Here is a 115,343-nt window from a genome sequence, read left to right as displayed (position 1 = left end):
GGTAGAAGGTGTGCAGTATCGCCTTGTCCAGCCAGGTCGGTAAGGTGGCGACCGGGCACCCTTCCGCATCGAGGTAACGAAGGAAAGGGATGTCGACATGGGTCATAACTGGCTCCTTGCCGTTGTGAGCGTCACCGATACTGGTGACACCTAGATGTAAATACCTTGTTAAATAAAAAGCAAAGGAATTCATTCAGGTAAGACCAGTAGAAACTTCTTTAAAGTAGCGAAGGAGCTGAATTTTCGGCGATGAGTGGCAAGGTATGCCGTAAATGGTGCAACTTTGCAGCGCTGAAGACAGGATGCCAACTGTGGAAAAGGGGAGCCTGGCTCCCCCTTGAGTTACTCAAGTCAGCGGTTACTCCAACCAGCAGTTACGCCAGCCAGCAGTTACGCCAGCCAGTGTTGCAGCTGGCGGGCCATGCCGGCTGGCAGCAGGTGAGCGCGACTCAGCAAGTGGCGGCGCCAGGGTTCGGCCAGCAAGGTAGGGCAAATTCGCATCTCCCGCCCCCTGTCAGCCACGCGCACCAGCCTGTCGATGAGGGTCTCCAGCGGTGGATGTTCCGGCCAGTGGGGATAGAGGTCGGCCGTCGCGATCCCGGCCAGTTCGCTCACCCTCTCCTCCTCATCTCCCATCTCATCAACCATTGGCCAGGGGTGAAGCACCTGCAGCCAACCCGGCCGTGCCGCTTCCAGCAACTGGCCCAGGGTCGGCTGCGTAAAGTGCGGATCCCCTGCAGCTTTGAGCAGATGGCGCGCCCCCGCCAGCACCACCACCCCGCGCGAGGGAAGAGTAAACAGATGGTCGGCCAGCGCCTGATCCCGCCCCCTGTTGTGCTGCTGCCACCGTTCCGGGCTCATCTTCTGCCACTCGAATGAGGGCTCGCAGAGATGCACCCGCAGCCGCACATGTGCAGGGCGCACCAGATTGCTCTGGCGCAGGGCGGTGAAGAGAGCCGGAAACTCGAGGGCCATCCAGGCGGGAAAGGCGCTGGAGTCGAGCCAGACCGGATAGAGCCGTGCCAGCGTCAGCGGCTCCCCCTGCCAGTACTCCTCCCCCGCCAGCCAGGCATCGAGCAGCCCCTGATGGCGGCGGTTGCCGCACTCCAGCACCAGATCGGTCATGATTCCCCAGAGCGCCGGATCGCACAGCCAGGCGTGCTGGCGCCGGATAAAATCCGGATGCCAATGCGGCTCCCCCAGCCCCACCAGCTTGCCCGCCAGCAAGGCTTCCCGGATGGCGGCAACCGGGGTCATGCGTCGCCCTCCTGCCGGATGTGCGGTTGTTGCCCGACCCCATCGACCCGCTCACAAATAAGGGCGCCTATCTTTGCCAGCCAGTCGGGATGCACCATCTCCTGATGCAGGCAGGGGAAGCGCTCATAGCGGATTTCACCTTTTGTCAGCGACGCCCAGCCGCGCCCATCCAGCCAGGGCTGGCGGGAGGCTAACGCCTCGATAAAGATCACCTCCCCGTGATAGCAGTAGTCGACCGGCTCACGGATCAGCCGGTTGTTGTGGCCAACCAGCTCAATCATGGCGCTCACCACCTGCTCGTCGAGCATGGCCAGCGCACTCCCCTCCGCCCCCAGCCGGGCCACCACCTCGTCACGAGTGAGGGAATCCAGCGCCTCGTCCGCAACCGCAATGCCCCCCATCCGCAGCAGCGCATCAAGCATCCGCTGTTCGTCGGGCAACGGCTGGGTCTGCCACTGTTGACAGGGGTAGGCATCGAGCAGCAGTACCATGGCCACCTCTTGTCCCTGCTCTTGCAGCATGGCGGCCATCCGGTGCACCAGCATACCCCCGAGCGACCAGCCGAGCAGCCAGTAGGGCCCCTCGCTCTGCTGACGACGCAGTTCGGTCACATAGTCGAGGGCCAGCTCGTCGAAGCTGTCGGGCAGCGGGGCATCCGGCTGGCAGAGTGCCCGCGCCTGCAGGGCATAGACCGCCATGTCGGCCGGCAGATGGGGCACCAGCGGCGCATAACACCAACCGAGCCCACCGGCGGGATGGACGCAAAAGAGGGTGGGGCCTGATGCGCCCGACTGCGCACTGGGCGCCCGCAGGGGCAACAGCATGGGCATGGCCTCCCGCTCGCCGCCAAGACGGCGCGCCAGCAGGGCGGGGCTCGGCGCTTCGAACAGGCTGGCCAGAGTGAGATCCTGTCCGATTGATTCCTCAATACGCACCACCAGCTGCGCCGCCAGCAGGGAGTGGCCGCCGAGGGCAAAGAAGTTATCGTCGGCGCCGACCCGTGCCAGCCCCAGCAGCTCGGCGAAGAGGCGACAGAGCCGCTCCTCCAGCAGGGTTTTCGGCAATGACTGACCGACCACTGACGCCATATCGGGCAACGGCAGCCCCTTGCGATCCAGCTTGCCATTGGGGGTGAGCGGCAGCTCGGCCAGGGTCACCAACAGCCCCGGCACCATGTAGTCGGGCAAGGCAGCGCCAAGGGCGGGCGTCAGCTCGGCCAGCGTCAGCTCTCTGCTATCTGCGGCCACCACATAGGCCACCAGACGGCGATCGCCGGGGGCAAATTCGGGGGCCAGCACCACAGCTTGCGCCACTAGGGGATGGCGCAGCAGCACATGCTCGATCTCCTCCAGTTCGATGCGTTGACCGCGGATCTTCACCTGAAAATCGAGGCGCCCCAGATACTCGATGGCGCCATCCTCGCGCCAGGCGGCCAGATCGCCGCTGCGATAGAGCCGCCCCGCCCCGAAGGGGTTGGCAATAAAGCGCTCGGCGGTGAGCTCGGGCTGGCCAAAGTAGCCATCCGCCACCTGCACGCCACCGATCCAGAGCTCCCCCGCCACACCGGGGGGCACCGGCTGTAACCAGGGGTCGAGAATGTGGATGCAGGTATTCCAGACCGGATAGCCAATGGGCACGCTGGTCACCGCCTCATCTGCCCGGCAGGGATACCAGGTGACATCCACCGCCGCCTCGGTCGGGCCATAGAGATTGTGCAGGGGGGCTGAAAATGCCCCATACCAGCGCGGCACCAGATCCGCGGGCAGCGCCTCACCGGAGCAGAATACTTGCCGCAGGGCGCGGCAACGGGCAGGCTCGGCCTGCGCGACGAAGATCTGCAGCATGGAGGGGACAAAGTGCAAGGTGGTGATCCCAGCCTGCTCAATCAGCTCGGCAAGGTAGGCGGGATCCTTGTGCCCCCCCGGTTTGGCGAGCACCAGCCGCGCACCGGTCATAAAGGGCCAGAAGAACTCCCAGATGGAGACATCGAAACCGGCCGGGGTCTTTTGCAGCACCCGATCCGCCGGGCCGATAGGATACATGTGCTGCATCCAGATCAGCCGGTTGACGATGGCGCCGTGGCTCACCACCACCCCTTTGGGCCGACCGGTCGAGCCGGAGGTGTAGATGATGTAGGCCGCATCTTCCGGCCTGGGGGCTGGCAGATTGCAAGGTGCTATCGCCGCCACTTCTATCGTCGCCAGCTGCTCTGCCACACCGGGGGCATCGAGGCAGACAAGTGGTACGGCCACATCGAGCGGCATCTGAAGCGTATGGCTGGTCAACACCAGCGCGGGATCGCTACTGGCCAGAATGTAGCCGATCCGCTCCGCCGGATAGTCCGGATCAACGGGCACATAGACGGCCCCCACCGCCATGATTACCTGCTGGGCGAGGATCAGCTCGGGAGAGCGCGGGATCACCACCGCAACCCGGCAACCGGGGCCCACGCCCCTCCCCGCCAGATAGCTGGCCAGCTGGCGGGTGCGCTGGCGCAGCTGGGCCACACTCCAACGCTCGGCGCCACACTCCAGCGCGATGGAGCTCTGATCTGCCGCCGCCAGCCCCTCGGCCAGCAGTGCGCTCAGGGTGGTGGTCGGCAACGGATGGTCGGTTTGGTTCCAGCGCGCCAGCTCAGCCTGCTCGCAAGGCAGCAGCAGCGGCAAACGCACCGCCAGGGCCTCGTCATCCGCCTCACTCCAGGCCGCCAGATAGGCCAGCAGTCGGGCCAGATGACGTTCACTCTCCTGTTGGCTGAAGCGCCCCTGATGTGCTTCGAGGGTCAGGGTCATAGCGCCTGCCTCCTCGGCAAAGTAGAAGGCACACTCCTCCACCGGCCCCGCCGCCAGCACCTGTACCTCGCCACGAACTTGGTTGTGTCCTTCACCAAAGGTCAGAGTGCGGGCAAAGGGCATCAGGTTGACCTGAGGGCCAAACAGCGGCTGGCCCGCCTGACGCTGTTGCAACCACTCCTGACGGCAGCCCTGATAGCGGCGCAGGGCGGCAAATTGCCGCTCAACCTGCGCCAGCCACTCCCCTACCCGGCTGGTGCCACTCAGCTCGATACGCAGGGGCAGCACATTGACCTTCATGCAGGGGGTATCGGCCGCCGCTGAGCCCAGCCGCCCCATCAGCGGAATACCCAGCACCACCTCGCCAGCACCGCTCATCCGCTGCACATAGCTGGCCACCGCCGCCAGTAGCAAGCTGTAGGGGTGACAGGCCGAGCGACTGGCCCGCGCCACCAATGCCTGCCACTGGCGGCCAACCAGCCGCTGTTCGAAACGATAAGTGGGGCCCGGCCCTTGCGCCGGACGGCGGGAGAGCGACGCCGGGTTCTCAACCCTGGCCAGCTGCTGCACGAAGAAATCGCGATCCCGTGCGGCGCGCGGCGAATCCTGATAAGCCCCCTCCTCGGCCAGCAGCTCTTGCTGGGATGCATAATGGCAGGGTGCCGGTTGCTCGCCCGCACAGAGCGCCTCATACCAATTTGCCACCCGCTGGCAGAGCAGGCTCAGGCCAAAGCCGTCGATGGCGATATGGTGCACGGCGATAAACCAGGCCCACTGCCCCTCGGCAAGGCGATAGAGGGTGGTGGCAAACAGCGGCCCCACGGCCAGATTGAAGGGAACGGCCAGCTGCGCACGCATCTCGGCCTGTGCAACTGCGAGCGGGTCGGCTTCGCTGCGCAGATCCCGCTCGGCCAGCTGCCAGCAGGCGGGATTAGCTACCATTTGCGGGCCATCGGCAGTGGTCACAAAGGCGCAGTGCAGACCGGGGATCTCGTCGATGGTCTGGCGCACCGCACGGGTGAAATAATGGGCGGCCAGCGCCCCCTCCAGCAGCCAGTACTCACCGGTATTGCAGGCCGGGCTCTGCGGGTTTTTTTGCTGGGCGAACCAGATGCCCGCCTGAGCGGTGGTAAGCGGCCAGCGCGGGTGATCACCAGGCTGGTGGGTGGCGCGCATCGCCATTGTCTGTTCCATGGGAATGTCCTTGCGCAAAGATCGAGCGAGCAGTGACTTGCCCCTGCTCGCATGGCTGAAAAGCGAGGAGGCCAGGCCTCCTCCATAAAGAGAGTGTCACGCCTGCCAGATCGGCAGCGCGCGGGCTAGACCCCCAGGGTGGCACCGCCATCGACCACCAGATCCTGCAGGGTGATATGGCTGGCGGCATCGGAGGCAAGAAACAGCACGCAGGCGGCCACCTCGGCCGGCGTCCCAAGTTTGCCAAGGGGGATCCCCAACTTGAACTGCTCGGGCAGACCCGCGATGGTGCGCTGCTCTCCCTCTCGTTGCTCCGCCTCCCCCTCCTGCCACATGCCGTACAGCATGGGGGTACGGGTCGAGCCCGGCGACACCAGATTGCAGCGCACCCCATAGGGAGCGAGTTCCAAGCCTGCCGTTTGGGTCAGGCTGGTCAGCGCCGCCTTGGAGGCGCCATAGATGCCCATCCCCACTCGCGGCACCCGACCGGCATTGGAGGAGACATTGACGATGGCGCCCCTTCGCCGCCCCTGAAACCAGGGGGTCAGGGCCCGCATCAGGTAGAAGGGGGCGAAGGTATTGACGGCGAAGGTGCGCAACAAGAGGGCGTCATCCACCTCATCGAGCCTGCCGGTCGCCAGTACACCGGCGACATTGACCAGCACATCGGGCCCCAGCCCCTCGCCCAGCAGCTGTTCGCAGCAGCGGGTCACGGCCTGGCTGTCGCTCACATCGATCACCACCCCCTTCACGTTGCCGGGTAGCGCCTCGGCCAGTTGCAGATCGAGTGCCACCACGCTGGCTCCCGCCTCGGCGAAGGTGCGCGCCACCGAGTGGCCAATTCCCTGCGCCGCGCCGGTCACCCAGACTGTTCTGCCTTGCCACTCGCTCATGGGGTGCACTCCGGCTCGGTGACGTGACCCTCATTGACCTGATGAGCATTGGCCTGACTGACATTGAGCTGGCTGACATTGTGCTGACTGACGTGAAGCTGACGGGAGAGAAGCCACCACCAGTGAGCCAGGGTCGGCGTGCGGGCCAGCTCGGCCAGCTCCACCACCAGCCCCTGCTGACGCCACTCTTCCACCAGCCCCATCACCGCCAGCGAGTCGAGACCGTAGTCGAGCAGGTTGTCATCCTCGGTGGGCTGCTCCTGCTGCATCTCGGCGGGCAACCGCGCCAACAGCAGATCACGCAGTGACTCGCGAGTCAGGGGGCGTTTACTGGCTGCCGCCATCACTTCGGCGACCGTGATCACCCGACCGGCATTGCGACTGACGTAGGAGAGCGCCAGCAGATGATCTTCGCGGGAGAAGTCGGCGATGGCATCTGCCACCAGGAAGGGGCGGATGTCGCGCATAAAGGCGTCGACCGCCGTCTGCATCACCCCGATATGGCCATAGATGCCGCAGATCACCAGCTGATCCCGCCCCCATTCGGCCATCAGCTCGGCCAGCGGTGAGCGGTAAAAAGCGCTGTAGCGCCACTTGGTCAGCACCGTATCCTGCGGCTCGGGGGCCAGCGCCGGAACTATCGGTTGACGCTCCGGCGCTCGGGTCAACCCCGGCCCCCACATGTCATTGAGCAGGGCGCGATCGGCCTGACTCTGTTCGGCGGGCTGGGCGGTATAGACCACCGGCATGCCGAGAGCACGCGCCTGACGGATCAGGGTGGCGATATGGTCGATGACCTGATTGATCAGCGGATTGTCTGGCCCGTAGAAATCGACGAAATAGTGCTGCATATCGTGGACCAGCAAGGCAGCGCGGCCCGGTTCGAAGGGCCAGTTCACCCGCCCGGTGGGCAGCTCCTCGGCGGTGGGCAACTGATAGGCAGCGAGGGATTGAATGGTCATGCACACTCCTTGGCGAGCTGCTCGCGCAGCGTCTGTTTGTCTATCTTGCCGACCGGGGTGTGGGGCAGTTGCGCCACCAGCACCAAGCGATCGGGCAGTTTGTAATCGGCCACCCCCTGCTCGCGCAGGAAACGGCGCAAGCGGGGCAGATTAAGGGGCTCGCGGCACATCAGAAAGGCGCAGCTGCGCTCCCCGAGCATGAGGTCGGGCATGGCGACCAGCGCCGCCTGCCGCACATCGGGATGGGTAATCAGCAGCTCTTCAATTTCGAGGGCATCGATCTTCTCCCCGCCCCGGTTGATCTGATCCTTGTTGCGCCCCACCACCATCAGATGGCCGCTGGGCAAGCGGCAGACCAGATCGCCGGTGCAGTAGAAACCGTCCCGGTCGAAGGCGCGGTGATTGTGGGCATCGGCCTTGAAGTAGCCGCGAAAGGTGTAGGGGCCGCGCGTCCAGAGCTCGCCACACTCACCATCGGGCAAGGGGCGCCCGTCGCTGCCTCGCACCTCCACCTCGTCGCCCGGGCTCATCGGGCGGCCCTGGGTATTGACGATGTGCCAGTGGTCATCCTCGGTGCGGGTGTAGTTGACCAGCCCCTCGGCCATGCCGAACACCTGCTGCAAGCGGCAGCCAAGGCGGCTCGCCACCGCCTCGGCGTGAGCCGGGCTGAGGCGCGCCCCGCCCACCTGCACACACTCCAGAGAGGTCTGCGGATAGTGGCTGGCCGCCTCCAGCCAGAGCGCCAGAGCCGGTGGCACCAGTGCCGCCCAGTTGACCTGATGACGCTGCACCAGCGGCAGACAGGTTGCCGCAGAGGGATCTTTTGCCAGCACCACGTTGCCACCGGCATAAAACACTCCGAGTGCGCCGGGGGAGCTCAGGGGAAAGTTGTGGGGTGCCGGCAGGGCACAGAGATAGACCACCCGCTCATCCCAGCCGCATACCGCCACGCTCTGGCGCACGCTGTAGCCATAGTCATCGTGGGTGCGAGGGATCAGTTTGGGGGTGCCGGTGCTGCCGCCGGAGAGCTGGAAAAAGGCGACCTGATCGGCCGGGGTAGGAGTTGGCGCGATGGCCGCCAGCGGCGAACCATCAGCACGGGCCATGGTTTCAGGCTTGCGCCATGCAAATCCTGACTGAAGACCACCCCCTTCAGCCTGCTCGAAAAGCAGTGTCTGGCAGGAGGGCGGCACCAGCTCATCAAGGGCCGCCAGGCTCCCCGCTTCACCGGCAAAGCCGGAATGGGAGGGGGTTAGTACCAGCAAGGCGGGCTCAATCTGGCGGGCAAAGGCCACCAGCTCGCGCCGCTGATGGCTGTAGAGGGCATGCACTGCCACCACACCACAGCGGATCAGGGCAAACCAGCAGATATATAACTCGGCGCAATTGGGCAACTGCACCAGCGCGGTATCGCCATGACCCAGCCCGCGTGCCGCCAGCCGCGCCGCCAGCGTATCGACCTCACGCTTTAACTGGCCATAGCTGAGGGTACGTTCACCGCAGATCAGGGCCGTGCGCTCGGAATAGCGCTCGGCAGCGTCATCGAGCAGGGCGGTGAGCGGTTGCCCGCGCCACCAACCTTGTGCCCGGTAGTGGGCAGCCAGCTCGGCGGGCCAAGGGGTAAAAGGCACCAGCGGCTTCATGTTGTCACCTCCGGCTCCCGGCTCTCGAGGCCGAAGGCGCGCAGCATGGTGCCGAGCTTGGCGGCGGTCTCTTGCCACTCAGCTTCCGGCGAAGAGCCCACCACTACCCCGGCGCCGGCATAGAGCCGCAGTTGCCGGCCAGCCAGCACGCCACAGCGAATGGTGACTACCCACTCGCCATTGCCATCAGCATCCATCCAGCCGACGGCGCCACAGTAGAAGCGGCGATCGTATCCCTCAAGCCGGGCGATGGCCTGACGCGCAGCCGAGAGCGGCGTGCCGCACACCGCCGGTGTCGGGTGCAACGCCAGCGCCAGTGCCAGTACGGGAGAAGGCTCATGGAGCCGCCCGGCGATGCGGGTCGAGAGGTGCCACATGGTAGGAGTGGCGATCACCTGCGGCTCCAGAGGGACATCCAGCTCGCGGCAGAAGGGAGTGAGGGCGGCGGCGACCGCATCGGCCACCAGCGCATGTTCATAGCGATCCTTCTGGGCCCCCAGCAGCTCGGCACTGGCCGCCTGTTGATCAGGAAAAGCATGGCGCGGACGGGAGCCCGCCAATGGATTGCTCACCACCGCCATCTCGCTGCGCGATACCAGCAGCTCGGGGCTCGCACCAAGCAGGGTCTCCCCCTCCGGCAGCGGGATCTGGAACACATAGGCGCCCGGATTCTGGGCCAGCAGAGAGCCATAGGCGTGTGCGGGTGAGGTCTGCTCTGCGCTCTGCACGTCGATGGCGCGCGACAGCACCACCTTCTCGAGCTGACCCTCGCTGAACTGCTGCAACGCTGCCCGCACCGCCCCCTGATAGTGGGCAGCGCCCGTTACTTCGCTCACCTCGCCATGGAGCTGGCAACAGCGGGTGGGTAACAGTGCATCCCGTTTGACCCACTGCGATTGCGCCGGGATCACCAGATGCCAGGGGGATTGGGTATCAAACGGAATGGCGCCGATGGCGATGGGATTGACCATCCCCTGCTGGCGCAACTGACGCAGATGGGCGAGCAGCTTCTCCGGCGGGATGCCGATAAAACTGTCGTGGATACCGGAGGCGACCAGCACCCTGTCACCGCTGGCAAAACAGCACGCTTTATCCAGCCCGGCAGTTGCTGCGGGCCACTCTCCTTCCAGTGCATGGTCACACATGACGGTGCTACTCCTTGGAATGAATCACTGCCTGACACGACTTGAGGTGAGTCATTTGACTCATCAGATATCAGGGTGAACGGCATCCTAACAAGGAGCGAAAAAACGATCAATGCAAATGAGAATCAATTTCATTAACTTCTTTTTAGTCAAAAGAAGGTGACGAACGAAACTTAACTTCGCCGATAAAAAAGAGTTGCGATCGGAGCAAATTCAATTTGATAATGATAACGCTTATCATTTGTATATTATGGAAGATGTAAATAATGAAATCCTCAACCTCCCGTTTTATTGCTCCCAGCCTGCTGGCCACCACCATCGTCACTCTGCTGACCCAGCAAGCGATCGCCGCCAGCAACGCCCCTCAAGCCGATGAGGTGATCACCGTCACCACCACGGCGCACAATACCCGCTCGGCCCCCGCCTCTATCTCTGTCATCACGGCCGAACAGATCGCCGCCGCGCCAGTCAATGACCTTGCCGATCTGCTGCGCCACGAAGTGGGCATTCAGGCTGAAGCTGACACCAATGGCCGCAGCGATATCGGCATTCGCGGCATGTCGGGCAAGTACACGCTAGTGCTGGTGGATGGCAAACGCCTCTCCTCCTCCAATGCCCTGTGGCGCGGCGGCAACTTCGACAACACCCCGATGCCCCTTGGCATGATCCAGCGGGTCGAGGTGATCCGTGGCCCCATGTCGGCCCTTTACGGCTCCGATGCCATCGGGGGTGTCATCAATATCATCACCAAGCAGCCGGGCAAAACCTGGCAAGGGGCGGCCGATGCCGACTTCAAGGCCATCGAGGGCAAGGATGGCGGCGATCAGCACAGAACCAACCTGGGCTTTACCGGCCCGCTGACCGACAACCTGCTGATCCGGATGAATGGCGAAGTGTATGACCGTCAGGCATGGACCCCCACCGAAGCAGCCGATGGCATCCCCCTGATCGAAGCCAAGCAGACCCGCAACTTCGCCTCTACCCTGAGCTGGCTGGTGGATGAGCAGCAACGCTTCGAGCTGGATTACCTCTACAACCAGGATGATCGGCCTCTCGATATCTTCCGCAAGACCGGCAACAAGGTGCACAGTCGCCAGCAGCAAAACGATCGCAACCTGTTTGGTCTGACCCACAAGGGGAACTGGAGCTGGGGTGACACCACCGTCATGGCCAACTACGAGACCTCCCAGATCGACGACTTCAACACCAGCTACTCTGCCCCGCAGCAGCGGGAGCTGGAAGAGAACACCTTGACCCTCAAGGGCTATACCAACCTGGCGCTGGCCAACCACTACCTGACCTTGGGTGGTGAATATCTGGATCGGGAGCTGGTGGATGCGGTGAGCTACAAGGATATCGGCGGCAAGGAGAGTCACTCCCAGGAGGCGCTGTTCGCCCAGGACGAGATCGGCCTGACCGACAGCCTGACCTTCACGCTCGGTGGTCGTTACGATCATCACGAGATCTACGGCAGCCACTTCACCCCGCGCGGCTATCTGGTCTATGAGCTGAACGAGGTGGTGACCGTCAAGGGCGGCGTCAGCCAGGCCTTCAAGGCCCCGGCACCACACCAGTATTCCAATGGCTACAGCATCGAGAGCTGCGGCGGCAGCTGCCGCATCTACGGTAGCGACAAGGTCAAGCCCGAGACCAGCACCAACTACGAGCTGGGTGTCATCGCAGGACAAGGGATCTGGGAGACCAGCGCCACCCTGTTCTACTCAGATATCGACGACATGCTCACCTTTAAGCAGTTACCGAACTCCACTGACCGCACCTGGTACAACCTGGAGAAGGCCACCACCAAGGGGCTGGAGCTGACCGGCAAACTCGATCTGACGGACGATATCAACCTCGGCGCCAACTACACCTACCTCAAGGCTGAGGGCGATCAGGGTCAGGCTCTGCCCGAGCGACCGGAGCACAAGGCCAACGCCAAGATCACCTGGCAGGCCACCGAGCGGCTCAATGCCTTTGTCGGCACTACCTACACCGGCACCCAGTTTGCCGAGCAGACCGTCAACAAGGCTGTCGTGCTGTACAAGCTGCCCAGCTATCAGACCTTCGATCTCGGCACCGGCTTCAAGGTCACCGAGAACTTTGACCTGCGACTGGGGATCAACAACCTGACCGACGTGCGCCTGCAAGAGAAAGATACCCTCTTCCAGAATGTCGAACCGGGTCGCAGCTACTACGTCAGCGGCTCGGCCCGCTTCTAAGGCAGCCAAGGCCGATAACAGCAGCGCGGGCCCATGCCCGCGCTCTGTTAACCAAGAGAATAAGGGGAAGATCCCCACTGGACAGCAAAGAGCATGCAGATTTCCATTTTTCACCAGGATCGCTCATGTTCACCTCACTTCTGAATGCTTCACCCCTTGCCACCCTGCCCACCCCTGACGAGATGTTGCAGGCCAGACCCTGTCCGGCGCGGCTCACTCGCCAGATCGCCCGCAGCCGCCAACAAGCCCGCCATATTCTGCAGGGAGAGGATGATCGCCTGCTGCTGGTGATCGGCCCCTGCTCCATTCATGATCCAGCTGCCGCCCGCGACTATGGTGGCCGACTGGCCGAACTGCAGGGCCAATACGGGGATCAGCTACAACTGGTGATGCGCACCTATTTCGAAAAACCGCGCACGACGCTGGGCTGGAAAGGATTTATCTTCGATCCCGACCTCGACGGGAGCGATCGACTGGAAAAGGGACTGTGCCAAGCCCGGGAGTTACTGCTGGCGCTTGGGCAAGAGGGGCTCGCCTGTGCCACCGAATTTCTCGATCTCACCAGCATGCTCTATCTGGGGGATCTCATCAGTTGGGGCGCCATTGGCGCACGCACCACCGAATCCCAGCTCCACCGCCAACTGGCCTCAGCCCTCCCCTGCCCCATCGGCTTCAAGAACGGCACCGATGGCAACGTCAGGATCGCGGTCGAGGCGATCCTCGCCAGCCGGGCTGCTCACCTCTATCCGCAGCCTTCCGGTGACGGGCGGCTGGCGCTGGTGCGTAGCCATGGCAACCCCGATTGCCACCTGATCCTGCGCGGTGGCCGCCAGCCCAACTACCAGAGCAGTGCGGTTGCCGCGGCGGGCGAGTTGCTGCGCCAGCATCACCTGTCACCCCGGCTGATGATCGATTGCAGCCACGGTAACAGCCAGAAACAGCATGCACGCCAGCTGCTGGTTGCCCGGGATATTGCCGACCAACTGGGAGACGGTAGCCACGCCATCGCCGCCATCATGGTAGAAAGTTTTATCTGCGAAGGGCGTCAGGAGATTGGCAGCAAACCGCTGCACTACGGTCAGTCGATCACCGATAGCTGCATCGGCTGGGAACAGACGAAGGTATTGCTCGATCTGGTGGCTGAAGGGGTGGAGGTTCGCCGCCAGCAGCGGATCGCCTTGGCAGGATGAGTGGTCTATTCCTCAGAAAACCTGGATAAGAATGTGGCCCCGATGGGGCCACGTTGCTGTTCGCAGTATGACGCTCGTCAGGCGACTGACTCACGCTCGACCAGCTGGGCTTCAAACTTGAGCGTCAAGCCATCGACCGGCTTGTGGGCGAGCAGGCGCAGCGCCAATTCTGCGGCGCAACTGCCCATCTCCTCGATGGGATAGCGCACCGTGGTGAGCTTGGGATAGATGTAACGGGCATAGGGAATATCGTCAAACCCGACCACAGAAATCTGCTGCGGGATCTTGTAACCGCGCTCCAGCAGGCAAGAGATAGCGCCAGCCACCATGCCATCGTTAAACCCGAGCACAGCGGTGAACTCCACCCCACGGGCAAGTACCTCACACATTGCCACATAACCGCCATTTTCGTCGGCAAAGGCACGGCTGATGAGAGCAGGATCAAACGCGATCCCGGCCCTGGCCAGGGTCTGGGTGTAACCGGCCATCCGCTGCTGGCCATCGACAAACGCCTCGTCATCAGAGGTAATAAAGGCGATCTTGCTATGCCCGGCATCCAGTAGATGCTGGCACGCGGTGGTGATACCGGCCTGGTTATCGAGCCAGACACAGCGATCTTCAAAACCGGGGACCTGGCGGTTGATAAAGACGATGGGGGTTGAACCTGCGGCCAACTCGCACAGCTCCTCGTCCGGAAGAGCCTTGCTGTGCAGGATCAGGGCATCACACTGACGTTGTAACAGTGCCTGAATGGCATGACGCTCACGGGCAATATCGTGGTTACCGGACATCACTATGGTGAACTTGTTGGCCTTGTCGACCATAGTTTCGATACCACGCATCATCTGGGCAAAGAAAGGGCCGCCACAGAGATCGCCAACCAGCACGCCAATACAGTTAGAGCGCTTGCTCACCAGCGCCTGAGCAAAACTGTTGGGCCGAAAATTCAGTTCCTTCATGGCCGCCAATACGGCCTCACGCTTGTCTGGTGCTACCTGCGCCGTGCTGTTAATCACACGCGACACGGTGGAGATAGACACATTTGCCAGCTGAGAAACGTCTTTAATCGTTGCCACTATCCATTCCTTTATTGTGGGGGAACCTGTCGGTACCGACGCCCGAGTATACCCTGAGGCCAGGCACAATTACCTGCGCCAGGTCACTAGAGATGTTTCACTTGGTAACGCAATATTACCCCGCGCGCCCAGACATCAGCCTGATGAAAACAGCGGGGCCATTGATGACTACCCGGCTCAATAGGCGTGATTGAGCTCCCGCTCTGACATAAAGCGCAGCGGTTGCTGCAACTTGTGCTGATAGATGAGATCGAACGACAACACGTTCTGCACGTAGTTACGGGTCTCCTTGTAGGGGATACTCTCGACCCACACATCCATCGGCTTGTTGTCACTCTGGTCACGCCAGCGTTTTACTCTGCCCGGCCCGGCATTGTAGGCGGCGGCAGCGAGGATACGGTTGCCGTCGTAGACATCCAGCAACCGCTTGAGATAGGCGCTGCCAAGACGCACATTGAGCTCGGGATCAAACAGTTGCTGCTCATTGCGGTAAGGCACCCCCAGCTTGCCTGCGGTCTCCTTTGCCGTTGCGGGCATCAGCTGCATCAGACCACGGGCCCCCACCGGCGATTGTGCCAGGGGATAAAGCGCACTCTCCTGACGGGAAATGGCGTATAACAAGCTCATATTAACCGAACGCTCCCGCGCTATCTGGCTGAAGGTCTGTCGGTAGGGTTTGGGGAAGCGCAGCTCGAGGGCATCCCACGCCTCGGCACGGATGCTGGAGAGAATCGCCAGTTCATGCCAGCCCTGATTGAGGGCGATATGGCCAAATTCGATGCGCTGGGCCACCGGATTGCGATCCATATTGTGGATCCACTCCGAGCGTGCCGCCGTAATCTCGTTCATCGACAACAGCTCGCGTACCCGCAGTAAAAAAGGCCAACGCTGACTGGCGCTGCGCCAATCAGGCACTTGCTTGGCGCTCTGATTTTTCATGCGATAGGGTATACCGGTGCGCTGCGCCGCCATAAAACCATAGAAACCACGCAGATTGGCGGTTTCGAGATAAAGATCATGGGCCGGTTTTTTCTGCCCTTGCTCCTCCAGCGAGCGAGCAGCCCAATAACGCCAGCGATCCTCTTTCTGGCGGGCCATCGGCATCAATTTCACCCAACCGGACAGGCTACGCCAGTCTTGCTCCCAGATAGCCAACCGGGCACGCAGCTCGGTGATATCGGGATCCGCCAGCTTTTTCACCGTGCTGTCGACCCAACTGCGCTGGACAATGGCGCGATCCAGCAGCAGACGACGAGCAATGGCCCGCTCGATGGGCTTGAGCTCACTCTGGCTCAAGCCAAACCGGCTACGATACAAGGCCAATTGCCGCAGCACCGATTCCGGCTGCTGATTGGCATAACGGGCCAAGCCCAGTGACAGCAACTTTTTAGAGTAAGGGTTGGTGCTGAAGTAAGCAGGGTTCATCACCTTGGCGGGCTGTGCAAAGAGGGTCACCATCTGATCGCCATAGGGCTGCAATCCGCTCCCCAAGGTCGCGCCAAGGTGACTGATCAAATTAGGATTTTCTGCCTCGAACGCCAGCGTCATCCGTTGCCAGATCTTCTCCTGAGTACGCAGCCCTGCCCCTTGCCATAGCTGGAACAACGGGGAACAGGCATCGGGGCGTGACTGACCACTCATCCACAACTCACCCGCCCCCCTTAATGCCTCGTTTTTCTTGCCGGTGTAATAACCGGCTTGATAGTGCATGCAGAGCAGGTCAGTGGAGCTCGGTTTGGCCGGATAGAAGCGCAAGAACTGCGACCACTGCTGGCTTTGGGCCAGATAGGTCAAATAGCTGCGCTCCAGCCGGTTCGATTGCGGTGTGTCGCCGTGCTGACGAATAAAGCGGGTCACGTCGCTGTACTCGGCAGCCCCCGGGCGAAAGGCAAGCTGATAGTAATCGAGATAGGGTAACAGGGGATAATGGGTCAAACGGGCACGAATTTGCTGAAAGCGGACCTGATCATTGGCCCGTACAGCCTCATGGGCCTGACGGTATAAGGTCTGGTCTGCCGTTTGTGCCATAAGATTCGGCACAAACAGTGCCGCTAACATAATTCCCCATACAGCTTTCACTGAGCATCTCCATTGAGGGCAATACACCGCCTATCGGCGGTGGTTCTACTGCCTCTCATTCTACCCGTTGCCGGGCGGCGCTACAGCGGGGAGAAGGGACTATTTTTCTGCATCGCTCAGCTGTATTTCGCGCAATTGCTCCGGTCTGGTCAGCCGCTGTACATATTTCTCCAGATAGGGCACCGGCAACGGCTTGGAGGCGAGATAGCCCTGATAGAAATGACACCCTTGTGCCTTGAGAAACTCCAGCTGCTGGCGGGACTCGACCCCTTCCGCCGTGACGTTGAAGCCCATATGGCGGGCCATGGCGATCACCGCCTCGACAATCGCCATGTTGTCACCGTCTTTCGGAATGTCCTGAATAAAGGAGCGATCAATCTTGAGCTCGTCGGCGGGCAACCGCTTGAGGTAGCTCAGGGAGGAGTAACCGGCGCCGAAATCATCGATGGCAAAGCTGATGCCTAACCCCTTGAGGTCAGTCATTTTGCTAATCGTATCTTCGGCATGGCCGAGCACCACGGATTCGGTGATCTCCAGATTGAGGCAAGCGGGATCCATGCCGGTTTGCGCCAGCACATCGTGGATCCGCTCGACAAAATCGGTGGCGTGGAACTGCTTGGCACTGACATTGACCGAGATCTGCGGAATGTGGATGCCGTTCTCTTCCCACAGCACGTATTGGGCACACGCCTCGTGCAGCACCCAGTTACCGATGTCGACGATCAGATCCGTCTCCTCGGCAATGGGGATAAATTCGGCTGGCGAGACCAGCGCGCGTCCGGCTGGCTGCCAGCGGATCAGCGCCTCGACACCAATGATGTCGCCCCCCTCCACCATGTGCTGCGGTTGATAGTACAGCGTCAGCTCCTGCTGACTGAGGGCATTGCGCAGCTCGTTGTGAATAAGCAAGCGACGATCCGCCTGCTGCTGCATCGAGGCATCGAAGAAACGGCGGGTCTTGCGGCCAGCAGATTTGGCCTGATACATGGCGGTATCAGCCTGCTTGAGCAGATCATCAACCCCCTGCTCCCGATCAGGGAACAGGGTAATACCGACACTCGCGCCGATGTGCAATACCTGCCCCACATAGGTATAGGGGGCCGCAATTTCACTGATCAGCCGCTCGGCAATTATATCGGCCTGCATCTCGGCTTGCGGTGGGCTGGCCGACAGGGACGGTAGCAGCAGCACAAACTCGTCTCCGCCGAGGCGCGCCAGACAATCCCCTTGCCGCACCAGTCGTTTGAGGCGAGTGGCCACCTCTTTGAGCAGCCAGTCGCCGGTGGCGTGACCGAGGGAGTCGTTGATGGTCTTGAAGTGATCCAGATCGATAAAAAGCAGCGCCCCGACCAGGCCATTGCGAGTCGCCTCATTGAAGGTCTGCAACAGGGTTTCGTGCAGCTGGCGGCGATTGGGCAGGCCGGTCAGCTCATCGTAATAGGCCAGATCCTGGATCCGTTTCTCGGCCGCCTTGCGCTCGGAAATATCCTCAAAACAGATGACGAAGTGGCTGATCACCCCTTTTTCATCCTGCACCGGCGTCACTATCTCCCACTGGGGATAAGTGTGACCATCGACGTGGCGACGCTGGGTCTCCCCCTGCCAGCGACTGAGGGTGTTGAGCTCATAACCCAGCCCCCCGAGATTGGGCCAGAGATCCTCTTCCAGCTGCAGCCCCAGCACCGCCTGGCTGTCAAAGCCGGTGATCTGGCTAAAGGCATTGTTGACCCGCAGGATCTTGAACCCCGGATCGGTGATGATGATCCCTTCGTGAGTTTCAAAAGCCACGGCAGAAAGACGCATCTGGGCATCGGATTGCAGCCGCTCCAGCTCCGCCACCATCCGCACCGAAAAGGTATCAAGGACCGATTTGAGATTGGCTATCTCCGCTGGCGCCGAGTAAAGCAGTGCTAAATGGCCCAGTAGCTGGCCTCGATCATCGAACAGCGGTTGGCCATAGTAGGTCTTCCCGACCGTCAGCCAGGGCTGGTAGCACTGCGACTCATCGATGACATCGCAGCAGAGGGCACCCTGCTGATAAAGTTGCTGACAAGGGGTGCCCGCCAAGGGGTACTCCTTGAGAGCCAGGCCATCGGCGGCCAATACCCGGAGCCGATCTGCCCCGCTCAACTCCCCCACCCACACCGCATCCACCTTGAGGATATGGGCCAGTTGACTCACCAAGGTGCTGAAAAAATCGAGTCCGGTACAAGCAGAGAGTGCCTGGGCAAGCTGGGTCAGCAGGGTGGTCTGTAACAGCGGCAGGGAGATATTGAACGAGCTCGCCACGTTGTTGACTGAATCGAGGGGGGCCAACCAACCACAACACACCTGCTGATGGGGCACAAACTGGGCGCTCCAGAGCACATGATTGATAACACCCTTGCCATCGTTCAGATGACCGATAAATTGTTCCGGCAGATGTGACTCATGGAGCCGGGCGAGAAAGTCGGCAAAGCCAGCTTCATCTTCCGGTTGCAGGCGTTCGGACCAGGGATGCTTCCCTTCCCCTTGCCACTGTTGGTAGGAACCCTGATCAGAAAGACTCCACTGATCCTGTTCCCGATTGAAAAACCACATGACCTGCGTGGCTTGCTGCTTCATTTACCACTCCAACCAGACAACCGACCACGTTTGATGTCCAATCGGGCATAGCAACGCCCTCTGCATCCGCTCATGAGATCAGAGGTTGCGAGGGAAGAGTACAAACATGCGATATCAAGCAGTGGAAACCGGACATGAGGTCGACACGAAGTGCTGCCAAGAAGGGACAGAAACGATCCTATTCCCGTCATACTGCCTGCCAGTTTCATGCAGCTCAAGCTGTTTTTGGCACGAAACCGAGAAAGATCACAATTTATAGGTTACTGAATAGCAAAGGCAAAACTTCGTGACGCAGATCACATTTTCATCTTTACCAATGAGTAATCTGAAGGTGAAGACACAAGCAAGACGACCCGAAGGGGGCCAATATGAAAATCGAAATCACCAGCAAAATCATCGACATTACCCCGGCTATCCGCGAGCGCATTGAATCACGTTTTGAAAAGCTCGAACGTCTTCAGGTACCTCTCATCACTCCCCATGTGATTGTTTCCAAAGAGCGCCTGATGTTCACTGTCGAAGCCAGTGCTGGCATCCCCAACGGCAAACTGTTTGCCCAGGCAGAGCATGAGGATCTCTACGCCGCCATCAATGAACTGGGACAAAAACTGGAGCGCCAACTCAACCGTCATACCGCCAAACCGATTGCCCGTCGTGCCAACGCCGGACTGAAGGATCAGCCGCAAACGGATGAAGCTGACGCGTAACAAGGTGGCACTCAAGAACAAAGGACAGCGTGCAAAAAGGCGGGATATCCCGCCTTTTTTGTTGCCTGTGATTGACCGAATAGGTGGCAGCCACGTCAGTGCGCCCACCATCAACCGAGCCAGTGCAGACGGGTATCTACCCCCTGTTGCAAGCACTCAAGGATCGGTAGCATGACCAGCGGATCCTCTTGGCGCGGCACCACCGCCAGAGCGCCTTGCAGCCGCTCCCGCGCCAGCGGTGACAGGTTGTCATAGACAGCCTCATCAAATAACGGCGGCTTCGTAATCAGGGCTGGTCTTTGCAGTGCTAGCCAGAGCCGCACATCCATCATGCTCCCCCCCTGCTGTAGCCGCTCATTGATGGCGCAGCAATCGCTCTCCTGATCATCAGCAACCAGCACAGCACTCGGCCTCAGCTCAAAGTGTGCGCGCCAGTCACGGTCATCGGTACTGGCTGTCGGCTTGGTATCGAACCAGGGCTGCTCCTCTACCGCGTCGGTAAGCAGGGCCAGATGCAGCCGAAAATCCGCCCGGTCGCCATGTTGCAGGTCACGGTTAAGCCGTTGCCCCAACTGCCCCTCATCGACGAGTAAGTGATCACGAATTGAACTGGGCAGCATGAGATAACTCTCAAAAATGGCGATTTCATTGGTTATCGGCCACAAATCCAATTCTTTTAATAGAAAAATTTTGCTTGGGGGTTCCCAAAAGCGGAAGATCTGTTAGTATGCGCCTCGCACTTGTGGAGGGGTTCCCGAGTGGCCAAAGGGATCAGACTGTAAATCTGACGGCTCTGCCTTCGAAGGTTCGAATCCTTCTCCCTCCACCATTTCAAGTGCGACAATATGAACGTAATACCCCGTGGAGGGGTTCCCGAGCGGCCAAAGGGATCAGACTGTAAATCTGACGGCTCTGCCTTCGAAGGTTCGAATCCTTCTCCCTCCACCATCATTTAGAAAACCCGGCCTCGCGCCGGGTTTTCGCATTTCTGGCGCCCTCAATCCGCTATCCCTCTGCATTGCCAACCTCTATCGCCGTTTACCAGTTGCCGAGCGCGCAATAAATAACGGGAGGCCTGCGCCTCCCGTGTACTCTCATGTCTGCCTTGTTACTGGATTCAGCGTTACAGGGTAAACCGATAGAAGATATCGACCGCCTGAGCCACCCCGCTCATCGCCTGCAGATAGAGCCGTGGCAATACCTCATAGCGCAGCTTGAATTCGGCGATAGGGCTGAAGACCCCGACCCCGTACTGGAACTGCAAGCCCGGCAGCAGATAGGCCGACAAGGTCACCTGGGTGTCGTCGCCACTGCCCGCGGTATCGAGGGAGACATCGCTCATCCCCAGCGACTCGCCAATGCTCGACACCACGCCGTTGGCCTGACTCACAGCACCGGCCACCAGCAAGCCGTTGAAACCGCCATCCTCACCGCCGGTCTGCAACCCTTTGCCGCGCAGCAAATAGGAGAGCTGCTCCGACTGCGCCATCTGCGGCTCTGAGTAGACAGTGATCTCCGGCTTGCTGGCAGGGCCGGTCACCCGCACCCCGACAGTTACCTGACCCTCGATGGTGGCCGGGTCACGGTTGGCTTCGATGTTGAGGAACGGCCGATCCAGCGGACCGGAGAAGAGTATCCGCCCCTCCTTGATGATCAGGTTCTGGCCATAAGCCTTGAAGCGACCGTTGGTCAGCACCAGCTGGCCATTGCCTGCCAGTGGCTTTTCAGGATCCTGCCGAAGATTGATCCCGCCGGAGACATCGGTCTTCAGACCCATGGCATCGATCTTCACATCACTGCCCAACCGGATCGCCACCTTCATCGCCAACGGCAGGCTGGCCTGCTGGGGCGCGGGAGGCAGATCGTCATAGACCACGGTCACATCGTCAGAGACCGCCACCGCCGAATCCGGCAGGCTCTTGACCAGAATGCGCGCCCAGGGAATATCCACCTGACCGGTAATGCGGGTCTCCTCCCCCAGCGACACGGCAATATCGGGAGAGACTCTGACCCGACCCATGCCCGGATATTGCGCCTCCAGATCCTTGCCCTGAATGGTAAGGCTGCCACTGACCGGCATCTTGGCCCAGCTGAGCCAGCCGCCCAACGCCAGCGGCCCCTTGCCCACCAGCATGGAGCCATCGAGCTCGGCGCGGTTGCCCTCGATCTTGAGGCGGGTCACCAGCTTGGTCAGGGTCACCATGTCGGAGTGGGTCTGCACTTCACCGTCACGCAGGTTGAGCTGGCCAAACAGCAGGGGCGCCGTCAGTGTGCCGTCGAAACGGGCATCGGCGGAGATGATCCCTTGCAAGGAGCGCACCTCAGGAATGAGCGGCGCAAAGGTATTGAGCTTGAGATCGTCAAACTTGAGCTGACCGCCGAGCAGACCGCGCCCAGCAGGCTCCTTGATCAGCAGATCGGTATCGATATTGCCGATCTGTTTAGAAGCAAAATCGAGGCGGATTGCCGCCTGCTGCCGCTCGAAATCCAGGGCCAGAGCCAGCTGCTGATAGTCGGTCTTGAGGCCATCGGCGACAAAGGTGCCCGGCGTGGTGCGCACTACCGCATGCAGGGTGGGCTGATTGCCACGCCAGCTGGCACGGCCATCGGCCGAGAGCATCGCCTGCCAGCGGAAGTTGTCCGGCAACCAGGGGCGCAGCCGCTTGAGATCAAACTCGCTCAGGGCAAACTCCAGAGTACCTTGCGCGGCGGAGACCTGACTCCCCTTGACGCAGAGGCTGGCCCTCTGGGAGCCGAGGCAGAGATCCCCCATCGCCAGCCGCTGACGCGGCAGATCGAGATCCAGCGCCCAGGGGGAGCTCAAGTCCCAACGCCGCAGCGGGGTTTTCAGCTGCAACTCGGAGAGCGCCCCGCGCCAGTGATCCCCGCGCACGCCGCCACCCAGCTTGAGGTTGGCTGCAACAGGGTCACCCTTCATGGTCAGGGTCAACAGATGCTGACTGATATCGCCGCTGAGGTTCAGGGCCAGCTGGCTGAGCTTGGTCTCCCCCTGTTTCAGCTGCGCCACCAACAGTGAGAGTTCACCGGCCGGTTTGGCACCGATCGCCGCATTGCCCTTGAGGCTGATCCCCTTCAGGTCGGTGCCGGCATAGTAGAGCCGCTCGGAGGTCAGATCCGCATCAACTTTAGGGGTCTGCTGATTGCCGCTCACCTTCACCTGCCCCTTGATATCCCCCTTCAGGCCGGGATAGATGCCCCCCAGCTGGGGAGCCTGCAGGTTGGCATCAAGCTGCCACCGGGCACTGCTGATGCTGCCCTTGGCCTGCAGCTGGTTGGGGCCGCTTTGCAGCGAGAGCGCCGGGATCTGCCACTCCATCTTGTCGTTGCCGCTGAGCTCCCCCTTGAGGGCCAGCGGGTACTGATTGAGTTTGCCATCCACCTTGAGCTTGGGCAGTTTCAGCTCCCAGTGGCCCGCCTCGTTCATCACGAAACGGCTCTCCAGCTCACCGGCCAGCGTCCCTTTCAACTCGGGCACCAGCTCGGCCGGATTGATCCCCTTGAACAGGGTGGTCCCCTGCCACTCGATCCCCTTGTTCCAGGCCAGCTTGCCATCGAGCTTCAGCTCCCCCTTGAGGGCGTTGAGCTGCAAGGCGATCTTGCTGAGCCGCTCCAGATCACCCTTCCCGTCCAGCGCAAGCTTGAAGGGGGGCACATCGGTCCCCTTGCCGGAGGTATTGAGAGCAAACTGGTAGCCGGAGAGCTTGCCCTTGGCAGTCAGGCTCCCCTTGTCCAACCGATAGCTCGGCTCTTCCTTGGCAGGCTGATGAAATGGCCAGCCTAGGCTCTTCCAGTCGAGGGCCAGATCAAAAGGGAGATCCGGATCGAGGGCGGCCAGCGAGCCCTTAAGATTGGCGGCAACCGGCCCCTTGGCCGACAGTGCCAACCCCAGCTTGCCGACCGAACCGCTCAGCGCCAGCGTGGCCTGCTGCCCTTGCAGCTCGCCATCCAGCAGCCCCTTGCGGGCCTTGGCATCCAACGTCACCGCCAGCGGGTAGTCATCACTGAGCTGGATGTGGCCCTTGAGCGCCAGATCGGCCATGGCGTGGCGCAGCGAGAGCTCGCGCACCTCGATGCGATCGTCGGCGGCGGTGGCCGAGAGCAGCAGCTTGTCGAGCCCTTCAATCAGCTCGCCCTGCTGGTATTGCACCCGGGTCGCGCTGACCCCTTCCAGCTGGATAGGGAAAGGAAGGTGAATGGCGGGCAGGACAATGGGGGCGGCCTTTGCAGTTTTTGCAGCTGGCGCCCCTTTGCCCTGCTTGGCGGTCTCGGCGCTGGCCTTGTCGGTACGGGCTGCTTGCTTCTCGTTAGCGGCTGGCTGCTTGGCGGATTTGGCTGCATTGGCGGGGGCCGCGTCGTCCAGCGTCACCTTGAGGTTATCGAGCACCGGACCGCGCACAATCAGCCCCTTGCGGTTGAGGGTGGCGCCGATATCGAGCGACCCCAGGGTCACGGCCACACCGGGCACGGCCAGATCGAGATCCGCTACCTTGAGGCTGTCGACCTGAATTTTGAGCGGCAACGGACGCCAGACAAAGGGTTCAGAGGGCGCTTCCGGTGCCGGTTCAGAGTCCGCCACCTTTACCACCGGATGGGTCACTGCCAGGGATTTTATCCAGAGCTTGCCTTGCAGCAACTTGCCCAGATCCCAGTCGAGCACGGCGCGATCCACCGTCACATCCACCAGCTCATCCTGCCAACCGACCCCTTCCAGGGTCCAGCCGTAACCAAGCTGACCGGCCACCAGCTCCCCCTTGAGGGAGGGCAGCGCCCCCTTGGCCTGTTGCCACAACCACTTGTTGCCCTGATGGGTAAAGCCCAGCAGACTGACGCCGATCAGCAGCAGGAACACCAACCCCATCAGCCAGAGAAAAATGCGTTTTAGCCAGATCACAATGCAGACCCCCGCGCAAGATACAGCCGCAGCGGCCAAAGAAAAAAGCGTTTAGACAACATCATAATTCAGGCCCCAATGCGAAATGCAGCCGCAAGGGCTTGTCATCCTCCGATACCCCGACCGCCAGATCCAGCCTGACCTGACCGATGGGGGTCACCCAGCGCACACCGACCCCGGTACCAATTTTCCAAGGCTCGCTGTAGTCGATGGTCGAGGTCCCTCCATCCACAAACATGGCTCCCAACCACTTCTCGCTGAAACGATAGTTATATTCCAGACTGGCCACGCTGGTGTAGCGGCCACCGGTCAGCTTGCCATCCGGCCCGGTGGGGGAGATGGTCTCGTAATCAAAGCCGCGCACCGTCTGATCGCCACCGGTAAAGAAGCGCAACGACGGCGGCACCAGCGAGAAGCTGTCACCTATGATGGCCCCCTGCTCGGCCCGCATCAGGAATCTGTGATTATCGCCGAGGGTACGCAGCCACTTGCTGCGCCCCCACACCCGCATAAAGCTGATGTCGGAGCCCCAACGTGGGTCGGAGAACTCCAGCGTCACCTGCTGGCGATCCCCCCACTCGGGCACCAACCCACCGCGCACCCGCAGCCGGGACCAGGAGATCCCCGGGATCAACAGCAAGCTGTTTCCCTCGTCGGCGCCCTGGGTATAGATCTCGTTCTCCAGTCGGATGAACACATCCCGATCCCAGCTCTCCGGTCGCCGCGTCCAGCGGTGCACACCGACGGTGGTGAGATCGGAGCGGGTATCGTTGTTGTCTTTGTACTGATAACCGGCCTGTACCGAGTAATAGTCCCGCAGCGGATTACCCACCGGGATCTGGTAATCGAAACTGAGCTCAGACTCCGGGGCCGATACCTTGGCAGTGGCAAACAGACGGTGGCCATAACGGTTGACCCAGGGCTTTTCCCAGGTAGCGCTCATCCGCGGCCCCACGTCGGTGGCGTAGCCCACACCCGCTTCAATCTCGTGATCAACCCGGTTGTCCAGCGTCACTGCGATGGGCACCCGGTAGTTGCTCGCGTCACTGAGCACAGGTTTGATATCGACCTGACGGAATAGCTTGGTGGAAGAGACATCCTGCGACATCTCGGCCAAGCGGATGGCGAGATAGGGATCACTGCTCTGAATATTGATGAGTGGCCGGATCAGGTGCAGCGCTTCCGGGGTGGCGTCATAGCGGATCTCACCGAAACGGTAGCGATGGCCCGACTCGAACAGAATGAAGATCTCCGCCGTGCCCTTGTCCGGAAACACCTTGACCTGACTCTTGCTTAACTTGGCATCGAAGTAACCGCGGGCCAGCCCGAGGCTACCCAGATCAGCCTTGATCGATTCATATTTGGCGTGATTGAGAGGGTCGCCCTCTTTCAGGGGCAGCTTGTCCAGCAGTTCGCTATAACGCTCATCACTACCGGCATCCCCTTCGAGCAACACATCCAGTCGGGAGACGATAACCGGCTCCCCTTTATCCACCTCGATCACCACTTTGGACGGGGTCTGCTTGTCGCGACTCAGGGTAATTTTTGGCTGGTAGTAACCATAAACCTGCAGCGCTTTTTGCACGCTCTCGGTGATTTTGGCGCGGGCGGGACGGTACTGACGCTCCTGATAAACCGGCAGCGCATTGAGGTAGGCTTCGACGTTATCCTTGTTGTCCCCTCGTAATCCCTTGATCTGATAGGTGAGCTTGGCGGCCAACACCGGCGCAGCCACCAGCGACAACAATAAACCAAACCCCAGCACCCGCAGACCACGGCGTAATGCAGGGCCGAACAGTGAACGCCCTGCCAGCAGGGATGAGAAGCATCCTGTCAAAGGTCAATATTCCTGAATCTGTGGTGAAGGAAACAGCCCTTTCGAGCTCCACCCGAAAGCGGCACAACAGGCTATGCAACATAGCCGTGGCCCAACAATCTGTGCCAATAATCCGCGCCAACAATGCACGCCAACAATGCACGCCAACAACATGGCGGACCTTATCCTAACATAGGCATCGGCCAGCAACAGCGCGCCACCATTGGCAAATTCACCATATCTTTTAGGCGGTTGGCTACAAATCACACATTTTGGTAACCATGGTGCTGCCCAGCCCTCTGCCACAGGCCACCCTGACTGCCTTAAGGGGAGTCGTCCGCAGTGCCTGCCCTCCACGCGCCTTGCGGCCCAAGAGTTCGCCGCAACCGCTCGCTCCACGACAAGGCTTGACGGCATCGATGCCGTGGTGATCTCGAACGTATCCCACTGGCCGGCCCACTGCCGCTTGACGATTCAAAATATGGATTAAGAATTGCTCGTTCAGCGCAATCGAATTATCCCGCTGCCTTTGCAAGCGCCCCTCCCTCACACTTGAACCATCAACTGAAGGAGACACATCATGCATGCACGTAGCGAACAGATGGCTGACTATATTGCCGATCGTCTCGAGTTCATCACCTTTATCGCCTGTTGCAGCGCCCTGCTGGCCCTGCTGACCGGCATGAGTGGCCAACAGGCGCTGGCCTTTACCGCCCTGAACCTGCCATTTGGCCTCGGCATTCTGCTGGCGATGGCGATGCTGGCCCCCCTGCCCGTCCACTGGCGGCTGCCGGGGATCACCTTGCTGCTGGCAGGTTGCGCCCTGATGACCCTGCAACTGGGAGGTGAGTGGCTCAATCCGCTGGCCATCTGGAGCCTCTACGCCCTGCTCGGACTGGAGATCATCTGGCAAGCTCGCCCCCGCGCTGTGCTGGCCACCCGCGCTCGCCAATAATCCCGCGGACAAACACAGGTAAACAGCGGGCTGTGATGGCTGACGCCGGTGGCAAATTGGGGTACTCTTGCGCCCCGATTTGCCACCACGATTTGCCGCCATCTTGGCGTGAACAATCGCCGCCATCACTCCGAGGAGCGCCCCGATGAAAAAAGCCTGTGCCCAGCACATTCTGGTCAAGACCGAAAAACAGTGTCTGGAGATCAAGGAGAAGATCGAGAAGGGAGCCGACTTCGGCCAGATGGCCAAGCGCTTCTCCACCTGCGCCTCTTCAAAACGCAGCGGCGATCTGGGGGAGTTCAACAAAGGGGATATGGTCAAACCCTTTGACGATGCCGTCTTCAAGGGTGAGCTGCTCAAGGTACTGGGGCCGGTGCGTACCAAGTTCGGCTTTCACCTGATCAAAGTTCTCTATCGCAATTAAAGCGAGCCACAATTCTCTCGGTGAAGCTCCCAGCTGGCGGGCTTCACCGCCCTCTGCACCCCCTCGCAAAGCTGGCTGAAATCACACCAAGCTCGCATCAATTTACTAACGTTATCAGGCCATTAAGTTTATCCTTCTCGGCATTGCCCACTCTCGACGATGGATCCCGTGCTATGCCCCGCTCTTGCTTGTGGCCCCTGCTGGCCTGGTTACTCCCGCTCGCTGGCGCCCTCGGCAGCCGCTTTCATCTCTGGCCCTGGTGGATCGGTTTTGCCATCTGCCTGACGGGGGCCATTCTCTCCCTCATCTTGCTGGTGCGCCTGCCCTGGAGCCGCAACCGCTACGCCAGCAGCATTGGCGCCTTGCCACTGCTGCTGCCGCTGACCTTTGTGGTGCAGGCGCTGCGCATGCCGCTGCTCAACGATGTGAGCACCGATCCCTACAATCCCCCCCAGCTGCGTTGGGCCGCAGAGCTTAGAACAACGCAGGATCTGCCAATAAATAGCGCCCCGCTGAAAGCATTTGAGGCAAAACCCGGTCCTCTCTTTACCAAGGCCTCCCCTGTCGAAGTGGTGATTGAAGCCAACGAACTGATGCAAGAGCTGGGCTGGCAGGTGAAACCAAGCCCCGATGGCCTGGATGCGGTGGTCACCACCGGCTGGTTCGGCTTTCAGGATGATGTGGCGCTGCGAGTCTTTGCTGGCCCCAAAGAGACCCGCATCGATATGCGATCAGCCTCCCGTCAGGGGCAGAGCGATCTGGGCACCAACCGGGCGCGGATCGAGGATTTCCTGACCCGCCTGAACGAGCGCCTCGGCCAAGCCTACAAACCCAATTTGAAACCGTAAGTGTGAAACAACAAGAAGGTAACTGATGCGCGTTGAGGTCAAACCCGACCGGGAATATGCCTGGTTTATCCGCCCCTTTTTCTGGCTGCAAAAGCGCAACTATGGTCAGGTGCTTATTCCGGGCAAGTGCTGGGGCCGCTCGCCGCGCCTGTTTGCCGCCGTCGCTACCCTCTACGGGGTGATCAACCGCAAACGATCTCCCATCGACCCCGTGCTGCGATCTCTGGTGACGGTGCGGGTCTCACAGCTCAACTGGTGCCGCTTCTGTGTCGACATCAACGCCATGACCCTGATCAAGCGGGCGGGTTCCAACGAGAAGGTGGAGGCGCTGGCCAACTGGCGCGAAAGCCCCTTGTTCGACGAGCGGGAGAAAGCTGTGCTCGACTACACCGAAGCGATGACCGGGCTGGATGGGGTGAGCGATGAACAGGCGGCCCGCCTCAAGCCCTGGTTCGACGACGACGCCATGGTGGAGCTGACCGGCCTTATCGCCTTCCAGAATATGTCGGCCAAGTTCAACGCCGCCCTCGATATCGCGCCGCAGGGCTTCTGCCAGCTGCCGGTGCAACCGGAGCGCACCGCCCAGCCAGACAGCAAGGACGCCTGATGAACCGGACCCGCCTGCTGCTTGCGCTGGTGATGGGGGGCCTCATCGGCACCTTTTTTGCCCTCGATCTTGGCCGTTACCTCAGTCTGGGCGCCTTGCAGGCCCAGCAGGCGGCAGTGGCGCAATGGGTCGACAGCCACTTTGTCACGGCCAGCCTGCTGTTCGTGCTTATCTATGTGCTGAGCACCGCCCTCTCCCTGCCCGGCGCCAGCCTGCTCACCCTGGGTGGCAGCGCGGTGTTCGGCGTCGCCTGGGGATTGCTGCTGGTCTCCTTTGCCAGCACCATTGGCGCGACGTTGGCCTTTCTCAGCGCCCGTTTTCTGCTGCGCGACTGGGTCACGGCCCGCTTTGGCGACAAGCTGGCCACCTTTCAATCCGGCATGGCGAAGGAGGGGGCCTTCTATCTGCTGAGCCTGCGCCTCATCCCCGTTTTTCCCTTCTTTCTGGTCAACCTGCTGATGGGGCTCACCCCCATCAGAGTCAGCACCTACTACTGGGTGAGCCAGCTTGGCATGCTGCCCGGCACCTTCGTCTATGTGCTGGCGGGCAGCGAGCTTGGCCAATTAACCAGCACCGGCAATATCCTCTCCCCCGGCCTGATGGTGGCGCTGACCCTGCTGGGGTTGATGCCTTGGCTCATCAAGAAATTGACCACCCACCTCGCGCTGCGCCGCCAGCTCGCCCCTTACCGCAAACCCGCTCGTTATGACTACAACCTGCTGGTGATCGGTGCCGGTGCTGGTGGGCTGGTCACCAGCTATATCGCCGCGGCGGTGAAGGCCAAGGTGGCGCTCATCGAGAAACACAAGATGGGGGGCGATTGCCTCAACAGCGGCTGCGTCCCCTCCAAGGCACTGATCCGCAGTGCCCGCTTTGCCGCCGAGCAGCGCAAGGCCGACGAGCTGGGCTTTAGCCCAAGCCACTCCTGCGCCGATTTTGCTGCCGTGATGGCGCGGGTGGCTGAGGTTATCAAGGAGGTCGAGCCCCACGATTCTGTGGAACGCTACGAAGGGCTTGGGGTGGAGTGCATCGAAGGGGAAGCGCGGCTAGTCTCCCCCTGGGAGGTGGAGGTAAACGGCCAGCGCCTTGCCAGCCGCCATATTGTCATCGCCACCGGCGCCAAGCCGCTGGTGCCCAAGCTACCGGGGCTGGAGCAGGTGCCTTACCTCACCTCGGATAGCCTCTGGCAGTTGCGCACCCCGCCGCGCCGCCTGCTGGTGCTAGGCGGTGGCCCCATCGGCTGCGAGCTGGCCCAGAGCTTCGCCCTGCTCGGCATTCCCGTTACCTTGGTAGAGCTCTCGGAGCAACTGCTGCCCCGCGAAGATCGGGAGGTGGCCGAGGCGCTGGCCGAACAGATGAGCCGCGATGGCGTGCGGCTACTCACCGGCTGGCGCGCCGAGCGAGCCGACTATCTGCCTGCGGCCGAGGGGGAGCTACCGATCCGGCTGCAACTGCGCCGGGGCGATGAGACGCTGGAGGTGGAAGGAGATCAGCTGCTGCTGGCGCTGGGTCGGGTCGCCAACGTCAGCGGCTTCGGGCTCGAAGAGCTGGGGGTCGAGCTGGCCCCCCGCGGCACCATCGCAGTTGATGGCTTCCTTGCCACCAACTTCCCCAGCATATTGGCGGTGGGAGACGTAGCGGGCCCTTACCAGTTCACTCACTTCGCCGCCCATCAGGCCTGGTATGCGGCGGTTAATGCCCTGTTTGGCCAGTTCAAGCGCTTTCGGGCCGACTATCGGGTCATTCCGGCGGCCACCTACACCACGCCGGAGATTGCCCGGGTCGGCCTCAATCGCAAGGAGGCAGAGCTGCTGGGGACTCCCTTCGAGGCGACCCGTTTCGAGCTGGCCGAGCTGGATCGCGCCATTGCCGATGGCGAGCGCCACGGTTTTGTCGAAGTGCTGACCGTGCCGGGCAAAGATACTATCCTTGGCGCCACCATAGTGGGCACTCACGCCGGTGAGCGGATTGCCGAGTTCGTGCTCGCCATGCGCCACCGCCTCGGCCTTGGCAAGATCCTCGGCACCATTCACGCCTATCCCACCCTGATGGAGGGGAACAAATACGTGGCGGGTGAATGGAAACGGGCCCACCAGCCCACCCGGGTGCTGGCCCTGCTGGCCCGTTATCACCGCTGGCGCCGTGGCGCCTGACAACCAGAGAAACGTTTATGCTCAAGCCATTCTCACAGCTCAGTTCACACCTCAGCTCACACCTCAACCCTCGCCTCAAATCTCGGCTCAAGCAGCGGCTGAACGCCCTGCTGTGCGCCCTGTCACTGCTGGCCAGCGGCCCGCTGTTAGCCAATCCAGATGACAACTGGCAACAGACCCTTGAGGAGGCGAAAGGAGAGACCGTCTACTTCAACGCCTGGGGCGGCAGCCCGGAGATCAACGCCTATCTGGTGTGGGCCGGGCAGGAGCTGGCGCGTGACTATCAGGTCAAACTGGTACAGGTGAAGGTGGATGACATCGCCCAGAGCGTCAGCCAACTGCTGACCAACAAACAGGCGGGCAAGCAAGCTGGCGGCCCCATCGATCTGCTCTGGGTCAACGGCGAGAACTTCAAGGCGCTCAAGGAGCAGGGGCTGCTTGGCGCTCCCTTTACTCAAGAGCTGCCCAACATGGCGCTGGTAGATAGCAGCCTGCCGGTGAGTGAGGACTTCACCCTGCCGGTGGAGGGGCTGGAAGCCCCCTGGGGCATCGGTCAGCTCAATCTGATGGTCGATACCGAAGAGGTCACCAGCCCGCCCACCTCGGCAGCCGCCCTGCTTGCGTGGGCCAAGGCCCATCCCGGCCGCTTCAGCTACCCCAAACCGCCCCAGTTTCACGGCTCCAGCTTTCTCAAGCAGATCCTGCTGGAGTTGACGCCCGACCCAGCCCCCCTCTATCGGGAGGCGACCGAGAGCGACTTTGCCAACGTGACAGCCCCGCTCTGGGGCTGGCTCGATGAGTTGCACCCGGCGCTCTGGCGCAAGGGCAGGCTGTTCCCCACCAGCGCCGCCGAAACCCGCCAGCTGCTCGATGATGGCGAGCTGGCTATGGCCATCAGCTTCAACCCGCAGGAGGCGCAAAGTGCCGCCCAGATTGGCGCCCTGCCCCCCAGCGTGGAAGCGGTTGCCATGGCGAAAGGCGCGCTCACCAACAGCCACTTTCTCGCCATCCCCTTTAACGCCAACGCCCGTGCGGGGGCCAAGGTGGTGGCCAACTTCCTGCTAAGCCCAGCGGCACAGGCACGAAAAGCCAATCCGGCGTTTTGGGGTGACCCCAGCGTGCTGCGGGCAGATGCGCTGCCTGATTCCGCCAAAGGGCAACCGGCATTGCGCTTCAAGGCAGTAGCCGAGCCTCACCCCAGCTGGCAGCTCAAACTGGAAGCGGCCTGGGCCGAGCGTTACGGCCACTGATGAGTGCTGCTGGTCACCCGCTTTCCCGCTTCCGGCCATGGCGCCGGTTAACACGCCACCGCGGGATGGGGATGGGAGTCGTTTATCTGGCGCTCTTCGTCATCCCCCTGCTGGCGGGGCTGTGGCAGTTGCTGGCGGAGGGGCTGACCGCCTCTCATCTTGCCTTGCTGCTGGCTCAACCCGGCCTGTGGCACTCCGCTGCGCTGAGCCTGTGGATTGGCGCCGCCTCGACCCTCGGCAGCCTGCTGTTGACCGCCCTGCTGCTGGCTCACAGTGGCAGCCGGGCTTTCGGGCTGCTCCGTCGCCTGCTCTCGCCCATGCTGGCCATGCCCCACGTCGCCTTTGCCATCGGCTTTGCCTTTCTGCTCGCCCCCTCCGGCTGGCTGCTGCGGCTCGTCTCGCCAGCGCTGACCGGACTTGAACTGCCTCCCGATTGGCAGACCATTCGGGACCCTCTAGGGCTCGGGCTGATTGCACTGCTTGTTTTCAAAGAGACCCCCTTTCTGCTGTTGATGGCGATGGCCGCGCAACAGCCCATCCAGCTGGCGCGCCAGCAGTGGCTGGGGGCGAGCCTTGGCTTCAGCGCCACCCAGATCTGGTGGCGCCTGCTGTTACCGGCGCTCTGGCCCGCCCTTCGCCTGCCCATCTATGCGGTGGCGGCATATGGTGTGGCAGTGGTGGATCTGGCCCAACTGCTCGGGCCGGATGCCCCCGCCCCGCTGGCGGTGCGGTTGTGGCTCTGGTATCAGGACCCGGATCTGCTCTGGCGCGGCGCCACTGCCAGCGGCGCCCTGCTGCTGCTCGCCATCACCACGCTGTTAATCGCCCTGCTCAGATTACTGGAGTGGCTTCATCAAGAGATGGGCAAAGGTTGCTGGCTCGATGGCAAACGGGCAGCGCCCCATCCTTTTGCCAACCGGCTCGCAGCGGGCTTTGCATTCACCCTGATCACTCTCAATCTGGCGGTGCTGGCGGCCCTGCTGCTCTGGTCGCTGGCGCGCCGCTGGCCCTTTCCCGCACTCTGGCCCAGTCAATGGAGCGGTCACTACTGGCTGGATCTGCTGCCAACCCTGCTGCCGTTGCTGGCAACCAGCGCGCTGTTGGCACTGGCGAGCGGCTTGCTGGCGCTGATGATGGCGGTGTGCAGTCTGGAGGCGCAAGCGGGGCGCCGCCCCTGGCCGCTCTGGCTTATCTGCCTGCCGCTGTTGCTGCCGCAGGCGAGCCTGCTGTTTGGCATCCGGCTCGGGTTGGACTGGCTTGCACATGACTCGATCAGCAGCGGCATTGGCTGGGGCTGGGTGCTCTGGAGCCAGCTGCTGTTTGTCTTTCCCTATGTCTATTTGTGCCTGCACGGCCCCTATCGCCAGTTCGATCCGCGGATCACCCAGAGCGCCCTGCTGCTGGGAGCCACGCCATGGCGAGCCTGGTGGCAGGTCAAAGCGCCGCTGCTGGCGCGACCGCTGCTGTTTGCCTTCAGCGTCGGGGCGGCGGTGAGTTTGGCCCAGTATCTGCCGACCCTGCTCTTTGGCGCAGGCAGAGTGGTCACCATCACCACCGAAGCGGTGGCCATCGGCAGCGGCCTCAACCGGCGGCTGGCTGGGCTCTACGGCCTGCTGCAACTGCTGCTGCCGCTCGTTATCTATCTGCTGGCGCTCTGGCTGCCAGGGCGGATCAATCCGGCGCTCAAGGGGGGCCGCTGACGATGAACTCTCATGATGGAAATAGCCATATGCTGAGCACCACGCCTCTTCGACTTTACCTTGATGAAAATCTGCTGCTCTCGCTGCCTGCCCTGCAGGTGGCCCCCGGCGAAGTGTTGACCCTGATGGGGCCAAGCGGCTGTGGTAAAAGCTCCCTGCTGGCTGGGCTGGCCGGTGTACTGCCCGGCGCGCTGACGGGGAGCGGCCCGATCCGGCTGGAGGGGGAAATAAAGCTCGGCGAGCAGCTAATCAACGCCTTGCCCGCTCAGGCGCGGCGCATCGGCATGCTGTTTCAGGATGATCTCTTGTTTGACCATCTGACGGTGACGGAGAACCTGATGTTCGGCATGCCTGCGACCATCAAGGGAAAACGCGCGCGGCGGGAAAAGGCGCTGATCGCATTGGCACAGGTTGCGCTGGCGGATCAGGCTGACAAGCTGCCACAGTTGCTGTCAGGGGGTCAGCGGGCGCGAGTCAGTCTGCTGCGGGCGCTGCTTGCCGAACCCGATGCCCTGCTGCTGGACGAGCCCTTCTCCCGCCTCGACAAGCCGCTGCGGGCCGCCTTTCGCCAGCTGGTGTTCGCGCAGATCAAAGCACTGGCGATTCCCGCCATTCTGGTGACCCACGACGCAGACGACGCGCCGGGCACCATACTCCACCTCACCGAATCCTGTTTTTGACCGAGGAGTTCACCTTGTTTGATCGCCACCTGATCCCCGTGATCCGCAGCCCTCTCACCCAACTTGCCAAACCGCTCTGCCGCGCCGGGGTCAGTGCCAATCAGGTGAGCCTCACCGGCTTTGCCATCGGCATGCTGGCGCTGCCGCTGCTGGCCTTTGGCTGCTATCAATGGGCGCTGGCGGCCATCTTGCTCAACCGCTTGCTGGACGGGCTAGACGGCGCCGTGGCACGAGAGACCGGCATCACCGACTGCGGCGGCTTTCTCGACATCACGCTGGATTTCATCTTCTACGCCGCCGTGGTGCTAGGCTTTGCCCTCGCCGCCCCCGCCAATGCGCTGCCCGCCGCCACCCTGCTGTTTGCCTTTATGGGCACAGGGTCGAGCTTTCTGGCATTTGCCATCATGGCGGGCAAGCGGGGGATCGACAATCCGGTCTATCACCACAAGTCCCTCTACTATCTGGGCGGCCTCACCGAGGGGAGTGAAACCATCGCCCTCTTTGTGCTGATGTGCCTGTGGCCTGCCGTCTTCGCCCCGCTCGCCTACGGCTTTGCCCTGCTCTGCCTGTTCACTACGCTGACCCGGCTCTGGAGCGGTTATCACACCCTGCGTCACCCCCAGCACTGAACAGCGCAGCCCTCACCGGAGGGCTAATCCATCGCACGATGAATTGGCGGCCAACAAGGCGCACGGAACACTTGCACGGGGATGGCAATGTTTTACCATGACGGCACTTTTTTCAGTCTCTTTGAGAACCCTATGCGTCGCCTTGCCTCTCTTCTCACTCTGTCGTTATTCCCCCTGCTCGGTGGCTGCAGCAGCGCCCCCGCGCCAAAGCCCGTGGTCGTCCCCCAGCCCAAGAGCGCCTTTATCAATCAGGCGCCATCGAGAAAACCCGTTTATACACAAGGGGTTAGCAAGGGGGACTTCGCCAATCGCCCCAACGTGGACAGGTTCGTCCAGAAAATGGTCGAGAAGCACGGTTTTGACAACGCCCAGCTGCATCAGGTGCTGGCACAGGCAGAGCGTTACGACTGGATCATCCGCCTGATGGATGCCCAGGCGCCGACCACCGCCAAGCCCACCGGCCCGACCGGTGCCTGGAACCGCTATCGCGCCAAGTTCATCACTCCCGACAACGTACAGAACGGCGTCAACTTCTGGCGTGAATACGCAAGCGAGCTGAACCGGGCGGAGCAGATCTACGGGGTGCCGCCGGAGATCATCGTCGGCATTATCGGGGTCGAGACCCGCTGGGGCCGGGTGATGGGCAAGACCCGCATTCTGGATGCGCTGGCCACCCTGGCGTTTGATTATCCGCGTCGCGCCGAGTTCTTCACCAGCGAGCTGGAAGCCTTCCTGGTGATGACCCGCGACGAGGGGATGGACCCCACCGAACCCAAGGGCTCCTATGCAGGCGCCATGGGCTATGGCCAGTTTATGCCCTCCAGCTTCCAGCGCTATGCGGTGGACTTTGATGGCAACGGCCATACCAACCTGTGGGATCCGGTGGATGCCATCGGCAGCGTCGCCAACTACTTCAAGGCCCACGGCTGGGAGAAAGGCCAACCGGTCGCGGTGCGCGGTCAGGGCCAACTGCCCGGCTATGAGCACGGCTTCCAGACCCGCTACCCGGTGGCCACCCTGCGCCGCGCAGGGCTCACCCCCACCAGCACCCTCGGCAACCACAGCGAGTCGAGCCTGCTGCGCCTCGATGTCGGCACCGGCTACCAATACTGGTACGGTCTACCCAACTTCTACACCATCACCCGCTATAACCACAGCACCCACTACGCGATGGCGGTATGGCAGCTGGGGCTGGCGGTCAAAGCGGCACGCTAGCAACACAATGAGGCGCCATGGCGCCTCATATCAACAAACGGGAGGCAGGATCTGCTGGCTATAAACCAGTCGATCCTGCCTCCCGTGTTTTATTGTGGTTCACCATTTATGGTTCACCGTTTGTGGGTCAGGATGGTTGCGCACCGATGCGGCAACTCATCCATCACTGCTCTGGCAAGTTGAGATCCAGCTTGGCGGCAGGTTGCGCCGATTGCTGATTTTCAGCCTGCGCGGCAGCCAGGGCACGCTTGAGGGCCCGCCGTTTTTGCACCACTACGAATCCAATCCCACCCAGTATGACGGCCAATAACACCCCGCCACCGGCCAACACCCAGACTAACCAGCTTATACCTTGCTTTTTTGGTACTTCATCAGTTGCTGCAGCACTGGAGGCAACTGGCGCCACCACCACAGGCTCAGGAGGTGGTGGCGGCGGAAAGATGTTGAAGGTTTTGGCCGGTAAGGTGATTTTCAGCTCACGGCCCTGCAGGGTGGTGCCATACAGGGTGGCATTCACCACATGTTGCCCGACCGCGGTGATCATGGAGAGATCAATGTCCAATTTGGGATCAATGGCCATCTCGCTAAAAGCGTAATCCCCCCCCGCATTACTGGTCACCCGGCCTTTAACCACCACAGAGGCAGGATCCAGTTCATCACGATCAATCAGCAGTGAAAGTTTGGCTGCCAACTCTTCTGAAGGCGGCGCCAGGCTATAGGTAAACGGAGAGGGATAGAGCAGGATGTCCTGATAACGGGCCCGCACGAACACCTGATTACCGGTGCTGAACATGGCGCGGTACTTGCCGCCGGGAATATCCTGCAGGCTCACTTCCGCGGTCATGATGCCGTCGCCCGGCACTTCGTCGAGCCCCTTGCCATCATCGCGATAGTGGCCAAGTACCTCATCCAGCACCACTCTTTGCTGGCTGGCATCGCTGAAGGATTGCAGCTTGACGGTCATCCCCAGATCAGAGAGGTAATATTTATCCTTTGGCGGCTGACCATTAATCAACAGCCATGACTTGAGCTTGATCAGCTCACCCTGATAGAGCTGCATCGGTAGCGCCGCAATATCGAGCCGGATATCGGAGAGGATGCGCACCCGGTTATCGGGATCGACCTCGCCAATGGCCTGCCAGGGGCCCGGCATAGGATTGCGCAGGGTAATAAGGTCATGTTCAGGGAGTGCCAGCCAGCCGACCTCATCGGGTTTGACCTTGCCCACATAGAGCTTGCTACCATCGGGCCGCACCAGGATCACCGAGGGAGTTTGTGGCTTGCGCTTGACGATAAAGGTGATCTCCTTTACCCCGTAATCAATACGAAAACGGTTATCCAGCAACGGAATATCGGAGGGTGCAAACACCTCAGTCTCGGTCGCTGTTGCGCCCAACGAGGCTAACAGCAGCAGGCAGCCCCACCACTTGCTCACTCGCGCCACAGGCAACTACCTCCTTTTTTCTGCACCAAATCGAGTCGGGCCTCGTGCAGTGCCAGATCCTCGGCAGTGGCGCGCACAATGTTGAGCGCGGGACGGTTGCTCTCCAGCCGCCGAATACTGGTGTCCTGATTGTTTTCATTTTCGCTGTTTTCGCTCGCCAGATTCAGCTTGGTCTGGCCACCGGTCATCAGCAGATAGACATCCGCCAGGATCTCCGCATCGAGCAAAGCCCCGTGCAAGGTCCGGTGAGAGTTGTCTATGCCGTAGCGATCACAGAGCACATCCAAGTTGTTACGCTTGCCGGGAAAGATATCCCGGGCCATCGCCAGGGTATCTGTGATGCTGCAGATATCTGCCGTCTTGAAGTCGAGTCCGAGCTTGCTGAACTCATAATCCATAAAGCTGACGTCAAACGGCGCGTTGTGAGCGATAAGCTCAGCGCCACGAATAAACTCGATGAAGTCATCAGCTATCTGTCTGAAGGGAGGCTTGTCCGCCAGATACGCATCCGTAATGCCGTGCACCTGGATGGCTTCCGGGTCAACCAGCCGATCCGGCTTGATATAGACGTGGTAGTGATTACCGGTCAGCTTGCGGTTGATAACCTCCACACAGCCGATTTCGATGATGCGGTGACCCATATAGATAGGGCCGCCACTGGTGTTCATACCCGTGGTTTCAGTATCCAGGATGATCTGGCGATTCAGTTGGGGTGTGTTCATGATCCAATCTATGTCAAACTTCGGTTTTACTCGCTAGTTTACCCCAAGCCTCATGCTAAAACAGATTGATTGCTCATGTTAAAACACATTGATGTCTATACCGATGGCTCCTGCCTCGGTAATCCCGGCCCGGGTGGTTACGGCGCCGTCATGGTCTACGGTACCCATCGTAAAGAAATTTCCGCCGGCTTTACCCTGACCACCAATAACCGGATGGAGCTGATGGCAGCCATCATGGGCCTGCGCACCCTCAACGAACCGTGCAAGGTACGTCTCACCACCGACAGCCAGTATGTGCGCCAGGGGATCACCCAGTGGATCATCGGCTGGAAGAAAAAAGGGTGGATCACCGCTAGCCGTCAGCCGGTCAAAAATGTCGATCTCTGGAAGGAGCTGGATGCGGAAGTGGCTCGCCATCAGATCGAATGGCTCTGGGTGAAAGGCCACTCGGGTCACCCCGAAAACGAGCGCTGTGACGAACTGGCCCGTGACGCCGCCTGCGGCAAGGATCTGGCCGAGGATACCGGCTACCAGCCCTGACGTGCCATTCCCGGTGTGGCAAGCGACTTTGGCAACTGCCAGCGCCGCCGCACCGGGAGCAATGGAAAGCGCCGTTTACGGGCCGCGATCACATATACCGAAGCAAACGCCCTGCAATAATCCCGCCCGACACTCTCTCTCCACCAGCTGTGCCAGCTCTGCTTGCCCATGAGCGAGTAACCAAAACGATCATCAAACATCACCTCACAGCCCAATAGATGGAGCCAGTCCGTGACCCGTCCCGGGGTGAACATCCGTGCCGACCAGGGCAGTTTTCGCCGCAAGAACGGCACACAATGACCGATCCCGACCAGACTCAAGGGGTTGTAGCCACTGATGATCAGCCAGCCGTCATCGGTCAGCACCCGTTCGGCTTCACGCAACACCTGATGGGGGTCAGCAGAGAAGTCGAGGCAGTGGGCCAGCAGGCAAGCATCGACGCTGCCGGTACGTACCGGCAGATCCAGCGGATCGCCATACATATCGAGCAAGCGCCCGCTGGGCGCCACCCCTATTTGATGGCGAATGGATGAGCGTTTACAGGAGAGTTCGGCACTCAGGGCGCCAATTTTCAGCAGATGATAACCAAACAGATTGGGACACCAGTTGTCGAGCCGATCCTGGATTTCTGCGGCTACCCAATCTCCCATAGGGAGGGCAGACCAGCTGGTCGGTATCTCGATTTGTTGTTCGGTATGTGCCACCTGCATAATAGAGCTCAACTCGGGGTTTCGAACGCCATCCTGTTATATAAGATACCCTCCCTAAAGAGAAGCAAACTCATGTATACCGTCATCACAGTTCCTGCCTTTAATGACAACTATATCTGGTTGATCCGCCACGAAAATCACTGCCTGGTGGTCGATCCTGGCGAGGCCGCGCCGGTGCTGGAGCGGCTCGCCGTGCTGGGGTTGCAACTCGATGCCATTTTGCTGACCCATCATCATCATGATCATGTGGGCGGCGTCACCGAACTGCTCGCCCACTTCCCCCATGCCAGACTCTATGGCCCCAAACTCGACCCCATGCCGGATCACCACGGCCAGTGGCTGGACGACGGCGATCAGATCACCTGGCACGGCCTCGCCCTCGAGGTGCTCCATGTGCCCGGCCACACCCGTGGTCACATCGCCTATTACGGCAATGGCATGCTGTTTTGTGGTGACACCCTCTTCTCGGCCGGGTGTGGGCGCCTTTTTGAAGGGACTGCAGAGCAGATGTGCCACTCACTGCAACGACTCGCCGCCCTGCCCGATGAGACCCTCATTTATTGTGCCCACGAATACACCCTCTCCAACCTGCGGTTTGCCTATGCGGTCGAACCGGGCAACCCGGCGATCCAGCGTCAGATCGGTCTGATCAGCAAACTGCGCCAGCAAGGGCTGCCAAGCCTGCCGACCCGACTGGCAGACGAGCGCACTTTCAACGTTTTTCTGCGCTGCGAGCAGGATTCGGTAAAATTTTCTGCTGAAAAACATGGGCTAAAATGCGTGGAAAATCCGGTAGATACCTTCACCATACTGCGCCAGTGGAAGGACGTTTTTTGAACAAACCTTGATCAGAGGGGCATTGCCCCTTATGATGCCCGCTGTTTTTCCTAAAAATGACCGGAGCGAGATGAAGGTACGAACGGCCTTATTGGCGGCGCTGTTGCTCAGCGGCTGCCAAAACCTGAACCATCAGGATGACCGGGCGCTAACGGCAATCGAGTCGATCAAGTCCCCACAAGTCAACAAAAAAGCGCACAAAAAGCACGCTTCCGGTTTTCTGTTTGGCGATGAACAGCTAGACGAAATGGAAGATACCGACAATCTGTGGGTACGTATCAGCAATGACATGCAGCTTGATACCCCAGAGAATGATCGCGTGCGTCAACAACGTGCATTGCTGTTGCGTAATGATATGCATCTGGCGACCATTGCCAGCCGGGCTGAACCCTACCTCTATTTGATGGTGGCGGAGATTGAACGGCGTGAGCTGCCAATGGAGCTTATTACTGTCCCGATGATCGAGAGCATGTTTGATCCCCATGCCCGATCCCGCAGCAATGCGGTGGGTCTGTGGCAGTTTGTGCCCGCCACGGGCAAGAACTTCGGTCTGCGCCATGACAACTGGTATGACGGTCGCCGCGATGTGATGGCCTCGACCAATGCGGCGCTCGACTATCTGGAGTACCTCAACCGCTTCTTTGATGGCGACTGGCTGCAAACCCTGGCCGCCTACAATGCCGGTGAAGGTCGGGTGCGCAACGCCATTCAACGTAACCAGCGCGCCGGTCGGCCGACCGATTACTGGTCGCTGGACCTGCCCCGCGAAACCCGGATGTATGTCCCCAAGATCCTGGCCATGGCGGACATGATCAGCAATGCCGATAAGTACAACGTCCAATTGCCGGTGCTCGCCAACCAGCCGCAGCTGCGGGTGGTAGATACCGGTAGCCGGATCGATCTGAACGTGGCGGCGCAACTGGCGGGCCTGCGCACCTCACAGCTCAAGGAGGTCAATCCGGCCTTGAGCCGTGGCGTGATGTCCCCCCGTGGCCCTTACCGTCTGCTGGTACCGGTAGAGTATGCCGATACCCTGGAGCTGGCGCTGGCCGATCTGCCCCAAAGTGAGCGCACTCGCCCCACCACAGGCTCTGGCTCCTATCTGGTCACCAGTGGCGACACCCTGTCACGGATCGCCCAGAATCACGGCGTCAGCGTCAGTGAACTGAAACTGGCCAACAATCTGCGCAGCAATAACCTGCGTCGTGGTCAGCGACTGGAGATCCCGGGCAACGGTCGGGTCAGCAGCAAAGCCACTCTTGCCAGCAAGCCTCAGCAGCTTGCCAACCGTGGCAGCAGCCAAAACAAGATCAACTATAAAGTCCGCTCAGGTGACAACCTGTGGAGCATCAGCCAGACCCATGGCGTCTCCCATAGCGAACTGGCCAAGTGGAACGGTCTGAATGCCAAATCGGCACTCAAGCCGGGCATGAAGTTGGTGGTCTATACCAAGCCAGGCAAGAAGAGCGGTAAGTCGATGGTGTATCAGGTACGCCGCGGTGACTCTGTCTCCTCCATCGCAGCCCGCTTCCAGGTTGCCATCAACGATGTGATGCGCTGGAACCAGCTGGATAAAGGGGAGTACCTCAAGCCCGGTCAGGAGCTGACCCTATTTGTGAAGAACAACAGCTAAGCGCAACCGCTTGAACCCGATACAAAACGGGGCCAGTCAGATGACTGGCCCCGTTTTTTTATCCCGCGACAAACTGCTGTGTCTGAGCCACCAACCCAAACGGTGGCTTGGCGCCGCCTGCGAACGCCTCACCGCGCTGCCGGCAAAGAACTCAAGCAGCTATTCCCAGAGCCTTGTTGGCACCACCAGCAGCACGGTGCGCTGGCCGACCGCCACGTTGGCATTGGGAAAGACGACGGCTTCTCGCGGCTGCTCGACCGTGTAGCGCAGCTCGCCATCCTCGGCCAACACGAACCCTTGGGGAAATTCGGTGAAGTTGTCCACATCGCTGGCAAACAGGAAGCGAAAGTCCGCCGATTTTTTAGTGATCACCCGATCGATGGCAAACAGGGTGAAATCCTCGGCCCGCCAAGGCTCCAGCTCCACTTCATCCTGACTCACCAGCTCTTGCAGCGCTTGCCGGGTTTCAATAAAGCGGGTCATGTCGTTCTCGCCAAATGGGCGTACCTTGCCCAGCTCCACCGTGAAGGCATGAGCACCATGCTGACGGGAACTGTAGTAGCTGAAGGTGGTGGTGGGGGCATTAGACAGCAATAGGGTGCGCACCCCGCAGGCGCCGAGGAACTGCACCTGCTCGCGGCAGTGGGGGCGTTCGTGGGGGAAGGGGTAGACGGCGAACTTCTCGTGGCGGGAGCCGCGAATGGCGGTGTGCAGATCGTAGTGATAGCGGGGCCGGGCCGGATCGGCAAAGAAGCGGCTCACATACTGCTCGAGGCGCATGGCGCGGATCCGCTCCCGATTGCAGAGCCCCTCCCCCTTGCTGTGAGCACCGGAGAAGAGCCGATTCATGTTCTCTTCTACCTCCCGCAGCCCCAGGTTCATCGCCGCCGGATTGCCAAACAGGAACAACAGCCGATGGCGGGCGCTCAGCTCGCCACAGAGCAGACGGCTCAGCAGCTGGTTGCAGATCTCGATGGGAGCGGTCTCGTTGCCGTGAATGCCGCAGGAGAGCACGATATCCTTGCGCCCGCCCGGCAATTCGCCTGCGCCTTTGGCAGGCTCCAGACAGAGCACCCCCGTATCCCAGACGCTGACCCGCGCGCCGTCGGGCAGGGCAAATTCAAAGGGCTCAAGCTGCCACTCATTGCTGCGGGTCAGGGCCAAAAAATCGTGCTGGGGAATCATCCGTCTCACCCTCTTGCTCTGGATCACTATGGCCGGATTATACGCAAGGCGTCGCGGCTTAAAATCGTTTTTTAAACAAATTCAAACATTAACGATACATCTGTGGTAACAATCGAACAACGGCAGCAATGAAAATAGCGATGTGAAATAAAGAGGAGAGGAAACAGGATCAACAAACAACAGGGGGAAAACGGGAAGAGATAAAACAGACTATTGCCAGCCCGATGGCAGGGCGCCACAGGGGCAGAACAGCAAACGAGTCAGCAGAAAAACAAGGCATCCATGCCCGGCTGATCAACCACGCCAGAACGGCTTGGTGGTCTCTTGATAACGGTCAGCTTCGTTCAGGCCGATGTCTTTGAGCAGGTACTCGGGCAGCTCGGAGAGCTGGCGACGGCTGCGGCTACGCTCCAGCCAGGTCAGAACGGACATTTTCACCCGGGCAACCAGATTCAATTGGCTGGACTGCTGGTAACCGGTTTCGGTATAAGTCATGTTGGCCATGTTGTGGCTCCTCTGGATTATGTTTGCGCACTGGGCTTAATTTGATGCGCAAAGCTTAGTCAGGGAGAACATCCGACTCAATTGACGAATTTTGATACATTACATTAGTAAAACTAATGGCATAAATCTGACTGATACGATTTTAATCATTTGATTTATAACGAGTAATTAAATCACCATTCGGCCATTCACTGCCCACAGCATATTGTGCTGCATGGCACCACCTTACATATGCAATTTACCGCGCTGCCTATGCACTCGCCAATATGCCCCCAAGCGCTGGCAACCCCACCATTACATTCGGTTGTTAATCAGGAGATCTTTTGGTGATCTCTATTTAACACAATGATACATAAAATAAACTCCAGTTCATTCACTCACATCCTGCTGCACAGCAACCTGTAAACGAGCCCCTTGGCGCGCAACCGACACAATGATATGGTTATTTATACAGTAGTTTAGTCGCCCGCCCTGACGCCATAGCTTATGCCGTCAACGGCGGATGAAACCACAGGATCATCGATGGATACCTTTACCCCGACCGCGGCCCTGCGCCAACAGATGGCAGCCATTGAAGCCTCCCTGCACCAGCTGACTGACCTGCTCGGCCAGCTCACGCTGCAAGAGGCCCATGTCTACCCCCTTCCCCCGGTGCCGCAAGGGGAAGAGCACGACCCGATCGCGCAGATTGAGGTGGGTTACCTCAGCGGTGAAGCGGCGCTGGCGGCTACCCTCACAGCCTATCGGGATCACAGTGCCCGCCCCGGCTGCTCCACCAAGGCGACTCACCGGCTGCCCGGCTGGTTGCGCTTTCCTGCCGCCGCAGCCCCCGTGCTGCAACCGCTGATCGACCAAATCAACCAGCACAAGCTCGATTTCAAGGCACTGGTGCAGCAGGCGGGGGGGCGGGACGAGAAGTTTGATCTGGTGCACACCGCCCTGCCCGGGGTGATCACCTTGCAGGTCTATCGCAAGCTGACCCTGCTGGCGGGGGATCTGCAATCCCTCGGCTTTACCTGGGCCGACAAGCAGACCATCAATCGCCTCAGTCGCGAGCAGGTGCTGGAGATGCTGGAGCGCAGCCGCCGCTACATTCCGGCCCTCTCCAACAACGAGGAGTGGAGCAAGATGGTGGATCAGGAGGTGTATGACATTCGCCGCCTGCCCGCCGATGCCGAGTTGCGGATCCGCCGCCCGGTCAAGACCCACCCGATGATCAACCTGCTCTGGCTGGAGCGCACCCCGCGCAAGCAGCAGATCAAGGCGAGCCTGCCGCTGCTGCTCTGCTCGGATACCCCGCCTGCGGTCACCCATCTGGGCAACTACCCCCCCAAGAGCCGACAGGCGCGACGGGATCGCAAGATTGGCGGCGAGCCCATCATCGAGCGGCTGCACCTCTATCTCTATCAGGGGTGACTGGAGCAGGGGTAACTGCACCGCCTTGCCGCGATAAACGGCGTATCCCGCATCAGCATCCCAAATGAGAAAGGGGAGAACATCTCAAGATGTTCTCCCCTTTTCTGTATGGATAGCCGTGTGGAAGGCGGCGTCGCCAATCAGCCCATCAGCAGGGCCCGCAGGCTCTCTACGTCCAACCCGCGCACTTCCGACTGGCCGCTCAGCAAGCCATCGGCCAGCGCGCGCTTCTCGTCGTGCAGGGCGACGATCTTCTCCTCCACCGTCTGCTCGCACACCAGCCGGTACACTGTCACCGGCTGGGTCTGCCCCATCCGGTGGGCCCGATCGCTCGCCTGATCTTCAACTGCCGGGTTCCACCAGGGATCAAGATGCAACACGGTATCGGCCTGAGTCAGGTTGAGGCCGGTGCCCCCCGCCTTGAGGCTGATCAGGAACAGCGGCACCGATTCATGGCGAAAACGCAGGATGGACTCCTGGCGGGATTTGGCCGAGCAGGCGCCATCCAGATAGCAGTAATCCCACGATTTTTGCTCGATACGGGCGCGCAGCAGGCTCAGCAGATCGACAAACTGGCTGAACACCAATACCCGATGACCGTTATCGATGGCCTCTTCCAGCAGCGCCATCGCCTCGTCCAGCTTGCTGCTGGTTTGCGACCACTCGGGCATCACCAGCTCTGGCGAGCAACAGAGCCGACGCAGCCGGGTCAGGCCACTCAGCACATGCATCAGGGCGCGGCCATCGGCACTTTGCACCTGCTGTACCACCTCGCGCCGGGTCGCCTCGTAGAGCTGACGCTCTTCGGGGGAGAGGCTGATGTGGTGGATGATCTCGGTCTTGTCCGGCAACTCGGTCAGCACCTGCTGCTTGAGACGGCGCAGGATGAAGGGGCTGATCACCGCCCGCAACAGCGCCATGTGCTGGGGATCCTTGACCGCCTTGCCAAAGCGGCGCTTGAACTCGCCCAGGCTGCCAAGCAGCCCCGGGTTGATAAAGGTAAACAGGCTCCACAGCTCCCCCAGATGGTTCTCGATGGGGGTGCCGGAGAGGGCGAGGCGAAAATCGCCGTCGAGCTGGAACAGCAGCTTGGCGCGCTGGGTGCCGGCATTTTTGATCTGCTGCGCCTCATCGAGCACCATGCTCGACCAGCGGCGGGATTTGAGTGCCTCCGCCAGACTGCCGAGCATGCCGTAGTTGATGAGGATCAACTGACCGGCCTTGGCCTCGCGAATAATCGCCTCGCGCCCGGACGCATGTTCAAACACCACCACCTCCAGTTCGGGGGCGAAGCGAGCCACCTCTTCCTGCCAGTTGGTGACCACTGACTTGGGCACCACTACCAGCGCAGGGCCCAAGTGCTGGCGCATCCGCAGTACGATCAGCGCCTGCAGTGTCTTGCCCAGACCCATGTCATCGGCCAGACAGGCGCCAAAACCGTGATGGGCCAACGTCGCCAGCCAGCGCACCCCATCCTTCTGGTAGTCTCGCAGCGCGGTGAGCAGCTCGTCCGGGCACGCGACCTCCTGCTGCCACTCCTGCTGCAGGGATTGCCACGCCGTATCCCCTTCGGTGGTGATGACCGAGAGCAGACGAGTGAGCGGATAGGCCAGCTTGTTGTTGATGCGCTGCTCTTCATCGAGCATGGCCCCCAGCATGGTAAGCCGCTCCACCAGCTTGTCGCTCAGCATCAGGCTGGTCTTCTCGTCGAGCTGAACGGTGCGCTGGCCCGGGGTCATCTGGCGCAAGATAAGGCGCAGGTCGAGGATCTGATGCTCATCGAGCGCCAGCGCGCCTTCGACCTGGAACCAGTCCTGCCGCCGCTCGATGCGCAGGCTCAGGGCCGCTTCATCAAGGCTCTTGAGGCGGGCGCTGTCCTGATGCCAGTGAATCACCACGCCGGCATCCACCAGCTCGGGCAGGGCATTGACCAGCGCCAGCGCCTGCTCCCCTTGCAGCAACCACTCGCTACCGGGCAAGCCGATGGGCAATTGATTGCGCAGCAGCTGGGCCTGTACCTTCTCGGCCGCGAGATCACGCAGCCAGTAGTGATACGCCTTGATCCCCTGCCGTACGATGGGCTCCCCCTTGCCAAGGGGCTGGGGCGGCAGCTCGTCAAAGCGGGTGACCAGCTTGACCGACAGCTGGCCATCCTGCCAATCCAGTTGCACTGACGGAATACCCGGCCAGGGGGCCAGTTCGGCATTGCCGCTAAGCCCCTCGACCTGACTGTGCCAAGGGAGTTCAGCAATACCATCCAGGGTGCGTTGCAGCTCGGCAAGTCCTTCGGCGGGCAGCAGCGGGATGGATTCGAGCGCGGGCAGCCGATCGAGCAGCGGCTGCGGGGTGAGGATCAACTGCCACAAGTCTTGCGCCAGCGGCACAATATGGGCCCCGCGCGCCGCGGCATCCGGGCAAAGCGCCGCACTCATCCCTTGCTCGGTGGCAACCACCTGCAGCAGGGGCGCACTGATGGCCAGTTGCAGCTTTTGCCCCTTGGCATTGAACAACCGCGGATGATCGGCCAGCGGTGGCCAGACATCCCGTGGCAACTGTCCCATCACCCGTGGCAGGGTGCGCACCAGCGCCCAGTCGTGCTCATCGAGCATGGCCGCATATTGGGTGGAGAGCAGCGCCGGATCGACCCGACGCCCAGCGGTCCACTCCCCCTTGGTACTCAGTTTCTGGATCTTGCACTCCAGCTCCGGGCCCTCGGCATGGAGCAGCCACACCAGCCGCTCCTGGGGCTTGCGCACCCCGCTGGAGCGACCCAACCCCTGCAACCAGTTGAGCCAACTGGCAGAGGCCGCACTGTTATCTTCGTCGACCTCCTCTTCTTGTTCATCCGCTTGACTATCCGCCGGGCCATGACTGCTGCGCAGCTGGCAAAGGGGCGCCCCTTTGGCACCCTCCCCCAGCAGAATACGCAGCAGATCCTGACAAAACGCCATCAGGCGATGATGGGGCTCGGCATCGAGCAGATGGGTAAGATCCCACTTGTGCAGCATCGCCACCTGTGGGCTCTGGGCACCGTGACGGGCCAACGCGCAGAGATCGAGCCAGAGATAACCCCAGTGAAGCTCCTCCACCGGCAGTTGCAGGGTGTCGAACAGACCGACCGCCTGACCGTGGCGATCGCCTGCCCACTGGCTGAGCAGATCAGAAAGCAGCGGGAACTGGCCGGTCAGGCTGCGCTGCCACTTCTTGCGTTGCTCGCTGGCAATGACCGGATCGGCCTGCTGCAACCAGCCAAGCCAGAGCAGGGCGCTGAACGAACGGGGCCACTGCCCGGCATGACCTTCATCACCGCCCTGCCACTGACCCAGCGCCGTCAGCAAATGCTCATCGAGCGGACCACTCTGGCTCTGCTGGGCCAGCGCCTGCAGCGCAGGCCAGCAGGTGGCGGCATCCTTGTTGCTCTCCAGCTCACCATCACCGCAAAGCCAGTGCCACTCGGCCTCACACTCTTTGGCTCGGGTCTGTACCTCGGGAGTACAGCGCACCAGGGCATTGGCCAGCGGCCAGCGCTCTTCATAAGGGGCATCGAGCAGTAGTTGCAGCGAGAAGTGCTCCAGCAGCAATTGCTGCCAGGCGGGGCTGGAGCCTGCCAACAGTTGGTATGCATCCGGGGTATCAAGCAGGGTCAGCAGATCGCTGGCGGAAAAATAGGTCGGGATCTCCCCCGCCTTGCCGCGACATAGCTCGCGCACCACCGCATGGGTGAGGTCCTGCCCGGTCAACGAGGGCACCCGGCTCCAGTCCGGTGCTGGGCAGAGTCCGGCACGCACCCCGAGGATCAAGGCCAGGGTGCCTTCGGCAGTCAAGCTCCACTGCTGCTCTCCGCGCAATCTCACCAACCCGGCCTCTTGCAGCGGAGTCAGTTTATCGATCAGCGCATGGCCAACCGCCAGTTGATCTTGCAGCAAACGGGTACTGGCGACGCGCTGCAATTGCAGGGTGCTGAGCAGGGCATAACTATCCGAAGAGAGGGTGGACGCAGACATCAAGACTCACGGGCAGGTGCAAAAGCGGAATTTTAACGGTAAAGCGTCAGCGGCTCGACCCTTAACTGCGAAATAACTCAAAAAAAAACGGCCATCCGTGATGACCGTCGAAAGTAACGAAGGAAATAGCCGGATTGTCCGGTACTTCCCACAGCGGGAAAATCGAGGGCGTGAGCCCCAAATTCGTGCCGTCATGCTAGAGCTTGGCGACGGAAAAAGCTATGAAGCAGATCACAGTTGAAAAGGATTTCTGAAAGCGATTTCAATTTTTAGCCAAAAAATGGCACGACCCAGTGGGGGTCCCCAGATAACGAGGAGGGATTACCCGGTCAAGCCAAATTTGACTCATAGGAGACTGGGCTTAAGCGCCAGGGCAGGTCACTGCATCTGCTGGCAAGCCATCACTATTTGGCACGAATCTGATTGTACCCACATCGAATTCCACTGCTTCCTCCGAGCACATCAAGAAGGGGGAATTCATCTTCTGGTAAAGCATCCCTTGCTCTGTAAAGCATGCAAGAGGCACCTTCACTGTATGCCACTTGTCAGATTGCGCCGCTACCTTTTAAGTAGCATGTTATAAACTGCACCAATGAGATTGGCATCATTTCTATGATGACATGCAACAACCTCAAACTCCATGTTTCTACCACGACTCAGTAATATTTTTAATTGATTATTAATCCCCTCAATTACTTTAGGTTGGCTGCTAATTCCACCACCGACCATAATGAGGTCAGGATCAATCGCATGCTTGATGTTGTAAATTCCTAACGCATTGATAAAGCAAAATTCATCAAGTAAAGATGCCATCAAGGGATGGCCATTTTCTACCAAGGCAAAAAAATCCTCCCCCTTAATCGTATCGACACCAAGTGCCCATGCCGCTTTGCGCAATAATATTCGCGTTGAGCCAAGATCACTCCAGTTGGCCCGACTAAATGGATCCATAATCCAGTAACCGAATTCACCACCATGCTGAGTAGCGCCACTCACTAACTGGCCATTGACCACTACACCACCACCTACACCGGTGCCAATAACAACACAGGCATATGATTTAACGTCTTTCGCTGCACCAATCCAACCTTCTGATAGCACAGCGCAGTTAGCGTCATTGGCCATCCCAACGGGCAAACCAAGTACCTCAGAGAACTTCGCCTTAATATTAAAACCATGGATATATTTTAGCGCAGTGATGCCACCAATAAAGCCAGACTCTTCATTGACTGCCCCAGGAATACTTAAGGTGATTGCAACCGGAATATATTGTTCTTGATAGGTTGACAATATCTGTTTCATTGCATCTAGCAACCCATCTAAACTATCCGGAGTTGAGAATAATCCTTTTTCGTAAATGGTTCCGCGATTATCTATCACACCATATTTCACGGCTGTACCACCAATATCGAAGGATATATAATTAGACATAATGGATCCATACTCAATAGACGATAAGTGGTTGCTGATATCACAGCAACCAGCTAATGTTAGATGATATTTATTATCTTAATCCAGTTCAGAAATGGTCTCAGCGAACTGCGGCAAATATTTTTTATGTGCCAATAACAACTCGGTTGCCACCTTTCTCGCATCATCATCAGAATGTACTAGTGGGTTGATATTCATAGCAACCAGTAAATCATTGAAGCTACCGGTCACAGCAGCCTTGGCTGCGGCAATTTCAAACGCTTTAATACCATGGATCAGACCGAGTACTTTTTCATCAAACTGGTTAAGACGTGGGTCAGGTTTCGCACCATCACGACCGATCCGGCAGGTCATCTCGACAGTCCAGTCAGCAGGGATATTTTTGATCTGACCATGATGGGGGACAATCACATAATGCTCGCTGTGGCGATCATTGTAAATAGCGCTGATCACTTCACATGCTGCATCTGAATAGTATGCGCCACCCCGCATTTCAAGTTCTTTCGGCTTGTGATTAAGATGTGGGTCCTGATACAACGTGAACAAATCTTTTTCTACCCGTTGCACGACCTGCGCCCTGGTTTCCCCTTTGTAATACTCACCCATCTCAATACTTAACATTTCTTTTTCTTTAAAATAGTAACGATGGTAGGGGCAAGGCAATAAACGTAAACCACGCAAAAAATCGGCTTCGAAGGGAATGTCAAAGATGTTTTTTACTGAGCCAGATTCATTTTGTGCACCTTCCAGCACATATTCAAACAGCTCATTGAAACGCGACTCACCATTAACGAAGGCATCTTTTATAAAAACAAAATGATTCAAACCAAACAAGTCAAGAGACAGCTCATCTTTGTCGGTTAACTGTAGCGACTTTTGCACAAACATTTTCATGCCAATGGGGACATTGCATACCCCAATAAATTTTTTGAAATTGGTATGACGTGCAACAGCTTCAGTGACCATTCCCGCTGGATTCGTGAAGTTAATAATCCATGCATCTGGACAAATGTCTTCGACATCTTTGATAATATCAAAGATGATTGGAATTGTTCGTAATCCTTTAAACAAACCACCCGCACCATTTGTTTCCTGCCCAAGCAAACCATGGCTTAATGGAATGCGTTCATCTTTTTCTCGTGCTTTGAGCAGGCCAACCCGCAACTGAGTAGTCACAAAATCTGCACCGACCAAGGCCTCACGGCGATTGAGTGTCTTATGAAGGGTAATCGGCAAGCCTGATTTAACAATCATTCGCTGGCATAGATCAAATATTATATTTTGCTTTTTTTCACCATCAGGAATATCAACCAACCAGAGTTCACTAATAGGGAGCTCTGCATGCCTTTTAATAAATCCCTCAACCAGCTCCGGAGTATAGCTACTACCACCACCAATGGTTACCACTTTGAGTTTTTTATTCATGAGAAATACCTTTAATCCTTCATTCTGATCTAGAATTGTATTTTAAATGATGATACCACTCACATTTTCATCTACTTTAGAAGCAATCTGATATTGACAACATCATCATGGATTTATTTTTGATAGGATAAAAACACCTGCAACACGAAAAGCATGACAGCCTAAGACCGGCATGAAATATTAGCCTAGACTTACCACCATGCTTCAAACATGGCGCCAAAGGTCACTGTGTCATCGTCAGATGCACCATTCAACTTACCCTTGTCATCACGACCGGTGTATTCATTATCTGCATTACCGACTGTGGCGTAGAAGCGCAACATGGGGCGAGACCAGGTTTCGCCACCGATGGCGATGTTTTGTGACAGTGTGGTTTTCCAGGAAGTGTTAGTCGCATCGATATCATCATAATCGACGACGCTATAACCACCCTCTAACCAAGTTGAATGGACATCGTTCCACTGGTAAGTAGGGCGCAGGATCAGGCTATAGTTTTTGCGGCTCTCGTCACTCTTGTCTAAATCAAGTTTTTGATAAGAGGTCAAATATTGAATATTGGCCCGCTCTGTCAAGGGAATGGCACCATCCAAGCTGAACAGCAAGGCATCTTGATTGTCAGCCAAATCAAACACACTATTTAGCGCATTGTGTGAATAACGAATAACAAACTTTTGGCCAGCCCATACCGCTTCACTTGCAATCTGATAAGCAGAGTTCGCCAGTTTAGCTTTATCAACCTCGTCCAACTTCTCTGAGGTAGTACCATAGTTTGCATAAAAGCTAAGATCAGCATCCCCTAACTTAATACCATGGACTTTACTGGTCAGGGCGTAGCGACCATTGTCTTCCACCATATCGTCATTAACTTGTCCGACACCAGAAAAATCAAATTTGATCCCCCCCAAGGTCAAATTTTTGAAACCAGTCCCTTGGCTATCATGGGTCATCCAAAAATAGTCATTAAGATCTGTCTGTGGTCTCTGATGAAAATCTCGACCAGCCCAAATATATAGATCTGGCTGCGACTCAAAAACATTAGTTACACCAGCATACATTTTTTTTACATTGACGCCACCATCGGTTGCCCAGGAGCCATCAGACCACTGATCCAGCATCAAGACTAAATCCCAGATAGCACCGCTGTCGTTTTTAAAGGCTTTAGCAAGCTGAAACTCCCCACCATTACCTTCATTACCCAAGCGACCAGTTGCATTGCCACTCAAGCTACCAAAACTGCTCACCCGCTCTTTATCATTGTTTTGATAATGTGCGCCGTAACGGGCATAACCAGAAAATACAATTCCTTCCGGAACTTTTGTCTCACTGGTCAATGTTGCTGGCTGCTGGTCATCTTTATATTTGGTTTCTGTGTTGACCTTTGTTTCCAACTCTTGAAGACGCAGTTTCAGCGCTTCAATATCATCATTGCTGTTTGCAAAAACAGATGCGGAACTCATCACTGCAGCCACGGCGACAGCGGTATACAACAAGTTAAACTTTTTCATTATAACTCCATGTTAATTTAATTATTATTTAAGAAGGTGCCAAACTAACCGGAAAATTATTGCTGCTCAATTTATTAACTGAACTGAATAAAAGTCACCTAACAAATAAAAAGTGATCAGTTAAATATCTGTACTGATTTGGATATTTGTTAATTTATTATGTATATCCTGTTTATGGCAGGGCGTTTCTAAAATTTAACACCCTGCCATAATATCGTCACAGTTGCAGTGACAATGCATCATCTTCGTCAAAAGTCTCTGTTGACTCACCTTCATTTTTACAAGCGATGTTGTCCTGCGCTTTCATAAATGGGTAGTACACACAGATCGTCATTAAAAATACGCTTATTTGGAGCAGCGCGGCTTTCCAACCACCGACAATGAAGCCACTGATGATCATCGGCGTGGTCCAAGGTACGGTAATCGCAGTGAAAGGCTCCACCAGACCTGCAGAGAGAGAAAAATAAACCATCAGTACAGAGATAATCGGGGCACCCAAAAATGGGATCAACATCAGTGGGTTAAATACGATGGGAAAGGCAAATATCACCGGTTCGTTAATATTGAACAACCCTGGCATGATCGCTATTTTACCCAAGTCCCTATATTGTGTGGACTTTGCAAACATCAGCATACACACAACCAAACCAAGGGTCAGACCTGCACCACCAAACGTCACATACTGATCGATGAACTGGTTAGTGACAATCTTGGCGTTTTCCCCGGCAATCAACTGCTCTCCCTTGATCAGCAACTCCTGGTTTTGCAGCGCGTTCGCCGTCACGATCGGCCCCATGATCCCCATCACAATGGCAGAACCATGTACACCACACCACCACAGCAAAGAGATCAGCAGGGCAACAACGATGACACCACCCAGAGAGTCTGACAAACCTTGCAATGGTATCTGCAGCAGATCGTACAACACCACCACCACGGTTTTGTCGAATGAGAACTTAAAGAAAATCCAAGTGAAGCAGGCACTCAGGATTATCAATGCTCCCGGGATCAGTGCGGTAAACGCATTCGCCACGCCCTGCGGAACGCCATCCGGCATCTTGATGGTCAGGTTCTTCTTCATGCACCAGCTATAAATCCAGCCCACTGTGATGCCGACAAAGATGGCAACGATCATTCCCTTGCCGCCCATATAGGCCTTAGGAATCACCCCACCCAAGGTGGCACCATCCGCCGCGAGAATGAAATTATCGTTGAGGATCAGCATGGCTACGATGGCAAAAATGCCTGCACTGACCCCCTGATAACCTTCATTCTGAACCCAGCTATAAGCGATACCGAATACTCCGATAAGAGCCAGAATATCAAAGGTGGCACCTACTACTTGCCACAATGGCCCCTGCCAGTTGTCACCAAAGATGCTGGCCATCAGTTCGCCATACCCAGGGATAGGAATAAATGCCAGCAGCAGGAATACCGAGCCAATAATGGTCAAAGGCATGGTATAAAGAAAGCCATCCTTAATTGCCTTGACCGGTTTGGAGTTTACAAACCCCATAACATAGGGCATGACGGCTTGTATTTTTTGGTTAAAATTACTCATTAGAGATCTTCCCCACGATTTTTAATCACCGAACTGAACCAGTGGAAAGACATTTTTTTCTTTCGTTGATAGTTGTTTTTGTGATCGACATAAATAAATCCATATTGTTTTTTATAGCCGTTGAGCCAGCTCAACAGATCAATCACAGACCAGGCAAAGTATCCTTTGACGTTAACACCATCACTGATTGCTTGTTTCAGTGCAGTTAAATGTTCGCTGATATAGTTGATGCGTGGGACATCACAAATTTCATTTTCCACAATCGGATCTTCATCGCCAAGACCATTCTCGGTAATATAAATCTTGACTTGACCATAACGCTCTTTGAGCATGTGCAAACCAGCAACAAAGCCCTCTGGTGAAATTTCCCAATCCCATTTGGTATAGCGTTTATCATCCATCTTCACCGTGCGGAAGAAACCATCAAAACTTGGATTCCCTGGCGCACCAGTCGAGTTTTCTCTAGTCACTTCGCGCTGTTCCAGCGACCCTTTTATCAATTCTACCCGGCTCGGCTGATAATAATTAATTCCCATAAAGTCATTCAAGCTAGCAGCCAACTTGATGGTTTCTAACTCTTCTGCTGTCTGCTCTGGATGGAAACCACTGGCTTTCAGTGCATCCATAACATAAGCCGGATATTCACCTTTCAAAATCGGGTCGAAGTAAAGATGGGTAGCATACGCATTGGCATGATATGCCGCTTTTTGGCTATCCTCACTTTCATCAACACCGAAAGAAGGACCAAATACATTACTGATACCAATTTCGCCATACAGATTCATGGATTTATATAGCAGGACAGCCTTGGCATGAGCATAAAAAACGTTGTGAACAGCCTGGAAGTACTTCTTCGGATCATTCTTGATTCCTGGTGGGTGAGCGCCAGCCATATAACCAAGAGAACAAAACACTATCGTTTCATTGATAGTAATGAAGTGCTTTACACGATCACCAAAGGCTTCGAAGCATACTTTGGCATAGTTAACAAATGCATTGACGGTGCGCTGACTCAACCAACCACCTTCTTTCTCCAGGGTCAGTGGATGATCCCAGTGATAAAGCGTGATAAAGGGCACAATGCCATATTTCAGGCACTCATCGATCAAGTTGTTGTAAAACTCAATCCCCTTCTGATTAATTTCGCCATCACCATTTGGGAAAATACGGGCCCATGAAATGGAGAAGCGATAGGACTCCAGTCCCATTTCGGCCATCAACGCGACATCTTCTTTGTAGCGATGATAGTGATCAACCGCGACATCACCATTCGTCCCTTCAAACGTTTTCCCCGGGATCTTGGAAAACTCATCCCAGTTAGTCATGCCTTTGCCATCTTCATTCCAAGCACCTTCCACTTGGTAAGATGCACTGGCTGCGCCCATCAGAAAATCATGTGCAAACTTCATTGATAATACTCCGATTAATTGGAAATTTTCTTGTGAAGATCGATCAACTCTTTGACCAACTCACGGGCTAACATCGATGTCATCAGGTGATCTTGGGCATGGACCATGATCAGTGTCATCGGGGTTTTTCCCTCTCCCATATCAGCTTCAATCAATTGCGTCTGTACCAGATGGGCAGCATTGGCAGCGAGACGAGCCTCTTCCATTTTGGCATCGGCCTGAGAAAAGTCCCCCTGCTTGGCAAATGCCAAAGCTTTGTAAGAACAGCTACGAGCTTCACCAGAGTTGATAATGATCCCCATTACCTGCTCTTCTAGATCCATTGACTGAAACTCTGAACCATCTTCTTTTATATCATCCAGGTTGAGATCGTCGAAATTCATACGTACCCCTAATAATTTAAATAAAAATACTTTTTATCACTAACAGGAAAGCCAACATAATTAACGTCAAGATTGTTGCTATAATAAATTTCCAATGTGCAACAATGACCTGCCTAATATAATTAGGAAAAGTTCATTTATATAATAAATTGGAATGGATTGATTTAATTATGAGAGCTATAGCTTACGCAGGCTTGGCTGCTTTTTTGATTTCTGCTATAGCAACTTTCAATACACTCAAGCCGTCAACCCGGCCATACATACCAGTATCAATCACCGCTACTGGCTTATGGGGAAAACGCGCTGCGATATCTTGACACATATAACCTACCTGAGGGCCCAGTAGAATAACGTCAGCGTCAACACCTTTTTCATTGGATTGAGATTCGGGGAAAGCTTCAATATCGACCGGCACTGAATGCTTGGCTGCCTGCTCACGCATCTTATTGACCAATAAAGAAGTAGACATGCCTGCGGCACAAAACAGATAGATTTTTTTGTTCATGACATAGTCCTCAACATACTTAAGTTTAAATGTAGTGTTCAATTACCTTGATGATGACTATAAAGAAAACTGGAACCGGTTACAGAAACCGGTTCCAGTTTTGTGCTACAACTCACAATAAATAATTGTCCACCGCATTCATAGGATGTGTCAGAGCTTAGGTGCAGCTGCGCCTGAGGGGGCTTGTATCATGGCTTTGGCACCGACAGATGCGGCTACGAAATAACGGGGCCAGGGCGGTGTATCATGAGGATGTTGAGCTCCAGGAAGTGCGTATGGGCACTCCCTGGCGCTGTGCGCAGACGTTGATCACATCAGGATTGCGTGATGCAAGTAATCCCTGACGCTCTGATTTTTAACTCCCCCTGAAACACCTTAGACTCGAAGGGTACATCATTCCCATCCATCAATTTGAGTGCGATCGCCATGGCATGATGAACCATGTCAGTAAGCGGGAAACGGTAGCTTGTCAATGAAGGGGACACATAAGCAGACAGATCTTCATCATCGATGCTGGCGATCGACATGTCGCCAGGTAGCAATAGCCCTGCCTCGCGAAATGCTTGCATAGCCCCGAACGCAATCGAATCACTCGCTGCAAAGAGCGCACTACAACCACCCCCTTTCGTGAGATATTGCTTTGCAGCACGATAACCCTCCGCGATGTTATAGCTGCTGCATTGGTACCAGTGTGCTTGATACTCAATGCCCCATTCCAATAACATTTTCCGATAAGTGTTCATTCGAACAATGCCTGTTGGCGTGACCGCTGGGGGGCCAAAATAGGCAATCTTGGTGTGGCCAAGAGAGAGCAGATGACTCATTGCTTGTTTGGTTGCGTGTTCATTATCAAAGCACATCGAATAACCACAATGGGAAGGCAGCGCTCGCCCGATAAAAATGATTGGTAGTCCAATTTCTTGCTGAATGGCCAACATATCACTTTCAGTCATATGACGGGTATACACGATCAATACACTACAGCGGCGATCTACCAGTGAATAAATAGCCTGTTTTTCTCGTTCTGGTTCATTGTGGCCATCAGTCACGATCAGCTGCTTATTGGTTTGTTCAGCAACCAAGGCAGCATTTTTCAATAAATGGCCAAAATAAGCGCCGTCAAAATCAGATAAAACCAAACCAATACTATTACCACTCTTATTTGCTAACGCCTGAGCCAACGCATTTGGACGAAAATTGAGTTGCTGCATGGCTGCATGGATAATCTCACGAGTTGACTCCTTGACCTGACCAGTTTCATTAATGGCTCGTGATACGGTTGCCTTGGAAAATCCCGTTATTTTGCAGATATCATTAATGGTTGCCATAAGAATGTGCTTTCCTGTCAATTCGATTATTAATAATTATCAATGGGGCCAGCATATCAAACTTTTTGATGTTTATAATATTTTGTTTAGCGACCATTCCGATATGTGATATTTGTTGAGCAGCAGTGCTCTTTGACCCGCGACGCCACATGCCGAGCCGCGGTCTCCCCCGCGATTTGGGGTGGAGAGCAGGATCAACCAGAGAGGCACAAAACGCGTTCCCTCTGACTATCGTTGGGCAGTGCTCAGCCATACCTATCTGTACCCAAGCCACTTTGCCGCCCGCATCCTGTACGCTTATTTTCTGGCGTAACTTTGTGAGCCCGCGCAGCGCCCACAACCTGAGATTAGCCCCTCAACGCCGGCCGTAACAATCCGAGCCCCTGCGGCAGTGGCAAGAAGTACAAACTGTGCTGTTTGCACTGACTATCAGCCTGGAAAAACCATTGCTCACCAACAAAAAACCCAGCCTGTTCAACAGGCTGGGCTTGGTATATGGCGGAGAAACAGGGATTCGAACCCTGGGTGGCATTGCTGCCACAATTGATTTCGAGTCAATCCCGTTCGGCCACTCCGGCATCTCTCCATGGAGCAGATTTTGACTCAAGCCAGGACGGGATAGCAACAAAATATGATATATATCAAATGGCTAAATAAGATATCTGGGAGCAGGCTCACAATGCGGCACGCGCTGGTCACTGTGACAGGCCGCTTGGAATAGACAAGCTCGCGAGCCTGTAAATCCAATTGTGTAACCGCCCACGAATAAGTAACTTTTTCAAAAGGATACCTTCGTGGGTAAGCAAATGGACCAAGACAAACTCAAAGCACTGGCCGCTGAGCTGGCCAAAGACATCAAATCTGAAAAAGATCTCGGCACACTCACCCAACAGCTGATCAAGCTCACCGTGGAGACCGCGCTCAATGCCGAGATGGACGAGCATCTGGGCTACGAGAAACACGCCCCACAAGGCCGCGGGACCGGCAACAATCGCAATGGCTATTCCACCAAGCGCCTAAAAGGCCACCATGGAGAGGTCACCATCCAGGCGCCTCGTGACCGTAACGCCTCCTTCGAGCCTCAGTTTGTCCGCAAGGGGCAGTCACGCCTGACCCAGATGGACGACCAGATCCTCGCCCTCTACGCCAAGGGCTTGAGTACGCGGGATATAGTGGACGCGTTCAAAGAGATGTATGACGCCGACATCTCGGCGGGGCTGGTATCGAAGGTGACCGAACGCGTCATCGAGCAGGTCCACGAATGGCAAAACCGGCCGCTGGATCCGCTCTATCCCATCGTCTATCTGGACTGCATTGTGCTGAAGATCCGCGCGAACCAGCGGGTGATCAACAAGTCGCTCTATCTGGCACTGGGCATCAATATGGAGGGGCACAAGGAGCTGTTGGGCCTGTGGCTGGCCGAGACCGAAGGGGCAAAGTTCTGGCTGTCGGTCCTGACCGAGCTGAAGAACCGCGGCCTGGAAGACATCCTGATCGCGTGTGTGGATGGTCTCAAGGGCTTCCCTGATGCCATTGCCGTGGAATATCCTCAAACCAAGGTGCAACTGTGTATCGTCCACATGGTCCGCAACTCGTTGCGCTACGTCTCCTGGAAGGACTACAAGGCGGTGACGGCTGAACTGAAGCAGATCTACCAGTCTGCGACGGAGCGTGAGGCTAAGCAGGCGCTGGCGGCCTTCGGCGAACGCTGGGATAGCCAGTACCCGCAGATAGCGCGTTCCTGGCAGAGTCACTGGGTTAATCTGATCACGCTGTTCGATTATCCCCCCGCGATCCGGAAGGTGATCTACACCACCAATGCGATCGAGTCACTGAACAGCGTGCTGCGCAAAGCGACCAAACAACGGAAGCTCTTCCCGACCGATGAGTCGGCGCTCAAAGTGGCGTTTCTCGCGATACAGCAGGCCTCCAAGAAATGGACCATGCCGATCCAGAATTGGAAGCCGGCCCTGAATCGCTTTATTATCGAGTTCGGTGATCGCCTGAACGGTCACCTGTAATGGAGTGGGCAGTTACACAGAATTATTTACAGGCTCAAGCTCGCCCCTCCCATCCGATGAGCACCGTTTCCCATTCAAGGTGAATGCACGCGAACGCTCTACTCACCCTGCTGGCGGCGTTTAGATGGACTTCCTCAACATACCGCTCTTTCGCCGCACTTATTCATCAGGTCGCAATCTTGTATCTGTTTTTCCTGCTTGGCAGCCAGAGATGCGGGAGAGGCCGATTTTGGCCGGTTTCTTATCTATCCCCAAGCGCTTCAGGGCGCGCAGCAGGCTGGTAATCATGGGCTGATTGAGGAACAATCGCGCCATCCTGGCGGCTGCTTTGATGATTTTCCGCCCCGATTGAACTGATGGATCACCCTATGCGATTGCCAAAACTCATGCCCCTCTCCATACAGCCTGCGCTTACCCTGCTGCTGGCTGCGACCATGCTCTGCGCCGCACCGGTGCAGGCCAAGCGCTACCCGCTGCCGCCGCCAGAAAGCCGCCTCGTGGGCGAACTGGAGGATTACATCATCCAGCAGGATGAGCATCTGGAGCTGGTTGGCAAACATACCCAGGTTGGTTTTTTGGCGCTGCTTGAGGCAAATCCCGGCGTAGACCCCTATTTACCCAAGCCGGGCACCCGCTTGACGCTGCCCACCCAGATGCTGTTGCCCGATGTGCCGCGCGAGGGGATCGTCATCAATCTGCCCGAGCTGCGTCTCTACTACTTCCCCAAAGGCAAGAGCGAGGTGATCGTGCTGCCCATCGGGATCGGTGACATTGGCCGCGAAACGCCGGAGATGACCACCACCGTCATCGAGAAAAATCCCGACCCGACCTGGGTGCCCGGCCCCATGGTGCGCAAATCCTGGCTGGAGCAAAAAGGGATCACCCTGCCCGCCGTGGTGCCCCCCGGCCCGGAAAATCCCCTCGGCAAGTTCGCCATGCGCCTTGGCTACGGCAAGCGCGACTACCTGATCCACGGCACCAACAAGGATTTTGGCGTAGGTCTGCGGGTGAGCGCTGGCTGCATCCGCTTGCGGCCGGACGATATCGAGGCGCTGTTCAAGATGGTGCCTGTCGGCACACCGGTGCGGGTTATCAATCAACCGGTCAAGGTGGCCATAGAACCGGATGGGCGGCGCTGGCTGGAGGTACACTCCCCGCTCTCCCGTACCGAAGAGGAGCTTGAAAATGGGGCCCCTTTGGTGCTATCACCGGCCATAGAGCACTTTATCGCGGCCCCTGAGGTCGCACAGGATGAAGTCTCCGCTGCGCTGGACAGTAAAAATGGCCTGCCCCGGCCTATCAATAGCTAGCTATCCAGCGGCAAAATCAGCAGTGGCTAAACCGCAATCAGAGCCTGAGTCATACCGGAGTTGTCATACGCCATGAAATACCTGCCCCTCGTGCTCATCCTGACCAGCCACTGCTTGTGGGCAAAGGACATTCTCTGGATGAACAACGGCGATCGCCTGACCGGCACCATTGAAGAGATCGGCGAGGAGTCGGTGCGTATCGCCCTGCCCTATACCGGCGCAGTTACCGTCCAGCGGGATGCCATCAAGCGCTGGCGGCTGGAGAAGCAGGATAAACCCAAGGCGACCGCCAAAGGGGGGATCAAGCTGTTCAAAGATGAGCAGAATGAGCGCAATGCCTGGCTCTGGACCGGCAATGGCGATCTCAACGTCAAGCTCAAAAACAAAGATAAACACACCAACAACGTCAACTTCAAGGGCAAGACCGAGCTGGCCAATCTGGACTGGCGCTACAGCCTCTCCGGTGAATACTCCTACGAAACCTCTGACAGCGTCACCGATAGCCACGACTACAAGCTGAACCCGACCCTTGACTACTTTTTCGATCAGCAGTGGTTTGTGCGCAGCTCGCTCAATGCCGAATATGACATGCTGGAGAGCAACTACCTCAGCCTCGACTATGGTACAGGCCCGGGCTACCGCTTCTGGAACGAGAAGCGCCGTCGACTGGAGTTCGTGGCACAAGGGGGCCTGCGCAAAGCCTACTTCAGGGAAGAGAGCGGGGTTGGGGCGTACTTTAAAGGCAACCGGATCATTGATTATCCCTTTGCCAGCATGAGCTGGGATTATCGCCAACCTGTCCCGCTGTGGCGGGAGAAACTGGAGCTGTTCAGTCAGGGGCGCTATCTGGTCTATCTGGATCAGCCCTCCCCCTATATCACACTGGATCGAGATGTGACCGGCAGCGTGGGGCTGCGCTACTACTTCAATGATCACCTGCGCCTCTCCTGGTCGAGCGAGATGGAGTGGGAAGATGGAAAGATTCACTTTGATGGCCCGGAGCAAAAATATAAAGAGACCGAGTTCAAGCATCTGCTCAGTCTGGGTGCCAGTTTCTAACTCGATCACTCAGTCGAGCACAAACAAGAGGAGCCAATTTGGCTCCTCTTGTCATTCGCGTGCACGGTGCAGTGCGGCCTTACCTACGCAGGACCATGGCATGACAAGCAAGAGCCACGGTCAGATCAGCCCCCAGGCCGCAATCTGGTAGATCCACACCATCGCCAGCAGGGTGCCGACCAGTCCCATGATGACGCCGATCCGCACCATCTGGCGGCTCTCCACCAGGCCGGTGGCATGGGCCAGCGCATTGGGCGGGGTACTGATGGGCAGCGACATTCCGAGCGAGACCGAGATGGTCACCGCCAGGATCAGGGTATGGCTGCCGCCCCACTCAGCCAGCTCCGGCATGCTGACCGCCAGCGCCGCCACCAGTGGCAGCAGCAAGTTAGCGGTTGCGGTATTGGACATGAAGTTTGCCATCACTACCGCTAGCAGACAGGTCCCGACCAGCACCGCCAGCGTGGAGTACTCATGGAACGGAATATGGGTGATGAGCCGCTCCGCCAGACCGGAATCCTCCAGTGCCAGCCCCAGCGCGATACCACCTGACACCAGCCAGAGCACGTCGAGAGAGATCTTGTGCAGATCATCCTTGGTGATGATGCCGGTGGTCAGGAACACCGCAACCGGGATCAGGGCAACCACATAGGAGCTCATGCCATGAAGATCCCCCAGCAGCCAGAGCACTATGGTGGTGATGAAGGTGAGGTAGACCACCCAGGCACGGGGGGTCTGCATAAAGCGCCCCTCGATCTTGAGATCAATGCGCTTGAGGGTACTGGGGAAGAAGCGCCCCAGCAGAAACCAGCCGAGCAACAGCAATACAGCGACAAAGGGCACCGCAAATCCCATCCACTGACCGAACGAGATAGCATGCTCGCCGGTCAGGTATTTGAGCGCCACCGCGTTGGGCGGAGTGCCGATGGGGGTACCGATCCCGCCCAGATTGGCCGCCAGCGGAATGGCCAGCACGAAGCCGATTTTAGCAGGGTCCTTGTCGGGAAAGACCGCCAGCACAGGTGAGAGAATGGCCAGCATCATGGCGGTGGTGGCGGTATTGCTCATGAACATGGAGAAGGTGGCAGTGATCAACATCAATCCCAGCATGACAATCTTGGGATCCCGGCCAAAGGGGCGCAGCAGCACCCGTGCCAGATTGAGGTCCAGCTGATATTTGGTGGCGGCGATAGCAAGGAAAAAACCGCCCAGAAACAGCATGATGACCGGCGAGGCAAAGGTCGCCATCACTTCGGTCGATTTGAGCAGCTCACCAAACCCCGGCTCTGCCTTGTCGGCAGTCATAAACCAGAGTCCCTTGTCGGAGAGCAGCAGCAACTCCAGCACGATGATCAGCACCGAGGTGGCGAAGATGGGGATGGGCTCCAGGATCCAGCAGAGGGCGGCCAGCACGAAAATGGCCACGACCCGCTGCTCGATCACCGTTATTCCCTCCAGCGGGATCCACTGGGTCGGGATCAGCAAGATAGCGAGGCTAAGCAGTAGTGGCAGAATAATCTTGTGATTGATGGGCACTATTGTCACCAGAATATGGAATTAGGAGCCAATAGTCGCACAACATTCTGTCTCGTCAGACCTCAATGTGGCCAAAATGGGAGCTGGATAACTGCAGTGGGTTCGGTTTTGTGAGTCATATCAAGCGGGGGTCGGCGCGCAATGGCTGACACCTCACAACTGGCAACAAACAGGCAAAAAAAACGGGCCCACTGTTAGTTGAGCACTACAGTGGGCCCGTTTCATCATTCATACCAATCAGGGCGCTTAGAAATAGATGCGGGTCACTGACTCGATCACGCAACCCGGGCGACGGATCCCTTCGATCTCGACCTTGATCTCCTTGAGCAGCTCCAACCCACCCTTTATCGGGGTCACCCGTGCCAACTTGGTACGGGCGCGGATGTTGCTGTCCACCTTGATGGGGTACGGGAAACGCACCTGATCCAACCCGAAGTTCACCACCATACGGGCGGTCGGGAACTCGGGGGTGGCCTCATCGACCGAACCGGTCAATTGCGGCAGCAGCGACAGGGTCAGAAAACCGTGAGCAATGGTGGTCTTGAAAGGCGACTCGGCGGCCGCCCGCTCAGGATTGGTGTGGATCCATTGGTTATCGCCAGTTGCCGCAGCAAACTGATCGATCATCTGTTGGCTGATATGCAGCCACTCACCCACATGGGTCTCTTCGCCAACCCGAGCCTGCAGAACCCCATAGAGCTCGCCAATCTCGCCCGACAACGCCATCGCGGGCTCTTGGGCCATGACCGGCTGACCGTTGGCCACTTGTGCCACGGTTGCTGCATCCTGTTGCTGTTCGCTCTGAGACTCACTCTGCAAGTCCAGTACACGTCCCAACAAAGGGTGAAGATGTGCCTTTTGCTGAAACTCACGCCAGTAGTCGCGGATCGCCGGAGAGAGCCAATCCTTGAGCTCAAAGGGGTGCTGCGCCAGAATTTCGCGCTTGCGCTTCAGAAAATCGACAACTTTCATTTACCGATCCCTATTTGATTCAATGCCGAATAAGAGGTCTAACCAGTCCTATTTTATTAAAGTTTCAGCAGTAAGTGCAAAAAAATCTCGGCGTACACGTGTACCACGGAATAAGTAACCACTTAAACTACAAAAAGCAGCGGTATTCGCCAGTTAAAAACCAGATTACCAAGCAAGCATCTGGCGAAGCCAGTACCAGGGCGCCCCCCTAAAAAGCACCTTGGTGAGCACGCTGGCACTCTTTAGCGCGTGGCTGACCACCAGCCGACCATGCTGGCATCATCAACAAACGACCAGGCCAGGATCCTGCTCACCTTGTTGCCTTGCGCCATGTCGATCACCCGCACCTGACAGGCCCCCACCCGTGCCAGCGCCTTTTTTGCCCCCGGCAGGTTCTCTTTTTTTGACACCAGCGAGCTGAACCAGAGGCACTGGCTGGCAAACTCCTTGCTCTGGGCAATCATATTGGCCAGAAACGCCGCCTCGCCCCCTTCGCACCAGAGCTCGGCTTTCTGACCACCGAAATTGAGCAGCGGAGTCCCGGTGACCTCTTTCCCCAGATTGCGCAGCTTGCGCTCAGAGCCTTTGCTCGCCTCTTCCAGCGATGCATGGAACGGGGGATTGCACAGGGTCAGGGCAAAGCGCTCCTTCGGCCCTATGATGCCGTGAAACACATGGCTGGCATTGCCCTGCAAGCGGCACTCAATCTGATTACCCAGCCCATTGCTCTTGGTCAGCAAGGTCGCCGCCTTGACCGACACCGGATCGATATCAGACCCCACGAAGCGCCAGCCATATTCCCGGCTACCGAGTAGTGGATAGATGCAGTTTGCCCCTACCCCGATATCCAGCACCCTCACCCCCTTGCCGGTAGGGACCTGGCCAGCGCTTTCGGCCAGCAGGTCGGCCGCCCAATGCAGATAGTCCACCCGTCCCGGAATGGGGGGACAGAGGTAACCGGCCGGCAGATCCCAGTGGGCAATGCCGTAGTGATGGGCCAGCAGGGCACGGTTAAGGGCCTTGACCCCATCAGGATTGGCAAAATCGATGGTGCGAGTCCCGTAGTCATTGGTAAAGACGTAAGCGGCCAACTCGGGAGTTCGCAGGCAAAGCGCCGCAAAGTCGTAGCCCGCCTGATGGCGATTACGGGAGTGAAGTCCGGATTTACGGTCGCCCGACTGGGGGCCACCGGCTGATGGGATGCGGGGTTTCATGCTGAGCCTGCCGAAGAAAACGGGCCCACACTATAGTGATTTGACTCGGGAAAGTCTAAACGACGGCAATAAAAAACCGGGCTATCGAGCCCGGTTCAAGTGAGGTTGGAAAAACAGTCCGTACTGCGAGCCGTTTGTCCAGCCTGACTCAGATGTCGATCCGGCGAGCTTGCCAGAACTTGCTGCGCCAGTATTGGCTGTCCAGCTTGGAGCGCGTCACCCCGGCGCGGGTCGAGGCATGGATAAATTCACCATTGCCGACGTAGATACCAACGTGGTTGAGACGACGATTGATTTTGAAGAAGACCAGATCACCTTCGACCAGATCCTGCTTGGAAACGCGCGTCCCTTCGTGGACTTGGGAGCGGGTATCACGGGGTAATTCGACACCTACGGCATTGCGGAACACTTCACGGGCAAAGGCGGAACAATCGATACCACGCTGGCTACTGCCACCCATCCGGTACGGAACGCCACGCCACTCTTTATATACAGTCAGGATTTCATTCACATCGGGTGTCTGGGAAGCTTCTGGTTCAATGACAGGTTCAACCATGGAAACTTCGATCTTGCTCGCGACCTCGGTCTGGGGTGCCGAGGCACAACCCACCATTCCGAGCGCGACCAGCAGTAGCATCAGGTGGCGCAATCCTTTATCCCCGCTAAATAGTCAATCTTGTTAAAATACGGCCCCAAAGGGCAATTTATAAGGCAACAGCACCCGACTATATCCAAGAATTCTATCGAGGCAAGTGAAAATCCCTATCGAGCTCACATTTTTGCAAGGTAATGCACTATTTTTCATAATTAATGTGATCATGCCCAAACAATATACAATCGCTAAAAGAGCCTTGGGGCTCATAGATAACTGACTTTTATCCCTGCTTCAGCACCTTTTTAAAGTGAATAACAATGATCGAAACCGATCTTTTTTTGTTAAATTCAGCCGCCGTATGCCAGCAACAACTGCTGCAATTACCACAGTGGCTGTCGGACAATGAACGACATATCTGGCAAACAATTACCCATCCCGCTCGCCGTCAGGAGTACCTGATAAGCCGCGCCCTCTTGCGCCAGCTACTGGCCGAACGGCTGCAACAAACCGCCGCCAGCTTGCAATTTTGTCAAGATGAACACGGGAAACCACGGTTGCATGATAATGGCTGGCACTTCAACCTCAGCCACAGTGGCCACTGGCTGGTGCTGGCGCTCTGCCCGCAGGGGCCGCTGGGGGTGGATCTCGAACTGGGCAAACGGCGGCATAATCCCCTCCCCCTGGCACGCCGATTTTATGCACAGAGTGAATATGAGTGGCTCTGCGCGCTGCCCGCTAACGAGCAGGAGTGCGCCTTCTACCGGCTGTGGTCGCGTAAGGAGGCGGTACTGAAAGCTCACGGTGGCGGCATAGCCGCGGGGCTCGAAAAGGTGCGTTTCATCCCGGATGAAGAGTGGCGACTCGACAATCGGCTGGATAACCTTACTTATCAGGTGCAGGATTGGCCCTTTGCCAACGGCTGGCTGAGCCTGGCCGGGGCGGCAACCACGGTGAATGTTTACCGACTGGATGAGCGCTTGAATTGCCTGCCTATCAACCCCATGTTACTTACCACCCTTATTAAAGAGTCCAACTCATGATCGTCGATATTACTCCCCAGAATTTTCACGCCGAACTGATCGATGCGTCCATGAAGAAACCGGTCGTCATCTACTTCTATGCGCCGCAGATGCCGGAGTGTCAGGGGATGACGCCGCTGATCGAGTCTTTGGTTGGGCCCGCCAATGAGCAGGTCACTCTAGCCAAGGTGGACATGAACGATCCCCAGCTGCAGCCACTGGCCAGCCAGCTTGGCCTGCGCGCCCTGCCAGCGCTGGTGCTGTTCCATCAGGGACGACCTGATGAGCAATCCATTATTGAAGGCCCGCAGGATGAAGCGACCTTGCGTCAGTACTTCGCCGCCTTCGCCCCCAAAGAAGAGGAAGAGCTGCTGAGCAAAGGACAGCAAGCGCTGACGGAGGAACAGCCCAGCATCGCCTATGCCCACCTGACCAAGGCCCACCAGCTGGCGCCCGAGCGCCACGACATCAGCCTGTGGCTGATTCAAGCGGCACTTGATCTCAATTTGCTGGATGAAGCGCAGGAGCGTCTCGGCCAGATCCCCATGGTGGCGCAGGATGATCACTTCCATACCCTAAGCTCACGACTGGCGCTGGCGCTGCAAGCGGCAGATAGCCCCGAGCTGCGTGCGCTGGAAGCCCGCCATGCAGAACAACCCGATGATTTTGCCCTGACCCAGGAGCTGGCAGTGCAATACCACCAGGCTGGCCGTCAAGAAGAGGCATTGAGCTTGTTGCTGGAGATCCTCAAGCGGGACTTGGCATTCGGCGATGCCAGAAAGACCTATCTCGATATTCTGGCGACCATGGGCAGTACAGCGGCGGCGCAGAACTACCGTCGCAAACTCTATAGTCTGCTCTACTGATCAGAGTCGAACTGCTGGTAATGATGGGGGAGTGCCGGGAGACCGGCATGACCTCATGGGTCACAGCTAAAGACAGGGACGTGCAGAGAGGGAAATGGTGAATTTCAGGCAAAAAAAAATGGCGCATAATTGCGCCATTTTTTTCGCATGGATTACTTCTTGTAAGAAGTAGCCATGTTGTCGATGCGCTGGTTAGCACGCATAGCTTCTTGCTTGGCTTCAGAAACATCAGCAGCAATTTTGGATTGATCAGCACGAACAGCGCTAACATCTTGAGCCAGTTGGTCAACTTTGTTAGACAGATTCTGAACGGAAGTTTCCAGTTCGCTGGTGTTTGCACAACCGCCCAGCAGAGCGGACAGACCAACAACACCTACCAACAACAATTTTTTCATTTTTAAAGCTCCCTTGAACTCGCCAGACGTTTAGCAAGCGGCGTGATTATGGCACAAAAAAATCATACTTTGCATAGTCCCCACCACAGATAAACGCATTAAAAGCCTCATTTTTTTTCGAGTGGACAGTTTTTATCCAAAATCTCTAAAAAATGAGTGCCGCATGGTGGAAACACAGACAAAGGTTACCCAACTTTTTGCCTTATTACAATTTCGTATGAGGCTTAAGCTGTTCGATCTGACGCCGATTGACGGTATTGCACCAGATCTTCAATGGTCAGTACCGGCATCCGGTGCTGCCGACCAAATGAAATCAGGTCAGGCAGCCGAGCCATGGAACCATCTTCTTTGGTTAATTCGCACAACACACCGAACGGTTTGAGGCCAGCCAGCTGCATCAGATCGACCGTCGCTTCGGTATGACCACGACGGGTAAGCACTCCACCGGTACGTGCCCGAAGCGGGAAGACATGCCCCGGGCGATGCAGATCCCCCGGTTTGGCGCCATCGGCAATGGCAGCACGGATGGTGGTGATGCGATCGGCCGCCGAGACACCGGTGGTCACCCCCTGCGCCGCTTCGATGGTGACGGTGAAGGCTGTCTGGTAGTGGCTGGAGTTGGCATCCACCATCATCGGCAATTCCAGCTGACGAACCCGTTGGTCGGGCAGACAGAGGCAGACGATGCCGGAACATTCGCGGATCATCATCGCCATCTGTTCATTGGTCATGGATTGAGCGGCGAAAATAAGGTCACCCTCGTTCTCCCGATCTTCATCATCGGCCACCAGCACGCCGCCACCGGCACGCAAGGCTGTCAGGGCCGCTTCGACACGGGCAATGGGATCACCGAATTCACTGAGTAGAGACTGATTCATGGTAAAACTCCTAAACAAGACAAGGACCAGAATCAGGGCACGGAAAGGCAGACAGAGATAAGCATGCAGCAGCCAGCCCACAAGGGCCAACGCGGCAATGTCTGTCTTATCCTCTTTCATCCGGACTATCACCGTCGGCTCCGGCATCTCACCGGATCTGCTGACCCCGAACCGGCAATCTGCCAGGTCGGGCGCTCGCGGGCTCCCCGAGTCAATCGGGATACCGCCGGTGGGGAATTGCACCCCGCCCTGAGAATAAGCGCAGACAGCCTAAAGAAAAACGGTTGCAGATACCAGCCAAAATCCCCCGCTGGCTGAAAACCGTTTCAACACCGGATCAAATGAGTGACCTCCGCTGCCGACTGACTACCGCACCACCCAGACTGGCGAAGTGCTTTATGGTGCGGATCGGTTTATGGCATAGTTCCCCCCCACAACAACCATAAACAGTGCCTCGAAATGAGAGCCTGAATAAATGCGCTCCCTGCGCAGACAGCGGCGCCAACACCACAAACGGAAAATGACAGAGATGGAAAAGAAAATACTGCTCACGGATTGCCCGGATGCCAAGGGCCTCATCGCCAAGATCACCAACATCTGCTACAAGCACCAGCTCAACATCATCAAGAACGATGAGTTTGTGGATCACGAAAATGGCCGCTTCTTTATGCGTACCGAGCTGGAGGGGCGTTTCAACGACGAGACCCTGCTGGCGGATCTGGATGATGCCCTGCCCGCTGGCGCCGAGCGTCGTCTGGTCAAGGCAGGCAAGAAGCGTATCGTCATTCTGGTGACCAAGGAGACCCACTGCCTTGGCGACATTCTGATGAAGAACTACGCGGGCGCGCTGGATATGGATATCGTCGCGGTGATCGGCAACTACGACACCCTCGGCGAGCTCACCGGCAAGTTCAATATTCCGTTCCACACCGTCAGCCACGAGCAGCTGAGCCGAACCGAGCATGAAGAGCAGGTGCGCGCCATCATCGACAGCTATGAGCCTGACTATGTGATCCTGGCCAAGTACATGCGGGTGCTGACCCCCAGCTTCGTTGAAGCCTACCCCCGTAAAATCCTCAACATCCACCACTCTTTCTTGCCCGCCTTCATCGGCGCCCGCCCTTATCAACAAGCGTTCGATCGCGGGGTCAAGCTGATCGGCGCTACCGCCCACTTCGTGACCAACGATCTGGATGAAGGCCCCATCGTCGAGCAGGATGTGATCCACGTCGGCCACGCCTTCAGTGCCGACGACATGGCCAAAGCGGGCCGGGATGTGGAGAAATCGGTGCTGAGCCGGGCGCTGGAGCTGGTGTTGAACGAGCGAGTATTCGTCTGCGGCAACAAGACGGTGGTGTTCAAGTAATCCGCCAACGCGGCACGTATGCAAATGCCAGAAACAACAACGGCTCCCGCGGGAGCCGTTGTTGTTTACACGCCATCTATCAAAGCGGCAAATTATTCACCGTCACGGCACCCTTCACCAGCTTCAGCTCGGAGATCAGTTTTTGCTTATCGGCCTTCAGATACCCCATCAAGGTCAACTGATCGAGCATCGGGGCCAGTTGCGGCACCGCCTTGCCCAGCTTGTCGCTCAGACTGGCATGCAGTTGGCCACTCAGTGCCTGCATCCCCTCCTCGCTATTGAACAGCTGCTCCAGCGAGGTGGACGCCAGCGCCACATCCCCTTTCATGGCAACAGCTTCACCGTTGAGCTTGGCACTCAGGTCCGCCAGCTCCAGGGTTGCGCCACGTTTGAGCATCTTGTCCAGCGCCTGCTGGATGGCGCTATCCTCAATCCCCTGACCACTGGCAGCTTGCAGACCCTGATACCCTTCCAGATCCAGCCCCTTGAGGTTAAGCGCCAGCTTGCTGTCAGTTAATGCCAAGGTATCGGTTTCACTCTCCAGATCGAGTTTGGCAATCTTCATCTGATAACTGCTGGAGAGGGTTTGGGCATTGTCCCCTGTCAGCTGGGTCGCGGTGGTCAGCCCCTGCAACGATACCTTGACGCTATCGGGCAGTTGCAAGGTCAGCGCCGCCAGTGCCATTTCACTCTGGGGAGAGAGCATGACACCGCTGATCTCGGCGATGTCGGCGCTGCCCTTCAGGTCCGCCAGCACCAGATCCATCTTGCTCTGCTCTTCGTGGACCGTCATGCCCTGCCAGGTCATGGTGAGGTGACCACTCCCCTCCAGATCGCCGTGGAACTCACCGCTAAGTGGCAAAAAATTAAACTCGTCCAGCCCCTGTTTGACCTTGAACTCGTTAGCCCAAAAGCGGCTGCTGTTAGCTTGGGTCCAGAGGCTGCTCACTGACTCCACACCTAATTGCCACTGCTCCATCCCCAGCGTGGCGAACACCGGCGCCAGAGAGCCTTGTTTGGTATCAAGCAGCACGTTGCTTTTGATATAGAGCGGCAGGATCCTGCTGGTCACGACAAACTGCAGATCCAGTGGTTGATCCCCTTGCAGATTGCTATCGAGTGCCGCCATCTCCTGCGGGCTGACCACCAGCTTCAACACCCCGTCGCGCGCAAACAGATTGCTGTTGCCCGGCAGCCACTGCAGTTCCAGGCCCGTCTCTTTCTTCACCTTGGCAATCTGCTCCGCCACTATGTTATCGAAGCTGTTTCCGGTGTACCAACAGGCAGCCAAACCACCACCTACCAATGCCGCACCCACGGCGAGGGCCACTATCTTTTTCATAAATCCATGTGTCTCCAGCGAGTTGTCACTGCACTCTACGGGGCGGACTCGGGACGAGGCAAGTCCAATCAGATGGCAAGCCAACATTCTGCCGGCTCGCCACAGCGTCACAACAAGGGACTGAAGAGATAGAAGATGTTCTCCATCGCCTTTTTGTACCAGGGACGCGCCTGCCATTTGGCCAGGGTCATCGGGGTCGCTTCCGTCATATAACCCTGCACCAGGCGAGTCATCTGAGCCACGAAGGCGGGGTTATCGACCAATAGGGTCACTTCAAAATTGAGCCAGAGGCTACGACGATCCAGGTTAACCGTGCCCACCAAAGCAAAGTCATCGTCTACCAGCACACTCTTGGTATGGAGCAAACCGGCATCATAACGATAGATCTCCACCCCTGCCGCCAACAGCTCCTCCATAAAGGCATTACAGGCATAGTTAGCCATGATGGAGTCGTTGCGTTCGGGCAATACCAGTTGCACCTGCACCCCGCGGGCCGCCGCCGAGCTGAGCGCTGCCGCCAGCGGATCATCAGGCACGAAGTAGGGGGTGGTTAGCACCAGATGGCTACGAGCTTGATAAATGGCCAGCAGCAGGCTCTGCTGAATACAATCGCCACCAACGAAAGGACCCGACGGGATAAGCTGGGCACGGTAGTTGGTCTGGGGCCAGACCTCAGGATCGTGCTGCAAACTGTCGAGCAACCGCTCGCCGGTCTCCATCTCCCAATCCCAGACGAAGATGGACCACATCAGCGGTACCATGGGGCCCTGTACCCGGATCATGATATCGACCCACTGGCCGACACCGGCATCCTGTTTGAAAAAACGGGGATCCACCATATTCATCGAGCCGGTGTAACCCACCCGGTCATCGATCACCACCAGCTTGCGGTGCATACGCAAATCCTGGCGCTGGAACAGAATGCGCCAGGCACCAACGGGCAGCACTTCCACCAGCTTGACCCCCGCCTTGCGCAGCTTTTTCGGCCAGTGTGACCGGAAGAACTGTTTGCTGCCCACCGAATCGAGCAACAAGCGACAATCCACGCCGCGCATCGCCACCTCAATCAACGCCTCGCATACCTGATCGGCATCGCCACCCGGGTGCCAGATGTAGAACTCCAGATAACAAGACTGGGAGGATTGACGAATATCACGCACTATTTCGCGTAATATCGATTCGGGTTTGTTCAGCAGCGTCATGCGATTGCCAGACAGCATCGGCATCCCCAAGCGGCTCTGGATCAAATCGTGCAATGGCAGCGCCTTGGCACCCACCTCACAACAGTGCTGGGGAAACAGACGGGCCAACTGACGCGTCCAGATAGCATAAGGGCGGTACATGGCCTGGGCACGCTCAGCGCGGCGGCGACCCAGTTTGATCTCGCCAAACAAGATGTAGAAGCCAACCCCGGCAAACGGAATGGCATAGATAAGGGCCAGCCAGGCCAGCGATACCCCGATAGGACGCCGCTTCATGATCACCCGAAACGACACCCCGGTGACGATCACGGTATGAAAAAGCAGTAGCAGCCAGCCCAAAAAACGGGAGAAAAGCAGGTGGAGATCGTATTCCAAACCGTTGAGCAACGGGGACTCCTTGTGATCGACAAACAGTGCGCTGGGCAGACCCAACATGGTCAAAATGGTATGCTGTAAGACAAATCCATTCTATCAGGTCGCCCCCATGATCCTGCAATCTATGCTGCTGAGTCTGGCCATGCTAAGCCAGGGCTCATATGACATCAATGAGCAACAGATAAACCAGTACCTGCAATCTCAGGTGCAAATCGATAAACAGCTGGAGCTGCCGGGCATCATCAAGGCCCATGTGCAGCTGGAGCAGAGCGATGTGCAAATTGGTCGCCAGCGTCCCGATACCGCCCGGGTCTATGGCAAGGGCAAGCTCAAAATAGCCCTGCCCGACAATACCGAATATGACGCTCGCCTGCAGATGACCTATGAGGCGAGACCCCGCTACGACAAGGCCCAGAGCGCACTGTTTCTCGATAACATGAAGCTGGTGGAGTACAAGCTGGAGCCGGAGGCGGCCGAGAAGAAGTTCGGGCTCATGCTCAATATGCTGCTGCAGAGCATGGAGAAACGGCTGGAGAGCAAACCTGTCTACAAACTCAATGACAAAGACCCGGATCAGGCCTGGCTGAAGGAAAACCTGCTGGGGCTGGAGCTGTCACCGGGCAAGATCCACCTGCTGACCAAGCCTCGTTGACCACTTAATTCGGGAGGAGCTGGGTGCTGTCTCGTATCAGTAGCTCAACCTGATAGCCTTGCTGCTGCTGCCGCTCATACAGTGAGAAGAGTGACCCACTCAATCGGTTGAGCGGCATATCGGCAAAACCGGCCTTGAGATAAAACGGCTTCTCGAAAGGCAGCACCTGGCAAACCACCGGCTTTTCGAGCAAATCGCGGCAAGCATGTTGCAACAGGCTGGAACCCAACCCCAACGACTGATAGTGGGGCAACAGACGAAAGCCGCACAAGTGATAGAACTCCTCTTCGTCCCGCAACCGCACCGCCCCTACCAACCAGTGCGCGTCACGTACGACAAAGATCCGCTCGGCCAGATCCGGCACATAGTGGGAAAATGTCGTCTCGTAATAGTCCCTGATGAGAGAGAGGTCTGCATCGCAGTACTCTTCAAAAACAAGCTCCATCGCCGGCTGGCTCGTCACAGATTAATCCCTTGAAATCAGTTTATTAAATTTCACTGGCTAATCAGTGCCTGTGACAGCAGCACGATAACATGGCTGCCATTCACAAAAAAGCGACTGCTATTACCATCCTGCTCGACAAAACAGGGGGATGATTGCCCATCACTACCTGAACCAAAGAGCCTGCCTCATAACAACCTCTTATTGCGGTGGATTCTTTGATCCCGGTCACTGCCATAAGCCATTTGCCCGTTTTCGTCGCTTGTTCCGCGCTCGTCATGATGCTTTACTCAACATCATCACCACGGGAAGGAGTCCAGGGTTGAAAGCATGGATGCTGGCAGGCCATATGTTGTTGTTACCGCTGGCGGGATGGAGCCAGACACCGCCTCCTGCAGAGGTGGTATTTCTCACTGTTACCCCCTCCCCCTTGCGCCCGGCCGATACTCCTCCTCCCGTGCCAACCACGGCAACCCCAGGCAGCAAACAGATCCAGGTCTATAAATCGGTGCAGCAGAACGGGGTGGTACGCTACTCCGACATGGCACCCGAACAGGGCAATTACGAGCTGCTGCTATTCAATGACTGCTTCGCCTGCAACCCCAAATCCAGCGTCAACTGGCAGACCACAGGGCTGTTTCTCTATGACTATGCCAGCACCATCAAGGCAGCCGCCAAAACCTATCAGGTTGAACCGGCGTTGATCCGGGCGCTGATCCATGCCGAGTCAGCGTTTAATCCATTGGCGGTTTCCCGCAAGGGGGCGATGGGCCTGACCCAGCTGATGCCTGCCACTGCGCAAGAGCTGGGGGTCGGCAATGCCCTGCTGGCCGAGCAGAACATCTTCGGCGGGGTAAAATACCTGGCTGGCTTGCTCAGGCAGTATGGCGGCAATGTGGCGCTGGCAACCGCTGCCTATAATGCCGGCCCGGGAGCCGTACAAAAGCATGGAGGTATCCCGCCCTACGCAGAAACACGCGCCTATGTGGAACGCGTCCAGCTATTGCACCAACGCTACAAAGATATGCTGCAGGCCAAGGGGCTCTAGTCGCTCTAGCCAACCACTGCCAACCCCCATCAGAAACAAAAAACACGCCCGCAGGCGTGTCGATACCACACTTTTGTTTGAACGATTACTTCTGCTCAGTCGCCACCAGGCGATAAGCCAGCGCACCCAGAATGGCACCGACAATCGGGGCAACCCAGAACAGCCACAGCTGGCTGACAGCCCAGTCACCGACAAACAACGCGACACCGGTACTGCGAGCCGGGTTGACCGAGGTATTGGTCACCGGAATGCTGACGAGGTGGATCAGGGTCAGGCACAGGCCGATGGCGATCGGCGCGAAACCGGCAGGAGCGCGGCTATCGGTGGCACCCATGATCACGAACAGGAAGAAGCCGGTCATCACCATTTCACACACCAGTGCTGCAGTCAGGCTGTAACCACCCGGAGAGTGCTCACCGTAGCCGTTGGAGGCAAAACCGGCTGAGAGATCAAACCCGGCCTGACCACTGGCAATCACATAAAGCACGGCTGCAGCGGCGATGCCACCCAGCACTTGCGCCACGATATAAGGCAGCACTCCGGATGCAGGGAAACGGCCACCCGCCCACAGACCGACGGTAACGGCCGGATTGAGGTGGCAACCGGAGATATGGCCGATGGCAAACGCCATGGTCAACACGGTCAGACCAAAGGCCAGCGAGACCCCCAACAGACCGATCCCCACATGCGGAAAGGCCGCGGCCAGCACAGCACTGCCGCACCCGCCCAATACCAGCCAGAAAGTGCCCATAAACTCAGCAGCAACAGGTTTCACATTCATTCTCCCAATGAGACAACAGTAAAAAAGACTCAAAAAAAGCCTTAGATTCAATAAGCGCAGCATTATGGGAGTGTCGCTCGAGAATGCGAACCTTACAGAAATGTGTGATTTTTGTGATACCCATCACAAACAATTGATTAAATGAGATATTTATCACTATCGAGGGGTGGCATATGGTGCTGCCACTACAAACATGGTGCGACAAGGGTTGACGCTACATATCAGGAGCGCTCGTATATCACTCAGCTAAGGTGCCATATGCCCGGCAGGTGTGAAGCGGCTGACAACCTGCCCCTGATGCTCGATCCACTCCATGAACATAGCGACAGGGCGAGCATAGACCTGACCATCCTGCTCGGATTGATAGATCACCAGCTGCTCCTGGGTTTCGGTATGCAGGGCGAGGGTGAGCACTTGATAGTAACCCCCCTTGAAGTGGCGATAACGGCCAGGAACGGGTGCATGCATGGGAATGCCTCAATATGGGTGGGTCGATGCGATGAGATGGCTCGCCGAGTATGGCTAACCAAATCAGCCGGTACCAGCTGGCCTCAAATCACAAAGGGGATAAGAAAGTTTTGTACACAAGCTCATCGTGCCAGCGGATACCAATATTTCAACACAGTCGGGTATCTTTGTTAATCAGCCCACCATCTTTCACTGGTAACCTCTAGTCACACAAACGATCGTGCTGAATTTAATGATTTGGCAACCCTGTTTCAGGGCTAAAAATCAGGGATTTCTTCTAAAAAGAGGATTGTTCTAGCATTCAATTCTGTGAAGAATAGGGGAAAAGAAATTTGATACTAAAAAATCGCCTTTTTCGCCAACGCGTCCCCATGGGGAAGGAATCACAGTCACCATGTTCACTATCGACAAGTCGCACAAGCTCGACGATGTCTGCTACGACATCCGCGGCCCGGTGCATAAAGAAGCCCGCCGTCTCGAAGACGAAGGCCACCGCATTCTCAAGCTCAACATCGGCAACCCGGCCCCGTTTGGTTTTGATGCCCCGGAAGAGATCATCAAGGATGTGATCCTCAACATGCCGCTAAGCCAGGGCTACTGCGACTCCAAGGGGCTGTTTTCTGCCCGCAAGGCGGTGATGCAGTACTACCAGCAAAAAGGGATGCGCAAAGTCGATATCGACGACATCTATATCGGCAATGGTGCCAGCGAGCTGATCGTGATGGCGATGCAGGCGCTGCTCAACAACGGCGACGAGATGCTGGTGCCCTCCCCTGACTACCCGCTCTGGACTGCTGCCGTCACCCTCTCCGGTGGCCATGCGGTGCACTATCGCTGCGACGAAGGTGCTGACTGGTATCCGGATCTCGACGACATCCGCGCCCGCATCACCCCGCGCACCCGCGGCCTGGTGCTGATCAACCCCAACAACCCGACCGGCGCCGTCTACGGCAGCGAGTTCCTGCTGGAAGTGATCGAGATCGCCCGCCAGCACAACCTCATCATTTTCGCCGACGAGATCTACGACAAGATCCTCTACGACGATATCTCCCACACCAGCGTCTGCACCCTGTGTGACGACGTGATCGTGGTGACCTTCAACGGTCTCTCCAAAGCCTACCGCGCCTGTGGCTTCCGTCAGGGCTGGATGGTCATTACCGGCCCCAAAGGTCGCGCCCGCGGCTATATCGAGGGGCTGGAGATGCTGGCCTCCATGCGGCTGTGTGCTAACGTGCCGATGCAACATGCCATCCAGACCGCTCTTGGTGGCTATCAGAGCATCAACGAGCTGATCCTGCCGGGCGGCCGCTTGCGCAAACAGCGGGACAAGGCGTGGGAGCTGCTCAACGACATTCCGGGGGTCTCCTGCGTCAAACCCAAGGGGGCGCTCTACATGTTCCCGCGCCTTGATCCCAAGGTGTATGACATTCGCGACGACCAGAAGATGGTGTTCGACCTGCTGCAGCAAGAGAAACTGCTGCTGGTGCAGGGTACCGGCTTCAACTGGCCGGCGCCGGATCACTTCCGGCTGGTGTTCCTGCCCCGGGAAGAGGAGCTGGAAGAGGCCATTGGCCGCCTCGCCCGCTTCCTCAAGGGTTACAAGCAGTAAGTACAACTCATCGCAACAAAAAAGGCTCCTTCGGAGCCTTTTTATCATCTTACGCGCCATGATGCTGGCAACCGATGTGGCGCTCTCCCCCTCACGACCATAGTGCGAGGCAACCACGCCACCGCAACACCATTGCGTTGATAAAAAAAGCCCCCTCTTTTTCCAAAGAGGGGGCTTTAGCAATCCCGGGGCCCCTCTTTGGAACAAGAAGGAGCCCTGTTTTCGCTTACGTCAGGATCAGAGCTCGACCACGTCGAATTTCACGTCCGGATTCACATCCGCATCGTAATCAACCTCATCCAGCCCGAAACCGAACAGGCCGAGGAAGGTCTGCTTGTAGCCGGTGTAATCGGTCAGCTCGGAGAGATTCTCGCTGGTAATGGAGGGCCACAGGTCGCGGCAGGTCTGCTGCACATCTTCGCGCAGTTCCCAGTCATCCATGCGGATGCGAGCCTGATCGTCCAGCGCCATATCAGAGGCGTAGAGACGGGTGCGCATCATGCGGTCCACCTGCTCCATGCAGCCCTCGTGAATACCCTTCTCCTTCATGATCTTGAAGGCCATGGAGATATAGAGCGGCATCACCGGAATGGCGGAGGAGGCCTGGGTCACCACAGATTTCAGCACGGCCACGTGAGCGGTGCCGCCCTTGGCAGCCAGATCGCCACGGATGGCGGTGGCGGCGCGGTCCAGATCTTCCTTGGCGCGGCCCAGAGTACCGTGCCAGTAGATTGGCCAGGTCAGATCGGTGCCGATGTAGGAGTAGGCCACCGACTTGGCGCCGTCAGCCAGCACCCCTGCATCACGCAGGGCAGCCATCCACAGCTCCCAATCCTGACCGCCCATCACTGTGATGGTGTTCTGGATCTCTTCCTCATTCGCCGGCTCGACGGTGGCGGTGATGATCTGATCCTTGTTGGTGTCGATGGCGGTGGTGGTGTAGGTCTCGCCGATCGGTTTCAGGGCAGAGCGCACCACTTCACCGGTTTCCGGCATCTTGCGCACCGGAGAGGCCAGGGAGTAAACCACCAGATCAATCTGACCCAGATCCTGCTTGATAAGCTCGATCACCTTGGCACGGCACTCGTTGGAGAAGGCATCGCCGTTGACGCTCTTGGCGTAGAGGCCCGCCTCTTTGGCAGCCTTGTCGAAGGCGGCGGAATTGTACCAGCCAGCGGTGCCGGTCTTGGACTCGGTGCCCGCTTTTTCAAAGAAGACGCCGAGGGTGGCGGCGCCGCTACCAAAGGCAGCCGCAATCCGGGAGGCCAGGCCATAACCGGTGGAAGCGCCGATCACCAGCACCTTCTTGGGACCATTCTCGATGGTGCCTTTGGCCTTGGTATAAGCAATCTGGCGACGAACATTGGCTTCACAACCGACCGGATGAGTGGTGGTGCAGATAAAGCCGCGAACCTTGGGTTTGATGATCATATGGGGTCTCGGATCCGTTTAATGGATGAAATCGGGGCATAAGATACCTCATCTTGCCGCGATAAGGTGCTCTGATGTGTTGAACTGCGGCAAAAATCCGCCGACCTGCCGTCGAAATAATCGAAAAGCCGTCATCGGTTTTGACACCAACCGCTGCTGGCCGTTATCGACCGATCCCGGCGCAATCCCCCCGCTTTGCAGCCGTTGCCAAGCCTCACTGGCGCCCTCTTGTTTACCTTGGCCCCAAAGCCAGCCCCGGCTGATGGCTGAGATATACTTGGACAACATCGTGGCGCTGGATGATTAGCCCGGCAGGGCGGAGGTAACATGACCAGATGTTGGCAAAGATGCTTGTTGTGGGCGACCGTGGCACTGTTTTCGGTCAGTGAGGTATCAGCCAAACCGACCATCGGCATGGTACTCAAATCCGTTCGCAACGAGTTTTTCATCGAGATGGCGAAAGGGGCCGAAAGCTATGCCAAAGCCCATCCGGATACCCTCACACTGCAACTTGAAGGCATCCAGCAGGAGGTGGATGTCACCGGTCAGGAGGCAATCATCCGGCGGATGATTGCTCAAAAGGTGGATGCGTTGATCGTGGTGCCGACCGATTCGGTCGCCATGCTCCCCGTGCTGATGGAGGCCATCCGTGCTGGCATTCTGGTCATCAACATGGACAACAAACTCGATGACCGGGCGCTGGTGCTGGAGGGGGTCAACATCCCCTTCGTCGGCCCCAGCAACTTTGTCGGCGCACGCAGTGTCGGGGAATATGTCGCCAAAGCGCTGCCAACGGGCAGTAAAGTCGGGCTGATTGAGGGCCCTCCCGGCGCTATCAACAGCCGGGCACGTAGCGACGGTTTCCGGGCCGCCCTGCGAGCTGCCGACATGGTGGTGGCCGGGGTGCGTAGCGGCTACTGGGTGACCGAACAGGGCAAGAGCGCCACCCTCGATCTGCTCAAAGCGACTCCAGATGTCAAAGCCCTGCTCTGTGGCAACGACAACATGGCCATCGGTGCAGCCCAAGCCCTCGCAGAGCTGGGGTTGACGGGAAAAGTGCTGATCGGCGGCTACGACAATATCCTGGGGATCCGCCCATACATCGACGATGGCCAGATAGTGGCCACCGCGGACCAGTATCCGGGCAAGCAGGCACAATACGCCCTCGATCTCGCCCTCAAGGCGCTGGCCCAGAACACGCCCCAAGCCGATCTGCCCGGTATAATTCAGACCCCGGTGGAACTTGTTGTACATCCTTAGGAGAGGCGATGAGAGGATGGTGGGTATTGCTGGCATTATGGTGTCGACTCGCATCAGCCGAGCCCGTATTGAACATCTATGCGGATGCCTACGCGCCCTTTATTCAGGTCAGCAAAGAGGGGGTGAGCGGTCCCTATATCGACGCCTTTGCCCGTCTGGCGCAGCAGCAAGATATCAAGATCCACTTTCAGGCCAAGCCGATGCGCCGCCTGCTCAAGATAGTGACGACCGAGCCAGACAGCTGTGGGCTTGCCGTGCACTTTTCTGCCGAAAATGCCGAAACCCTGCGCTATGTGGCGCGTATTGCACCCATTACTCTGGCGGTTTATGCCCGACAGGGCACAGTGAAACCTCTGAGCAATATCGAGGCGCTGCGCAACTATCGCATTGGTGCCATCGATGTGGCCGAGCTCAGAGAGATCCTCGACAATGCGGCGATCCGCTACGAACTGCTGCCCAAGGCTGGTCAGGGTATCGCCATGTTGCAGGCGGGTCGCTTCGATCTGCTGATCAGCGATGTGCTCCCCGAGCTGGTGAGCAGCCAAGCCCGGGGTAAACCGGTCCAGCGGGTGATGGTGCTGGCTCGGGTCGAACGCTGGCTGGCCTGTCACCCGCAACTGCCTGCCAGTACAGTGAAGCGCCTGCGCGCCTCTCTCACGCTGGGACTCTTCGACGACGCCATGGCCGACATCTGGCAACAATATGGCCTGAGCTCGGTCTACGAGGGGGTCAGACGAGAGTGGATCCTTATCCCCTGACCGCGACCCCATGGAACCCCATGCCCCGCACACTCACCGCCGCCAGCGACTGTCAGCAGGCAATGCGGGTGATATGGCCATCCTGCAGTTTATAGAAGGCATCTTGCGGCAACTCCTGTGACCAGGTCGCCTCATAGTCGAGATCGGCATAGACGCCGCGCAGCATGGCGCCGAGCAGGCCGTGGGAGATGACGATGGCCCGCTCGGCGATCGTTGGATCCTGCAACCACTGGTGTGCACGGCGCTGAATGCTCTCGAAACTCTCTGCCCCCGGCGCTTGCAGATACCAGTCCCCCCTGCAGGTATCGAGCTCGGGGTGGGCAAGCCGCAGTTCTGGGATCTGGCAGCTCTCCCACTCCCCCATCCCCAGCTCCATCAACCGATCGTCCCAGACGATGCGATCCGCCGCCAACCCCAGTTGCTCGCACACCAGCAGCGCAGTCTGGCGAGCACGCCCGAGCGGGCTGGCATAGACGGTCCAGCGGGCGGGATCCGCCAGTTCGTCGGCAAGCCGCTGTCCCATGGCGATGGCTTGCGCCTCGCCCTTGTCGGTCAGATCGGAGTTACAACGCCCTTGCAGACGCTGCTCGGCATTGAATCGGGTCTGGCCGTGGCGCAGCAGATAGATGAGTCGGGACATGGTTTCTCCAGCACGTTCAGATAGATAGAAAAATGAAGGGGGACGATGATAGCAGATAGGCAAGAGTGATGACGCAAACAGGGTGGCACAAACGGGCGTAAAAAACGGGTCACTGCTGACCCGTTTGCTACCAGAGCGACCGGATTGAACCGGCTCAGCCGTTCTTGATCTCCCGCAGATAGCGGTAGATGGAGTGAACCGAGATGCCGAGCTGGCGCGCGGCGATCTGGGCACTGTCTTTGAGCTCGAAGATCCCCATGTCGTGCAGCTGCTTGACGATGATCCGGGTCTTCTGGGACGGCGGCACCGCCTCGTTGCCACGCACCTCGGCACTGACGGTGTCGATGGTGCTGTTGAGGGCTTCGTCGATGTTACGGGCAAACACCTCCGGGGTGGCATGGCTCTCGTGGGGGTGCATGCAATCCGGCATCATGGTCCGCAGCACGGATTGCAACGGGGCATCCATATCGCTATTGATGCAGAGCAGCCCGATTGCCTGATGCTCACTATTGCGAATGACAGTGGTCAAGGATCGCAGCGTCTTGCCGGTGGCACACTTGGTCATGTAGGGGCTGGAAATATCCTGCCCGCTCTTGAGCTTCATCATCGCCAGATTGGTGATGGGGGCGCCGACACTGCGGCCAGTGATATGACCATTGGCAATCTTGATGATCGAGGGATTGCGCCCATCCAGACTGTGGAGCAGCACCTCGGTGTGCTGGCCATACATGGCGGCGATGCCATCCACTATGTTCTCCATCGACCGGAGGATCTCAAAATCGCTCGCACTCAACTCTTGCAGCTTCACAATCGGACCTTCTTGCAAGGGCTGCTGCACATGGCTTGTATGGGCGGTTATAGGGCCGTGCAGCAGCCGACAGGGACATCAGGCGGACATGATATCAATAATGGTGGTATCTGTGGCAGACATGCCGTCCTTCACCATCTGGCCAACGTTGCGGATGGTTTGATCCACGTTGTCGGAGACGATCCCCTGCCCCGATACCGAGTGGCTGTTGAGAGCCATCAGGAAGCCGCGCACCGCCGCACCGGAGGAGGTACTCACCTTCATGGCGCAGGAGGCTTTCGCCCCGTCGCACACCATACCGGCACTGTCGCTCAACACGTTCTGGATGGCGAAGCTGGATTGCTCGAAGCTGCCGCCCGCCAGATAGACCATGGCCATGGAGGCCGCCGCGCTGGTCACGGTATTGCCACAGAAGGCCGACAGCGGTGGATAGTGGGACTTGATATAGATGGCACCCAGATGACTCATGATCAGGGCGCGGGCCAGCTGCTCTTCGCTGGCACCGTAACGCTCGGCAATCACCATCACCGGGATGGTGGCGGCAATGCCCTGGTTGCCGCTGCCGAAGTTGCTCATGGCAGGCAGGGTAGCGCCCCCCATGCGGGCATCGGAGGCGGCGGCCGTCATCATCACGATGCGGTTCATCACATCCTCACCAATAAGGCCAGCCTGAATATTCTGCTGCATGGTACGGCCAATCTGCAGACCGTAGGGATTGTTCATCCCCTCGGCAGAGAGCTTGCCGTTGAGCACAGAGGCTTGGAGAATGAACTTGATCTGCTCGAACTCCACCTGGGTGGCAAACTCATAGATGGCGGCGATGCTGATATCGACCCCGTCACAGATGGCACCGGTGGCACCACCCTGGCTCTGATCAGCGGCGAAGGTTATTTCGCCATCGCGGCGCTGCTCGACGATACGGGTATGACCACCGCACAGGGTCACGTCGGCGCTGTGCTCCTCCCCTTGCTCATCAACACCAAACACGGTCACGCGGCAGAAGATAAACTCGGGGGCGGCGGTGCGGCTCACCTGCACATTGCCGGCATCGATCAGCAGTTGGGCACGGTCTACCTGATCGGGCTCAATGGCGGCCAGCACCTCCAGTCCGCCATCGGCGTTGCCGCCGATGGCGCCGGCGGCGGCCGCGATGGCCAGACCAATCTTGCCGGTGCCCGGCACATAGACACCCATCGAGTTTTTGTAGAGATTATCCGACACCACGACTTCGAGGCGGCGAGGTTCACACCCCAACTGCCGGGCGGCGACAGCCGCGGCATAGGCGGCGGCGATTGGCTCGGTACAACCCAGCGCTGGTTTGACAACCTGTTGAATAATCTGCAGATACTGCTGCCACGCTTGTTTCATCTCTGGAACCTTTTTTTCAGCATTAACGAGCGATATGGGCGATCGCTTCCACTTCAACCTTGACGCCCATCGGCAGATCCTTCACTGCGAAGCAGCTGCGCGCCGGACAATCTTTCTGGAAATAGGCTTTATAGACCTCGTTGAACGCGGCAAAATCGCTGATCTCGGCAAGGTAGCAGGTGGTTTTGAGCACGGTATCGAGCGAGCCGCCAGCGGCTTCCAGCACGGATTTCAGGTTTTCCAACGACTGGCGAGTCTGAGCAGCAATGCCCCCTTCCACCACCCCACCTTGCTGCTTGCAGACTGGCAGCTGGCCGGAGGTAAAGATGAGATCGCCATAGGCGGTGCCGTGGCTGTAAGGGCCGATAGCGTCAGGTGCCGCTGCTGCTGTGATGATGCTTTTCATTTTACCACTCCAATGCATGCAATTTTTTTTGCAGTTATGAATCTAATTTCTTGCAACATTATTTGCTTTTTATTTTATTCATTCAACAAAAATATACAAGATGGGGTCAAAAAGCATCTTTAGGTCTCAAAATAAACCGTGATCACCGTCCATATTTCAACAAAAGTATCGTTCAGGGCATTGTGTGCAAACTAATAATGCAACTATATTTGCGCCGCCCTCACTTACCCCTATAAAAAGAAGGTTTTAATGGACGCACATAGCACCACACTCACCAGCCCAACGATGGGTACCCTGGAATGGAAAGAAGCGGTTCGCTTCGACAGCACCGACTGGGGCTGGATTATCATGAGCATCGGCATGGCCATCGGCGCGGGGATCGTCTTCCTGCCGGTACAGGTGGGTCTGATGGGTTTGTGGGTCTTTTTGCTCTCAGCGGTGATCGGCTACCCGGCCATGTATATGTTCCAGCGCCTCTTTATCAACACCCTGGCCACCTCGCCAGAGTGCAAGGATTACCCCAGCGTCATCACCGGCTACCTCGGTAAAAACTGGGGAATGCTGCTCGGCGCCCTCTATTTTGTGATGCTGGTGATCTGGGTCTTTGTCTACTCCACTGCCATCACCAATGACAGCGCCTCATTCTTGCAAAGCTTCGGCGTCACCGACGGTCTGATCTCGGACAATCCCTTCTATGGTCTGGTGCTGATCTGCGGTCTGGTGGCGCTGGCCTCCCGTGGCGAGAACCTGCTGTTCAAGATCTCCACCTTTATGGTGCTGACCAAGATCAGTGTGGTAGCCGTGCTCGGCCTGATGATGGTGGACAAGTGGGATGCGGCCAACATCACCGCCATGCCTGCTGCCGGTGACTGGATGAAGGATGCCATCATCATGCTGCCCTTCACCCTCACCTCCATCCTCTTTATCCAGAGCCTGAGCCCCATGGTGATCTCCTACCGTTCACGGGAGAAGTCGCTGGAAGTGGCCCGCTTCAAGGCGATGCGCGCCATGAATATCGCCTTCGGCATCCTGTTCGTGGTGGTGTTCTTCTACGCGGTCTCCTTCACCCTGGCCATGGGTCACGATCAGGCGGTCAAAGCCTCTGAAGAGAACATCTCCGCGCTGGCCATGGTAGCCCAGGGAATGCCCGGCCAGACCCTCAAGCTGCTCAGCCTGACCCTCAACATCTTCGCGGTGATGACCGCCTACTTCGGCGTTTACCTCGGTTTCCGTGAAGCCTGTCAGGGACTGGCGATGAACCTGCTGCGTCGGGTGATGCCGGAAAACCGTATCAACCGGGATCTGGTGGGCAAAGGCATCATGGTCTTTACCGTCATGCTCTCCTGGGGTGCCATCGTGCTCAACGCACCGGTGCTGAGCTTCACCTCCATTTGCAGCCCGATCTTCGGCATGGTGGGTTGCCTGATCCCGGCCTATCTGGTCTATCAGGTACCGGCACTGCACAAGTACAAGGGCACTTCCCTTTACATCATCATCGTCACCGGCCTGCTGCTCTGCGTCTCGCCCTTCCTGGCGTTCAACTGATCGGCGGCAACCGGATATCCTCTTATCGACCACGGGTCACCTTCGGATGGCCCGTTTTCTATTGCTATCAATAGCGGAATAGATGGCTCATCCGGCTTCCCCCCACAGAGACAAAAAGCCAAGGGGATCACAACTTGCAATCGAGCCTCACCCAAGGGGGAACCGCTCAGAGTACTATTCAGGCAGCACCCATCACGCCCGCACTCAGGTATCGAGGCTTAACATGAAATGGATTTTCAACCCCGCCATCCGGCTGGGCAATCAGCTCTCCTTCAAATACAAATTCCTGCTCTGGTCCTGCCTGATGCTGCTACCGCTGGCCTACAGCATGGCCAATCTGCTGGGACGGCTACAAGATGACAGCGAGCAGGCCAACCGGGAGCTGGCGGGGGTGGTCAATCTCGCCCCCCTTCCCGCCATCGAACAGGCCCTGCTCACCCATCGCAATCTGGTGACCCGCCACGCCTATGAGGTAGATCCGGTCGGTGACGATCAGCTCAAGGCGGCCGCGCAAGCGGTGGAACAGAGCCTGCAAGCCTTTGCCGACACCCGCCAGAACAACCCCTCCTTTGATGCCCTCAAGCAGGGCTGGGCCGCCCTGCAGAGTGAAGCGGGCAAGCTGGAGGTGGAGCAGAGCAACCTGCGCCACGACAAGCTGCTGACCGGGGTGCGCCACCTCTACAAGCACATCACCGCCTCCAGCAGCCTTATTCAGGATCCGGCGCTCGGCACTTACTACATGGTGATCCTCGCCAGCGAGCGGTTGCCACAGCTGCGCGACCTGCTGGCTCAGGTGCGGGATCGCGCCGCCACCATCGCCGACTTCGGCCTGTTTCAGGCAGAGGGCTACAGCGGCCTGCGTTTTCGTCTCGACCTTATCAATGCCACCCTGCAGGAGCTGGAAGCTGACCTGACCCTGCTCTACCAGATCGAACCGGCCTACCGCGCCGAGCTGGGCCAGCAGACCGATGCCCTGATACAGCTGGTGCGTCAGGGGGTCGAGACCATGGAAAACAAGATGATGAAAGATCAGCTGGTGCAGCTCTCCACCAAGGAGGTGCAGGCACTGGGGGACAACATGGATGGCGCTATCACCGCACTGGCAGGCCATGTGCGCCAGCGGCTGGAGGCCGACCTGCACCAGCGCCTTGCCGCCAACCAACGCCACTTCTGGTGGGTCACCGGGCCGCTGACCGCCAGCTTGCTGCTCTACCTCTACCTGATGATCGGCGCCTATATCTCCCTGCGCGAAACCGTGGGGCGGGTGCGTGATATTGCCGCCCGGGTCAACGCCCGGGATCTCAGCCAGCATATCGAGATCGTCGGTCAGGACGAGCTGGCCGCCATCAGCCGGGACTACAACGTCACCCTGGAGACCCTGCGCACCCTGATGCTGCGGGTGCGGGAGAATGGCGTCACCGTGGTGGATAGTGCCACCGACATCGAAGCGCGCACCTGCCGCTCGCAAGAGGTGATTGCCGATCAGCAAGGGGAGACCCATCAGGTCGCCACCGCCATCAAGGAGCTGGCCGCCACCTCACAAGACATGGCGGGCAATGCCCTGCAAGCCGCCCGCATGACGCAGGAGGCGCAGAACGTGGTCGGTCAGGGCGAGGATGTGGTGGAGCGCACCATCAAGGCCATCGACCATATCAACCGAGAAGTGCTGCGCACCGCCGACACCATAGGCCAGCTGGAGCAGCAGTGCAGCCAGATTGGCGGCGTCATCAGCGTGATCCGCGGCATCGCCGAACAGACCAACCTGCTGGCTCTCAACGCCGCCATCGAAGCGGCCCGGGCCGGTGAGCAAGGCCGTGGCTTTGCAGTGGTGGCCGATGAGGTGCGCTCCCTGGCCAACCGTACCCAGGGGGCCACAGTCGAGATCCAGCAGATGATTGAGCAGTTGCAATCCGGCGCCCGTGCCTCGGTCACCGCCATGTCGGCGGCCAGCCATGAAGCGCAGGAGGGGGTCGGGCTGGCACAGGAGGCGAAACAGGCCTTCGGCGCTATCACCGAGAAGGTGGATCGGATGGTTGATACCAACGCCATCATCGCCAGCGCCATCGAGCAGCAGGGCGCCGTGGTCAACGAGATCGAACGCAACGTGGTGCGCATCTCAGATGGCAGCGACGAGGCGCTGCAAGTAGCCAACGCCGCCCGCGATGCCGCCCGCCAGATCCACCAGCTCACCGAACAGCTGCGCGCCATGGTGCAGAGCTTCGTGCTGTAACCCCGCGCTGACAAGCCGGGCTCAATATGAGCCCGGCATCATCCCAGCATCGCGCCTGCCCACGCCGCTGCAGATGAACAGGTCATCCAGAAAATCCCTGTGCCCCACTTGCCGGACAGATACCAACAAAGTAGTCTCGAACGAAAACAGAATGCGGTATTCCCGACACGCACAGTCTGCGATGTCGAGGCAAGCCGCCTGCGAGCCACAGATTACAACCAGCGTCACCTCATCTATCACCCGCTTCAGGCGAGGATTTACTCATGGCCAGATACCAGTTTTTTACCGTTCCGGCATCCAATCGGCAGCAATACACCTTTATCGACATGGCATCCCCGACGTTTCTACATGAAAAGGCGGCGTTGCTGACCCAAGGGTTCGAGGTGGAGGAGGACTTTATTGACGCAACCAGCCCGCGAGAGGCCGTCGAGAAGTACCAATCCAATTTTCTCTGTGTGGCGGATGAGATAGGCAAGTCCGATAGCAGCTACGCCGCGGCCGTCGCCATACTGGAGCTAGGCAAGGGGCTACTGGGCAATAAAACGCGCCGAGATTAGGTGCAGCGGTGAAAAATGGTGGCCATCGTGGCAACGCGCCCGATGGCCATATGGCCAGAAGTCAATTCGGTGATTCACGAGCCTGTAAATAATTCTGTGTAACTGCCCACTCCATTACAGGTGACCGTTCAGGCGATCACCGAACTCGATAATAAAGCGATTCAGGGCCGGCTTCCAATTCTGGATCGGCATGGTCCATTTCTTGGAGGCCTGCTGTATCGCGAGAAACGCCACTTTGAGCGCCGACTCATCGGTCGGGAAGAGCTTCCGTTGTTTGGTCGCTTTGCGCAGCACGCTGTTCAGTGACTCGATCGCATTGGTGGTGTAGATCACCTTCCGGATCGCGGGGGGATAATCGAACAGCGTGATCAGATTAACCCAGTGACTCTGCCAGGAACGCGCTATCTGCGGGTACTGGCTATCCCAGCGTTCGCCGAAGGCCGCCAGCGCCTGCTTAGCCTCACGCTCCGTCGCAGACTGGTAGATCTGCTTCAGTTCAGCCGTCACCGCCTTGTAGTCCTTCCAGGAGACGTAGCGCAACGAGTTGCGGACCATGTGGACGATACACAGTTGCACCTTGGTTTGAGGATATTCCACGGCAATGGCATCAGGGAAGCCCTTGAGACCATCCACACACGCGATCAGGATGTCTTCCAGGCCGCGGTTCTTCAGCTCGGTCAGGACCGACAGCCAGAACTTTGCCCCTTCGGTCTCGGCCAGCCACAGGCCCAACAGCTCCTTGTGCCCCTCCATATTGATGCCCAGTGCCAGATAGAGCGACTTGTTGATCACCCGCTGGTTCGCGCGGATCTTCAGCACAATGCAGTCCAGATAGACGATGGGATAGAGCGGATCCAGCGGCCGGTTTTGCCATTCGTGGACCTGCTCGATGACGCGTTCGGTCACCTTCGATACCAGCCCCGCCGAGATGTCGGCGTCATACATCTCTTTGAACGCGTCCACTATATCCCGCGTACTCAAGCCCTTGGCGTAGAGGGCGAGGATCTGGTCGTCCATCTGGGTCAGGCGTGACTGCCCCTTGCGGACAAACTGAGGCTCGAAGGAGGCGTTACGGTCACGAGGCGCCTGGATGGTGACCTCTCCATGGTGGCCTTTTAGGCGCTTGGTGGAATAGCCATTGCGATTGTTGCCGGTCCCGCGGCCTTGTGGGGCGTGTTTCTCGTAGCCCAGATGCTCGTCCATCTCGGCATTGAGCGCGGTCTCCACGGTGAGCTTGATCAGCTGTTGGGTGAGTGTGCCGAGATCTTTTTCAGATTTGATGTCTTTGGCCAGCTCAGCGGCCAGTGCTTTGAGTTTGTCTTGGTCCATTTGCTTACCCACGAAGGTATCCTTTTGAAAAAGTTACTTATTCGTGGGCGGTTACACAATTGGATTTACAGGCTCTGATTCACAAGCGCCCCAGCTGCTGGAGCATCTCGGGTCCCTTTTCAGTTCCATATGCACATCCTTTTGTTACATCCCATCAACATCACTCCTGACCGTAAAACAACCCACAGCGACCTATCTTGATACAGCTCAAGGTGTGCAACGGCTGTGCTCCTGCGGGCACAACTCCCGCTGTTTCCCTCCCTGATGGCGTTTGTACCGCAAGCATCCCTCTCTATTCTCTCCCTTCTCTTCTCTGACTTGAGCCTGACTACACTTAGCCCTGTCGACCCACACCACCATCTGGAGTCATACCGATGAAACTGAGGCTTTCCACCCCCACGATTTTCTCGCTCTTGCTCTGTGGCGCGCTGCTTGTACAACCTGCTCTTGTACAGTCTGCCAAGACCGCCATCGACCCCAAGCCCGCGAGCGAATTTACCATGAAGGCAAACCAGCAGGTGCTCACCACCCTGCCCTTCAATGACCAGCAGGACTTCGAGGATGCCAAGCGTGGCTTCATCGCCAAACCGGAGACCCTCACCATCAAGGATGACAAGGGCAACGTGGTGTGGGATCTGGAGCAGTACAAGACCTACATCGGCCTCGACAAGGCCGCGCCAGATACCGTCAACCCCAGCCTGTGGCGCAATGCCCAGCTCAACATGCAGTACGGCTTGTTCAAGGTCACCGACAAGATTTACCAAATTCGCGGCTTTGATCTCTCCAACATCACCTTTATCGAAGGCAACAAGGGATGGGTGGTGTTCGATCCACTGATCTCCCCGCAAACCGCCAAGGCGGCGCTGGCCTTCATCAACAAAACCCAAGGGGAGCGACCGGTCACCGCGGTGGTCTACAGCCACTCCCACGTGGATCACTACGGCGGTGCCGCCGGTCTGCTCAACTCACTGGACGAGGTGAAAAAGAACGGTGTCGAGATCATCGCACCGGAAGGATTTACCGAGCACGCGGTGTCGGAAAACGTCATCGCCGGCAATGCCATGGCCCGACGCGCCGTCTACATGTACGGCGCCCTGCTGCCGCGCAACCCGCAGGGGGGCGTCAACGGCGGTCTGGGGCAAACCACCTCCACCGGCGTGCCCTCACTGCTGCTGCCGACCCGCTTTATCACCAAAACCGGTGAGACGCTGACAGTGGATGGCGTCAAGATGGTCTTCCAGATGACCCCGGGCACCGAAGCCCCCGCCGAGATGAATACCTGGTTCCCGGACAGCAAAGCATTGTGGATGGCCGAAAACACCACCAACACCATGCACAACATCCTCACCCTGCGCGGCGCGCAGGTGCGCGATGCACTGAAGTGGGCCAGCTTTCTCAACGAGACCATCGAAACCTGGGGTGATCAGGCCGAGGTCAAGTTCCAGAGCCACCACTGGCCACGCTGGGGCAATGCCAACATCGTCGACTACTTCAAGAAGCAGCGGGATCTCTACAAATACATCCACGATCAATCCGTTCGCCTGATGAACATGGGTTACACCGGCGAGGAGATCTCGGAACAGATCACCCTTCCCCCCGAGCTCAACGACTTCTGGCCGAATCGCGGTTATTACGGCACCCTGCGCCACAACAGCCGCGCCGTCTATCAGCGCTATATGGGCTGGTACTCTGGCAACCCCTCCGATCTAGACAACCTGCCCCCAGAAATGGTCGGCCCCAAATATATCGAGTTCATGGGGGGTGAGCAGGAGGTACTGAAAAAGGCCAAGGCCTCGTTCGACAAGGGGGAGTATCGCTGGGTAGCAGAAGTGCTCAAGCATCTGGTGTTTGCCAACCCGAACAACACAGAGGGCAAGCTGCTGCTGGCGGATGCGCTGGAGCAGCTGGGCTATCAGGCTGAATCCGGCCCGTGGCGCTCCGTCTATCTGCAAGGCGCCTATGAGCTGCGCAATGGCGTTCCTAACGTTGGCGGAACAGTCACCGCCTCGCCGGATACCATCCGTGCCATGAGCCCCAGCATGCTGTTTGACTATCTCTCGGTCCGCATTAACCCCGAGAAAGCGGCGGGCAAGAAGATGGTCATCAACATGGACTTCACCGACATCGGCGAGAAACATACCCTGAGCCTGGAGAACTCGGTGCTGAACCACACCACCCGCTATGCCGCCAAGCCTGATGTGACCATTACCCTCAGCAAGAAGACGCTGGATGATATTCAGCTCGGTCAGGGCACTATGGAGCAGAAGATCGCCAGCGGCGAGATCAAAATCGAGGGCGAGCAGCAGACGTTCAGCGACTTCGTCACGCTGCTCGACAAGTTCAACTTCTGGTTCAACATAGTGACACCATGATGCAACGCACCTTGCGCGCCTGCATGGCTCTGCTCTGCTTCATCCCCGGGGTGGGGCAGAGCTGTGGTTATGATGCCCTCTACCCCAACCCGTTCGAACAGAGCTGGCCCGGCACGTTCAACATTGCCATGGCCACCGCCGCCGCGGTGAGCAGCGACCGGCTGGCCCCCTTGCCAACCCTGACCGGCGAAGCCGGTTTCACCCGCAGCCAGTCCTGGCTGCAAACCCTGAGGAGCCGTTTTCAGAAGGCCGGTATCAAAGGGGGGATCTCCATTTTGCTCATTGATTCGGGGCTCTGGTCCCGGGTTCGGGGCAAGGAGTCGCTACTGCTCCAGCTGCACACCCCGGGCCCAAATCCCAAAGATCGAGTGATGTTGCTAAGTGAGGCGGCCATCAACGCCATGCTGGAAGGCACCCTCACCATCGAGGGGGCACTGCAGTTGGGGGTGGTGGAGCTCCAGGGGGATGAGAGCGTGCAGTTGCAACGAGACCTGCAACTGGCGCTGAGTTCGCAGGCATAGCGTGGATATAACCGCTCAGATATGACAAAGGGAGGCAAATGCCTCCCTTTTTTATGCCTTCACGGCGAACGTCAAGCGCGGACGCTTATTCGTCTTCCAGATAGGCGTAGCCTTGCAGACCCAGCTCCAGCTCGTCGAGCAGGGCTTTGCGGGTCGCCTCGTCCAGCGCCGGATGGGCGGAGATCCGCTGATAGCTCTCGCGGATCACTGACGGGTCGATGTTGACGTAACGCAGCAGCTGGTCGACGGTGTCGCCGCGCACTATGTTGCGAATGTCCATCTTGCCTTCGTCATCCAGCCACACTTCGGCGCAGTGGGTATCACCGAACAGGTTGTGCAGATCCCCCAGGATCTCCTGATAGGCACCGACCAGGAAGAAGCCGACGTGGCACACTTCGTTCTCGGCGTACTCCGGCATCGGCAGGGTGCTCTCGACCCCCAGACCATCGACGTAGTGCTCCACCTGACCGTCAGAGTCGCAGGTGATGTCCATCAGGATGCCACGACGAGTGAGCGGACGCTCAAGCCCGGTCAGCGGCATCACCGGGAACACCTGGCCAATACCCCAGGCATCTGGCAGGGACTGGAACAGGGAGAAGTTGGCAAAACACTTGTCCGCCAGCTTTTCACTCAGTTCGTCCGCCAGCGCACGGTGGTTGCGGTTGACCGGGTTGAGCAGCTCTTTGAGCGCCAGACAGGTGTTCTGGTGCAGCATCTCAGCCCAGGCACGCTGCTCAAGGTTCAAGAGACCCATGGTGTACTGGGTATTCACATCACCCAGATCGGCCACCGAGTCGTGGAAGATCTCCAGCAGGGAGGGATCTTCGCTGCGCAGATCCAGCCAACCTTTCCACATGTTCTGCAAAATGGTGGGGGCGTCTTCGTCCGGCGCGCTGATGTCGCTCATCTCCACCCCTTCGGCACCAATCAGATTGGTGACCAGCACGGCGTGGTGGGCGGTCAGGGCACGGCCAGACTCGCTGATGATGGTGGGGTGCGGCAGGTCAAACTCGCGGCAGACATCGCCGATGCCCCACACCACGTTGTTGGCGTACTCGGAGAGGCTGTAGTTGGCGGAGCAGTGGCTCTGGGAGCGAGTGCCCTCATAGTCCACACCCAAACCACCGCCGACGTCGACCACGTCGATGGGCACACCCAGACGACGCAATTCGGAATAGAAGCGGCCGCACTCGCGGATCCCGCCCTGAATGTCACGGATGTTGGCGATCTGGGAGCCCAGATGGAAGTGCAGCAGTTGCAGGCAATCCAGCTTGTCCAGGCTGCGCAGGCGCTCGACCAGCGCCAGGATCTGGGAGGCTGAGAGGCCAAATTTGGACATGGAGCCGCCGCTCGATTCCCACATGCCGGAGCCGGTGGAGGCAAGCTTGGCGCGCACCCCGATATTGGGCTTGATGTTGAGGCGAGCTGACTCGTCCAGCACCATTTCCAGCTCGGAGGGCTTCTCTACCACTATGTAGACCTTGTGGCCCATCAGGTTGCCGAGCAGGGCATGGCGAATATATTCGCGGTCTTTGTAACCGTTACAGACGATCACCGATCCTTGATCATGGTGATGGGACAGCACGGCCAGCAGTTCCGGTTTGGACCCAGCTTCCAGGCCAAGCCGGGGCTTGTCGCTGTAGGACTGGCTGATGGTCTCGATGACGCGACGCTGCTGGTTTACCTTGATCGGGTAAACGCACAGGTACTCCCCTTGATAGCCTGACTTCTCGATGGCCTGACCAAAGGCGTTGAACAGTGCATCGACCCGGCTCTTGAGGATGTCGGGGAAACGCAGCAACACGGGGGTAGTCAGCCCGGATTGACGCAACTGTTCGATGGCATCAGAGATGACAATATGTGCATCAGGGCGCGACTTGTCGGGAGCAACGGTCACCTGACCGGCGTCATTGATATTGAAAAAACCCGCACCCCAGTAGGGAACGTTGTAGACCTTCAAGGAGTCCTTGCTGGACCAGTTAGTCATGGGCTATGCCTCGCAAATGAGCGACCAGAAATCGCCTTCGTTACCCTCTATCACATCCAGACCCTCTTTCTGTACATCGTGGCAAGCCAACGCTGTCTGGTGGATTTTGGGAAGTAACGAGTCTTGATGTGGGGCTGGTGGCTTTACATCAAGCTCAACGGTATGCGGTGCCACCTTAAACGGGGCGCCGCGGTACTTTGATGACAGACGACATCAGCCACGCCGTCAGTTCATCATTCGGCAGCCATCACGACAGAAGGAGAGGGTTTCAAGGAAGAGAAGCGAAGACGCCAGCACGCATGCGTGTTGATAGACGACAACAACCACAGCCCAGCTCACATCAAGTGACCACCCATGACAAGGGAAGATGATGAGCCATTGGCCCACTCGGTCAAATGAACGATGAGAGTCTGTTGCTCTCCCTGATACCGGAGCCTAACCGGTATTAAAGAAACCATGCCCAGCAGTGTCTGTCGTTTCTGCGTGCCTCGCCCTATAGGCGTATGATCGGTCGGGTATCTGGCGGCGCTGCCTGCTTCAGAAGTTGCCCTTGGATCGGCGCGGAGTGTACACACTTACCGCAGGCAGTGACAATAAAAAAGAGTGCTCAAAATCCCCTTTTAACCAAGGGATGAAATCTTGCTGGCGGGCAGGCGGGCTCTGGGGTGGCACTGGTTATGCGATGCAGCTATTTCCCCTTGAAAAGTGTGTTAAAACGACACGGCAAGGCTGACGCCTTGCTGTGCGGTGGCTGGGGGGAATTTCACCCCCACCACCAGCGCCTAAATATCGCGATAACGCCACATTTTATGCGCACCGGCACGCCACGGGTACCCGACTGCCATTCGGCGAGCCGCCGCGCTGTGCGTCAAAAAATGGGAAAAACCTGCGCTGACGCAATGAGTGGCCGACACGGATTGACCACAATAACCGCTCACAACCGGTTAGAGGCTGACTAATGGATACCCTGCTTGAGCGTTTTCTGCGTTACGTGACTTTTCATACCCGCTCCGATGAGACCAATCCAGCCTGCCCCAGCAGCGAAGGCCAGCTGATCTTTGCTCGTGCCCTGCAAGGGGAGATGGACGCACTGGGGCTGACCCAGGTCACCCTGGATGAGCACGGCTACCTCACCGGCTGCCTGCCGGGCAACCAGCCGGACGCCCCCGCCATCGGCCTGATTGCCCACATGGACACTGCCGACTACGAGGCGGAGCACGTGGTGCCCCAGCTCATTGAAAATTATCAGGGTGGCGACATCTGCCTTGGTAAGGGTGACGAGGTGCTCGCCATCCGTGACTACCGTTTCCTGAAAAACTACCTGGGTCAGGATCTCATCACCACCGACGGCACCACCCTGCTGGGCGCCGACGACAAGGCGGGCATCGCCGAGATCCTCACCGCCATCGACCATCTGCAAGCCCACCCCGAGATCCCGCGTGGCGATATCTGGGTCGGCTTCACCCCGGATGAAGAGATTGGCCGTGGCGCCAACCTGTTCCCGCTGGACAGATTCCCGGCCAAGTGGGCCTATACCGTGGATGGCGGCGAACTGGGGGAGCTGGAGTATGAGAACTTCAACGCCGCCAGCGCCAACCTGCATTTTGTCGGCAACAACGTCCACCCCGGCACCGCCAAGGGCAGCATGATCAACAGCCAGACCCTGGCCGCCCGCTTCCACGCCGCCATGCCCGCCGAGCAGACCCCGGAGTGTACCGAAGGCTACGAGGGCTTCTTCCATCTGGCCCAGATGAACGGCACCGTGGAGGAGTGTACCCTGCACTACATCATCCGTGACTTCGACGACCAGCATTTCGCTGCGCGCAAGGCCGAGATGGAAAGCCGGGTCGCCGCCATGCAGGCCGAGTATCCCAAGGCCCGCATCGAGCTGACCCTGACCGACAGCTATCGCAACATGCGCAGCCAGATCGAGCCGCACATGCATATCGTCGAGCTGGCGCGCGCCGCCATGGAGGCCGCCGACGTAGTGCCGAAGATCAAGCCCATTCGCGGCGGTACCGATGGCGCCCGCCTCTCCTTCATGGGTCTGCCCTGCCCCAACCTCTTCACCGGTGGCCACAACTTCCACGGCAAGCACGAGTTCATCCCGCTGCAATCCATGGAAAAATCGGTCGCCACCCTGATAGAGCTGGTGCGCCTGACCGCCGCTTGGCGCGCATAAGGTTATTGCCACATCCCCACAGGCGGGAAACTAAACAAGGAGAGGGAGGCCATGGCCTCCCTCTCCTTTTTTATATTGCTGGCAACCTTTGCGGGCGATATGCCAAGTTGACGCTACTCGGCCGCCTTGCGATCCGAGTGGCCGAGATCCCGCTCCGGTGCGATGACGTCACGCACCCGCTGCTTGATCTCCTTGGCTTCGGGGAAGCCGTCATCGACCACCCGATCCCACACCTGCACCCCGCCCACCAGAATGCGGAACTCCCCCTTGCTGGCCGGCACCAGCGCCACCTCCCCCAGATCGCTGTCGAAGGTGGAGAGCAGTTCCTGCGCCAGCCAGGCGGCGCGCAACATCCAGCGACAGAGGGTGCAGTAGCGGATTTCGATGCGGGGTTTGCTGATCAGGGTTTCGGATTCAGTCATGAGTGACTCCATAAAAAATCGGCCAATGGCAGGAAGTGGCGTACCGCCGCCCAATGGCCGCTCCCGGTTTGGTCAAATCAGTGCTGGTCAACACCATGAAAATCGGCCAGCCAATGGCGGGCAATGGTACGCATCGCCGATTCTGGCAGCTCGAACAGGCCGGGTGCAAGAGGGCCTGCCGCCAGCATCCGGATCCCTTCCATGATCTCCGCCAGCACCAGATAGACATATTCGCCAATCACGGCGCCATGGACGAAGTTGACCGCCTCGCCACGGTTGAGCAGGTAGATCTGGGTGCCATCCGGCCGGTTGAGGGCCAGCACATGGGCGCACACCTCTTCGCTCGGCCACGGCAACTGGGCCAGCGAGAAGGCAAACTCGTCGTCGGCCGAGGTGACCGAGGCCACCATGGTACCGGGGCGCAGCGCCTGCAGATCCGCCAAGTCCAGCGAGCCGTTGCCGGTGGAGCAGATCACCAGCTCGGCGCGGCCGAGGGCCTCGGCCTTGGTGATCAAGCGAAAACCATGGGAGAGCGCTTCGACCTGTCGCAGCACGTCGGTCTCCACCAGCCCGAGATGGAGGTTGCGACCACGCAAGTCGCGGGCGATGCTGCGCCCCACCTTGCCATAGCCGAACAGCACGGCTTCACAAACGTTGAAGGTGCGGTTGAGGGTGCGCGCCAGCGACTCGGCGGAGTAGACCACGCTCAAACCAATCTGGATATCCTCGGCCTGCTTGAGGGGGCTGCGCGCCACCGACACCACCGGAGTCGCCAGCACCTCCTGCTCATAGCGCTGATGGCCGTTCTCGGTCATCTCCACCACCCCGAGGAAACGGGGGCCGAAGTACTCGCTCAAGATCATCTGGGTTCTGGCGAAGTAGCCGCCGATATCGAGGATCAGCAATCGCTCGTGGGGGGCCACCAGCGGCGCAATCTGCTGGATGAGGCTGTCGGGATCATTGGTCCAGCGCCGGTTGAGGGGTAGCACCGGATAGTGTTGGGATACCCACTCGAGGGTCGGGCCGTGTACCGATTTCGGTTTGGGCAAAATGGCGCCAATCCGCCCAATCTGGGAAAGCGCCTCGATAAAACGGGGGCGATCGGGCAGCAGATGAGTGACCAGCAGAATGCAGAGCCCGTCGATGCGTCCCTGTCCGGTGAAATGGCGAAAAAACAGATGCTCAGATCCTTGACTGCGCAACTGTGGCCTCCTTATGTGCCGCAAAAAGTGTGCTGCAAGCAAACACACAGAACCCGGCATAACCGGGTTCTGTGTGTGTCCAAATAAAATGAAAATCCTTTTTATCTGAAACACATAGGGGGCTCAATCATTATCTGCCAAGAGTATGAGCGGGTATGCAAAAATGACTGTAATTGCCTGTTTTTCATGCAAAAATCAGTACAAAGAAGCAGCAGGCCACACCCACCGCAGGCTGAGTCCGGTTCCCGCGGCGGCGAGCAGGATCAGTGCCCCCCAGCGCAGCGGCAACCGCTGGTCACGCAAGGCCCACTCCAGCAGCGGCAGCAGCCAGACCGGCAGCAACACCACCAGCGGCACCTCCACATATTGCCAGGCGAGCATCTGAACGAAGGCGAGGGCCAGCGCCAGAGCGGCGGGTGCCACCTTGATGCCCGCGAAGGTGGCAAGCAACGCGCGAAAACCGGCGAAAGCCGCCAGCGCACCGGCCAGCTGGGCAATCAGCAGGCTGCCATCAATGCCGATCACCAGCGCCAGCCAGATAAAGCCGAGGGCAAAACCGAGCCCCTCGCGACTGTCACCGCGCAGACCACTCCAGCCAAACCAGAGGATGGCGGGCAGCAGCGCCAGCCAGATCAGCGGCTCGCTGGCCAGTACCGAGGCCAATCCCTGCCACCACACCAGCGCACTGAACAGTGTAAACAGCAGCAGCGATCCGCGCAGGTCGCTCACCTGAGCCGCAATGGCGGGCACCAGCAAGGTCAGTGGCAGCCACTGCCACGCCTTGGCCGGAATGCCATAGAGGCCGCCGAGCAAGGATCCCACCAGCCAGAGCGCCAGCGCGCCCCACAGATACCCCAGTCGCGGCCAGCGCCACGATAGCAAAGCGGCTCCCAGAGGAGCCGCCAGGGTTTGCAGCAGCAGTTCCGCGCCCATTACTTGCGCACGCCTTCGACAAACAGGTTGATGTTCATCTCGTCCGGGATGCCGGGCAGCATGTAGCTCACGCCAAAATCACTGCGCTTGATGGAGGTGGAAGCGTTGAAGCCGCTGCGGTAGCCGCCCCAGGGATCCTTGCCCTCACCGATCTTGACCAGATCGAAGGCCACTTCCTTGGCGACGCCGTGCAGGGTCAGGGTCCCTTTCAGCACGCCTTTATCCTTGGTGCCCTCGTAAGCGGAGCTGACGAAGGTCATCTTGGGATACTGCTTCACATCGAGGAAGTCAGGGCTGCGCAGGTGTTTGTCGCGGGCCTCGTGGTTGGAATCGACGCTGGCGGCATCCACTTCAAAGCTCGCTTTGGCCGTCGCCGGGTTGGCGTCATCCATGCTGAAGGTACCGCTGAAGGTGTTGAAGCGACCCACCAGCTCGGAGAAGCCCAGGTGACCCACCTTGAACTGCACCGTGGTGTGCGCCGCATCCACATCGTAATCCGCCGCCATCAGAGGGGTCGCCATAAACAGGCAGGAGGCCAGCAGAGCCTTGGTCATTTTCATCCGTTCGTTCCTTCATCTTGGGGTTCACTTCAGTGGCCAAAATGCTAACCTCGTTATGAAGATTAATAATCATCGATTTATTAAATTCATTATTTACTGAGGATGGAAAATGGACCAGATCGCCGCCATGCGCACCTTTATCAAGGTGGTGGAGTGCCAAAGCTTTACCAAGGCCGCCAACCAGCTCGGCATCTCGGTCGCCATGGCCTCCAAACTGATGCAGCAGCTGGAGGAGTCCCTCGCCACCCGGCTGCTGTCGCGCACCACCCGTCAGGTCAATCCCACCGAAGCGGGCCAGTTCTACTACCAGCGATCCCTCGCCCTGCTGGCGGAGCTGGAAGAGACCCACAGCCAGCTGACCCACCACAACCAGCAACCCCACGGCACCCTCAAGCTCTCGGTGCCGATGGATTTTGGCTACCTGCACCTCTCCCCCGCCCTGCCGCTGTTTCGCCAGCGCTTTCCCGATCTCAAGCTCGATATCGAGTACAGCGACCGGCGGGTGGCACTGGTGGAAGAGGGATTCGATCTGGCGCTGCGCATCGGCCATCTCAGTGACTCCTCGCTGGTGGCACGCCAGCTGGCCACCATCAAGCTGGCACTCTGCGCCAGCCCCGCCTATCTGGCTCGCAAGGGCACGCCGCAGAGCCCGGAAGATCTCAAACAGCACGACTGTCTGGTCTATACCCTGACCCAGCCGGAGTGGCACTTCAAACAGGGTGGCGAAGCGCAGAGTATCCGACCGCAGGGGCCGCTGCGGGCCAACAACGGGGTAGCGCTGACCCGCGCCGCTTGTGATGATCAGGGCATCATATTGCAGCCCACCTTTATCGTGGGGGAGCCCCTGCAGACAGGGCAGCTGGTGAGCCTGCTACCGGAGTGGGACAAGGGGGAGGTGGGGCTCTATGCAGTCTATCCGCACCGCCGCTTCGTCTCGGCCAAGGTGCGCTGCTTTATCGAGTTCGTGCAGGAGCGCTATCTCGCCCCGCAACAGTGGGATGCGCCAGCCTGATTGCCAGAGCAGAGGGTACAGCCTGCTGACCCGGCTTAAAACCTAACGCTGGTCGGGTGCGGCGGTGGATGCGGCAACAGGGATGAGCTTGGCGAGCAGACGCTCCTTCTCGAGGTGCAGCTGCCAGCGTGGCAGACGGGCGCGGATCACCGACAACTGCGGCTCACTGAGGGCATAGGGGAGCGCCACTTCCAGCTCGCTGCAGTCAAACATGGCGGCCAGTTGCAGGATCAGAATGAGGTTCGCCTCATCAGTTCTGTGCTTGTTAACCCGCTTGCGGATCTCGTGGCGCAGCTGGCTTTCTGGATCCTGGGTCATCGCCTGCCAGCCGAAACCGAACAGCGGTACCAGCGCACTGACGATCCCCAGCGCCGTCATCGGCTGCTTGGGGGGATGATAGAGTTCGTTGAGATCCAGCAGAACAGGATTCTGACGAACCTCGCCACCACCAAATAAAATCGTTTTCGTCATTGGATTACCCGTTATATTCCACTAGACTGCGCCGCATATTTTACCCCGATATGCCAACGAGGTGCTGATGCTAAGCGATATCGAGATCTCCCGCCAGTCCCCCCGTCTCTCCATTCACACGCTGGCCGAACGCCTCGCCATCCCCCAGCACCTGCTCAGCCCTCACGGTCACTACAAAGGCAAACTCAGCCTGGCACTGCTCAAGGCCCAACCCAAAAAAGCAGGCAAGCTGGTGCTGGTAAGCGCCATCACCCCCACCCCGCTCGGTGAAGGGAAGACGGTGACCACCCTTGGCCTCTCCATGGGGCTCAACCATATCGGCCAGCCCAGCATCGCCACTATCCGCCAGCCGAGTCTCGGGCCGGTATTCGGGGTCAAGGGGGGCGCAGCCGGTGGCGGCCACGCTCAGGTGGTGCCGATGGAGGAGATGAACCTTCACCTCACCGGCGATTTTCACGCCCTGACGGCAGCCCACAATCTGGCGGCGGCAGCCCTCGATGCCCGCCTGTTCCACGAGCAGAAACTGGGGGATGAGTTCAGCGCCAGAACCGGTTTGCCACGGCTCGAGATCGACCCGGCCCATATCCTCTGGCCGCGCACCCTCGACATGAATGACCGCGCCCTGCGTCACCTCACCATAGGTCAGGGTGGCGCAAGCGATGGCGTGGAGCGCAGCGATCGCTTCGTCATCACCGCCGCCTCCGAGCTGATGGCCATTCTGGCGCTGGCAAGCGATCTGAAAGATCTGCGCCAGCGCATCGGTCGCATCCAGCTGGCCCGCGATATCCACGGCAAGCCCATCACTACCGAGCAGCTGGAAGTGGCAGGGGCCATGACGGTGCTACTCAAAGAGGCGCTGCAACCGACCCTGATGCAGACCACCGAGCAGACGCCGGTGCTGGTACACGCTGGCCCCTTTGCCAATATCGCCCACGGCAACTCCTCGGTGATCGCCGATCGCCTCGCCCTTGGCCTGACCGACTATGTGGTAACCGAGGCGGGTTTTGGCTCCGACATGGGGCTGGAGAAGTTCTTCAACATCAAGAGCCGCCAATCCGGTATCACCCCCGCCTGCGTGGTGCTGGTGGCCACGGTGCGCGGCCTCAAGGCCAACAGCGGCCTGCTCGACATCCGTCCGGGCCAGCCGCTACCGGCTAGCCTGCAGGGGGAAGATCTGCCGACCCTCAAGCAAGGCTGCGCCAACCTCGCCTGGCATATCCAGAACGCCCGCCGCTACGGGGTGCCGGTGGTGGTCGCCATCAACCGCTTCCCCACCGACAGCGAGGCCGAGCTGGCGCTGCTGGCCCATGAGGCGCGCCAAGCCGGTGCCTGTGGCGCAGCTATCTCCAACGCCTTCACTCAAGGTGGCTCTGGTGCCAGCGAACTGGCCCACGCCGTGGTCGCCGCCTGCGAGCAGCCCAGCAAGGTGAAACTGCTCTACCCCGACGAGATGAGCCTCACCGCCAAGCTGGCGACCCTGGTGGAGTGCGGCTACGGCGGCCGCGGGGTGCAGCTCTCCGACAAGGCCCGCCAACAGCTGGCGCAACTCTCCGCAGAAGGGTGGGATCACTTGCCCATCTGCGTGGCCAAGACGCCGCTCTCCATCAGCCATGATCCGGCCAAAAAGGGGGTGCCGACCGATTTCGAGGTGCCCATCGATGAGGTGAAGCTCTGCGCCGGTGCCGGGTTCGTCTATGCGCTGGCGGGCCCCATCATGACCATGCCGGGGCTGGGCAGTCTGCCTGCCTATCGCCATATCGATATTGATGAAGATGGCGAGATCGTCGGCCTGAGCTGATCACTTCAGTTCACTTCACAACGCCAGAAACAACAAGGCCCCGCCAATTGGCGGGGCCTTCTGTTATCCATGCGTCACGGGTTAGAGGGTGAAACGCTGGGTCATATGATGCAGGGTGTTGGCCAGCTTGCTCAGTTCACCACACGCCTGGGCGATCTGATGGGCGCCCTGGGCATTCTCGTCCGCGGCATTGTGGATGTTGACGATATTGCGGTTGAGCTCTTCGGTCACCGCGTTCTGCTCTTCGGTGGCGGTGGCGATCAGGGTATTCATGTCAGTGATGCGCACCACGGCACCATTAATGGTGTCGATACTGGTACCCGCATCCCGCGCCAGACCGACGCTCTCCTGCATCTGGTGACGGCTCAGCTGCATGGCGTTGCCCGCCTCGGCGGCGCGGCTCTGCAACAGCTCGATCATCTTGCTGATCTCGGCGGTGGAGTCCTGGGTACGCTGGGCCAGCGAACGCACTTCATCCGCCACGACCGCAAAGCCGCGGCCCTGCTCACCGGCACGGGCCGCTTCGATGGCGGCGTTGAGGGCCAGCAGGTTGGTCTGACCGGCGATATCGCGGATCACATCCAGTACCACGCTGATGTTGGCGCTGTCGGCCTCCAGCTGCTGCACTACAGTACCCGCCTGTTCAATCTTGACCGACACCTCTTCGATGCTGGCGATGGAGCTGCGCACCACCTCGCTGCCATCGGCCGAGGTGCGGGAGGCATCCTTGGCGGCGCTCATGGCATCTGTGGTGTTGCGGGCCACTTCGTTAACGGTGGACTGCATCTCGTTCATGGCGGTCGCCACCTGGGAGACTTCGTTCTGCTGAATGGCCATGCCACTGGCAGACTGGCTGGAGATGGCGCTCACCTCCTCCACTGCGCTGCTGAGCTGGCTCACGGAACCGGCGATCTCGCTCACCAGATCGGAGAGGGAACCCTGCATCCGGTTGATGGCGGCACCCAGCTGACCCAGTTCGTCGCGGTTGAAGCGGCTGTCGCGGATCCACTGCTGCAGCTCACCCTGCCCCAGCTCGCCATTGGCAATGCGTTGGGCCTGACGGGCCAGCATAATGAGCGGATCGCGGATCTGACGAGTCAGTACCATAGAGAGCACCACGACCAGTACCAGACCGAGCACCAGCGCAATGGTGACGCTCAGCTTGGCGGAGTCATAGGAGCCAACCACTACCTTGCGCGACTCGGTCGCATAACCGTGGTTGATGCGGATCAGCTCCGCCACCGACTTGTGCAGGTTGTTGTAGAGGGGGATCCCCTGATCCATGAAGATTTGCTGGGCCTCGCTCATCAGACCGCTATCCTGCAACTGCTTCACCTGCTGGTGCAGGGCAAGGTAGCTTGCCCAGTCGGCTTTGACGATATCGAAGGTGCGACGCTCTTCCACGTCCTGCGCCCAGATGGTCTTGTCGTGGTCAATCATCTGCTGTTTGAGGCGCTCCACCAACTGGGCGGCCGTGGTGCGGTACTCGGCACGCTTCTGGGGATCCGAGGCCACCAGGAACAGGGCCAGTTCATAACGACGCAGCTCACTGATGCTGTCACCGATGTCATTAGTGCGGTTGACTGCGGGCAGGATGCTGTCGGTAAAACCGATAGCCGCCCGGTTCATGTTGCTGAATTCCAGCAACGAGAAGCCGCCGATAAAGGCGACCATCAAACCGAGCACGGCAAAGCCGGCGGTGAGTTTTTTGCCTATGGTCATGGAACTGGTATTCATGGCGTATCCTGGTGGTCGTTAAATTCGTTGCACTCGTCCGGTTCACGCCCTCCTGGCATGAACTATCTGGCCACTTGTTCAGTGGCGCACCATCCAACCTTGATGAATATCTCTGAATTCCATGAGCGGCAGCGAGAGCCGTGAGGGGGCGCTAGAGTAACCAGATCGGGGTGGTTAGGAAAGAGTCTGTTTGGTTACTTTTTGTAAGGTGAGAGAGGGCAACTGCTCACCACTGATTAAATATACCGCTCAGATGAATAAATCGAAGAACAGCATAACGTTTACCTGATGCAGCCCCCGCAGGCCAAGCCGTTGCGGGGCAAGGTTCTCATCCGCTACCAATGAAAAACGCCAGCAATGGTTGCTGGCGTCTCGTTTATTCAGAGCGGCGGTTACAAAATAACCGTTACTTTATCTTATCCGCGCAGGCCGCCGAGAAATTCGGCCCGGGTATCGGGCTGGGTCTTGAACACCCCGCCGAGGGAGGTGGTGGTGGTATGGGAGGTAGAGTCCATCACCCCGCGCGCCTTGACGCAGTAGTGGGTCGCCCTGATGCTGATGGCCACGTCTTTGGTGCCAAGCAGGGTCTGCAGCGCCAGCAAAATCTGCTGGGTCAGCCGCTCCTGCACCTGGGGACGGCGGGCGAAAAACTGCACGATGCGGTTGATTTTCGACAAGCCAATCACCTTGCCACGAGGGATATAGGCCACATGGGCCAGCCCGTCGATGGTGACGAAGTGGTGCTCGCAGGTACTGGTGAGGCTGATGTCCCGCACCATGATCATCTCGTCCACCTGCATCTTGTTCTCGATCACCGTCACCTTGGGGAAGGTGGCATAATCAAGGCCGGAGAAGATCTCGTTGACGTACATCTTGGCGATGCGGTGCGGCGTTTCGGCCAGACTGTCATCGACCAGATCCAGCCCCAGCGTCTCCATGATGGAGCGCATATGGCCTTCGATCTTCTCCCGCTTCTGCTGGCTGTTCAGCTCGTTGGCGACCAGGGGAGTTTCCAGTCCCTGGGCTTCGAGGGCAGCCCTGACCAGCAAGGCTTCCTGACTAAGTGTTGTCATTCTCTTCTCTCCCACGCTCAGGGGCTGTGAGGGTCGCTCGTCGAGCCCCCCCTTAATGTTATGGCGCCGCACAGGGCCGACGGCATCGCTGTAATGGTAGCCACATAAGATATGGCGGCGATCTGTTATGGCGGCATAGTAAACGGCCATTGCCGCCAAGATTCAAGTCAACTTGTGCGTCACCTCAGACTTTATGGCCATCTCACCCCGTTTCAGCACCGATTACCTCGAGATTCCCTTGAGATAACCTGCCCATCCCCGGAGAATTTTGTGATAATCCCGCCTTCAATCATAGAAAGAGGTCATGACGATGGGATTTGATACCAGCGGACTACTCCCCTTAAGCGATGCCCTGCAAGGGATGCTGGAACAGCTCGCCTGCTGCTGCGACAGCGAGCAGCTGCCCCTGCCAGAGGCCCTTGGCCGGGTACTTGCCAGCGATATCGCCTCCCCCCTCGCCGTGCCCCCCTTCGACAACTCCGCCATGGACGGTTACGCCGTGCGCCTGGCCGATCTCGCCACCGACACCCCGCTCATCATGGCAGGCAAGGCCTTTGCCGGTCAGCCCTATCAGGGCGAATGGCCCGCTGGCCACTGTGTGCGGATCATGACCGGCGCCCCGGTGCCCGCAGGGACGGATGCGGTGGTGATGCAGGAAGAAACGCAGGCCGATGGCGATCGGATCACTTTTTTGTGCAAGCCGACCGTCGGGCAGAACATTCGGCTGGCGGGTAGCGACATCGACAAGGGCGCCTGCGTGCTGCCAGCCGGTACTCGCCTCACCCCAAGAGAGATGCCACTGCTGGCCTCCCTTGGCGTCGCCACCGTCGCGGTACGCCGCCCGCTGAAAGTGGCCATCTTCAGCACCGGCGACGAGCTCAAACCGGTCGGCACCCCGCTTGCCCACGGTGACATCTATGACTCCAACCGCTACGGCGTGCGGGCCATGCTGGCGCGCATGGGTTGCGACTGCCTCGACCTTGGCATCATCCCGGACGATCCGGCCCAACTGCGCGCCGCCTTTATCCGCGCCGATGAAGAGGCCGACGTGCTGATCACCACCGGTGGCGTCTCGGTGGGGGAAGCGGACTTCACCAAACAGCTGCTGGACGAGCTCGGCGAGATTGGCTTTTGGAAGCTCGCCATCAAGCCGGGCAAGCCGTTTGCCTTTGGTCGCCTGCCCCGCGCCTGGTTCTTCGGCCTGCCGGGCAACCCGGTCTCCGCCATGGTCACCTTCGATCAGCTGGTGCAGCCGGCGCTGGCCAAGCTGGCGGGCCAACGTTTCGAGCGACCGCTTCAGCTGCAAGCCGTGGCGACCGAGCCGCTCAAAAAGAGCCCGGGCCGACTCGACTTCCAGCGCGGCATTCTAAGCCAGGGGCCAAACGGCCTCGAGGTGCGCAGCACCGGCTCGCAGGATTCCGCCGTGTTCAGCTCCCTGTCGCGGGCCAACTGCTACATCATCCTTGAGCGGGAACGAGGCCGCGTCGCGGCGGGCGAGACCGTCACCGTCGAGCCATTCGGAGGATTGCTGCTGTGAGCGAGATCCTCAGTGACGCCGAGCTACTGCGCTACAACCGCCAGATCATCCTCAAATCCTTCGACTTCGAGGGACAAGAGGCGCTCAAGCAGGCCAAGGTGCTGGTGATAGGTGCTGGTGGCCTTGGCTGCGCCGCCAGCCAGTATCTGGCGGTGGCTGGGGTCGGCCAGCTCACCCTGGTCGATTTCGACAAGGTGGAGCTCTCCAATCTGCAACGTCAGGTGCTGCACAGCGATGAGCGCATCGGCCACCAAAAAGTGGACTCTGCCGCCCAGTCCCTGCGCGCCCTCAACCCCTGGCTCAAGGTAGAGACCCACGCCGCCGTGGCCGACGAAGCGCTGCTCGATACCCTGCTACCCCTGCACCAGCTGGTCTTGGATTGCACCGATAATCTGGCCATTCGCAATCTATTGAATCAGAAGGCACGCCAGCACAAGGTGCCGCTGGTCAGCGGCGCCGCCATTCGGCTGGAGGGGCAGCTCTGCAGCTTCACCTGGCAGGAAGATGAACCCTGCTACGCCTGCCTCAGCGCCCTGTTTGGCGAACAGGCCCTCACCTGTGTCGAAGCGGGTGTACTCGCCCCCGTGGTCGGGCTGGTGGGCAGCCTGCAGGCGCTGGAAGCGATCAAGCTGCTGGCGGGCATGGGCAAGTGCCATAGCGGCCGCCTACTGATGATCGACGGCCTAAGCGGCACCTTCCGCGAAATGAAGCTACCCAAGCGCCCCGACTGCCCGGTCTGTTCCCATCCTTGACTCAAACGGGATCAAAAAAGCCGAACCCTGTGGTTCGGCTTTTTGTTATCTGCGCTTTTTGTTAACTACACCCTCTGTTATCTACACCCTTGGTCATCTCTACCCTAAACCTTCTCCTCAATGGGTGGAGAGGATCCGTTGCAGCAGGTGGTTAAAACCCGAGGGATCTTCTGCGGGCCAGGCGTGGTGGCCGTTGGGGGTGTGGATGGTAGCGTTGGGCAGGGCGGCAAACTGCTCCACCCGTTTGGCCAGCGGCAGGTAGTCGTGACTGGTGGAGATAATGGCCACCGGCTGCCAGATGGTGCCGAGCCGAGCGCGCACCGACCAGCCGGGTAGCGCCTCCAGCAGCGCCTTGTAGGTTTTCTTTTTATTGCGCACGAAACGCAGCCGGAAGGTGTGGCGCACCTGCGCCAGATCCGGGCTTGGGAAGAGCTCGCGCCCCAGCCACCAGGCGAGGGGGCGCATGCCAAACCAGCGCAGCCACTTGAGACGCTGGGCATAACGTTCCTGCTCTTTGGGGGTCTCCAGCAGAAACTCGCTAAAACCGTTGACCAGCACCAACCCCCGCACCTTGTGCGGCAGTTGCAGCGCCAGCTCCAGCGCCACCATGGCCCCCAGCGATAACCCTACGACCCAGGCGGGCTCAGGCTGCTCATCGAGCCAGTTCGCCACATCAGCCGCCAGGGTGGGTACGTCGAACGGCCCCTCCTGCATGCTCTGACCATGGCCACGCAAGTCCAGTGCCACCACCCGATAGTGTTCGGAAAACCTTTCGATCTGCGCCTGCCAGTCGAGACTGGAGGAGCCCAACCCGTGCAGCAGTAACAGCAAGGGGCCCTCCCCCGCGCTGCGCAGGGCAAGGCCGTTGAATTTCATCACCTGATTGCGGCGCATCAGTGTATTGCCTCTCGACTCATCACCTGAACCATCTCTTGTTGTTATGTGGCCCGTGGCTATCCTGCCACGTTATCAGCACGGCGCCCACTCAGCCTTCGCTGACCAGACTCACCGCCTTGATATAAGCGTAGATCTGCTGCTCCGGCGCCAGCGCCAGCCGCCTGGCGGAGCGGCTGGTGATCCGGGCCAGCAGTATCTGCTGACCCAGCGCCAACTGCAACAGGGTCTGGCCGGGGCGCACCTCGCGCACCGCCAGCAGACGGGTGACGAGACAGTTGGAGAGACTGGAGTGCTCGATGGGGGCGGTGGCAATCACCACATCTCGCCCCGCCACCTTGATCTGCAAGGGCCCGCTCTCATCCGGCACATGGGTCATGGTGACCCGCAGCCGCTGCTCGCCAAGCTGCAGGGTCGCCATCTGCTCGTCGTCATCGTAGTGGGCCAAGGTGGCATCCAGCATCACCCCGGCATCGTCACGGCTGGCGAGCGAGAGATCGGTGCGGGCGAAGATCTCGCTTGGCCTGCCTTGCGCCTCGACCCTGCCACCTTCCAGCAGCACCAGCTGATCGCAGAGCAGGCTCACCTCCTCCATGGCATGGCTGACGAAGATCATCGGGATGCCACTCTCCTGCTGCAAGCCCTTGAGCACATGGGCCTGATGGATGCGGCTGCGCCGATCCAGCGCAGAAAAAGGCTCATCGAGCAGCAGCAGGTCAGGCTCGGCCAGCAGCGCCCGCCCCAATGCCACCCGCTGACGTTGGCCGCCAGAGAGGGCATGGGCAGGTTGCCCCAGCAGATCGGCAAAGCCGAGTCGCGCCGCCAGCACTTCGGGTTGCCAGCGCCCTCGCCCCTTGCGGGCCGCCAGTTGCAGATTGCCAAGCACCGTCAGATGGGGGAAGAGCCGCGAATCCTGAAACACCAGCCCGATGCGGCGCGCTTCGGGTAGCAGCGCTGCACACTCCCGCCCGCGCCACCGCAAGCGATCCCCGCTTCGGCGATCGAGCCCAGCGATGATGCGCAGCAGGGTGCTCTTGCCGCAGCCGGAGGGGCCAAACAGGCCGAGGATCCCACCCAGTTCGAGGGTCAGTGCGCAATCGAGGGTAAAGGGGCCAAACTCACGCCGGGCATGGAGGTTCAGGACATGGCGGGGTGGCTCGTTCACTGACGGCATAGTGGCGGGCTGGTTCATCCAAACACTCTCCGCTGTCTGCGCTGCAGCACGCCGTAAACCAACACCAGCATCACCAGCGAGAAGACCATCAAGCCGCCAGCCAGAATATGGGCGTTCTGGTAATCCATCGCCTCCACATGATCAAACAGGGCAATCGAAAGCACCTGAGTCTCGCCGGGAATATTGCCGCCAATCATCAGCACCACGCCAAACTCCCCCAGGGTATGGGCAAAGCCGAGGGCCGCCGCCATCACGAAGCTGGGCAGGGTCATCGGCAAGATGATGTGGAAGAAGCGCTCCAGCGGGCCGAGCCCCAGCGTAGCGGCGGCCTCCAGTTCCTTGTTGCCCATGTTGACGAAAGCGGAGGTGAGCGGCTGCACCACAAACGGCAGCGAATAGAGGATGGAGGCGAACAGCAGACCGAGAAAACTGAAGGCGAGCGGGGCGCCGAAGGTGTCGCGCCACCAGGCGCCGAAGCCATATTCGGGGGAGAAGGCGAGCAGCAGATAAAACCCCAGCACTGTGGGGGGCAGCACCAGCGGCAGCGCCACCAGTGCTTCCACCAACGGCCGCAGCCGGTTCTGACTGCGCGACAGCCACCAGGCCAGTGGCGGTGCCAGCAACAGCAAAATCGCTGTGGTACAGGCCGCAAGCTTCAGGGTGAGCCAGACCGCCAGCAGATCCCCTTCACTCATTGCCGACCTCCCGGTTGATAAATGCCCCCAACGGCATGGTCTCTATCCTCATTGCAAAGAGTGGCCGACCCGAAGGCCGACCACTCAGGGTATCGCGTCAGGCCCATGCCCTTATCGGGGCAGGGCATAGCCCGCAGCCTTGATCTGCCCCTGACCCGGCCCCTTGAGCCAGGCGACCAACGCATCCACTGCGGCCCCTTTCTTCAATACCAGCCCCTGCTGCTTGATGGGGGGATAGAAGCTCGCTGGCACCGCCCAGGCTTCGCCGGTCTTGCCCGCTTCCACCAGATTGGCCCAGGCGACGAAGCCCAGCTCGGCGTTGCCGGTATCGACAAATTGCCAGGTCTGGCTGATGTTGGCGCCGGTCAGCAACCGGTACTGCTTGGGATCGATCTTGAGATGGGCGAGGGTCGCCATGGCAGCGGCACCATAAGGAGCGGTGCGGGCATTGGCGATGGCAAGGTTGCCTTTCCAGTTGCGCAGAGCCGCTTCGTCAGGGGCCGGGCCCCCCTTCTTCCACAGCCCCAGCTGACCGATGGCGTAGGTGAAGCGATCGCTCCCCTTGCCCTCTTTTTCCAGCTTCTCGGGGGTCGCCACATCGGCGGAGAGGAACAGATCGAACGGCGCACCGTGGCTGATCTGGGTGTAGAGCACCCCGGTGGCGGCAGAGGAGATGGCCAGGGTGTGGCCGGTCTTGGCGGTGAACTCCTGGCCGATACGCTCTATGGTGCCCTTGAAGTTGGCAGCCACGGCCACCTTCACCTCATCGGCCTGCACAGCACCGGTATGCAAGGTGGCGGCGCAGACCCCTGCGATGACAACAGATAACAGCGGTTTCATTCCCTTTCTCCTGATGGGGCCCGAACATCCGCGCCCCGAAGCAGGGGCCGTGGTTCCCTTTGAACCTGCGCCCCTCGTGATGAACAGGTCAGGCTTGCCAGCGGGCAGCGGCGGCGTTGTCGCTCTCCTTGGCCTCGACCCAGCGTTGCACACCCTCGGCGGTCAGCTCTTTTTTCCAGAACGGCGCCCGGGTTTTCAAGAAATCCA

Annotated in this window: 96 protein-coding genes, 3 tRNA genes, 2 pseudogenes and 1 riboswitch (2 of these 102 cut by a window edge); of the genes and pseudogenes, 41 read left to right on the top strand and 60 right to left on the bottom strand. The window is 58.5% G+C overall.

Translation table 11 applies throughout. The features are described from left to right. The 7 genes from pdhA to ACY8FN_RS10785 all read right to left on the bottom strand — a co-directional run. A protein-coding gene (gene pdhA, locus ACY8FN_RS10815; protein WP_463100014.1) for a pyruvate dehydrogenase (acetyl-transferring) E1 component subunit alpha crosses the window boundary here: on the bottom strand, positions 1-106 show its beginning. The gene continues 983 nt to the left of window position 1, outside the view; the window shows 106 of its 1,089 coding nt (coding positions 1-106); it begins with the start codon at positions 104-106; its stop codon lies beyond the left edge, outside the window. A gap of 284 nt (positions 107-390) precedes the next feature. Then, positions 391-1,257: a hypothetical protein gene (locus ACY8FN_RS10810; RefSeq protein WP_463100013.1), complete on the bottom strand. Its 867-nt coding sequence runs from the start codon at positions 1,255-1,257 to the stop codon at positions 391-393. Beyond that, positions 1,254-5,243, bottom strand: coding sequence for an amino acid adenylation domain-containing protein (locus ACY8FN_RS10805; RefSeq protein WP_463100012.1), 3,990 nt, complete (start codon positions 5,241-5,243; stop codon positions 1,254-1,256). Before ACY8FN_RS10805 ends, ACY8FN_RS10810 begins: the two co-directional genes overlap by 4 nt. Positions 5,244-5,368: 125 nt before the next feature. Then, entirely contained in the window at positions 5,369-6,136 is a 768-nt protein-coding gene (dhbA, locus tag ACY8FN_RS10800) for a 2,3-dihydro-2,3-dihydroxybenzoate dehydrogenase (RefSeq protein ID WP_463100011.1), read from the bottom strand. Beyond that, positions 6,133-7,098, bottom strand: coding sequence for an isochorismatase family protein (locus tag ACY8FN_RS10795; RefSeq protein ID WP_463100010.1), 966 nt, complete (start codon positions 7,096-7,098; stop codon positions 6,133-6,135). Before ACY8FN_RS10795 ends, dhbA begins: the two co-directional genes overlap by 4 nt. Next, on the bottom strand, positions 7,095-8,741 hold the full coding sequence (locus ACY8FN_RS10790) for a (2,3-dihydroxybenzoyl)adenylate synthase (protein WP_463100009.1): 1,647 nt from the start codon (positions 8,739-8,741) through the stop codon (positions 7,095-7,097). The genes ACY8FN_RS10795 and ACY8FN_RS10790 overlap by 4 nt, the downstream gene beginning before the upstream one ends. Further along, positions 8,738-9,886: an isochorismate synthase gene (locus ACY8FN_RS10785; RefSeq protein WP_463100008.1), complete on the bottom strand. Its 1,149-nt coding sequence runs from the start codon at positions 9,884-9,886 to the stop codon at positions 8,738-8,740. The genes ACY8FN_RS10790 and ACY8FN_RS10785 overlap by 4 nt, the downstream gene beginning before the upstream one ends. A gap of 266 nt (positions 9,887-10,152) precedes the next feature. Here ACY8FN_RS10785 and ACY8FN_RS10780 point away from each other — a divergent pair, with 266 nt between their 5' ends. Next, positions 10,153-12,105: a TonB-dependent receptor domain-containing protein gene (locus tag ACY8FN_RS10780; RefSeq protein ID WP_463100007.1), complete on the top strand. Its 1,953-nt coding sequence runs from the start codon at positions 10,153-10,155 to the stop codon at positions 12,103-12,105. Between the two features lie 125 nt (positions 12,106-12,230). Further along, on the top strand, positions 12,231-13,295 hold the full coding sequence (locus tag ACY8FN_RS10775; RefSeq protein WP_463100006.1) for a 3-deoxy-7-phosphoheptulonate synthase: 1,065 nt from the start codon (positions 12,231-12,233) through the stop codon (positions 13,293-13,295). Positions 13,296-13,372: 77 nt separating this feature from the next. On the opposite strand, the gene ACY8FN_RS10770 is transcribed toward ACY8FN_RS10775, so the two are convergent. The 3 genes from ACY8FN_RS10770 to ACY8FN_RS10760 form a co-directional block, all read right to left on the bottom strand. Then, complete coding sequence (locus tag ACY8FN_RS10770) at positions 13,373-14,371, bottom strand: LacI family DNA-binding transcriptional regulator (RefSeq protein WP_139694256.1); 999 nt, start codon at positions 14,369-14,371, stop codon at positions 13,373-13,375. A gap of 177 nt (positions 14,372-14,548) precedes the next feature. Continuing rightward, positions 14,549-16,450: a transglycosylase SLT domain-containing protein gene (locus ACY8FN_RS10765; protein ID WP_139694257.1), complete on the bottom strand. Its 1,902-nt coding sequence runs from the start codon at positions 16,448-16,450 to the stop codon at positions 14,549-14,551. Positions 16,451-16,549: 99 nt separating this feature from the next. Then, positions 16,550-19,054 (bottom strand): putative bifunctional diguanylate cyclase/phosphodiesterase, encoded by a 2,505-nt coding sequence (locus ACY8FN_RS10760; RefSeq protein ID WP_463100005.1) that lies wholly within the window; start codon positions 19,052-19,054, stop codon positions 16,550-16,552. A 368-nt stretch (positions 19,055-19,422) separates the two neighbouring features. Here ACY8FN_RS10760 and hpf point away from each other — a divergent pair, with 368 nt between their 5' ends. Further along, the gene (gene hpf / locus ACY8FN_RS10755; protein WP_042021257.1) at positions 19,423-19,761 is read left to right on the top strand and encodes a ribosome hibernation-promoting factor, HPF/YfiA family; all 339 of its coding nucleotides are present in this window, start codon (positions 19,423-19,425) and stop codon (positions 19,759-19,761) included. Positions 19,762-19,871: 110 nt separating this feature from the next. Here hpf and ACY8FN_RS10750 read toward each other — a convergent pair whose 3' ends face one another. Beyond that, the gene (locus tag ACY8FN_RS10750) at positions 19,872-20,381 is read right to left on the bottom strand and encodes a VC2046/SO_2500 family protein (protein ID WP_463100004.1); all 510 of its coding nucleotides are present in this window, start codon (positions 20,379-20,381) and stop codon (positions 19,872-19,874) included. A gap of 124 nt (positions 20,382-20,505) precedes the next feature. Between ACY8FN_RS10750 and ACY8FN_RS10745 the strand changes: the two genes are divergently transcribed. Both ACY8FN_RS10745 and ACY8FN_RS10740 read left to right on the top strand, forming a co-directional pair. Next, positions 20,506-20,590, top strand: a tRNA-Tyr gene (locus ACY8FN_RS10745). Between the two features lie 34 nt (positions 20,591-20,624). Then, a tRNA-Tyr gene (locus ACY8FN_RS10740) sits at positions 20,625-20,709 on the top strand. A 175-nt stretch (positions 20,710-20,884) separates the two neighbouring features. Here ACY8FN_RS10740 and tamB read toward each other — a convergent pair. Continuing rightward, complete coding sequence (tamB, locus tag ACY8FN_RS10735; RefSeq protein ID WP_463100003.1) at positions 20,885-24,673, bottom strand: autotransporter assembly complex protein TamB; 3,789 nt, start codon at positions 24,671-24,673, stop codon at positions 20,885-20,887. Positions 24,674-24,734: 61 nt separating this feature from the next. Continuing rightward, a complete protein-coding gene (tamA, locus tag ACY8FN_RS10730) occupies positions 24,735-26,510 on the bottom strand; it encodes an autotransporter assembly complex protein TamA (RefSeq protein ID WP_463100002.1) in 1,776 nt (591 codons plus the stop codon). A gap of 559 nt (positions 26,511-27,069) precedes the next feature. Here tamA and ACY8FN_RS10725 point away from each other — a divergent pair. From ACY8FN_RS10725 to mltB, 10 genes are all read left to right on the top strand, one after another. Next, positions 27,070-27,444 (top strand): hypothetical protein, encoded by a 375-nt coding sequence (locus ACY8FN_RS10725; RefSeq protein ID WP_463100001.1) that lies wholly within the window; start codon positions 27,070-27,072, stop codon positions 27,442-27,444. A gap of 145 nt (positions 27,445-27,589) precedes the next feature. Beyond that, positions 27,590-27,868, top strand: coding sequence for a peptidylprolyl isomerase (locus tag ACY8FN_RS10720; protein ID WP_033136755.1), 279 nt, complete (start codon positions 27,590-27,592; stop codon positions 27,866-27,868). A 173-nt stretch (positions 27,869-28,041) separates the two neighbouring features. Continuing rightward, positions 28,042-28,716 carry a DUF1499 domain-containing protein gene (locus ACY8FN_RS10715; RefSeq protein ID WP_463100000.1) on the top strand — a complete coding sequence of 225 codons (675 nt, stop codon included), beginning with the start codon at positions 28,042-28,044 and terminating at the stop codon, positions 28,714-28,716. Between the two features lie 25 nt (positions 28,717-28,741). Then, on the top strand, positions 28,742-29,323 hold the full coding sequence (locus ACY8FN_RS10710; RefSeq protein ID WP_463099999.1) for a carboxymuconolactone decarboxylase family protein: 582 nt from the start codon (positions 28,742-28,744) through the stop codon (positions 29,321-29,323). After that, positions 29,323-31,476 (top strand): FAD-dependent oxidoreductase, encoded by a 2,154-nt coding sequence (locus tag ACY8FN_RS10705; protein WP_463099998.1) that lies wholly within the window; start codon positions 29,323-29,325, stop codon positions 31,474-31,476. Before ACY8FN_RS10710 ends, ACY8FN_RS10705 begins: the two co-directional genes overlap by 1 nt. Positions 31,477-31,493: 17 nt before the next feature. Next, complete coding sequence (locus ACY8FN_RS10700; RefSeq protein WP_463099997.1) at positions 31,494-32,726, top strand: ABC transporter substrate-binding protein; 1,233 nt, start codon at positions 31,494-31,496, stop codon at positions 32,724-32,726. 71 nt (positions 32,727-32,797) lie between these two features. Next, positions 32,798-34,426: an ABC transporter permease gene (locus ACY8FN_RS10695; protein WP_463099996.1), complete on the top strand. Its 1,629-nt coding sequence runs from the start codon at positions 32,798-32,800 to the stop codon at positions 34,424-34,426. Between the two features lie 29 nt (positions 34,427-34,455). Continuing rightward, complete coding sequence (locus ACY8FN_RS10690; RefSeq protein ID WP_463099995.1) at positions 34,456-35,106, top strand: ATP-binding cassette domain-containing protein; 651 nt, start codon at positions 34,456-34,458, stop codon at positions 35,104-35,106. Between the two features lie 14 nt (positions 35,107-35,120). Then, a complete protein-coding gene (locus ACY8FN_RS10685; protein ID WP_463099994.1) occupies positions 35,121-35,735 on the top strand; it encodes a CDP-alcohol phosphatidyltransferase family protein in 615 nt (204 codons plus the stop codon). 132 nt (positions 35,736-35,867) lie between these two features. Further along, positions 35,868-36,950, top strand: coding sequence for a lytic murein transglycosylase B (gene mltB, locus ACY8FN_RS10680; RefSeq protein WP_463099993.1), 1,083 nt, complete (start codon positions 35,868-35,870; stop codon positions 36,948-36,950). Positions 36,951-37,113: 163 nt separating this feature from the next. Here the strand turns inward: mltB and ACY8FN_RS10675 are convergent, their stop codons facing one another. Both ACY8FN_RS10675 and dnaQ read right to left on the bottom strand, forming a co-directional pair. Beyond that, complete coding sequence (locus ACY8FN_RS10675) at positions 37,114-38,385, bottom strand: TIGR03503 family protein (protein ID WP_463101156.1); 1,272 nt, start codon at positions 38,383-38,385, stop codon at positions 37,114-37,116. Continuing rightward, positions 38,382-39,116 carry a DNA polymerase III subunit epsilon gene (dnaQ, locus tag ACY8FN_RS10670; RefSeq protein WP_068976915.1) on the bottom strand — a complete coding sequence of 245 codons (735 nt, stop codon included), beginning with the start codon at positions 39,114-39,116 and terminating at the stop codon, positions 38,382-38,384. The genes ACY8FN_RS10675 and dnaQ overlap by 4 nt, the downstream gene beginning before the upstream one ends. A 75-nt stretch (positions 39,117-39,191) precedes the next feature. Here dnaQ and rnhA point away from each other — a divergent pair, with 75 nt between their 5' ends. Beyond that, positions 39,192-39,656 carry a ribonuclease HI gene (rnhA, locus tag ACY8FN_RS10665; RefSeq protein ID WP_042021226.1) on the top strand — a complete coding sequence of 155 codons (465 nt, stop codon included), beginning with the start codon at positions 39,192-39,194 and terminating at the stop codon, positions 39,654-39,656. On the opposite strand, the gene ACY8FN_RS10660 is transcribed toward rnhA, so the two are convergent. Beyond that, positions 39,644-40,366 carry a methyltransferase domain-containing protein gene (locus tag ACY8FN_RS10660; RefSeq protein ID WP_042021223.1) on the bottom strand — a complete coding sequence of 241 codons (723 nt, stop codon included), beginning with the start codon at positions 40,364-40,366 and terminating at the stop codon, positions 39,644-39,646. The genes rnhA and ACY8FN_RS10660 overlap by 13 nt on opposite strands. 72 nt (positions 40,367-40,438) lie before the next feature. On the opposite strand from ACY8FN_RS10660, the gene gloB reads away from it, so the two are divergent. Then, positions 40,439-41,203 (top strand): hydroxyacylglutathione hydrolase, encoded by a 765-nt coding sequence (gene gloB, locus ACY8FN_RS10655; RefSeq protein WP_463099992.1) that lies wholly within the window; start codon positions 40,439-40,441, stop codon positions 41,201-41,203. A gap of 70 nt (positions 41,204-41,273) precedes the next feature. After that, positions 41,274-42,836 carry a lytic transglycosylase gene (locus ACY8FN_RS10650; protein ID WP_463099991.1) on the top strand — a complete coding sequence of 521 codons (1,563 nt, stop codon included), beginning with the start codon at positions 41,274-41,276 and terminating at the stop codon, positions 42,834-42,836. A gap of 159 nt (positions 42,837-42,995) precedes the next feature. Here ACY8FN_RS10650 and astE read toward each other — a convergent pair whose 3' ends face one another. Continuing rightward, on the bottom strand, positions 42,996-44,021 hold the full coding sequence (gene astE, locus ACY8FN_RS10645; protein WP_463099990.1) for a succinylglutamate desuccinylase: 1,026 nt from the start codon (positions 44,019-44,021) through the stop codon (positions 42,996-42,998). A gap of 294 nt (positions 44,022-44,315) precedes the next feature. After that, positions 44,316-44,525 (bottom strand): DUF1127 domain-containing protein, encoded by a 210-nt coding sequence (locus tag ACY8FN_RS10640; protein WP_463099989.1) that lies wholly within the window; start codon positions 44,523-44,525, stop codon positions 44,316-44,318. Between the two features lie 522 nt (positions 44,526-45,047). Here ACY8FN_RS10640 and ACY8FN_RS10635 point away from each other — a divergent pair. After that, positions 45,048-45,941 (top strand): DNA replication terminus site-binding protein, encoded by an 894-nt coding sequence (locus ACY8FN_RS10635; RefSeq protein ID WP_463099988.1) that lies wholly within the window; start codon positions 45,048-45,050, stop codon positions 45,939-45,941. A 140-nt stretch (positions 45,942-46,081) separates the two neighbouring features. On the opposite strand, the gene ACY8FN_RS10630 is transcribed toward ACY8FN_RS10635, so the two are convergent. The 10 genes and pseudogenes from ACY8FN_RS10630 to ACY8FN_RS10585 form a co-directional block, all read right to left on the bottom strand. Next, positions 46,082-49,945, bottom strand: a complete 3,864-nt coding sequence (locus ACY8FN_RS10630) for a DEAD/DEAH box helicase (RefSeq protein ID WP_463099987.1) — start codon at positions 49,943-49,945, stop codon at positions 46,082-46,084. A 361-nt stretch (positions 49,946-50,306) separates the two neighbouring features. Beyond that, positions 50,307-50,489: pseudogene (locus tag ACY8FN_RS10625) on the bottom strand (putative glycoside hydrolase); the annotation flags it as partial. 14 nt (positions 50,490-50,503) lie between these two features. Further along, entirely contained in the window at positions 50,504-51,376 is an 873-nt protein-coding gene (locus ACY8FN_RS10620; RefSeq protein WP_463099986.1) for an ROK family protein, read from the bottom strand. A 78-nt stretch (positions 51,377-51,454) separates the two neighbouring features. Next, on the bottom strand, positions 51,455-52,801 hold the full coding sequence (locus tag ACY8FN_RS10615; RefSeq protein WP_463099985.1) for a 6-phospho-beta-glucosidase: 1,347 nt from the start codon (positions 52,799-52,801) through the stop codon (positions 51,455-51,457). Between the two features lie 191 nt (positions 52,802-52,992). Then, the gene (locus ACY8FN_RS10610; protein ID WP_463099984.1) at positions 52,993-54,306 is read right to left on the bottom strand and encodes a carbohydrate porin; all 1,314 of its coding nucleotides are present in this window, start codon (positions 54,304-54,306) and stop codon (positions 52,993-52,995) included. Positions 54,307-54,523: 217 nt separating this feature from the next. Continuing rightward, positions 54,524-55,867 carry a PTS sugar transporter subunit IIC gene (locus ACY8FN_RS10605; protein WP_463099983.1) on the bottom strand — a complete coding sequence of 448 codons (1,344 nt, stop codon included), beginning with the start codon at positions 55,865-55,867 and terminating at the stop codon, positions 54,524-54,526. Next, complete coding sequence (locus tag ACY8FN_RS10600) at positions 55,867-57,276, bottom strand: glycoside hydrolase family 1 protein (RefSeq protein ID WP_463099982.1); 1,410 nt, start codon at positions 57,274-57,276, stop codon at positions 55,867-55,869. Before ACY8FN_RS10600 ends, ACY8FN_RS10605 begins: the two co-directional genes overlap by 1 nt. A 14-nt stretch (positions 57,277-57,290) precedes the next feature. Next, positions 57,291-57,659 (bottom strand): PTS N,N'-diacetylchitobiose transporter subunit IIA, encoded by a 369-nt coding sequence (gene chbA / locus ACY8FN_RS10595; RefSeq protein ID WP_463099981.1) that lies wholly within the window; start codon positions 57,657-57,659, stop codon positions 57,291-57,293. A gap of 184 nt (positions 57,660-57,843) precedes the next feature. Further along, positions 57,844-58,164, bottom strand: a complete 321-nt coding sequence (locus ACY8FN_RS10590) for a PTS sugar transporter subunit IIB (RefSeq protein WP_463099980.1) — start codon at positions 58,162-58,164, stop codon at positions 57,844-57,846. A 314-nt stretch (positions 58,165-58,478) separates the two neighbouring features. After that, positions 58,479-59,492, bottom strand: coding sequence for a LacI family DNA-binding transcriptional regulator (locus tag ACY8FN_RS10585; protein WP_463099979.1), 1,014 nt, complete (start codon positions 59,490-59,492; stop codon positions 58,479-58,481). Positions 59,493-59,873: 381 nt separating this feature from the next. On the opposite strand from ACY8FN_RS10585, the pseudogene ACY8FN_RS10580 reads away from it, so the two are divergent. Further along, a pseudogene (locus ACY8FN_RS10580) lies at positions 59,874-59,918 on the top strand (SEC-C metal-binding domain-containing protein); the annotation flags it as partial. A 70-nt stretch (positions 59,919-59,988) separates the two neighbouring features. On the opposite strand, the gene ACY8FN_RS10575 reads toward ACY8FN_RS10580, so the two are convergent. After that, positions 59,989-60,078: transfer RNA gene (locus ACY8FN_RS10575), tRNA-Ser, on the bottom strand. 220 nt (positions 60,079-60,298) lie between these two features. On the opposite strand from ACY8FN_RS10575, the gene ACY8FN_RS10570 reads away from it, so the two are divergent. Further along, positions 60,299-61,513: an IS256-like element ISAs3 family transposase gene (locus tag ACY8FN_RS10570; RefSeq protein ID WP_463099048.1), complete on the top strand. Its 1,215-nt coding sequence runs from the start codon at positions 60,299-60,301 to the stop codon at positions 61,511-61,513. A 159-nt stretch (positions 61,514-61,672) separates the two neighbouring features. On the opposite strand, the gene ACY8FN_RS10565 is transcribed toward ACY8FN_RS10570, so the two are convergent. Beyond that, the gene (locus tag ACY8FN_RS10565) at positions 61,673-61,828 is read right to left on the bottom strand and encodes a hypothetical protein (RefSeq protein ID WP_463099978.1); all 156 of its coding nucleotides are present in this window, start codon (positions 61,826-61,828) and stop codon (positions 61,673-61,675) included. 53 nt (positions 61,829-61,881) lie between these two features. Between ACY8FN_RS10565 and ACY8FN_RS10560 the strand changes: the two genes are divergently transcribed. Next, a complete protein-coding gene (locus ACY8FN_RS10560; protein WP_463099977.1) occupies positions 61,882-62,823 on the top strand; it encodes a L,D-transpeptidase family protein in 942 nt (313 codons plus the stop codon). 72 nt (positions 62,824-62,895) lie between these two features. After that, positions 62,896-63,882: a DUF481 domain-containing protein gene (locus ACY8FN_RS10555; RefSeq protein WP_101317009.1), complete on the top strand. Its 987-nt coding sequence runs from the start codon at positions 62,896-62,898 to the stop codon at positions 63,880-63,882. 120 nt (positions 63,883-64,002) lie between these two features. On the opposite strand, the gene ACY8FN_RS10550 is transcribed toward ACY8FN_RS10555, so the two are convergent. The 4 genes from ACY8FN_RS10550 to ACY8FN_RS10535 form a co-directional block, all read right to left on the bottom strand. After that, on the bottom strand, positions 64,003-65,418 hold the full coding sequence (locus tag ACY8FN_RS10550) for an SLC13 family permease (RefSeq protein WP_463099976.1): 1,416 nt from the start codon (positions 65,416-65,418) through the stop codon (positions 64,003-64,005). Positions 65,419-65,664: 246 nt separating this feature from the next. Then, positions 65,665-66,390: a MaoC family dehydratase gene (locus ACY8FN_RS10545; protein ID WP_101317005.1), complete on the bottom strand. Its 726-nt coding sequence runs from the start codon at positions 66,388-66,390 to the stop codon at positions 65,665-65,667. Positions 66,391-66,632: 242 nt separating this feature from the next. Beyond that, entirely contained in the window at positions 66,633-67,604 is a 972-nt protein-coding gene (rlmF, locus tag ACY8FN_RS10540) for a 23S rRNA (adenine(1618)-N(6))-methyltransferase RlmF (protein ID WP_463099975.1), read from the bottom strand. Between the two features lie 148 nt (positions 67,605-67,752). After that, on the bottom strand, positions 67,753-68,241 hold the full coding sequence (locus tag ACY8FN_RS10535; protein ID WP_042021200.1) for a C40 family peptidase: 489 nt from the start codon (positions 68,239-68,241) through the stop codon (positions 67,753-67,755). Between the two features lie 275 nt (positions 68,242-68,516). Here ACY8FN_RS10535 and ACY8FN_RS10530 point away from each other — a divergent pair, with 275 nt between their 5' ends. Together ACY8FN_RS10530 and ACY8FN_RS10525 are read left to right on the top strand one after the other, a co-directional pair. Continuing rightward, entirely contained in the window at positions 68,517-69,239 is a 723-nt protein-coding gene (locus ACY8FN_RS10530; protein WP_463099974.1) for a 4'-phosphopantetheinyl transferase family protein, read from the top strand. Then, complete coding sequence (locus ACY8FN_RS10525) at positions 69,236-70,084, top strand: tetratricopeptide repeat protein (RefSeq protein WP_139729406.1); 849 nt, start codon at positions 69,236-69,238, stop codon at positions 70,082-70,084. The genes ACY8FN_RS10530 and ACY8FN_RS10525 overlap by 4 nt, the downstream gene beginning before the upstream one ends. 152 nt (positions 70,085-70,236) lie before the next feature. On the opposite strand, the gene ACY8FN_RS10520 is transcribed toward ACY8FN_RS10525, so the two are convergent. Together ACY8FN_RS10520 and ribB are read right to left on the bottom strand one after the other, a co-directional pair. Continuing rightward, complete coding sequence (locus tag ACY8FN_RS10520) at positions 70,237-70,479, bottom strand: Lpp/OprI family alanine-zipper lipoprotein (RefSeq protein ID WP_042021193.1); 243 nt, start codon at positions 70,477-70,479, stop codon at positions 70,237-70,239. A gap of 224 nt (positions 70,480-70,703) precedes the next feature. Beyond that, positions 70,704-71,357, bottom strand: coding sequence for a 3,4-dihydroxy-2-butanone-4-phosphate synthase (ribB, locus tag ACY8FN_RS10515; protein WP_101346828.1), 654 nt, complete (start codon positions 71,355-71,357; stop codon positions 70,704-70,706). A 104-nt stretch (positions 71,358-71,461) separates the two neighbouring features. Beyond that, a riboswitch (FMN riboswitch) is annotated at positions 71,462-71,618 on the bottom strand. Between the two features lie 268 nt (positions 71,619-71,886). On the opposite strand from ribB, the gene purU reads away from it, so the two are divergent. After that, a complete protein-coding gene (purU, locus tag ACY8FN_RS10510) occupies positions 71,887-72,723 on the top strand; it encodes a formyltetrahydrofolate deformylase (RefSeq protein ID WP_042021375.1) in 837 nt (278 codons plus the stop codon). 79 nt (positions 72,724-72,802) lie between these two features. On the opposite strand, the gene ACY8FN_RS10505 is transcribed toward purU, so the two are convergent. Together ACY8FN_RS10505 and cls are read right to left on the bottom strand one after the other, a co-directional pair. Then, on the bottom strand, positions 72,803-74,065 hold the full coding sequence (locus ACY8FN_RS10505; RefSeq protein ID WP_463099973.1) for a DUF945 family protein: 1,263 nt from the start codon (positions 74,063-74,065) through the stop codon (positions 72,803-72,805). Positions 74,066-74,172: 107 nt separating this feature from the next. Next, on the bottom strand, positions 74,173-75,654 hold the full coding sequence (gene cls, locus ACY8FN_RS10500; protein WP_101317048.1) for a cardiolipin synthase: 1,482 nt from the start codon (positions 75,652-75,654) through the stop codon (positions 74,173-74,175). A gap of 97 nt (positions 75,655-75,751) precedes the next feature. Between cls and ACY8FN_RS10495 the strand changes: the two genes are divergently transcribed. Then, the gene (locus ACY8FN_RS10495; RefSeq protein ID WP_162515495.1) at positions 75,752-76,294 is read left to right on the top strand and encodes a YceB family lipoprotein; all 543 of its coding nucleotides are present in this window, start codon (positions 75,752-75,754) and stop codon (positions 76,292-76,294) included. Positions 76,295-76,298: 4 nt separating this feature from the next. Here the strand turns inward: ACY8FN_RS10495 and ACY8FN_RS10490 are convergent, their stop codons facing one another. Beyond that, positions 76,299-76,739: a GNAT family N-acetyltransferase gene (locus tag ACY8FN_RS10490; RefSeq protein ID WP_101324309.1), complete on the bottom strand. Its 441-nt coding sequence runs from the start codon at positions 76,737-76,739 to the stop codon at positions 76,299-76,301. Between the two features lie 331 nt (positions 76,740-77,070). On the opposite strand from ACY8FN_RS10490, the gene ACY8FN_RS10485 reads away from it, so the two are divergent. After that, positions 77,071-77,784 carry a lytic transglycosylase domain-containing protein gene (locus tag ACY8FN_RS10485; RefSeq protein WP_463101155.1) on the top strand — a complete coding sequence of 238 codons (714 nt, stop codon included), beginning with the start codon at positions 77,071-77,073 and terminating at the stop codon, positions 77,782-77,784. A gap of 85 nt (positions 77,785-77,869) precedes the next feature. Here the strand turns inward: ACY8FN_RS10485 and aqpZ are convergent, their stop codons facing one another. After that, positions 77,870-78,559, bottom strand: a complete 690-nt coding sequence (gene aqpZ / locus ACY8FN_RS10480) for an aquaporin Z (protein WP_042656004.1) — start codon at positions 78,557-78,559, stop codon at positions 77,870-77,872. Between the two features lie 252 nt (positions 78,560-78,811). Further along, positions 78,812-79,033: a DUF1653 domain-containing protein gene (locus tag ACY8FN_RS10475; RefSeq protein WP_068976935.1), complete on the bottom strand. Its 222-nt coding sequence runs from the start codon at positions 79,031-79,033 to the stop codon at positions 78,812-78,814. 394 nt (positions 79,034-79,427) lie between these two features. Between ACY8FN_RS10475 and ACY8FN_RS10470 the strand changes: the two genes are divergently transcribed. After that, positions 79,428-80,642, top strand: a complete 1,215-nt coding sequence (locus tag ACY8FN_RS10470; RefSeq protein ID WP_101316991.1) for a pyridoxal phosphate-dependent aminotransferase — start codon at positions 79,428-79,430, stop codon at positions 80,640-80,642. 237 nt (positions 80,643-80,879) lie between these two features. Here ACY8FN_RS10470 and fabV read toward each other — a convergent pair whose 3' ends face one another. Continuing rightward, the gene (gene fabV, locus ACY8FN_RS10465; protein WP_463099972.1) at positions 80,880-82,073 is read right to left on the bottom strand and encodes an enoyl-ACP reductase FabV; all 1,194 of its coding nucleotides are present in this window, start codon (positions 82,071-82,073) and stop codon (positions 80,880-80,882) included. 366 nt (positions 82,074-82,439) lie between these two features. On the opposite strand from fabV, the gene ACY8FN_RS10460 reads away from it, so the two are divergent. Both ACY8FN_RS10460 and ACY8FN_RS10455 read left to right on the top strand, forming a co-directional pair. Then, positions 82,440-83,333, top strand: coding sequence for a substrate-binding domain-containing protein (locus ACY8FN_RS10460; protein WP_463099971.1), 894 nt, complete (start codon positions 82,440-82,442; stop codon positions 83,331-83,333). Between the two features lie 8 nt (positions 83,334-83,341). Then, positions 83,342-84,091: a hypothetical protein gene (locus ACY8FN_RS10455; protein WP_463099970.1), complete on the top strand. Its 750-nt coding sequence runs from the start codon at positions 83,342-83,344 to the stop codon at positions 84,089-84,091. 52 nt (positions 84,092-84,143) lie between these two features. Here the strand turns inward: ACY8FN_RS10455 and ACY8FN_RS10450 are convergent, their stop codons facing one another. The 4 genes from ACY8FN_RS10450 to ACY8FN_RS10435 form a co-directional block, all read right to left on the bottom strand. Continuing rightward, complete coding sequence (locus ACY8FN_RS10450) at positions 84,144-84,731, bottom strand: histidine phosphatase family protein (protein WP_463099969.1); 588 nt, start codon at positions 84,729-84,731, stop codon at positions 84,144-84,146. A 154-nt stretch (positions 84,732-84,885) separates the two neighbouring features. Continuing rightward, on the bottom strand, positions 84,886-85,539 hold the full coding sequence (locus tag ACY8FN_RS10445) for a helix-turn-helix transcriptional regulator (protein ID WP_463099968.1): 654 nt from the start codon (positions 85,537-85,539) through the stop codon (positions 84,886-84,888). 78 nt (positions 85,540-85,617) lie between these two features. After that, complete coding sequence (locus ACY8FN_RS10440; protein ID WP_139718625.1) at positions 85,618-86,907, bottom strand: L-cysteine desulfidase family protein; 1,290 nt, start codon at positions 86,905-86,907, stop codon at positions 85,618-85,620. A 22-nt stretch (positions 86,908-86,929) separates the two neighbouring features. Further along, complete coding sequence (locus ACY8FN_RS10435) at positions 86,930-87,313, bottom strand: Rid family detoxifying hydrolase (protein ID WP_042058012.1); 384 nt, start codon at positions 87,311-87,313, stop codon at positions 86,930-86,932. 249 nt (positions 87,314-87,562) lie between these two features. On the opposite strand from ACY8FN_RS10435, the gene ACY8FN_RS10430 reads away from it, so the two are divergent. The 3 genes from ACY8FN_RS10430 to ACY8FN_RS10420 all read left to right on the top strand — a co-directional run bounded on the left by ACY8FN_RS10430 (position 87,563) and on the right by ACY8FN_RS10420 (position 91,645). After that, complete coding sequence (locus tag ACY8FN_RS10430) at positions 87,563-88,858, top strand: SLC5/6 family protein (protein ID WP_204787362.1); 1,296 nt, start codon at positions 87,563-87,565, stop codon at positions 88,856-88,858. Positions 88,859-89,081: 223 nt separating this feature from the next. After that, positions 89,082-91,088: a methyl-accepting chemotaxis protein gene (locus ACY8FN_RS10425; protein WP_463099967.1), complete on the top strand. Its 2,007-nt coding sequence runs from the start codon at positions 89,082-89,084 to the stop codon at positions 91,086-91,088. A gap of 263 nt (positions 91,089-91,351) precedes the next feature. Next, on the top strand, positions 91,352-91,645 hold the full coding sequence (locus ACY8FN_RS10420; RefSeq protein WP_463099966.1) for a hypothetical protein: 294 nt from the start codon (positions 91,352-91,354) through the stop codon (positions 91,643-91,645). Between the two features lie 114 nt (positions 91,646-91,759). On the opposite strand, the gene ACY8FN_RS10415 is transcribed toward ACY8FN_RS10420, so the two are convergent. Further along, positions 91,760-92,974, bottom strand: a complete 1,215-nt coding sequence (locus ACY8FN_RS10415) for an IS256-like element ISAs3 family transposase (protein ID WP_463099048.1) — start codon at positions 92,972-92,974, stop codon at positions 91,760-91,762. A gap of 374 nt (positions 92,975-93,348) precedes the next feature. Here ACY8FN_RS10415 and ACY8FN_RS10410 point away from each other — a divergent pair, with 374 nt between their 5' ends. Further along, entirely contained in the window at positions 93,349-95,346 is a 1,998-nt protein-coding gene (locus tag ACY8FN_RS10410) for an alkyl/aryl-sulfatase (RefSeq protein WP_463099965.1), read from the top strand. Beyond that, positions 95,343-95,867: a hypothetical protein gene (locus ACY8FN_RS10405; protein WP_463099964.1), complete on the top strand. Its 525-nt coding sequence runs from the start codon at positions 95,343-95,345 to the stop codon at positions 95,865-95,867. Before ACY8FN_RS10410 ends, ACY8FN_RS10405 begins: the two co-directional genes overlap by 4 nt. A gap of 85 nt (positions 95,868-95,952) precedes the next feature. Here the strand turns inward: ACY8FN_RS10405 and speA are convergent, their stop codons facing one another. Then, on the bottom strand, positions 95,953-97,854 hold the full coding sequence (speA, locus tag ACY8FN_RS10400) for a biosynthetic arginine decarboxylase (RefSeq protein ID WP_042021166.1): 1,902 nt from the start codon (positions 97,852-97,854) through the stop codon (positions 95,953-95,955). Positions 97,855-98,812: 958 nt separating this feature from the next. Here speA and pepT point away from each other — a divergent pair. Then, positions 98,813-100,036, top strand: coding sequence for a peptidase T (gene pepT, locus ACY8FN_RS10395; protein WP_463099963.1), 1,224 nt, complete (start codon positions 98,813-98,815; stop codon positions 100,034-100,036). 113 nt (positions 100,037-100,149) lie between these two features. On the opposite strand, the gene ACY8FN_RS10390 is transcribed toward pepT, so the two are convergent. From ACY8FN_RS10390 to ACY8FN_RS10375, 4 genes are all read right to left on the bottom strand, one after another. After that, the gene (locus tag ACY8FN_RS10390) at positions 100,150-100,458 is read right to left on the bottom strand and encodes an Rdx family protein (RefSeq protein ID WP_019445942.1); all 309 of its coding nucleotides are present in this window, start codon (positions 100,456-100,458) and stop codon (positions 100,150-100,152) included. 77 nt (positions 100,459-100,535) lie between these two features. Beyond that, positions 100,536-101,660 carry an adenosylhomocysteinase gene (locus ACY8FN_RS10385; protein ID WP_139729392.1) on the bottom strand — a complete coding sequence of 375 codons (1,125 nt, stop codon included), beginning with the start codon at positions 101,658-101,660 and terminating at the stop codon, positions 100,536-100,538. A 195-nt stretch (positions 101,661-101,855) separates the two neighbouring features. Continuing rightward, positions 101,856-102,593 (bottom strand): hypothetical protein, encoded by a 738-nt coding sequence (locus tag ACY8FN_RS10380; protein WP_463099962.1) that lies wholly within the window; start codon positions 102,591-102,593, stop codon positions 101,856-101,858. Next, the gene (locus tag ACY8FN_RS10375; RefSeq protein WP_463099961.1) at positions 102,593-103,153 is read right to left on the bottom strand and encodes a YceI family protein; all 561 of its coding nucleotides are present in this window, start codon (positions 103,151-103,153) and stop codon (positions 102,593-102,595) included. Before ACY8FN_RS10375 ends, ACY8FN_RS10380 begins: the two co-directional genes overlap by 1 nt. Positions 103,154-103,262: 109 nt before the next feature. On the opposite strand from ACY8FN_RS10375, the gene ACY8FN_RS10370 reads away from it, so the two are divergent. Next, positions 103,263-104,165 (top strand): LysR family transcriptional regulator, encoded by a 903-nt coding sequence (locus ACY8FN_RS10370; RefSeq protein WP_101324279.1) that lies wholly within the window; start codon positions 103,263-103,265, stop codon positions 104,163-104,165. A 42-nt stretch (positions 104,166-104,207) separates the two neighbouring features. Here ACY8FN_RS10370 and ACY8FN_RS10365 read toward each other — a convergent pair whose 3' ends face one another. Further along, positions 104,208-104,636, bottom strand: a complete 429-nt coding sequence (locus ACY8FN_RS10365; protein ID WP_463099960.1) for a hypothetical protein — start codon at positions 104,634-104,636, stop codon at positions 104,208-104,210. Positions 104,637-104,703: 67 nt separating this feature from the next. On the opposite strand from ACY8FN_RS10365, the gene ACY8FN_RS10360 reads away from it, so the two are divergent. After that, complete coding sequence (locus ACY8FN_RS10360) at positions 104,704-106,434, top strand: formate--tetrahydrofolate ligase (protein WP_463099959.1); 1,731 nt, start codon at positions 104,704-104,706, stop codon at positions 106,432-106,434. Positions 106,435-106,515: 81 nt separating this feature from the next. Here the strand turns inward: ACY8FN_RS10360 and ACY8FN_RS10355 are convergent, their stop codons facing one another. Further along, entirely contained in the window at positions 106,516-108,171 is a 1,656-nt protein-coding gene (locus ACY8FN_RS10355; protein ID WP_463099958.1) for a methyl-accepting chemotaxis protein, read from the bottom strand. A 416-nt stretch (positions 108,172-108,587) separates the two neighbouring features. Continuing rightward, entirely contained in the window at positions 108,588-109,244 is a 657-nt protein-coding gene (gene folE / locus ACY8FN_RS10350; protein WP_101324275.1) for a GTP cyclohydrolase I FolE, read from the bottom strand. A 310-nt stretch (positions 109,245-109,554) separates the two neighbouring features. Here folE and moeA point away from each other — a divergent pair, with 310 nt between their 5' ends. Continuing rightward, a complete protein-coding gene (gene moeA / locus ACY8FN_RS10345; RefSeq protein ID WP_463101154.1) occupies positions 109,555-110,781 on the top strand; it encodes a molybdopterin molybdotransferase MoeA in 1,227 nt (408 codons plus the stop codon). Further along, positions 110,778-111,533, top strand: a complete 756-nt coding sequence (gene moeB / locus ACY8FN_RS10340) for a molybdopterin-synthase adenylyltransferase MoeB (RefSeq protein ID WP_463099957.1) — start codon at positions 110,778-110,780, stop codon at positions 111,531-111,533. The genes moeA and moeB overlap by 4 nt, the downstream gene beginning before the upstream one ends. Before the next feature lie 117 nt (positions 111,534-111,650). On the opposite strand, the gene ACY8FN_RS10335 is transcribed toward moeB, so the two are convergent. The 5 genes from ACY8FN_RS10335 to moaE form a co-directional block, all read right to left on the bottom strand. Further along, a complete protein-coding gene (locus tag ACY8FN_RS10335) occupies positions 111,651-112,427 on the bottom strand; it encodes an alpha/beta fold hydrolase (RefSeq protein ID WP_463099956.1) in 777 nt (258 codons plus the stop codon). Positions 112,428-112,518: 91 nt separating this feature from the next. Continuing rightward, positions 112,519-113,619, bottom strand: a complete 1,101-nt coding sequence (gene modC / locus ACY8FN_RS10330; protein ID WP_463099955.1) for a molybdenum ABC transporter ATP-binding protein — start codon at positions 113,617-113,619, stop codon at positions 112,519-112,521. Further along, positions 113,616-114,296 (bottom strand): molybdate ABC transporter permease subunit, encoded by a 681-nt coding sequence (modB, locus tag ACY8FN_RS10325; RefSeq protein WP_463099954.1) that lies wholly within the window; start codon positions 114,294-114,296, stop codon positions 113,616-113,618. Before modB ends, modC begins: the two co-directional genes overlap by 4 nt. Before the next feature lie 111 nt (positions 114,297-114,407). Next, positions 114,408-115,136, bottom strand: a complete 729-nt coding sequence (modA, locus tag ACY8FN_RS10320; RefSeq protein ID WP_463099953.1) for a molybdate ABC transporter substrate-binding protein — start codon at positions 115,134-115,136, stop codon at positions 114,408-114,410. An 88-nt stretch (positions 115,137-115,224) separates the two neighbouring features. Continuing rightward, positions 115,225-115,343, bottom strand: partial view of a molybdopterin synthase catalytic subunit MoaE gene (gene moaE, locus ACY8FN_RS10315; RefSeq protein WP_139693929.1) — the 3' portion only. 355 nt of this gene lie beyond the right edge of the window; the window shows 119 of its 474 coding nt (coding positions 356-474); its start codon lies off the right edge, out of view; it ends in the stop codon at positions 115,225-115,227.

Source organism: Aeromonas sp. 160P (assembly GCF_055193095.1).
Note: the sequence above shows the minus strand (reverse complement) of the source record. Positions and strands in the feature narration are given on the sequence as shown.

Excerpts from the sequence above, each read along its gene's own strand:
- ACY8FN_RS10435 (WP_042058012.1), bottom strand. The coding sequence starts at position 87,313 with ATGAAAAGCATCATCACAGCAGCAGCGGCACCTGACGCTATCGGCCCT.
- ACY8FN_RS10530 (WP_463099974.1), top strand. The coding sequence starts at position 68,517 with ATGATCGAAACCGATCTTTTTTTGTTAAATTCAGCCGCCGTATGCCAG.
- fabV (WP_463099972.1), bottom strand. The coding sequence starts at position 82,073 with ATGATCATCAAACCCAAGGTTCGCGGCTTTATCTGCACCACCACTCAT.
- ACY8FN_RS10720 (WP_033136755.1), top strand. The coding sequence starts at position 27,590 with ATGAAAAAAGCCTGTGCCCAGCACATTCTGGTCAAGACCGAAAAACAG.
- ACY8FN_RS10440 (WP_139718625.1), bottom strand. The coding sequence starts at position 86,907 with ATGAAACAAGCGTGGCAGCAGTATCTGCAGATTATTCAACAGGTTGTC.
- ACY8FN_RS10470 (WP_101316991.1), top strand. The coding sequence starts at position 79,428 with ATGTTCACTATCGACAAGTCGCACAAGCTCGACGATGTCTGCTACGAC.
- ACY8FN_RS10795 (WP_463100010.1), bottom strand. The coding sequence starts at position 7,098 with ATGACCATTCAATCCCTCGCTGCCTATCAGTTGCCCACCGCCGAGGAG.
- purU (WP_042021375.1), top strand. The coding sequence starts at position 71,887 with ATGGAAAAGAAAATACTGCTCACGGATTGCCCGGATGCCAAGGGCCTC.
- ACY8FN_RS10660 (WP_042021223.1), bottom strand. The coding sequence starts at position 40,366 with ATGCAGGTGGCACATACCGAACAACAAATCGAGATACCGACCAGCTGG.
- hpf (WP_042021257.1), top strand. The coding sequence starts at position 19,423 with ATGAAAATCGAAATCACCAGCAAAATCATCGACATTACCCCGGCTATC.
- ACY8FN_RS10520 (WP_042021193.1), bottom strand. The coding sequence starts at position 70,479 with ATGAAAAAATTGTTGTTGGTAGGTGTTGTTGGTCTGTCCGCTCTGCTG.
- ACY8FN_RS10690 (WP_463099995.1), top strand. The coding sequence starts at position 34,456 with ATGCTGAGCACCACGCCTCTTCGACTTTACCTTGATGAAAATCTGCTG.
- ACY8FN_RS10420 (WP_463099966.1), top strand. The coding sequence starts at position 91,352 with ATGGCCAGATACCAGTTTTTTACCGTTCCGGCATCCAATCGGCAGCAA.
- ACY8FN_RS10790 (WP_463100009.1), bottom strand. The coding sequence starts at position 8,741 with ATGAAGCCGCTGGTGCCTTTTACCCCTTGGCCCGCCGAGCTGGCTGCC.
- ACY8FN_RS10485 (WP_463101155.1), top strand. The coding sequence starts at position 77,071 with ATGCTGGCAGGCCATATGTTGTTGTTACCGCTGGCGGGATGGAGCCAG.
- ACY8FN_RS10610 (WP_463099984.1), bottom strand. The coding sequence starts at position 54,306 with ATGAAAAAGTTTAACTTGTTGTATACCGCTGTCGCCGTGGCTGCAGTG.
- ACY8FN_RS10365 (WP_463099960.1), bottom strand. The coding sequence starts at position 104,636 with ATGACGAAAACGATTTTATTTGGTGGTGGCGAGGTTCGTCAGAATCCT.
- ACY8FN_RS10410 (WP_463099965.1), top strand. The coding sequence starts at position 93,349 with ATGAAACTGAGGCTTTCCACCCCCACGATTTTCTCGCTCTTGCTCTGT.
- ACY8FN_RS10560 (WP_463099977.1), top strand. The coding sequence starts at position 61,882 with ATGCGATTGCCAAAACTCATGCCCCTCTCCATACAGCCTGCGCTTACC.
- modB (WP_463099954.1), bottom strand. The coding sequence starts at position 114,296 with ATGAGTGAAGGGGATCTGCTGGCGGTCTGGCTCACCCTGAAGCTTGCG.
- ACY8FN_RS10450 (WP_463099969.1), bottom strand. The coding sequence starts at position 84,731 with ATGTCCCGACTCATCTATCTGCTGCGCCACGGCCAGACCCGATTCAAT.
- moeA (WP_463101154.1), top strand. The coding sequence starts at position 109,555 with ATGGGATTTGATACCAGCGGACTACTCCCCTTAAGCGATGCCCTGCAA.
- ACY8FN_RS10455 (WP_463099970.1), top strand. The coding sequence starts at position 83,342 with ATGAGAGGATGGTGGGTATTGCTGGCATTATGGTGTCGACTCGCATCA.
- ACY8FN_RS10600 (WP_463099982.1), bottom strand. The coding sequence starts at position 57,276 with ATGAAGTTTGCACATGATTTTCTGATGGGCGCAGCCAGTGCATCTTAC.
- dnaQ (WP_068976915.1), bottom strand. The coding sequence starts at position 39,116 with ATGAACACACCCCAACTGAATCGCCAGATCATCCTGGATACTGAAACC.
- ACY8FN_RS10335 (WP_463099956.1), bottom strand. The coding sequence starts at position 112,427 with ATGCGCCGCAATCAGGTGATGAAATTCAACGGCCTTGCCCTGCGCAGC.
- ACY8FN_RS10585 (WP_463099979.1), bottom strand. The coding sequence starts at position 59,492 with ATGGCAACCATTAATGATATCTGCAAAATAACGGGATTTTCCAAGGCA.
- mltB (WP_463099993.1), top strand. The coding sequence starts at position 35,868 with ATGCGTCGCCTTGCCTCTCTTCTCACTCTGTCGTTATTCCCCCTGCTC.
- ACY8FN_RS10525 (WP_139729406.1), top strand. The coding sequence starts at position 69,236 with ATGATCGTCGATATTACTCCCCAGAATTTTCACGCCGAACTGATCGAT.
- ACY8FN_RS10425 (WP_463099967.1), top strand. The coding sequence starts at position 89,082 with ATGAAATGGATTTTCAACCCCGCCATCCGGCTGGGCAATCAGCTCTCC.
- ACY8FN_RS10605 (WP_463099983.1), bottom strand. The coding sequence starts at position 55,867 with ATGAGTAATTTTAACCAAAAAATACAAGCCGTCATGCCCTATGTTATG.
- ACY8FN_RS10415 (WP_463099048.1), bottom strand. The coding sequence starts at position 92,974 with ATGGACCAAGACAAACTCAAAGCACTGGCCGCTGAGCTGGCCAAAGAC.
- speA (WP_042021166.1), bottom strand. The coding sequence starts at position 97,854 with ATGACTAACTGGTCCAGCAAGGACTCCTTGAAGGTCTACAACGTTCCC.
- ACY8FN_RS10640 (WP_463099989.1), bottom strand. The coding sequence starts at position 44,525 with ATGGCCAACATGACTTATACCGAAACCGGTTACCAGCAGTCCAGCCAA.
- astE (WP_463099990.1), bottom strand. The coding sequence starts at position 44,021 with ATGATTCCCCAGCACGATTTTTTGGCCCTGACCCGCAGCAATGAGTGG.
- chbA (WP_463099981.1), bottom strand. The coding sequence starts at position 57,659 with ATGAATTTCGACGATCTCAACCTGGATGATATAAAAGAAGATGGTTCA.
- ACY8FN_RS10775 (WP_463100006.1), top strand. The coding sequence starts at position 12,231 with ATGTTCACCTCACTTCTGAATGCTTCACCCCTTGCCACCCTGCCCACC.
- ACY8FN_RS10805 (WP_463100012.1), bottom strand. The coding sequence starts at position 5,243 with ATGGAACAGACAATGGCGATGCGCGCCACCCACCAGCCTGGTGATCAC.
- modC (WP_463099955.1), bottom strand. The coding sequence starts at position 113,619 with ATGAACCAGCCCGCCACTATGCCGTCAGTGAACGAGCCACCCCGCCAT.
- ACY8FN_RS10405 (WP_463099964.1), top strand. The coding sequence starts at position 95,343 with ATGATGCAACGCACCTTGCGCGCCTGCATGGCTCTGCTCTGCTTCATC.
- ACY8FN_RS10710 (WP_463099999.1), top strand. The coding sequence starts at position 28,742 with ATGCGCGTTGAGGTCAAACCCGACCGGGAATATGCCTGGTTTATCCGC.
- ACY8FN_RS10635 (WP_463099988.1), top strand. The coding sequence starts at position 45,048 with ATGGATACCTTTACCCCGACCGCGGCCCTGCGCCAACAGATGGCAGCC.
- ACY8FN_RS10630 (WP_463099987.1), bottom strand. The coding sequence starts at position 49,945 with ATGTCTGCGTCCACCCTCTCTTCGGATAGTTATGCCCTGCTCAGCACC.
- ribB (WP_101346828.1), bottom strand. The coding sequence starts at position 71,357 with ATGAATCAGTCTCTACTCAGTGAATTCGGTGATCCCATTGCCCGTGTC.
- ACY8FN_RS10780 (WP_463100007.1), top strand. The coding sequence starts at position 10,153 with ATGAAATCCTCAACCTCCCGTTTTATTGCTCCCAGCCTGCTGGCCACC.
- ACY8FN_RS10760 (WP_463100005.1), bottom strand. The coding sequence starts at position 19,054 with ATGAAGCAGCAAGCCACGCAGGTCATGTGGTTTTTCAATCGGGAACAG.
- folE (WP_101324275.1), bottom strand. The coding sequence starts at position 109,244 with ATGACAACACTTAGTCAGGAAGCCTTGCTGGTCAGGGCTGCCCTCGAA.
- ACY8FN_RS10360 (WP_463099959.1), top strand. The coding sequence starts at position 104,704 with ATGCTAAGCGATATCGAGATCTCCCGCCAGTCCCCCCGTCTCTCCATT.
- modA (WP_463099953.1), bottom strand. The coding sequence starts at position 115,136 with ATGAAACCGCTGTTATCTGTTGTCATCGCAGGGGTCTGCGCCGCCACC.
- ACY8FN_RS10695 (WP_463099996.1), top strand. The coding sequence starts at position 32,798 with ATGGGAGTCGTTTATCTGGCGCTCTTCGTCATCCCCCTGCTGGCGGGG.
- ACY8FN_RS10545 (WP_101317005.1), bottom strand. The coding sequence starts at position 66,390 with ATGAAAGTTGTCGATTTTCTGAAGCGCAAGCGCGAAATTCTGGCGCAG.
- ACY8FN_RS10505 (WP_463099973.1), bottom strand. The coding sequence starts at position 74,065 with ATGAAAAAGATAGTGGCCCTCGCCGTGGGTGCGGCATTGGTAGGTGGT.
- gloB (WP_463099992.1), top strand. The coding sequence starts at position 40,439 with ATGTATACCGTCATCACAGTTCCTGCCTTTAATGACAACTATATCTGG.
- ACY8FN_RS10475 (WP_068976935.1), bottom strand. The coding sequence starts at position 79,033 with ATGCATGCACCCGTTCCTGGCCGTTATCGCCACTTCAAGGGGGGTTAC.
- rlmF (WP_463099975.1), bottom strand. The coding sequence starts at position 67,604 with ATGAAACCCCGCATCCCATCAGCCGGTGGCCCCCAGTCGGGCGACCGT.
- ACY8FN_RS10430 (WP_204787362.1), top strand. The coding sequence starts at position 87,563 with ATGGACGCACATAGCACCACACTCACCAGCCCAACGATGGGTACCCTG.
- ACY8FN_RS10555 (WP_101317009.1), top strand. The coding sequence starts at position 62,896 with ATGAAATACCTGCCCCTCGTGCTCATCCTGACCAGCCACTGCTTGTGG.
- dhbA (WP_463100011.1), bottom strand. The coding sequence starts at position 6,136 with ATGAGCGAGTGGCAAGGCAGAACAGTCTGGGTGACCGGCGCGGCGCAG.
- ACY8FN_RS10495 (WP_162515495.1), top strand. The coding sequence starts at position 75,752 with ATGATCCTGCAATCTATGCTGCTGAGTCTGGCCATGCTAAGCCAGGGC.
- ACY8FN_RS10570 (WP_463099048.1), top strand. The coding sequence starts at position 60,299 with ATGGACCAAGACAAACTCAAAGCACTGGCCGCTGAGCTGGCCAAAGAC.
- ACY8FN_RS10535 (WP_042021200.1), bottom strand. The coding sequence starts at position 68,241 with ATGCTACTGCTGGTCGCGCTCGGAATGGTGGGTTGTGCCTCGGCACCC.
- ACY8FN_RS10785 (WP_463100008.1), bottom strand. The coding sequence starts at position 9,886 with ATGTGTGACCATGCACTGGAAGGAGAGTGGCCCGCAGCAACTGCCGGG.
- pepT (WP_463099963.1), top strand. The coding sequence starts at position 98,813 with ATGGATACCCTGCTTGAGCGTTTTCTGCGTTACGTGACTTTTCATACC.
- ACY8FN_RS10380 (WP_463099962.1), bottom strand. The coding sequence starts at position 102,593 with ATGGGCGCGGAACTGCTGCTGCAAACCCTGGCGGCTCCTCTGGGAGCC.
- ACY8FN_RS10700 (WP_463099997.1), top strand. The coding sequence starts at position 31,494 with ATGCTCAAGCCATTCTCACAGCTCAGTTCACACCTCAGCTCACACCTC.
- ACY8FN_RS10705 (WP_463099998.1), top strand. The coding sequence starts at position 29,323 with ATGAACCGGACCCGCCTGCTGCTTGCGCTGGTGATGGGGGGCCTCATC.
- ACY8FN_RS10620 (WP_463099986.1), bottom strand. The coding sequence starts at position 51,376 with ATGTCTAATTATATATCCTTCGATATTGGTGGTACAGCCGTGAAATAT.
- ACY8FN_RS10715 (WP_463100000.1), top strand. The coding sequence starts at position 28,042 with ATGCCCCGCTCTTGCTTGTGGCCCCTGCTGGCCTGGTTACTCCCGCTC.
- ACY8FN_RS10375 (WP_463099961.1), bottom strand. The coding sequence starts at position 103,153 with ATGAAAATGACCAAGGCTCTGCTGGCCTCCTGCCTGTTTATGGCGACC.
- ACY8FN_RS10650 (WP_463099991.1), top strand. The coding sequence starts at position 41,274 with ATGAAGGTACGAACGGCCTTATTGGCGGCGCTGTTGCTCAGCGGCTGC.
- ACY8FN_RS10490 (WP_101324309.1), bottom strand. The coding sequence starts at position 76,739 with ATGGAGCTTGTTTTTGAAGAGTACTGCGATGCAGACCTCTCTCTCATC.
- ACY8FN_RS10370 (WP_101324279.1), top strand. The coding sequence starts at position 103,263 with ATGGACCAGATCGCCGCCATGCGCACCTTTATCAAGGTGGTGGAGTGC.
- ACY8FN_RS10810 (WP_463100013.1), bottom strand. The coding sequence starts at position 1,257 with ATGACCCCGGTTGCCGCCATCCGGGAAGCCTTGCTGGCGGGCAAGCTG.
- ACY8FN_RS10750 (WP_463100004.1), bottom strand. The coding sequence starts at position 20,381 with ATGCTGCCCAGTTCAATTCGTGATCACTTACTCGTCGATGAGGGGCAG.
- ACY8FN_RS10355 (WP_463099958.1), bottom strand. The coding sequence starts at position 108,171 with ATGAATACCAGTTCCATGACCATAGGCAAAAAACTCACCGCCGGCTTT.
- ACY8FN_RS10390 (WP_019445942.1), bottom strand. The coding sequence starts at position 100,458 with ATGACTGAATCCGAAACCCTGATCAGCAAACCCCGCATCGAAATCCGC.
- rnhA (WP_042021226.1), top strand. The coding sequence starts at position 39,192 with ATGTTAAAACACATTGATGTCTATACCGATGGCTCCTGCCTCGGTAAT.
- ACY8FN_RS10590 (WP_463099980.1), bottom strand. The coding sequence starts at position 58,164 with ATGAACAAAAAAATCTATCTGTTTTGTGCCGCAGGCATGTCTACTTCT.
- ACY8FN_RS10565 (WP_463099978.1), bottom strand. The coding sequence starts at position 61,828 with ATGGCGCGATTGTTCCTCAATCAGCCCATGATTACCAGCCTGCTGCGC.
- ACY8FN_RS10725 (WP_463100001.1), top strand. The coding sequence starts at position 27,070 with ATGCATGCACGTAGCGAACAGATGGCTGACTATATTGCCGATCGTCTC.
- ACY8FN_RS10615 (WP_463099985.1), bottom strand. The coding sequence starts at position 52,801 with ATGAATAAAAAACTCAAAGTGGTAACCATTGGTGGTGGTAGTAGCTAT.